The following is a 113,020-nucleotide window of genomic DNA, read 5'->3' on the forward strand; positions in this document are numbered from 1 at the left end:
TAGTCCATGTACCGCGACTTGTCGTCGTCGACGAGGCGGTAGTAGGCGGCGTTGTCGATACCGCGGAAGTTCAGCGTCGGCCCCTCGTGGTTGCCCTCGGCGGTGTGGTTGTAGACCACGTCGAGGATCACCTCGATCCCGGCGGCGTGGAAGGAACGGACCATCGCCTTGAACTCGGCGACCGCGCCCGACGCCTTCGCGGCCGACGAGTACTCGACGTGCGGAGCGAGATACCCGAAGGTGTTGTACCCCCAGTAGTTTCGCAGTCCCTGATCGAGCAGGACCTGGTCGTGGAGGAACTGGTGAACCGGCATCAGCTCAATCGCGGTGACCCCGAGAGCGGTCAGGTGGTCGATCACCACCGGGTGCGCGAGTCCCGCGTAGGTGCCCCGAAGCTCTTCCGGCACACCGGGATGCGTCGCGGTCATCCCCTTCACGTGCGCCTCGTAGATGACGGTCTCGTGGTACGGCCGGCGCGGCGCGCGATCCGACTGCCAGTCGAAGTACGGGTTGATCACGACAGTCGTCATCGTGTGACCGAGGGAGTCCACGCCGCGCTCGTACAGCGGCCGGCCGCCGGAGGCGCACCCCGCCGGTCCCGTCCGGAACTCGAACGCGCCGTCGAAGGCCTTGCCGTACGGGTCGAGCAGCAGCTTGCTCGGATCGCAGCGCAGACCGTTCGCCGGGTCGAACGGGCCGTGCACGCGGTACCCGTACCGCTGCCCGGGCACCACCGCCGGCAGGTAGGCGTGCCAGACGTAGCCGTCGACCTCGGTCAGTGCGACCCGCTCCTCGCTGCCGTCCCGCGCGATCAGGCACAGCTCGACCGACTCCGCGACCTCGGAGAACAGGGAGAAGTTGGTGCCCGCACCGTCGTACGTCGCACCGAGCGGGTACGCGTTGCCCGGCCACACGGGGCGGGGCCGGGGTGGTGCGGATACGGGCATGGAATCGACCCTAGTTAGTCTCGACCCCCATGTCCCAGCAGAAGTTGAGCGCGGACCGGATCGCGCAGATCGACGCCGATCACCTGTGGCACCCGTACGGTGCGTTCCCGGCGTCGACGAACACCCTCGTCGTCGAGTCCGCCCGTGGCACCCGCCTCACCCTCGCCGACGGCCGTGAGCTCGTCGACGGGATGAGTTCCTGGTGGTCGGCCGTGCACGGCTACCGGCACCCCGTGCTCGACGCGGCCGCGACCGCGCAACTCGGGAGGATGAGCCACGTCATGTTCGGCGGCCTGACGCACGAGCCGGCGGCCCGGCTCGCGGAACTGCTGGTCGCGATCACGCCCGCCGGCCTCGACAAGGTGTTCCTCGCCGATTCCGGGTCGGTGTCCGTCGAGGTCGCGATCAAGCTGGCACTGCAGTACCAGCGGGCGATCGGGCGCCCGGAGCGGCACCGGCTGCTGACCTGGCGCGGCGGGTACCACGGCGACACGTTCGCGCCGATGAGCGTCTGCGACCCCGACGGCGGCATGCACTCGATGTGGACGGACGTCCTCGCCCGGCAGGTGTTCGCGCCGGTGCCGCCGCGGGAGTTCGACCCCGCGTACGTGGCCGAGTTCGAGGCGATCCTCGCGCGGCACACCGGTGAGCTCGCCGCGGTCATCGTCGAACCGGTCGTGCAGGGCGCCGGCGGCATGCGCTTCCACGACCCGCGGTACCTGACCGAACTCAGGCGCATGTGCGACGAGCACGGCCTGCTGCTGATCTTCGACGAGATCGCCACCGGATTCGGCCGCACCGGGGAGCTGTTCGCGGCCGACCACGCCGGGGTCGCGCCCGACGTCATGTGCGTCGGCAAGGCCCTGACCGGCGGATACCTCACGCTCGCGGCGGTGCTGTGCACGTCCGCGATCGCCGAGGCGATCAGTGCGGGGGAGGGCGGCGGCGTGATGCACGGGCCGACGTTCATGGGCAATCCGCTCGCCTGCGCGGTCGCGGTCGCGGCGGTCGAGCTCCTGCTGTCGCGGGACTGGCGCGCCGAGGTCGCGGCGGTGCACGACGGCCTCGTGGCCGGGCTGGAGCCGGCGCGGTCGCTGCCCGGCGTCGCCGACGTGCGGACGTTCGGCGCGATCGGGGTCGTCGAGATGGCCGAACCGGTGGACATGCGCACGGCCACCGACGCGGCCGTCGACGCCGGCGTGTGGCTGCGGCCGTTCGGCAGACTCGTCTACGCGATGCCGCCCTACGTCGCCACACCCGAGGACGTCGCGACCATCGCGGCCGGCATGGTCGCGGCCGCGCGCAGTCAGGGGGCGTGACCGCGCGCATGCGGCGCACCCCCGAAACCCACACTTGAACACCGTTCAAGTGAGCGCGTATCGTGCGATGTCGTGGGAAACGATCAGGCACTGAGCTGGCTCGACGACATCGCCGACGCGCGCCGTGCGGCCGGCCTCCGGCGCACGCTGCGTCCCCGGACGGCAGGCTCGGCGCTCGTCGACCTCGCCTCGAACGACTATCTCGGCCTGGCCCGGCACCCCGAGGTCCTGGACGCCGCCGCGGCCGCGCTGCGGTGCTGGGGCGGTGGCTCGACCGGCTCCCGGCTGGTGACCGGCACCACCGTCGAACACGAACTGCTCGAGCGGGAACTCGCCGAGTTCGTCGGCGCCGAGTCCGCACTCGTGTTCGCCAGCGGGTACGCCGCCAACCTGGGTGCCGTCACCGCCCTGGCCGGGCGGGACGCGTTGATCGTCTCCGACGCCGGCTGCCACGCCTCGCTGGTCGACGCGTGCCGGCTGTCGCGGTCGCGGGTGGTCGTCACCCCGCACGCCGACGTGGACGCCGTCGCGGTCGCGCTCGCGTCCCGCACCGAACCGCGTGCGCTGGTGCTGACCGACTCGGTGTTCAGCGCCGACGGCGACCTGGCGCCGCTGCGGGCGTTGCATCGGGTGTGCCGCGAGCACGGCGCTCTGCTGCTCGTCGACGAGGCGCACGGGATCGGGGTCCGCGGCGACGGCGGCCGCGGACTGGTGCACGAGACCGGGCTGGCCGGACAACCCGACGTCGTGGTCACCGCTACCCTGTCGAAATCCCTTGCCTCGCAAGGTGGCGTCGTACTCGGTGACGAGCGCGTGCGGGCCCACCTGATCGACGCCGCCCGCACGTTCATCTTCGACACCGGACTCGCCCCCGCCGCCGTCGGCGCGGCCCGCGGCGCGCTGGCCGTGCTGCGCCGCGAACCCGAGCGCGCCGCCGCGGTCCTGGGACGGGCCCACGACCTCGCCCGGATCACCGGGGCCGGGGTGCCCGAATCCGCGGTCGTCTCGGTGATTCTCGGCGATCCGCAGGTCGCGTACGACGCGTCCGTCGCCTGCCGCGACCGGGGGCTGCACGTCGGCTGCTTCCGGCCGCCGTCGGTGCCCGAGGGCACCTCGCGGCTGCGGCTCACGGCCCGCGCCGACCTCACCGACCAGGACATGACGGTGATCGAGTCCGTGCTCACCGACGTGCTCGCGTCGGCCCAAACGACAGCGCTGGCGTCGGCGGCGCACGCATGAGCGTTCTCTGCGTCACCGGCACCTCCACCGACGTCGGCAAGACGGTCGCCACCGCCGCCGTCGCCGCGTGTGCACTCGCCGGCGGGCTGTCGGTCGCGGTGTGCAAGCCCGTCCAGACCGGTGTCGGTGCCGACGAACCCGGGGATCTGGCCGAGGTGCAACGACTTTCGGGCGTGCTCGACGTCGTCGAACTGGCCCGCTACCCGGAGCCGCTCGCTCCCGACACCGCGGCGCGCCGCGCCGGCCTGCCGTTGCTCGGCCCCGCCGACGTGATCGCAGCGGTCAGGGAACTGGACGCCACCCACGACCTGACGCTCGTCGAGGGTGCGGGCGGCCTGCTGGTGCGGATGGGGGAGGGCGGGTTCACCCTCGCCGACGTCGCGGTCGCCCTCGACGCGCCGCTGCTGCTGGTCGCGGCGGCGGGCCTCGGCACGCTCAATCACAGCGCGCTGACCGTCGCGGCTGCCCGGCAGGCCGGCGCGTCCTGTGTGGGCACGGTGATCGGATCCTGGCCCGCGGCACCGGATCTGGCGATGCGGTGCAATCTCGCCGATCTCGCGGACGTCACCGGGACGCCGCTGCTGGGGCGGATCCCGGAGGGCGCCGGGGTGCTCGACCGCGCCGCGTTCACCGCGGCCGCGCCGGGATGGTTCGAGACCGCGCTGCCGCTCCTCGGGGCGGCGACGGTCCGCTGATGGACCCGTGCCCGACCCGGCGCCGGGCCGGGTCGGGCACGGGCTTCGTGGATCAGCTTGCGACGGTGAGGTTCTCGAACACGGTCGCGTTCGCCATGCCGCCGCCTTCGCACATGGTCTGCAGGCCGTACCGGACGCCCTCGGCCCGCAGGTGATGGACGAGGGTGGTGGCCAGGCGGGCACCCGAGCCGCCGAGCGGATGGCCGAGCGCGATCGCGCCGCCGAGCGGGTTCACCCGCTCCTCGTCGGCGCCGGTCGCGCGCAGCCAGGCCCCGACCACGCTGGCGAACGCCTCGTTGACCTCGAACGCGCCGATGTCGTCGAGGGTCAGCCCGGCGCGTTCGAGCACCCGCGCGGTCGCCGGGATCGGACCGCCGAGCATCGCGACGGGGTCGGAGCCGACCACGGTCGCGGTGTGCACCCGGGCCAGCGGCGTCAGTCCCAGCTGCCGGGCCCGCTCGCCGGACATCACCAGCAGCGCCGCGGCGCCGTCGGAAATCTGCGACGCGTTGCCGGCGGTGATCCGGCCGTCCTCGTCGAACACGGGCTCGAGCTGCGCGAGCTTGTCGAGAGTCGTGGCGCGGCGGATCCCCTCGTCGGCGTCGAACTTCGTCCCGTCCGGCAGCGTCACCGGGACGATCTCGCCGGCGAAGCGGCCCTCGTCGACCGCCCGCGCCGCGCGCTGGTGCGAGCGCAGGCTGTACTCGTCGAGCCAGCCGCGACTCAGGTCGTACCGGGCCGCGAGGATCTCGGCGCCGCGACCCTGGTTGAACTCGATGCCCTCGTACCGGCGCCTGATCGCGTCGCTGTTCGGGTCGCCGAGACCGACGCGACGCGCCGATCCCATCGGGATCCGGGTCATCGACTCGACGCCGCCGGCGACTGCGATGTCGTACTGGCCGGAGATCACCCCTGCGGCCGCGAAATGCAGTGCCTGCTGGCTCGATCCGCACTGACGCTCGATCGTGGTGCCCGGAACCGACTCCGGCCAGCCCGCAGCGAGGACGGCGTTGCGGGCGATGTTGCCTGCCTGCTCGCCGACCTGACCGACGCAGCCCCACACGACGTCGTCGACGGCCCCGGCGTCGATGCCGGCCCGGTCGAGCAACGCGGTGAGGACGCACGCGGACAGGTCGACGGGGTGGACCTCGGCGAGGCTGCCCTTGCGGCGCCCGATCGGGGTCCGGACCGCCTCGACGATGACTGCATCACGCATGGTGTGTTCCTGTTCTCTCGATCCCGGTGCTCACGTCCCGGCGTCTCATGTCGCGGTCCAGACCGGGGTGCGTCGTTCGGTGAAGGCGGCCGCGCCCTCGCGGGCGTCGTTCGAGCCGAACACCGGCATCACGATCTGCCGGGTGCGCTCGAACGTCTCGGCGGGGGACCAGCCGGTGGACTCGTCCACGACCTTCTTGCTGGCCCGCACCGCGAGCGGGCCGTTGGCGGCGATCTCCTCGGCGAGGTCGAGGGCGGCGGCGAGCACCTCGCCCTCGGGTGCCAGACGGTTCACCAGGCCGTGCGGGTGGAGCTGCTCGGCCGTCTTGGATGCTCCGGTGAGGATCATCTCGAGCGCGATCGCGCGCGGCAGCCGCGCCGGCAGCCGGGACAGCCCGCCCGCGGCGGCGACCAGGCCGCGCCGCACCTCCGGCAGCCCGAAGGTGGCCGTCGGGGCCGCAACGACGAGGTCGGCCGCCAGGACGATCTCGAACCCGCCGGCCAGCGCCGGCCCGTCGACGGCGGCGATCAGGGGCTTGCCGGGCGTCGCCTCGACCAGCCCGGCGAAGCCGCGACCCTCGATACGCGGGCTCTCGCCCCGCAGGAAGGCCTTGAGATCCATTCCGGCGCAGAAGAATCCGCCGGCGCCGGTGAGCACGCCCACGCTGAGCTCGGGATCGCTGTCGAGCAGGTCCATCGCCTCGGCGATCGCGGCGGCAACCGCACCGTCGACGGCGTTGCGGGCCTGCGGGCGGTTGAGGGTGACCACCAGGACCCGGCCGCGGCGTTCGGTCAGGACCACCGGCGCGGTGACCTCGTCGGTCATCGGGGCGCCATCCGGATCGCGCCGTCGAGGCGGATCGTCTCGCCGTTGAGCATGCCGTTGGAGATGATGTGCTCGGCGAGGGCGGCGAACTCGGAGGGCTCGCCGAGCCGCTGTGGGTGCGGCACCGCCGCGGCCAGCGCGTCCCGGATGTCGTCACGGGCATTGAGCAGCAGCGGGGTGGCGAAAACGCCCGGTGCGATCGTGTTGACGCGGATGCCGACGCTGGCGAGGTCGCGCGCGGCGGGCAGCGTCATGCCGACGACGCCTGCCTTGGAGGTGGCGTAGTTGATCTGCCCGATCTGCCCCTCGTAGGCGGCGACGGACGCGGTGAGCACGATCGCGCCGCGGTCGCCGTCGAGCGGCTCGTTCGCGGCCATCGTCTGGGCCGCGTAGCGCAGCACGTTGAACGTGCCGATCACGTTGAGCCGGATCACCGACTCGAACGGTTCGAGGTCGGCGGCCTTGCCTGCCTTGTCGAGGATGCGCATCGGCTTGCCGCGGCCGGCGCAGTGCACGACCGCCCGCACCGGGCCGCGCTCGGCGGCGGCGGCGAACGCGGCCTCGACGGCCTCGGAGTCGGTGACGTCGGTGGGCACGAACTGCGCGGCCGGGCCCAGTGCCGCGGCCTGCTCGGCGCCGGGGGAGCCGGGCAGGTCGAGCAGGGTCACGGTGGCGCCGGACTCGATCAGCCGGGTGGCGCTGGCCAGGCCGAGGCCGGAGGCGCCACCGGTGACGACCGCGTTGATGTCCTTGATCTGCATGGTGATTGGTCCTTCGGTGTTCGCTGGTACGGGGCTAGATTCCGAGCGACTTGGAGATGACGCTCTTCATGACCTCGCTGGTGCCGCCGTAGATCCGGGTGACGCGGGCGTCGGCGTAGAGACGGGCGATCGGGTACTCGGTCATGTAGCCGTAGCCGCCGTGCACCTGCAGGCACTTGTCGATGACGCGGGCCTGCATCTCGGTGCAGAACAGCTTGACCTTCGCGGCATCGGCCGGGGTCAAGGTGCCGTTGTCGAGGGCGATCAGCGCCTGGTCGAGCATCGACTGCGCGGCCTGCAGTTCCGTGGCACATTCGGCGAGCACGAACTTGGTGTTCTGGAAGCTGGACAGCGGCTTGCCGAACACCTGACGTTCCTGGGCGTACTCGACGGCCAGGTTCACGGCGGCGGTGGCGGTGGCCACGCCGGTGATCGCGATCGACAGCCGCTCCTGCGGCAGGTTGTGGCCGAGCATTGCGAACGCCCCGCCCTCCTCACCCAGCAGGTTGGCCACGGGTACCCGGACGTTGTCGAAGGTCAGCTCCGCGGTGTCGGACGACTTGATCCCGATCTTGTGCAGGTTCCGGCCGCGGATGAAGCCGGGCATGTCACGCTCGACCACGATCAGCGACAGGCCGTTGCGCCGGTTCGTCTCGTCCTTGGAGGTACGGGCCACGACGATCACCAGGTCGGCGCCGATACCGCCGGTGATGAACGTCTTGTTGCCGTTGAGGACGTAGTGGTCGCCGTCGCGGACCGCGGTGGTGGCGACGCCGGCCAGGTCGGAGCCGATGCCGGGTTCGGTCATCGCGATCGAGCTCACCAGGCTGCCGTCGGCGAAGCCGGGGAACCAGCGGTCGCGCTGCTCCTCGTCGGCGTACTCGAGGAAGTACGGCAGCACCGTGTTGAGGTGGACCTGGAAGCCGCCGAGCGACGCTGCCGCGTAACCGATCTCCTCGTAGACCACGGTGTTGAACAGGAAGCTGTCGATACCGCCGCCGCCGTACTGCTCGGGCACCTGTAGGCCGTTGATGCCGATCTCCGCGGTCTTGTAGTAGAAGTCGCGGGGGATGCAGCCGGCCTCCTCCCACTCGGGCATGTTCGGGGTGATCTCCTTGGCGATGAACTGCCGGACGGAGTCCCGGAAGGCATCGTGGTCTTCGGTGAAGATGGTGCGCTGCATGGTGATTCCTTCAAAGATGGGTGGTGCGGGTGGTGAGGTGACGGGACCGCGGCCTAGCGCCGGACGACGACGCCGTCGGCTGCGAGGGCGTCGATCGCCTCGCCGGGGTAGCCGAGCTCGGTGAGCAGTTCGGCGGTGTGCTGGCCCAGGTCGGGTGCGCCGGCCGCCGGCAGCTTCGGGATGCTCTCGAGGTGCCACGGCGTGCCCAGGGCGGTTGCGGGCATGCCGTCGGGGCGGCTGACCTCGATGAAGAGTCCGGACGCCTCGACGTCGGGGCTGCGCAGCGCCTCGGGGTAGGTGTTGATGCGGCCGGCGACGACGCCGTTGCCGGTCAGCATGTCCATGGCCTCGTCGCTGGTCATCGTCGCGAACGCGGCATGCAGTTCGGCCAGCAGGGCCGGCTTGTTGCGGACCCGGGACGCGTTGTCGGCGAAGCGGGGGTCCTCGGCGAGCTCGGGCCTGCCCAGCAACCGGCACAGCCGGCTGAAGTGCACCTCGGAGTAGGCGGAGACCACCACGTTGCCGTCGCGGGTCGGCATGATGTCGGCCGCGGGCGCCACCGTCGGCTGCCCGTTGCCCATCCGTGTCGGCTCGACCCCGGTGCTGAGGTAGGCGCCCCAGTTCGGTGTCTGCAGGTGCAGGGCGACCTCGAGCAGCGAGACCTCGACGGTGTCGCCCTCCCCGGTGCGCAGGCGCCGGATGTAGGCGGCGAGGATGGCCTGGGCGCAGACGTAACCGGTTGCGGCGTCGACGATCTGGGCGCCGACCTTCTGCGGCTCCCGGTCCCGCTCGCCGGTCACCCACATCAGTCCGCTCTCCGCCTGCGCGGCGATGTCGAGGCCGGCGCGGTTGCGGGACGGCCCGTGCAGGCCGAATCCGCTGACGGTGGCGTAGACGAGGTGCGGGTGCGTGGCGCGCATGGCCTCGGCGCCGAGGCCGAGCGAGTCCATCACGCCGGGGCGCAGGTTCTGCACGACGATGTCGGCGTCGGCGATCAGCTGGCGGGCGATCTCCTGGCCGCGCGGATCCTTGAGGTCGAGCGCGATGGCGCGCTTGCCGCGGTTGTAGTTCTGGACCATGGCCTCGCCGTGCGGGCCGATCCCGCGGGCCGACTCTCCGTGCACCGGTTCGATCTTGATCACGTCGGCGCCGAGATCCACGAGGACCTGGGTGGCGGCGGGGGCCGCGATGAACTGTCCGAAGTCGACGACGCGGACGCCGTCCAGGGGCTTGTCGATCATGGTGTTCACGCGGTCTCCTCGATGCTGGGACGTGCGGTCTGTTCGACGCGGCGGCGGATGAGGGCGATGTCGCGCTCGGGATTGACCAGGAAGACCGCGATCACCGCGCCGACGATCAGCAGGACGCCGCTGGACTGGAAGCCGAACGCGTAGCCGGTGATCTTGTCGGCGGACGAGCCGACCGCGAAGCCGATGACGAGCGGCGCGACCATCCCGGAGATGCTCGCGATCGCCGAGAGAATGCCGAGCACCATGCCGCGCTTCTTCGCCGAGACGACGTCGGCGACCGCCGAGAGCGCGACGCCGAAGGCCGCGGTGTTCAGCGAGAACGCGAGGGCGACCAGGATCAGCTGCGGGGCACCCTGCTGGAGCAGGGTGAACCCGGCCATCGAGAGCCCACCGCCGGCGACGAGGGCCGCGCTGAGGTAGCCGCGGGCGACCCGGCGGGAGACGCCCCGGGAGACCAGCCTGCCGGAGAACCAGCCCGCCACGATCGCGCCGATGGCGGCGAGCCCGTAGGGCAGCATCATGAGCTGGCCGGTGGTGGCCGTGTCGTAGCCCAGCCCCTCCTGGAGGTAGACCGGCAGCCAGGAGATCTTCAGGGCGGTGGACCAGTACGAGCTGAACATCAGTACCGCGATGCCGATCACGGTGCCGGTCTTCAGGATCGTCTTGTACGGGGCGTCGACCGTCTCGACCACGGCGCTGGAGGCAGCCCCGCCGCTGTCGCTTTCGCTGGCGCTGCGGCCGAGGATCAGCCAGGCCACAGCCCACAGGAGGCCCATCGCGATGAGCACGTAGAACGCGGCGTGCCAGTTCCAGTGGGAGATGATCAAGGTGAGCACCGGCGCGGCGACCAGGGTGCCGATCGAGGCGCCCGCGGAGACGAAACCGCCCGCCATGGCCCGCTTCTCCGGCGGGAACCAGGAGTGCGCGGCGTGGTTGGCCAGCGCGAACGCGGGACCCTCGGCGAAGCCGAGGATCATGCGGGACGCGATGAGGACGCCAAAGCTGACCGTGCCGAGCAGCGGGACCATCGTGGCGACCCAGGTCAGCATCAGCCCGGCGAGCAGCCATCGGATGTTCACCCGGGACGAGAGCCAGCCGAAGAACAGGGCGCCGGCCGCGAACAGCCAGAAGAAGGCGCTCTGCAGCAGCCCGAACTGCTCCGAGGTCAGCCCGAGGTCGCGCTGGATCTGCACCCCGGCGAACGCGATGACGGTCTTGTCGGCGTGGTTGATGAGCATGAACAGGACCAGGAGGCCGACGATGATCCAGGCGCGGCGCGCCTGCCGTGGCGCCGCCGGCTGGGCTGCCGGTGCCGACGTTGCCGCCGGCTCTGCTGTCTGAGTCATGGAGGTCCCTTCGAGACGGACGACGGGGGACACCGGCGAGCGGGGTGGGCCCGGGTCGGGTGGTCCGAAGGCGGCTGCCTGGTGAGGGATCCGACTCGCGTCGCGACGGTGTGATCGGGTGCACACCATTCAAGGCGCGGGAATCAATTGGGTCAAAGACGAAAAAGATTGGAAAAATACTGCCATAGCCTATGAATCAGGCGGACCGGCGCGCGTTCTCCTCGCGCATCCGGCGGTCCCCTTCGTCGCGGGTGCGTTTCGCGGCCTCGACCAGCGAGGCCCCCTCGGCCATGTGCTCGGCGATCGACTGGGCGAACTCCTCGAAGGACGCGCGGGCGCAGGCCAGGAACTCGGTCGACGCCGCCGTGATCCGTCCGGGCCGGTGCACCACCCCCATCGGGCGGGTCAGTCGGGGCGAGAGCTCGCGTACGACGCCGCCGCGGAGCATCGCGTCGAGTCCACTGCGCAGCGCCATGATCGCGACACCGCCGCCGGCGAGGACGATCGGCAGCACGGCGCCGCGTTGACGCACCTCGACCGCGACGTCGGGTTCGACACCGTGCAGGCGCAGCGTGCGGTCGATGAAGTCGCGGGTCGCGGTGCCGCGTTCACCCATCACGAACGGCGCGCGGGAGAGGCTCTCGATCGGAACCGGGTCGGGCCACCGGGCGTCGGTGCCCGGCGGGCACACCAGCACCAGGTGCTGGTCGATCAGCGCCTCGCCGTCGAGTTCCTCCGTCGGCAGGGGGAGCGAGAGGATGCCCAGTTCGCAGGCGCCGGACTTCACGAGCGCGACGACGTCGGCCGTCTCGTCGCGTTCCTCGATGTGGAAGCGGACGTCGGGGTACTGCCTGCGGAACTTGGCGACCCACACCGACAGCGGGTCGGAGGACAGGTCGGACAGCGAGGCGATGTCGATCCGGCCGCCGCCCATCGCACCGACGTCGCGGACCGCGCTGGCCGCCGACGCCACGTCCCGCAGGATGGCGCGGGCCGGGCCGACGAGGGCCTCGCCGGCGGGGGCGAGCACCAGTCCGCGCCCGACCCGGTGGAACAGCTCGATGCCGAGGTCCTTCTCGAGCTTGCGCACAGCCTGCGACAGCGAGGGCTGCGCCACCCGCAGCTGTTCCGCGGCGCGCGTCACCCCGCCGTTGTCGACGACGGCGAGGAAGTACTCCATCTGGCGCAGGTCCATGATTCGAATCTAGAACCGGCACGGCCTGGTGGTGGGGGATGTGGCGAGCGCGGACCGGGCCGCGGCCGTGTCCGGCCCGCGATCCGCTGCGCCCGGATGGTCGCCGCCTCGTGATCCGTAGGGCGGACAAACCGCCCTCCGCCAGGATCGATTTACATTATAGATTCACATTGAATCGATATTCGTCGCCCGCGTTGTTCGCCGGAATCGGGTCCGCCGGTATTCGGCGCCGCGTGCCCATGCGTCATCCGGCGCTGCGCGCCAGTATGATTCGAGCCATGTTCTGACACCGGGAACGACAATGGTAAAGAGTTGTCAAACCGGAGCCCGTCCGTGCTCGCGCGGGTGGCGGGCCGGAACCCGAGTGTCCACGTCGAGACGTTAATCGAATCGAAATTCGATTTCAGCCGAATTGAGGAGTAAGGAAGGATGACAGCTTCCGAAAGCGACGCACTGTTCGAGACCCTTTTGGAATCTGCCAAGCGGCTGTCCTTCGATTCGAGGAGTCCGCTGGTCTACCGGTCCGAACCCGGCGACGACGAGCGCCACGGCATGACGCCGGAGTGGTCGCCCCTGTTCGGCACCCCGATGTGGGACAGCTTGTCGGAACCGGAGCGTGTCCGGCTCACCAGGAGCGAGGTGGCCCAGTTCCTGGGGGTCGGCATCTGGCTGGAGGTGGGTTTGCAGGTGGCCCTGCTGAGGGCGAGCCACAGTGCGGATCCGGCCCGACCGGACGTCAAGTTCCTCTTCAACGAATGTGCGGACGAGAACCTGCACTCGCTGATGTTCGCGAATGCCGTCGACAGCATCGGATCGCGGTTCTATCCGCGCGACCGCATGCTGGACTTCTTCGGTTGGGTGTTCCGGCACATCGTCTGGGACGAAGTGGCCTACGGTGTCGTCCTCGCCGGTGAGGAGATCTTCGACGTCATGCAACGTGACTGGACGACCAGCGAGGACGTCGCCGCACCCATTCGCCGCGCTGCCTACATTCACGTTGTCGAAGAGTCCCGGCACATGGCGTACGCACGTCGGAAGATCCGCGATCGGTTGATCGGGCTCTCCCGATTCCGGCGATGGGTGAGCACGCTGCTGATCGCGTTGGGAACGCATCTGATCGCACGGAGTCTGATCAATCGCCGGGTGTACGACGATCTCGGACTCGACTGGGACGTCGTGAGGTCGAACATCGACGACAACGAGCACCATCGGATGATGTTCCGCCGGGCGGCGGAGCCGTTCATCGAATTCCTGAGCAAAGAAGGACTGCTGAATTTCGGCGCTCGGTGGATCTACCGAAAGTCGAACCTTCTCTGAGTAGGAGCCGTCGTGGCCCACGTCATCCTGGGACATTGCTGCAAGGATGCGTCCTGTGTGCGGGTGTGCCCGCAGAACTGCATTCATCCCGCCCCCGGTGAGGAGGGCTTCGCCGACGCCGAGACGCTGTACATCGACCCCGGCTCGTGCATCGACTGCACGGCATGTGTCGAGGCCTGCCCGGCCTCGGCCATCAAACCCGAGCACGCGCTGACCTCGACCGAGCACCGGTACGCGATCCGCAACAGGGAGTTCTTCGCGCAGGCCCCCACCGCACCGCGCGCCCGACCCCGCGCCGTCTTCGAGCTGACGCTGGCCCGCCCGAGCGACAGGCTCGAGATCGCGATCGTGGGGTCGGGGCCGGCCGCGATGTACACCGTCCGTGAACTCCTGCGGCGTTCGACGTCGATCGGCGTCACCGTCTACGAGCAGCACGACACCGTCGGGGGCCTGCTGCACCGGGGGGTGTCCCACGACCACGTCGGCGTGCGCGAGATGATCCGACTGTTCGACGTGCCGTTCCACGACGACCGCGTCACGATCGTTTCCGGTACCGAAGTCGGCGTGGACGTGTCGATCGACGAACTCCGGACCAGATTCGACGCCGTGGTCCTCGCCTGTGGCGCGTCCCAGCCGCGCCAGGTCGGCCCCGGCGCCGCCACGGGCGGCGTCCACCAGGCCATCGACATCCTGGTCGCCGAGAATCTCGGGGCCCCGGGCCTCCGACCGCCCGCGCCCGCCGGACCGGCCTGCGCCCTGATCGGTGCGGGCAACGTCGCCTTCGACGTCGTCCGGTGGGTCGCGAGAACCCGCCATCGGGCCTCCGCGGGCGACCGGGTCGGAGAGCTGGTGGTCCTGTCACGGTCGGGTCCGGACCGCGCCTCGTTCACTCCGTCCGCGTTGCACGAGCTTCTCGACCTCGAGCACGCCGAGGTGCTGATCGACCGCGCCGGTGTCGCGCCCGGCGCCGGGGCGGGCGGCTCGCTGCTGCGGGAGCTGTCGCACCTGCCGTCCACCGAGGTCCTCGGCATGCACGCCCCGCCGACCGACTCCGCGGGCCCCCTGCGCATCGTGCTGTCGTTCGGGCAGGAGGTCGCCGACCTCGCGACGACCGGCCTCGGCGCCGTCACGGTCACCACGACCGCCGGTCGCAGCTTCCACGCGAACTCCGCGATCTGCGCCACCGGGTTCACCACCAAACGGATCGACGGCGTCCCGCTCGACGCACGCGGGGTCGTGCCGAACCGTCGAGGCCGGGTGATCTCCGACGAGACCGGAGAACCGCTCGCGGGACTCTACGTCGTCGGCTGGGCGAAACGAGGCGCGTCCGGCGGCGTCGGGGACAACCGCGCCTGCGCGGCCGAGACCGTGACCCAACTCGCCACGGACCTGCGCGCGCGGGTGTGACGTCGGGCGGATCCGGGGCGGGGACGCCGGATCGGCTCAGTGCGGCACCGGGCATCCGCCGCCGTAGCCGACCGGAAAGTGCTTGATGCCGTTGAGCCATCCCGACCGCAGTCGCTCCGGGTCGCCGAGCCGGGCGATGTCGGGGATGCGGTCCGCGATCGCGCCGAAGATCAGGTCGATCTCCATCCGGGCGAGGTTCGCGCCGAGGCAGTAGTGCGCACCCGACCCGCCGAAACCCAGGTGCGGGTTGGGATCCCGGGTGATGTCGAACGCGGTCGGGTTCTCGAACACCTCCTCGTCGAAGTTCGCCGACGCGTAGAACATCACCACCCGGTCGCCTTCCCGGATCGTCTGCCCGCCCAGCACGGTGTCCGCGGTCGCGGTCCGTTGGAACGAGGTCACCGGTGTCGCCCAGCGCACGATCTCGTCGGCGGTGGTGGCAGGGCGCTCGCGTTTGAACAGCTCCCACTGGTCGGGGTGGTCGAGGAACGCGATCATGCCGTGGGTGATCGCGTTGCGGGTCGTCTCGTTGCCCGCGACCGCGAGCAGCAGCACGAAGAACCCGAACTCCTCCGGGGTGAGGGCGTCGCCGTCGACGTCCGCCTGGACCAGGGTCGTGACGATGTCGTCGGCCGGGCACCGGCGGCGGTCGTCGGCCATCGAGTACGCGTAGCCGAGCAGCTGCGAGACCGCCTCGAGCGGGTCCACGCCGTACTCCGGGTCGTCGCCGCCGATCATGTCGTTGGACCAGTCGAACAGTTTGCGCCGATCGGACTGGGGGACACCGATCAGTTCGGCGATCGCCTGCAGGGGCAGCTCGGACGCGATCTGGGTGACGAAGTCGCCTGCGCCGGCGGCGGCCGCCTCCGCGACGATCCGGCCGGCCCGGTCGGTGAGCGCCCGTCGCAGACCCTCGATCGCGCGGGGCGTGAACCCGCGCGCGACGAGTTTGCGCAGCGTCGTGTGCTCCGGGGCGTCCTTGTTCAGCATGATCAGCCGCTGCATCTCGAACGTCTCGCGGTCGACGTCGTCCCGCAGGCGCACGATCGCACCGTTGCGCCAGCTCGAGTACAGCGCGCTGTCGCGGGAGATCTCCCGCACGTCGGCGTGCCGGGTGACCACCCAGAACCCCTCGTCGCGGAACCCGCCGACACCGGGCGGCTGGGGGTTCCACCAGACCGGGCTGGTGCGGCGCAGCGCGGCGAACCGTTCGTGCGGCACCCCGGACGCGTAGACCGCGGGGTCGGTGAAGTCGTACCCCGGCGTCGTGAGCCGGGGATCGGACACCGTTTCGTTCGACATGGGCTCGTGTCCCTTTCGGATCGCACGCGCGTGCAACACAACTGCCGTACTGTGAGAGCCATCACATCATCTGTGGTTGGAGGTTCGAATGTCCACCAGCGAAATGATGGAGCTGCACCGCACGATCGGTCACCTGCGCCAGTGCGTCGGCTCGTTGCGGTCGGTGTACGGCGACGCGTCCGCGGTCCGCCGGCTCGCCAACGACGTCGAACGCCTCGGCATCGACGCCAGCGACCTGGACGAATCGCCGCCGCGGCTGGCCCAGCAGGTACCGCCCGCCGAGCGGGTCGCGGTGCCGGAGGGTCCGTACGACCAGTCGCTGTGGCAGGGCGCCGACGACGAGGGTGTCGGCGGTCACCCGCACGAGCGGTGAGCGCCCCGGCGAGAACGACGACCGGGGTCCGGTCACCCGTGCGCGCCGCGATCGCGGCGCGCACGCTGCGGACCGACGCGTGGTGGCGGCCGCCGCTGTTGACGGCGCTGGGTCTGACGGTCTTCGTGGTGTACGCGACCGTCCGGTCGTTCGTGCGGACCGCGTACTGGGTGGACCGGTACCACTACCTGACGCCCTTCTACTCGCCGTGCGTCAGCGCGTCGTGCGCACCCGGCTCCACCCATTTCGGGGTGTGGGTGGGCGAGCTGCCGATGTGGATCCCGCTGGCGTTCCTGTCGCTGCCGTTCCTGCTCGGGTTCCGGCTCACCTGCTACTACTACCGCAAGGCCTACTACCGGTCGGTGTGGATGGCGCCGCCCGCGTGCGCGGTGGCCGAACCGCACTCGCGGTACACCGGCGAGACGCGGCTGCCGCTGATCGTGCAGAACTCGCACCGGTACTTCTTCTACGTCGCGCTGATCGTCTCCGCGATCAACACCTACGACGCGGTGCTCGCATTCCACGGCCCCGCAGGCGGATTCGGATTCGGACTCGGCAACGTGATCATCGTCGCCAACGTGATCCTGTTGTGGGCGTACACCGTCTCGTGCCACTCGTGCCGGCACGCCACCGGTGGCCGGCTCAAGCACTTCTCCGCGCACCCGGTGCGGTACCGGATGTGGACGTGGGTCAGCCGACTCAACACCCGCCACATGCAGCTGGCCTGGATCACTCTCGGCACGCTGATGCTCACCGACTTCTACATCATGCTCGTTGCCAGCGGGACCATCTCGGACCTGCGATTCGTCAACTGACGGGGATTGCCCGACCAACCGTGACAGAGGGGGAGCGCCGGTGGCCGAGATCGAGCGGCACGACTACGACGTGGTGGTCATCGGCGCGGGCGGCGCCGGCCTCCGGGCGGTCATCGAGGCCCGCCAGCGCGGCCTGCGCGTCGCGGTCGTGTGCAAGTCGCTGTTCGGCAAGGCGCACACCGTGATGGCCGAGGGCGGGTGTGCGGCCGCGATGGGCAACGCCAACTCCAAGGACTCCTGGCAGGTGCACTTCCAGGACACGATGCGCGGCGGCAAGTTCCTGAACAACTGGCGGATGGCGGAACTGCACGCCAGGGAGGCGCCCGACCGGGTGTGGGAGCTGGAAACCTACGGCGCCCTGTTCGACCGGACCCCCGACGGCCGGATCAGCCAGCGCAACTTCGGTGGCCACACCTACCCGCGCCTCGCGCACGTCGGCGACCGGACCGGTCTCGAGCTGATCCGCACGATGCAGCAGAAGATCGTGTCCCTGCAGCAGGAGGACTTCGCCGAAACGGGTGACCACGAGGCCCGGATCAGGGTGTTCGCCGAGTGCACGGTCACCGAACTGCTCCACACCGACGGGGCGATCGCCGGGGCGTTCGGGTACTGGCGTGAATCGGGGCGGTTCGTCCTGTTCTCGGCGCCCGCGGTGGTGCTCGCCACCGGCGGAATCGGCAAGTCCTACAAGGTGACGTCGAACTCGTGGGAGTACACCGGCGACGGGCACGCGCTCGCGCTGCGGGCCGGGGCGGCGCTGATCAACATGGAGTTCATCCAGTTCCATCCGACCGGGATGGTGTGGCCGCCGAGCGTGAAGGGCATCCTCGTCACCGAGGGCGTCCGCGGCGACGGCGGGGTGCTGAAGAACTCGGACGGCAAGCGGTTCATGTTCGACTACATCCCGGCGGTGTTCAAGGGGCAGTACGCCGAGACCGAGGACGAGGCCGACCGGTGGCTCGCGGACAACGACAGCGCCCGGCGCACCCCGGACCTGCTGCCCCGGGACGAGGTGGCCCGCGCGATCAACGCGGAGGTCAAGGGCGGTCGCGGCACCGAACACGGTGGCGTGTACCTCGACATCGCGTCGCGGATGCCGGCGGAGGAGATCGTCCGGCGGCTGCCGTCGATGCACCACCAGTTCCTCGAGCTCGCCGACGTCGACATCACCAGGGAGCAGATGGAGGTCGGGCCCACCTGCCACTACGTGATGGGTGGCATCGAAGTGGACCCGGACACCGGATCCTCCAGTGTGCCAGGGCTGTTCGCGGCCGGTGAGTGTTCCGGCGGGATGCACGGCTCGAACCGCCTCGGCGGCAACTCGCTCTCGGACCTGCTGGTGTTCGGCCGGCGGGCCGGACTCGGGGCCGCGACCTACGTCGAATCCCTCACCCGCCGACCGCCGGTCGACCCGGCTGCGGTCGACGCCGCGGCCGCGATGGCACTGGCGCCGTTCGACCCGCCCGCCGACGGGTCGCCGGTGGAGAACCCGTACACCCTGCACCTGGAGCTGCAGCAGGTGATGCACGACCTGGTCGGGATCATCCGCACCGACGCCGAGATCCGGTCCGCGCTCGACGCCCTCGAACGGATCCGCAACCGGATCGAATCGGTCGCCGTCGAGGGGCACCGCCAGTTCAATCCCGGCTGGCACCTGGCGGTCGACCTGCGCAACATGGTCCTGGTCAGCGAGTGCGTCGCGAAGGCGGCGCTGCTGCGCACCGAGAGTCGCGGCGGGCACACCCGCGACGACCATCCCGACATGGATCCGACCTGGCGCAACACCCTGCTGGTCTGCAGCCTCGTCGGCGGCCCGGACACCGGTGGCCGCGTCGTCCCCGACGTCACCGTTGCGCCGGAGCCGCAGGTCCCGATGCGACCGGACCTGTTCGCGCTCTTCGATTTCGGCGAGGTCGCGAAGTACTACACGGATGCCGAACTCGCCGGACACCCCGGGAAGGCGGAACGGGAATGAGCTACCAGGCGGCATTTCGGGTGTGGCGCGGCGACGCGGACGGCGGCGATCTGCGCGACTACTCGGTCGAGGTCAACGAGGGCGAGGTGGTCCTCGACATCGTGCACCGGCTGCAGGCGACCCAGGCGCCGGACCTCGCGGTGCGCTGGAACTGCAAGGCGGGCAAGTGCGGATCCTGTTCCGCGGAGGTCAACGGCAGACCCCGGCTGATGTGCATGACGCGGATGTCGACGTTCGCCCACGACGAGGTCGTCACCGTCACCCCGATGCGCACGTTCCCGGTGATCCGCGATCTGGTCACCGACGTGTCGTACAACTACGTCAAGGCCCGTGAGATCCAGTCGTTCACGCCGCCCCCGGATCTCGCTCCGGGGGAGTACCGGATGGCGCAGGTGGACGTCGAGCGGTCGCAGGAGTTCCGCAAGTGCATCGAGTGCTTCCTGTGCCAGGACACCTGTCACGTCGTCCGCGACCACGACGAGAACAAGGCCGCGTTCGCCGGACCACGATTCCTGATGCGGATCGCGGAACTGGAGATGCACCCGCTCGACGTCGCCGACCGGCGGGACGCCGCACAGACCGAGCACGGGCTCGGGCTGTGCAACATCACCAAGTGCTGCACCGAGGTGTGCCCGGAACACATCCGCATCACCGACAACGCACTGATCCCGATGAAGGAACACGTCGTCGACCGTCGCTACGACCCGGTCGTCTGGCTGGGCAACGCGCTGTTCCGGCGGGGCCGGGGCCGGTCGGGTGGGTGACCACGACGTGGACGGCGTGCCGTTCGCCCGGTGATCGGCGAAGACCGGAGCCGCCGGCGTCCCGGGTGCTCAGCCCTCGTCGTACTTCCCCCAGGAGCGCGCACGCAACCGGTACCGGATCCCCTCGTCCGGGTCGACCGCATGCGCTCACTATGGGACGCATGGCCGACGGCGGAGGGGAATGCTCGATCGGCCGCATTCGACGTCGTTGCCCGACCGGGCCCGCTCCGCGACGGCCCGGCGCGGAAACCTCGGTGCGCCTTCGTCTCTCGCCGACACCACCACGACGACCGGCCCGGAGCGCCCGACGCCCGGGTCGTGACTCCGCGAAGCCGATCGTCCAGGGTTGGCGCGGGGCGACGGCGCGGTGCCGCGGCTAGTGCTTGCGGACGACACGTTCGGCGTGGCCGGGCCGCCAGATCGTGATGTCCAGGTGTCCGTCGACGAGTTCGACGGCCGATGCGGCGGTGATGTCGGCGGCGTAGAACGGCCGGAACTCCCGCCCCCGCAGGTCGAATCCGGTCTCCTCGAACAGCGCGACCGCGAACCGTTCGTGCAGCGCCGGGTCCCGGACGTCGTGGACCCGGCCCCACACCTTCGCGTCGCCGTCGCCGACCATCGAGTCGACCGTGGCGGTGTGCAGGCAGAAGCGCGGATCACGGGCCAGGTCCCGGAACTTGGTGGTGCCGGGCATCCCGGCGATCCACAACTCGCCCTCGAACACGCGGGGCTCGATCGGACTGATCCGCGGAAAGCCGTCCGACCGCAGGGTCGCGAGCAGGCACAGGTTTCCGGTGGCGGCGTGGCGGCGCCGGAACACCGTCGAGACCAGTGGGGCGGACTCGGTGAATTCCTGCCAGGTGGTCATGGTCGCCCCCGTCACCGCACGCACGCGGGATCCAGCGCGATCGCCGGATCCAGGCCGTGCAGATAGGTGTTCATCGCGTGTGCACACCCGAAGTCCCACCTGGCGTAGCCGGCCGAGTCGATCCGGTGGCCGGTGGGGACGTCCTGGTACGGGTCCTCGGAGTTGACCGGGAACAGCGTGACTATGTCCACGACGTTGTAGATGCGCCACGACACCGTCGTCAGCGCGGTGTAGCGCGCGACGAAGGCGGAGTCCCCGACCTTCGGTGAGGCGAACGTCCACGCCTGCGGTCTCAGCGCGCTGTTCGCGGCCAGATCCACCACCAGCATCGTGCTCAGCGCCGCACCGAGGCTGTGACCCGTCACGACCAGCGGCAGCGCGGGATCGACCGCGGCGACGAGACCGGCGATGCCGGGGGTCGCGGCCGTCTGCCCGGGCTCCGTCGTCGTCATCGTCCGGTAGATGCCGAAGAATCCGGCCACCACGTTGCCCGCGTTCGCCGCCGGCGTGAACCGCGTCGAGTCCCAGTGCAGGTCGTCGAACCACTCGGTGATCGTGGCCGTGCCGCGCAGCGCGATCACCTGCATCGCCGGCCCGGCCGCGAGGTACCCGTAGAACCGGGGCGCCTCCTCGCCGACCAGGAAGTCGCGCATCTGGATGTTGCGCACCAGCGAGTACCCGGTCGGCAGCGGGATCGCCGCCGGGCTCACGTCGGACTCGTGCACCCGGAACTGGCCGTAGGCGGCGTCGATGAACGGCCCCAGAACGACCGCCGACGTCGGATCGAGAGGGTCGAGTGCCATGGTGTGCTCCTCGGTGTGGGTGCGGATGCAGGTCACGTCGACGCGAACAGGTCGCGCACGAACGTGTGTGCCTCCGGTTCGGAGGCGAGCATCGTCTCGAGGTGACCCGTCGGGTACACCCGGAACGTGAACTGCTGTCCGTGGCCGGCCAGGTCCGCGGCCAGCGCGAAGGTCAGCGGGGCAGGCACGACCGTGTCCAGCAGACCCTGCCCGAGGAACAGGGGACGGTCGTAGCCGCGCACCGGGATCGCGAGCGTCTCCCGCAGCGCACCCAGGATCGGGGCGTCCAGTTGCCGGGAGAACAGCGCCCCGATCGACGTGTCTCCGATCGCGGCGGCGGCCTCCTCGTAGCAGAGCCGTTCGGCCCGGGCGAGGACCTCTCGGCCCCGCGCGCTGAGATACGAGTCGACGTCCACGTCCGGCCGGGCCGCCCGCAGCCCCGCCAGCACGTACGCGATGAAGGCGGTGGTGCCGGTCAGCGGCAGCGGCGGGAACAGCGGGCCGCCCAGCGGCGCGAGGTTCTCGATGTTCGAGGGCACACCCAGCGCGACGGTGCCGCGGTGGTCGAGTTCCGGCGCGTAGGCGCCGGCGATCGTGGCCGTCACCATCGCGGCCTGTCCGCCCTGCGACTGCCCGAGCGTCACCCACCGGTCCGACAGGCTCGGCTCCACCGCCCGTGCGGCCCGAACCATGTCGACGACGGCGTGCGCCTCCGACGTTCCGTCCAGATACGGGTGCACGCCGGGTGTGCCGAGGCCCACGTAGTCCGTCGCGACGATCGCGTACCCCTGCGCGAGCCAGCGGCCCAGGTACGGGCCGCCGATCCGGCCGGTCACCGTCGGGGCGCACGCGTCGGCGATCCCGACCGCACCGTGGGCCCACGAGATCACCGGCCACCCGCCCGGCGGGGGAGGGCCCGGCGGCGTGAACACCGCGCCGGTGCTGGTCGCGGGACGATTCTGCGGCCCGAGCGTGCGGTAGGTGACGGCGACTCCGCTCGCCGCGCCGGGAATCCACGCGGTCGGCGGGAGCGGGGTGCTCGCGGTGACGGTGCCGGGCACCCCGGGCGCCGGGGCGGACGCGGCGGGGCCGGCGAGGGTCAGCGTGGTCGCCGCGACGAGCAGGGCCGCGCAGGCCCCGACGAGTCGGGGCCGACGAACACCGGGACCGGCGCGGCCGCGCATGCACCCATTGTGGGCGACACCGCCCGCGCCGCACGGGTCTTTCGGGTGGTCCGCCGCCGTTACGATCGGCCCATGGACGCAATCGACGGGGTCGAGGTCGTCGCCTTCCGGGACGCCGACGAGTTCGACGCATGGCTGACCGAGAACTGGGCCCGGCGCGAGGGCGTCTGGATCATGGTGGCCAAGAAGAACTCCGGCGTTCCGTCGATCGGCGACGACGACATGGTGGACGTCGGCCTCTGCTACGGCTGGATCTCCGGGCAACGGCGCGCCCGCGACGCGACGCACTATCTCCAGAAGTACGTGCCGCGGCGGCCTCGCAGCCTCTGGTCACGCGTCAACGTGGACAAGGTCGCCGCACTCACCGCGGCGGGACGGATGCGCGAACCCGGTCTCGCCGAGGTGCGCCGGGCACAGGCCGACGGACGATGGGACGCCGCCTACCGCTCGCAGCGAACGGCCACGGTCCCCGACGACCTCGCGGCCGCGCTCGCCGCGAACCCCGGTGCCGCCCGCGCGTTCGACGCCCTGGACCGGACCGCCCGCTACCGGCTGATCCTGCCGGTCCTGCAGGCCCGGACCGCCGACTCCCGCCGGGTCCGGGTGCACCGGGCGATCGGTGCGCTCAGCGGCGACGCACCGTGACCGTCCCGACCCGGGCGCCGCGCGGGTCGGGACGGACCGTCACCCCTCGCGGTGTCGGTGGTGGTATTCGGGGTTCGGCAGATGTCCCATCGCCGAGGACATCCGGTTGGTGAACGCGTACATCGACGCGAGCTCCACCACGTCCCAGATGTCGTCGTCGGTCAACCCTGCGTCGGCGAGCCCGTCGAGGTCCGAGCGGTCGAGGGTGGCCGGCTCCTTCGTGAGCTTCTCGACGTAGGCGCAGATCGCGCGTTGGCGGTCGTCGAGATCGGCGTGCCGCCAGTTGAAGGTGATCCGGTCCGCCGCGACGGCCCCGACCTCCTCCCGCAGATCGTGTCCGTGTGAGACCAGGCAGTAGGTGCAGTTGTTGATGTTCGACACGACCACCGCGATCATCTCGCGGTCCGCGCGGGTGAGTGTCTCCGTCGGTGCGTTGAGCTGACGGTAGTGCGCGAACCACGCCGAGAACCGCTCCGGACGGTGGGCGTAGGCGCGGAAGACGTTGGGAACGAAGCCCAGTTCGGCTTCCGCCCGGGCGAACAGCGACTGCAGATTCGGGGGCAGGTCCTCGGCTTCGGGGGTCGGGAAGTACTGGCGTCCGGGGGTTTCCGATCGTGCGGGTCCGGGGCGTACGGAGGTCATGTCGGCGTCGGTCCTTGTCGCTTCGGGGTCGGTCACTCGGTCAGCTGGGCGCGCAGCGCGTGTTTGCGGGTCTTGCCGGTCGCGGTCTTGGGCAGTTCGGTCACGACCACGACCCGTTTGGGGACCTGGAAGCCGGCGAGGTGCGCCTTGGCGTGGGCGATCACGCGCGCGGGGAAGTCGTCGCCGGCGGAATCGGGATCGGCGGGCACGACCACGGCGCACACCGCCTCGCCCCACCGATCGTCCGGGACACCGACGATCGAGCACTCGGCCACTCCGGGCGCGGCGGTGACGACGCGTTCGACGTCGACCGAGGAGACGTTCTCGCCGCCCGACTTGATGATGTCCTTGAGTCGATCGGTGAACCAGAGGACCTGCTCGTCGTCGAGGTGGCCGATGTCGCCACTGTGAAACCATCCGTGCGCGAACGACACCCGGTTGGCCTCGGGGTTGTTCCAGTAGCCGCTCGCCACGTGCGGTCCCCGGTAGACGATCTCGCCGGATTCGCCGCGGGGGAGCAGCGCCCCCGAGCCGTCCATGATGCCGGTCTCGACCGTCGGCACCGCCGGACCCCACGAGTTGGCCTTGGTGTGCTGATGCTCGGGCCACTGCAGGACCGTCGCGGGCACGACCTCGGTCTGCCCGGAGCCCAGAATGACCGCGGCGTTGGGGAACAGCTCGTCGACGAGCTTCAGGACGTCCTCCGGCATCGGCGCCATCGCGTACACCGCGCGGCGCACCGACGGCAGCCCGGCGCCGCGGGCGGCGAGCAGGGCGCGGTACATGATCGGCAGCAGCATCAGGTGTGTGGCGGAGTGGTCCTCGATGGCGGTGAGCATCGCGGCCGGGTCGAACCTGGCGAACAGGACCACGGTCCCGCCGGTGAAGAGCACCGGGAGGACGAGGGTGTTGAGCGCCGTGGTGTGGAACAGCGGCAGGACGTTGACGAGTGTCGACGGGTCGGCACCCCAGCTGTGACCGATCTGGAGCGCGTTGGTCATGCCGCCGATGAGGACCGAGACGTGGCTGACGAGAACGCCTTTCGGCCGGGACGTGGTGCCGGAGGTGTAGAGACACTGGACGGTGTCGCGGTCCTCGACGATCACCTCGACGGGCCCGCCCGCATGCTCGGCGGTGAAGTCGTCCCAGGACACGACGGTGCGGCCGCCGGAGGCGTCCGCACCGTGTGCGCCGACGACCACCAGGGTCACCTCGGGTGCGTCGGCGAGGAAGTCCGTGAGCAGGGGGAGGGCCGCGGCGTCGGCGACGACGACGGTCGCACCGGCGTCGCGCAGGATCCAGGCGATGTCGTCCGGAGCGAGCGCGATGTTGACGGGCAGCGCCACCAGCGCCGACTTGGCGCAGGCGAAGTACGTCGCGACGAACTGCCAGGAGTTGGCCATCAGCATCGCCACCGGCTGTTGTCGCGCCACTCCGGTGCCGAGCAGGGCCCGGGCCAGCGCCGAGGACACCTCGTCGAGTTCCCGGTACGAGAGGTCCCGGCCGGCGTCGACGATCGCGGTGCGGTCGCCGAACATGCGCGCGGTGCGGGTCAGGGCGTCCCCGACCGCCGCGCGGGTCGCGAGATTGACGTCCAGGGCCGGGATTGCGGAGAGATCGGGTCGCATGTGTCTCCTCATGTGGTAGCCGTCACACTCGTGGCGACGCTAACAGTGCACGAGGAAAAAACCAAGCATGCTTGCTTGGTTTGTGGAGAGCGGCCGGGGAGGCGGGTGAACGTGGTCCGTCAGTCGTGGACGGCGTCCCGCAGCCGGCTGCGCACACCGTCCACGAACAGCGTCAGGCCGTAGTCGAAACGTGCTGTGCCGCTTGTGGTGTCGTGGAGAGGCGAGGCGTCCTCGGCGAGTGCGCCGTGGCTGTCCATCTGCATGCGGGACTGCTCGTCCATCGTCTGGCCGAGGATGTAGAAGAGCAGGGTGTCGGCGGCGAACTCGGACTCGTCCGCGGGCAGGCCGGCCTCCGAGCACGCGCCGGCGAGGGTGTCGCGGGCGTCGTTGGTCGCCAGCCGTGCGGCGTAGGACGCCGACGCGAGCTCGGCCCCGTCCCGGTGGGCGAGCAGGGCGTCGCGGATCCGGTGTGCCAGGACGTCGAGCCGCTCGTCCCATGCGGACGCGCCGATCGGGGCGGACACCCGGCCGAGCATCTCGTCGGTGATCGCCGCCAGCAGCGTCTGCTTGTTCGGGAAGTGCCAGTACAGCGCGCCGGGCTGGACGCCGAGCGAGGTCGCCAGCCGGCGCATCGTCAGGTCGCCGAGGCCGTACTCGTCGAGGATCGTGATCGCCCCGGCCAGGACGTCGGCTCGTCGCAGTTGCACGGTGTCGTTCGCTCCCGTCGTCGCTGATTGGTTGACACCATTTCACCACGACCCTAACCTGAACGCCGTTCAACTTGTACGGTGTTCAAGTTCGTCGAGCTAACCACTTTGCGACTCGGGCACTCGCCGGCATCCAGGAGCTACTCGTGACCCAGGCACCCGTCCGCACCGACATCCTCGCCATCGCGCGGGAGCAGGTCCTCGAGCGCGGCGAGGGGCTGACGCAGGACCAGACGCTGCAGGTGCTGCAGCTGGCCGACGACCGGCTCGAGGAGCTGCTGTCGCTCGCGCACGACGTCCGCATGAAGTGGTGCGGGCCCGAGGTCGAGGTCGAGGGCATCATCTCCCTCAAGACCGGCGGCTGCCCCGAGGACTGCCACTTCTGTTCGCAGTCCGGCCTTTTCGCGTCCCCGGTGCGGGCCGCCTGGCTCGACATCCCGAGCCTCGTCGAGGCCGCCAAGCAGACCGCGAAGACCGGGGCCACCGAGTTCTGCATCGTCGCCGCCGTCCGCGGACCCGACGAGAAGCTGATGGCGCAGGTCGCCGCCGGTGTCGAGGCGATCCGGGGCGAGGTCGACATCCAGGTCGCGTGCTCGTTGGGCATGCTGACCCAGGAGCAGGTCGACCAGCTCGCCGCGATGGGCGTCCACCGCTACAACCACAACCTCGAGACGTCCCGCTCGCACTTCCCGAACGTCGTGACCACCCACACCTGGGAGGAGCGCTGGGACACGCTGCGGATGGTGCGCGAGGCAGGCATGGAGGTCTGCTGCGGCGGCATCCTCGGCATGGGCGAAACCCTCGAGCAGCGCGCCGAGTTCGCGGCGAACCTCGCCGAACTCGAGCCCGACGAGGTGCCGCTGAACTTCCTCAACCCGCGCCCGGGCACCCCGTTCGGCGACCTCGAGGTGCTGCCGGCCGCAGATGCGCTGCGCGCCGTCGCCGCGTTCCGGCTCGCGCTGCCGCGCACGATCCTGCGCTTCGCCGGCGGCCGTGAGATCACGCTCGGCGACCTCGGGGCCAAGCAGGGCATCCTCGGTGGCATCAACGCCGTCATCGTCGGCAACTACCTGACCACCCTCGGCCGTCCCGCCGAATCCGACCTGGACCTGCTCGGCGAGCTGCAGATGCCGATCAAGGCCCTCAACCAGACCATCTGACCGTGACGGAGACGAATGTGGCCGACGTGGACGTGACCGAGCGGTACAACGCGTACACCGGCCTGCGGATCGTCCCCGGCGTCGACGACCCGGTGCCCGCCGCGGCGGCACTGGGTCTGGAGCCGCCGCGGTTCTGCGAGGACTGCGGCCGCCGGATGATCGTGCAGGTCAGCCCCGACGGCTGGTGGGCGAAGTGCTCACGACACGGGGTCCGCGACTCCACCGCGGGCGAGCGGCGCTGACGGTTCCGGGGCGCCCGCCGGCCGCGCCCCGGCCGGCAGACCCAGGCGGCCCTTCGTCGCGATCGTGACGGCGAGGGCGAACAGCCCGAAACCGATGATCAGCGCGAGGTAGAGCTTCTGCACGCCGAACGACGTCGTCTCCGCGAGCGCCGGGAACGCCGGGAACAGGACCACGTTCGGGAAGGCGTCCATCGAGGCGTGCAGCACGACCGCGATCAGGATGCTGCCGCGGGTGTTGTTGTACGCCCACGTGTACTGGAACGAGGCGAACACCAGGAACAGCGCGTAGCACGCCACGTTCTGCGGATTGAGCACAGACCAGTTGTTGCTGAACCAGATCGGCGTGTGCCAGAACACCCACAGCAACCCCAGCACGACGGTCGCGACCGCCGGCGTGAACCGCTGCTGCAGGCGCGGCAGCGCGAACCCGCGCCAGCCGAGTTCCTCGCCGAGCGGGCCGCCGACCAGCAGCACCGGGTACAGGAAGAACGGCAGGTAGTCGGTGGCCGAGCGGCTCAGTCCGTCGGCGGTGAAGCTCGCCGCGACACCGGGCATCAGCAGGCAGCCGATGGTGGCGGTGATCGGGAAGCCGAGCAGGGCGAACGCCCACCAGCGGAACCCCACCCGCCACAACACGATTCGTTTCAGGTAGGCGAGCAGGCCCGCGTCGCCCTCGGCCACGCACACGACGATCACGGCGGCGACGGCCGGGCCGAACGTGCCCAGCCCGATCGACACCATGAACGGCCAGGTCGCGTGGAACGGCAGCCATCCACTGCCGTCCTCGGAGAGCACGAACTGCGAGAACGCCAGCCACGACAGGCCGTACGCCAGGACGAAGTACGACGTCGCCGGGTGTCGCGCGATCGCCCCCGACGGGCCGGCGCGGTCACGGGACCTCGGTGGTGCGACAGTTGCCATGGCCTGCTCCCGGTCGACTGGCCTCGAACGGTACGCCGCGTCCGGTGGGCCCGCAGGGTTCCCGCGCCCGGCGCCGGCGCCTCTAAAGTTGATGCCCATGACCACCGAGATCGCCCCGCCGGAGCAGCCGCCGGTCCCCGCCGCCCGGCGGCGCCGGACCAGTCGCGCCGAGGTCCGCTCCGCGGCCCGGGTCGTCGTCGGCGTGGTCGTGGTCAGCGCGCTGGCCGGGATCGCCTGGGGCCTGCTCGTTCCGGCTCAGCACTTCCTGGTCGTCTCCGGCGGCGGCGCCGTCTCGTTGACGGGGGAGAGCGATCACCAGTTCGACGCGGTCGCGCTGCTGATGTGCCTGGGCGTGATCCTCGGGGTGCTCGCGGCGGTGGCGGTGTGGACGCGGCGGGCGGTCCGTGGCGTCCCCCAGCTGATCGGGCTGCTGATCGGATCGGCGGTGGGGGCGGCGGCGTCGGCGCTGGTCGGGCTCGGCGTCGCGCAGCTGCGCTTCCCGACTCCCGACGACGTCGAGATCGGTCGGATCGTCGCGGCGACACCCGGACTGGGCACCACGACGGCCCTGGTCGTGCAGCCGCTGGTCGCCACTCTGACGTACCTGCTCCTCGTCTCGCTCAGCCCGGATCCCGCCCTCGGCCACACCGAGGCCGCCGAGGATCCGGCCGCCGACGCGGCCGGTCGGCCCGCGTCCCGGTGACCGCGTTCGCGGCGGGTCGATTCAGGTCGGTGGACGCAGCGCCGCGAACTCGTCGGTGACCCGCAGCCGGGACTCGGCGAACCGGTACAGCGCGGGTGGGCGGCCGCCGAATCGACCCGGCGGGGCGGTGGCACCGGTGGCCACCAGCACCCCGCGCCGGCCGAGCACCCGCTGCAGGTTCGTCGTGTCGACCTGGTAATCCAAAGCGGCGCAGTAGATGTCGCGCAGGGTGGACATCGTGAACTCGTCGGGCGCGAGCGCGAACGCGATGTTGGTGTACGACAGTTTCGCGGCGAGGCGGGTGCGGGCGTGGTCCACGACCACGCCGTGGTCGAACGCGGTCCGGGGGAGCGTGGACACCGGATGCCAGGCGGTGTCCGCCGGCAGGTCGGGGTCGGCGCCAAGCGGAACCAGGCCGAGGAACGTCGAGGCGATCAGCCGGACGCCCGGTACCCGGTGCGGGTCCGAGAACACCGACAGCTGCTCGAGGTGCGCGACCTCGCGGACGTCGACCTTCTCGGCCAGCTGGCGGCGGGCGGAGGTGGGCAGGTCCTCGTCGTCGCCGAGGATCCCGCCGGGCAGCGACCAGGCGCCGCGTTCGGGTTCGAGGGCCCGCTCCCAGAGCAGAACGCACAGCTCGGGAAGGTCGTCGATCGGGCGAACCTGGAACACCGCGGTGAGCACTTCGTGGAGGGTGTTACCATTGGGCACGTTTTCGATCCTAAGTCGAAAACCCCGAGAACGGCAATCCGGACCGCTCGCGCCCGGATTCGGTAAGGAGAACGGCCATGACGGTGACGTTTGATGGGGCGACGGTGGACGCGCGCCGGATCGTCGACGGACCCGGCGGTTACACCGGAGTGGAGGCCGGGCCCGAGTGGGCGGCCGAGGTGCGGCGCCTCGCCAGGGAACGCGGTGCGACCCTGCTCGCGCACAACTACCAGCTGCCTGCGATCCAGGACGTGGCCGACCACGTCGGCGACTCGCTCGCCCTGTCGCGGATCGCGGCCGAGGCCGAAGAGGACACCATCGTCTTCTGCGGCGTGCACTTCATGGCCGAGACCGCCAAGATCCTCAGCCCGAACAAGACGGTGCTGATCCCGGACGAGCGGGCCGGCTGCTCGCTCGCCGACTCGATCACCGCCGACCAGCTGCGCGAGTGGAAGGCCGAGTTCCCCGACGCGGTCGTGGTGTCCTACGTGAACACCACCGCCGAGGTGAAGGGCCTGACCGACATCTGCTGCACCTCCTCGAACGCGGTCGACGTCGTCGCCTCGATCGACCCCGACCGCGAGGTGCTGTTCCTGCCGGACCAGTTCCTCGGCGCCCACGTCAAGCGGGTCACGGGCCGGCAGAACATACACATCTGGGCGGGCGAGTGCCACGTGCACGCAGGCATCAACGGTGACGAGCTGACCGCACAGGCCAAGGCGCACCCGGACGCCGAGCTGTTCGTGCACCCCGAGTGCGGCTGCGCGACCTCCGCGCTGTACCTCGCCGGCGAGGGCTTCGTCCCCGAGGACAAGGTGAAGATCCTCTCCACCGGCGGCATGCTCGACGCCGCCCGGGCCACGGGCGCGAAGCAGGTGCTCGTCGCGACCGAGGTCGGCATGCTGCACCAGCTGCGCAAGGCGGCGCCGGAGGTCGACTTCCAGGCCGTCAACGACCGCGCGTCGTGCCCGTACATGAAGATGATCACCCCGGCCGCGCTGCTGCGCTGCCTGCAGGAGGGCAAGGACGAGGTGCACGTCGACCCGGCCGTCGGCGAGCGCGCCCGCAAGTCCGTGCAGCGGATGATCGCGATCGGCAACCCGGGCGGCGGCGAGTAGTGACCGCCGACCTCGGCGTGGCCTGGGAGGCGCACGCCGACCTGGTGGTCGTCGGCGGCGGCGTCGCGGGACTGACCGCGGCCCGCACCGCCACCCGGGCCGGGCTCCGGGTGCTGACCGTGAGCAAGGGCGGCCCCACCGACACCGCGACCGTGTACGCGCAGGGCGGCATCGCGGTCAGCACCGGCTACGACGTCGACGCCCACGTCGCCGACACCCTCGCGGCCGGCGGCGGGCTCTGCGACGAGGACGCGGTGCGCTCGATCGTCGCGGCAGGCGCGGACGCCGTCACGGCCCTCGCCGACCTCGGTGCCGTGTTCGACCGCGGCCGGGACGGACGGGTCTCGCGGACCCGCGAGGGCGGCCACTCCGCGCGCCGGATCATCCACGCCGGAGGCGACGCCACCGGCGCCGAGGTGCAGCGCGCGCTGAACGCGGCCGGGATGCCGGTGCTGTTCGGGGCCGCCGCGGCGCGGGTCGCGACCGACGGTTCCGGGGTCACCGGCCTGGTCGTGCTGTCCGGGGACGGGTTCGGCGTGATCCATGCACCGTCCGTCCTGCTCGCCACCGGTGGACTCGGGCAGCTGTACTCGTGCAGCACCAACCCGCCCGGTGCGACCGCCGACGGCATCGCTCTGGCACTCGACGCCGGCGCCGCCGTCGCCGACCTCGAGTTCGTCCAGTTCCACCCGACCGTGCTGTTCGCGGCCGGTGGCGTCGGACGGCGACCGCTGATCTCCGAAGCGGTCCGCGGCGAGGGCGCGACTCTCGTCGACTCCCACGGTGATCCGGTCACCGCGGGCGTCCACCCGATGGGCGACCTCGCGCCCCGGGACGTCGTGTCGAAGGCGATCGCCGCCCGGCTGCGCGCGCTCGGAGAGGACCACGTGTACCTCGACGCCCGCCGCGTCGACGGATTCACCGACCGCTTCCCGACCATCACCGCGTCCTGCCGGGAAGCGGGCATCGACCCGGTCACCGACCTGATCCCGGTCGCCCCCGCCGCCCACTACTCGTGCGGCGGCGTCGTCACCGACACCCACGGCCGCACCCCGGTGCCCGGGCTCCTCGCCGCCGGTGAGGTCGCCCGCACGGGCCTGCACGGCGCCAACCGCCTCGCCTCCAACAGCCTGCTCGAAGGCCTGGTCGTGGGCGAGCGGGCCGGGCTCGCGGCCCTCGAACGGGCCGCCCGGCCCACCGAGGTGACGTCGGCGGACCTGCCCCCGGCGGCGACGGTGTCGCGGGACGTGCTGCAGACGGCGATGACGGCGCACGCATCGGTGGTGCGGGACGGGGCGGGACTCGGTGCGGCCGCGGCGACGCTCGCCCGCGCCAGGGCCGTCACTCCCGCGACCGTCGGCGAGCTCGAGGACGCCGCCCTGACCGTCGCGGCGTCCGCGCTGGTGCTCGCGGCGGCCGCCCGCACCGAGAGTCGCGGCTGCCACACCCGGCTCGACCACCCCGGCACCGAGGACAGCTGGCGGCGCCCCCTCCACGTGCGCCGCGCCCCCGACGGCGTACTCGCCGTCGCCGATCTCATCCCGACAGGAGCACGATGACCACGCTGGCAGCCGGCCTCGACCGCGACGAGATCCGCACCCTGGTGCGGGTCGCCCTCGACGAGGACCTGCGGTACGGGCCCGACGTCACCTCGGCCGCCACCGTCCCCGGTGGGGCCGTCGCGAAGGCGTCCGTCGTCTCCCGCAGCGCCGGCGTGGTCGCCGGTGTCGACGTCGGACTGCTCGTGCTCGACGAGGTGATCGGCGCCGGTGACTACGAGGTGCTCGGCCGTGTCGACGACGGCGCCGCGGTCGAACCGGGCACCGCCGTACTGACGGTGTCCGCGCCGACCCGCGACCTGCTCACCGCCGAACGCACGATGCTCAACCTGCTGTGCCACCTGTCCGGCATCGCCACCGCCACCGCGCGGTGGGTGGCCGCGGTCGACGGGACCGACTGCAAGATCCGCGACAGCCGCAAGACCCTGCCCGGGCTGCGCGCCCTGCAGAAGTACGCGGTCCGGATGGGCGGCGGCGTCAACCACCGGATGGGCCTCGGCGACGCCGCCCTGATCAAGGACAACCACGTCGCCGCCGCCGGCTCCGTCGTCGCGGCGCTGCGGGCGGTGCGCGCGGTCGCACCGGACATCGAGTGCGAGGTCGAGGTGGACAGCCTCGCGCAGCTCGACGAGGTCCTCGCCGAGGGGGTCGACCTGGTGCTGCTCGACAACTTCGCGCTGTGGGAGACCCAGGCGGCGGTGCAGCGCCGCAACACCCGGTCACCGCGAACCAAGCTGGAGTCCTCCGGCGGCCTGACCCTCGACGTCGCCGCCGACTACGCCGCCACCGGCGTCGACTTCCTCGCGGTCGGCGCGCTCACCCACTCGGTGACCGTCCTCGACCTCGGTCTGGACATGTAACGCTTCGCGAAGCGCGTTAGTGTGAGTCACGCCACTGTTCGGTCGACCCGAGGAGCACCGATGAGTTCGCGTCTCAACCCGTACATCAGCTTCAAGGACAACGCCCGCGAGGCGATGGAGTTCTACCAGGGTGTGTTCGGCGGCACCCTGAACGTCAGCACGTTCGGGGAGTTCGGCGACAAGGACGCGCCCGGAGCCGACGGCGTCATGCACGCGATGCTGGAGACCCCGCAGGGATTCACCCTGATGGGCGCGGACACCCCACCGGGGATGGAGCACAATCCGGGCACCAACTTCTCCGTGAGCCTGAGCGGAGACGACGCCGACGAGCTGCGCGGCTGGTGGGAGAAGCTCTCGGAGGGCGGGCAGGTCGCGGTGCCACTCGAGAAGCAGATGTGGGGCGACGTGTTCGGCATGTGCATGGACCGGTTCGGCATCGGCTGGATGGTGAACATCGCCGGCGCGCAGTCCTAGACGGTCGCCGCTCGCCGTACGAGTGACAGGAACCCGGCGGCAGCGAAGAACAGGCCGGAGAACACCCGGTTCGTGACGCGCTGCTGCCGGGGTGAGCGCAGGAATGTCAGCACGCGGGCGGCGAGACCGGTGTAGCCGGTCATCACGATCACATCCACGCAGATCATCGTCACCGCGATGATCGTGTACTGCGGCAGCAGCGGCGCGCCCGGGTCCAGGAACTGCGGCAACACCGCGAGCATGAACACCACGGCCTTCGGGTTGCCGGCGTTCACGAGGAACCCGCGCGCCACGATGCCGAGCGCGGACCCGGACGGTTTCCCGGGGTCGGCGTCGGGCTCGACCTCCGCGGGCGCCGAGCGCCACTGCCGGATCCCGAGGTACACCAGGTACGCGACGCCGAACCACTTGACGACCGTGAACGCGACCGCGGACGACGCCAGCAGCGCCCCCACCCCGGCCGCGACGATCATCACCTGCAACAACAGGCCCAGCTGCAATCCGAGGATGTTCCAGTAGCCGCGCCGCAGACCGTGACGGAGCCCCGACGACATCGACGCGATCGCGCCGGCGCCCGGCGAGAGGCTGATCACCCACGACGCGCCGAGGAAACCCAACCACACCTGCCACGACACCGGACCATGGTAGGGGAGCGGATCAGCTGCCCGGCGACCCGCCCGCCGGTCCGCGGCAGCTGGTGGGCGGATTCACCAGCGAACAGACCGAGTCCGGCATCACCGGTCGGTAGCCGGCGGGAACTCCCTCCGCCGCGATCACGTCACGATACGACGCGACCGCGTCGGTGGGCCGGCGCGTCAGCGTCGGATCCGTGAGCACGTCGACGGTGTAGAGGCCGAACCGGTTCCGGTAGCCGCCCCATTCGTAGTTGTCGATGATCGACCAGTAGTCGTAGCCGACCACGTTCGCGCCGTCCGCCTTCGCGCGCTGCAGCCAGTAGACGTGGTCCCGCAGGTGATCGGAGCGGGTGTAGCCGTCCGGGCGGGGGTTGCCGTCGTCCAGCGGCATCCCGTTCTCCACCACGAAGACCGGCAGCTCCGGGTACCTCTGCGTGAAATGCATCGCGGCGTGGTAGATCCCGTCCGGCTGCGGACGGATGTCGTAGAACGCGTCGCTGCGCGCCGCGGCGGCGGTCAGGTTGTCGACCGAGACGCCGTAGTAGTAGTCCAGACCCACGAAGTCCAGCCTGTCGCGGACCCGGTCGGTGAACACGGCGTCCACCGCCCCCATCGCGGCGGGGATGTACGAGACGTTGCTCGACACCCGGGCGTCCGGATCGAGCCGGTGGATCAGGTCGTAGGCGGCCCGGTGGGCGCGGACCAGGCGGTCGAGCATCGCGGGTGCGTCGGTCGGTGAGATGCCCCCGAACGTCAGCTCCTTCTGCACGAAGACCGTCGGTTCGTTGAACGTGATCCAGGTGGCGCCCAGGTGCGCGTAGCGCGCGACGACCCGCTCGGCGTTGACGAGCCAGAGGTCGATCGTCTCGTCCGTCGTCCAGCCGCCGCGGTCGACGACCCAGCCGGGGAACACGAAGTGGTCGAGGGTGATCATCGGCCTCATGCCGCGGTCGCGGATCTGCCGGACCACGTCGTCGTAGTACGCGAACTCCGACTCGTCCCAGACCCCCGGCGCCGGCTGCACCCGAGCCCACTCCACCGAGAACCGGAACGTGTCGACGCCCATTGCCGCGGCATTGGCGATGTCCTCGGCGTAGCGGTGCCGGAAGTCCGGTCCGCTTCCGTACGGGTCGTGCGTCTTGCCCGCCGCGACGTACCGCGCCCAGTTGCTGTCCGGCGGTGGGCCCTCGACCTGGAAACCGGCCGTCGCGACGCCCCATTCGAAATCCGGACCGAGCGGGGCGAGCCCCGGGTCCGCCGCCGCGGGGGACGCCGCGGCGATCGGAATCGTCACGGCGGTGACCAGCAGGGCGAGGGATCGTGCGAATCGGGCCACGACCAGCAGCGTAGGGCAGCGGGGGTGGCGGGTATGGCGGAACTCACACGGAGTTCCGTTCGAGGATCGAACTGTTTTACGGGCGGGTGGGCGATCCGCCGGGAATCATGGGGCGACCACCGTTCGAAAGGCGCCGTCCGTGACCGACCCGCTCGCGTTCTTCACCTCCACCCCCGACGGCTACCTGGCCCAGGGCTTCGCGATCAGCCGGTGGTCGCCGGACATGGTCAGCGGCGTCGCGCTGTGCGGACTCGTCGCGCGTGCGCTCGAGAACGGCCGCGGCGGCGACGGATTCGTCCCCGCACGGCTCACCGTCGACCTGTTCGCGCCGGCCCGGACCCGGCCGCTGACGACCCGCACGGCGGTGGTCCGGGGCGGCAACCGCATCCGCGTCGCCGACGCCGAACTCGTGCAGGACGGGGACACCGTGGCGCGGGCGTCCGCGGTGTTCCTGCGCCCGTCGGAGCAGCCGCCGGGACGGCTGTGGACCCGCGAGCGGCGCCCGTCGCCGCCGCCGGCGCACATCGCCACCGGTGAGCCGGCGCCCCCGTTCTTCGGCAGCGACGACCACCCCGACGGGTGGTCCCACTCGATGCTCGAACACCAGGGTGCGAGCCGCAAACGCATGTGGGCACAGCACCCCTCGGTCGTCGACGGTGAGGAGCCGTCCCCGTTCGAACGGGCCGCGATGGCCGGCGAACCGACCAGCCTGATGACCAACTGGGGCACCGACGGCGTCGGATTCATCAACGTCGACATGACGCTGGTGCTGGCCCGGCTGCCCGAGGGCGCCGAGATCGGCATCGAGGCCGACGACCACATCAGCGCCGACGGACTCGCGGTCGGCACCACCACGATGTACGACCGGCGCGGGCCGATCGGCACCTGCGTCGTCAGTGCGCTCGCGAACGCCCGCCGGCAGGTCGACTTCGCCGGTCAGGGTGAATTCGTGCTCCCCGACAAGGCCTGACCGTCGACGGTCTCCGCGGCGCGCTGCGGGGGACCGGTGGGGCCCAGGAACGGCCGAACCAGGTCGATCGGCAACGGGACCACGACCGTCGAGTTGTTGTCGCCGCCGACCTCACGCAACGTCTGCAGGTATCGCAACTGCAGCGTCGTCGGATTCCGTGAGATCACCGCCGCCGCCTCCGCCAGCTTCGCGGACGCCTGGAACTCGGCCTCCGCGTTGATGATCTTCGCGCGGCGCTCCCGCTCCGCCTCCGCCTGCCGGGCGATCGCGCGCTGCATCGGCACCGGGATCTCCACGTCCTTGATCTCGACCGTCGTGACCTTCACCCCCCACGGCTCGGTCTGCTGATCGATCACCTTCTGCAGGTCGTCGTTCAGCCGGTCCCGATCGGCGAGCAGGGTGTCCAGCTCGGCCTTGCCGAGCACGGACCGCAGCGTCGTCTGCGCGATCTGCGTCGTGGCCGCGAGGAAGTCCTCCACCTCGATCACCGCACGGTCCGCGTCCAGCACCCGGAAGTACGCGACCGCCGTGACCTTCGCGGGCACGTTGTCGCGGGTGATGACCTCCTGCGCCGGAATGTTCAGCGTCACCGTCCGCAACCCGACCCGGACCATCCGGTCCACGACCGGGATCAGCAGCACCAGTCCCGGCCCCTTCACGTCGAGCGCGCGGCCGAGCCGGAACACCACCGCCCGCTCGTACTCACGCAGCACCCGGACCGCGGTTCCCGGCACCACCAGCGCCAGCACCGCCAGTATCACCAGCAGGATCAACAGCACAGTCACCGGAGCACCTCCTGCTCTCTATGGGAGTACCTCCCAGGGTTCGCGGCGACGGACGTCGAGCGTCAGACCGTGCACGGCTTCGACGACCACCGCGTCACCGGACCGCGGTGGCGGCGACTCGGGACAGCCGAACGCGAGCCGGGCCCGCCACAGACCGCCGTCGGCCTGCACGCTGCCCGAGTCGCCGTCCCAGCTGCTCACGGTCGCCGCGTGGCCGACGAGCCCCTGGGGTCCGCTGCGGATCGGGGTACGGCGCGCGGTGGCCACGGTGCGGCCGACGGCGGCGGCGCCGACCAGTCCGACCCCGGCCAGACCGATCGCAACCGGGATCGCCACCACCTGCGCGACCCCACCGGACACGAACAACGCCGCGACACCGGCGGCGATCAGCAGCGCCGACAGCCCACTGAGCACTCCAGCCGTGGGCGCGTGCGCCTCGACCAGGATCAACACCAGGCCCAGCAACACGGCGACCACACCGATCGTGGCCATCACACGGCTCCCGCGCTCGTCCACCGGCGGATCGTCACGCCGGGAGGGCGGGGCGCTCGCGTAGCCACCTGCGCCCGACCCTCGATGTCCACGGTAATCCGGTCCTCGGACCCCTGCCACCGGCCGCACGCTGCGGCGGAGCCCTGTTACAGGCTCGTAAATGTGTCGCAGGTCACGTACCATGAATCAGCTGCCCGTGAACTTCGGCAGCGCGTTCGTTCGCAGTACCCGATCGATGCTCACCTCGTTCGTGCCCGCCAGGAGCTCACGATGACAACACAAACGTCATCAGGGCAGTCGCCCACCCGGCGCACCCCGCCGCGGACCCGGCGGCGCCGCAGTCCGGAACCCCCGCCAGTCACGATCGCGGTCGAGCCGCAGTTCGTGCCCGGCGCCAGCATGCAGGCACTTGTGCTCGCCCACACCCTCCGCGTGGCCGTCAAACCCGTGCTCGACGTGTGGGGCCGGTATCCCAGCCCGTTGTGGCCGGCCGGCCTGCTCGACCTGTCCGCCCGGTACCTGCAGCCGGTGCGCGGCGTGCGCAAGCACCGGGTGCAGCTCGACGACTGCAGCGCCGAATGGTGGGAGCGCAGGCCCGGCAGCGACGCCGGCGGGACCGCGATCCTCTACCTGCACGGCGGCGGGTTCATGACCTGCGGACTCAACACGCACCGGGTGCTCGCGCTCCGGATCGCCGCCGCGTCCGGCGCGTCCGTTCTCACCGTCGGCTACCGGATGCTGCCCCGGCATCCGATCGCGGACTCGATCGCCGACTGCGTCTCGGGGTACCGCTGGCTGCTCGACCGCGGGTATCCGCCGGAGCGGATCGTCGTAGCGGGGGACTCCGCGGGCGGATTCCTGACGTTCGCGACCGCGATGGCCCTCACCGGCCTCGGCCTGCCGCAACCGGCCGCGCTGGTCGCGATGTCGCCGCTGACCGACCTCGATCCCACGAACAAGCTCTCCCGGCGGGAGGGTTCGGGCTGCCCGCTGATTCCGCGATCGGTGCTGATCACGCTCGCCGACATCGCGGTCCGCGCGGACAGGTCGAGCCAGACCGTGTCGCCGGTCGACGGGGCGCTGGCCGGGCTGCCGCCGGTGCTGATCCAGGTCGGGTCGACGGAGATGTTGTACGCGGACGCCGAACTGATGGCGCAGCGGCTCGGGGCCGCGGGTGTCCCGGTGACGCTCGAGGTGTGGGACCGCCAGGTGCACGTGTTCCAGGCGGCCGCCGACATCGTGCCCGAGGCGGCCCGCGCGGTCGCCCGGATCGGGGCGTTCGTGCGCGAGACGACCGAGACGCCGGTCCGGACCGCCTCGACCGGGTGAGCCGGTGGCCGGCGAGGGGCGCGGCGCTCCTCGCCGGGGCCCTGCCCGCGGTCGCGTTCCCCGATGCGAACGCCGCGATACTGGCGTGGATCGCGCTGGTCCCGGCGCTGCTGGTGCTGCGGGCGAGCGGTTCGGCCCGGGAGGCGGTGCTGCGCGGGTGGCTCCTCGGGTTGGGGTTCCTGGTCGCCACCCAGTCCTGGCCGGCGCCGAACCTCGTGTACTTCTATCCGCTCGCGGTCGCCGTCCTCGCGCTGCTGTGGGCCGGGTGGGGCGCCCTCGCGTGGTTCCTGGTGCGTGGCGAGCTGACCGGGACCCGAACCGTCGCGGCCGTCGTCGGGGTGCCTGCGGCCTGGGTGCTGATCGAGGTGGTCCGATCCTGGCAGTGGCTCGGCGGTCCGTGGTCGCTGATGGGTGCCACCCAGTGGCGGCACCCGACGGTGCTCGCGCTGGCCGGGCTCGGCGGCGTGTGGCTGGTCGGCTACGCGGTCGTCGCCGTGAACACCGCCCTGGCGGTGACGGTCGTCGGCCCGGCGCGGGCCCGCGTGGTCGCGGGTGCGGCGGCGGTGATCGTGGCGGCGGCCGGTCCGGTGTGGTTCGCCCTCGGGCCGGCCCCGACCCCGGCCGGGGCGCTTCGAGTCGCACTGATCCAACCGGGAATCGGCCCGGGCGACACCATGATTCGGGAGCAGCAGCTGACCCGGGAGATCCCGGGCGACGTCGGCCTGGTGGTGTGGGGCGAGAGCAGCGTCGACGCCGACCTCGGTGACCGGCCCGACGTCGCCGCACAGTTGACGGCACTGTCACGCGACGTCGGCGCCGACCTGCTCGTGAACGTCGACGCGCGCAGCGGTGACACCGGCGCGATCTCGAAGACGGCCACCCTGATCGACGAGTCCGGGGTCGTCGCGACCTACCGCAAGACGCGGCTCGTCCCGTTCGGGGAGTACGTCCCGTTCCGCGACCGACTCGGCTGGCTCAGCCGGATCACGGCCGCGGCCGCGCAGAACCGGGTGCCCGGCCACCGCCTCGTGGTCATGTCGGCGGCCGGGACCCCGTTCGGGCCGCTGATCTCGTTCGAACTGACCTTCCCCGACCTGGCGCGCCGGCTCACGAACGACGGTGCGGCACTCCTCGTCTACCAGACCTCGACCTCCACCTTCCAGGACAGCTCCGGTCCGGCGCAGCTGACGAGCGTCGGCGCGGTCCGCGCCGCGGAGACCGGCAGGCCGGTCGCCGTCGCCGCGCTGAGCGGGGTGTCCGCGGCGTTCGACGCCCGCGGCCGCCGGTTCGCGTGGCTGCCGACCACACAGTCCGGGTCGCTGGTCGTCGACCTGACGCCGACGTCCGGCAGCACGCTGTACGCCCGGGTCGGGGACTGGGTGCCGGTGGCGTGCGCCGCCCTCGTGGTCGGCCTGGGGCTGACCGCGGCACGCCCGCGGCCGCGGCGGTCCAGGACTCCCGACCGCCCGCCGGAACCCGACGAGCCGTGACCGACCGGTCAGGAACCGACGGGGGAGAAGTACGACTCTCCGATCGCGAACACGCCACGCTGCGGCAGCCAGAAGTCGCCGAGACGAGCCTGCTCGGGCAGCGGGCCCGGTGGCCCGAGGTCGACCCCGTCGACCGTCGCCCGGCTGTGCTCGACGGTCCAGAGCCGACTCGGGTTGGCGCGGAAGGACTGCCCGTTGGGTGTCGCACCCGTCAGCCCGACGCGGCCCACACCCATCAGGGGTCCGGCGATCCGCGACATCAGCGCCAGCACCCGATCGTTGCGCCACAGCGCGGCCGGCAGCACCGATCCGGCGACGCTCATCGCCCGGGTGGCGGCCGAGCTGCCCAGGACCAGCGACCAGTCGATCGTGTCGTCGACGGTGACCGTGAACGCGGCCGGTCCGGTCCAGGTGACCGTGACACGGGTGGTGCGGGTGGTGCGCAGCGCCGACCCGAAATAGCGCGGACAGGTGGTCTCCGGTGGCTCGTTGCTGTGAAAGGTCCAGTCGCCCTCGGGATTCCGATGCCACACCGAGTCGTAGCCGGGGCCGACGGAGGCGGTGGGGAAGTGCCGGAGGGCGAGATAGTGGCCGCTGGCGAACGGCAGGCCCATCACGCCGTATCCGGCGAACCGCTCCAGATCGGTGCCGGGCGGCATGGCGGGTGTGCGTTCGGCGAGCGCGCGTGGGCTGGTGGTCATGGTCGCTCCCGTTCGACGCTGGGCTCCCGGTCCACCGCGAGGCCGGCGCGTGCCCATTCGGGCGGGCCGTCCTCGAGGCGCGCGGCACGCAGGCCGTGGCGGGTCATCTCGCGTACCGCCTCGTCAGCGTAGGCACAGACGGGTCCACGGCAACAGGCCACGACCTCGCTGTCGGTGGGAAGCTCGCCGAGTCGGTGCAGTTCGGTCGGTGGGATCGACCGGGCGCCGCGGATGTGCCCGGCGCGGAACCCGGCCTCGGGTCGCGCGTCGAGGACCACGACCTCACCGGCGTCCGGCCGAGCGGTGAGCTGTTCGAGCTCGGATCGGGACCGAGCGAGACACGGCGAGGGTGGCCGAGACGGGGCGGGAAACCCGGTGGACCCTATCCTGGATAATCGGTAGAACAACCCCAGTCGCCGAAGGGACCCCCATGCCTGCCCGCACCGAGCTCGCCCGCGTCGACCTGCGCGGACGAACCCCGTCCGTCGCCGAACTCCGCTCGGCCCTGCCCCGAGGTGGAGTGGACGTGGACACGGTGCTGCATCAGGTGCGTCCCGTGGTCGAGGCGGTCCGCGACCGCGGCGCCGACGCGGCCCTCGAGTACGGGGAGAAATTCGACGGGATCCGCCCCGCCCGGGTTCGGGTGCCCCGCGAGGAACTGACCCGCGCGCTCGCCGACCTCGACGCCGACGTGCGCGCCGCGCTCGAGGTCGCGATCGAACGCACCCGGAAGGTGCACGCCGACCAGCGCCGCACCGACACGGTCACCGAGGTCGTGCCCGGCGGCACCGTCACCGAACGCTGGGTGCCGGTCGAGCGGGTCGGCCTGTACGTCCCCGGCGGCAACGCCGTGTACCCGTCCTCGGTCGTGATGAACGTCGTGCCCGCGCAGGCCGCCGGCGTCGAATCCCTCGTCGTCGCCTCGCCGCCGCAGGCCGCGTTCGGCGGGCTGCCGCACCCGACCATCCTCGCCGCGGCCGAGCTCCTCGGCGTCGACGAGGTCTGGGCCGTCGGCGGCGCGCAGGCCGTCGCGCTGCTCACCTACGGCGGCACCGACACCGACGCGGCATCGATCGACGGCACCGCCGTCGGCGGCTCCGAACTGGCGCCGGTCGACCTGATCACCGGCCCCGGCAACATCTACGTCACCGCCGCCAAGCGGCTCTGCCGCGGACTCGTCGGCATCGACGCCGAGGCCGGCCCCACCGAGATCGCGATCCTCGCCGACCACACCGCCGACCCGGTGCACGTGGCCGCGGACATGATCAGTCAGGCCGAGCACGACGTGCTGGCCGCGTCCGTCCTCGTCACCACCTCGACCGAGCTGGCGGCCGCCGTCGACGACGCCCTCGACGCCCAGCTGGAGCTGACCAAGCACCGCGAGCGGGTGCAGACCGCGCTGTCCGGCAGCCAGTCCGGGATCGTGCTCGTCGACTCGATCGAGGACGGTCTGCGGGTGGTCAACGCGTATGCCGCCGAGCACCTCGAGATCCAGACCGAGAACGCGTCCGACGTCGCGGCCCGGGTGCGCAGCGCCGGCGCGATCTTCGTCGGCCCCTGGGCGCCGGTCAGCCTCGGCGACTACTGCGCCGGGTCCAACCACGTCCTCCCGACGGCCGGGTGCGCGCGGCACTCGTCCGGTCTGAGCGTGCAGACGTTCCTGCGCGGCATCCACGTCGTCGACTACTCGGAGTCGGCGCTGAAGGACGTGGCCCGGCACGTGATCAACCTCGCCAACGCCGAGGACCTGCCCGCCCACGGTGAGGCCGTGCGCCTGCGCTTCGAGCGCTTGACGGACGGTGCCGCCGAGGCGCAGCGGTGAACGCGGTCCCGGGAGCGGCGGTCACGGTCGACGACCTGCCGCTGCGCGAGAACCTGAAGGGCAAGTCCGCGTACGGCGCCCCGCAGCTGACCGTTCCGGTGCAGCTGAACACGAACGAGAACCCGCACCCGCCCACCCGGGCGCTCGTCGACGACGTCGCCGAGTCGGTCCGGGAGGCGGCCCGCGAGCTGCACCGCTACCCCGACCGCGACGCCGTCGCGCTGCGCACCGACCTGGCCGCCTACCTGACCCGGCAGACCGGGGTGCCGGTGACGGTCGACAACGTGTGGGCGGCCAACGGCTCCAACGAGATCCTGCAGCAGTTGCTGCAGGCGTTCGCCGGGCCGGGCCGCAGTGCGATGGGATTCGTGCCGTCGTACTCGATGCACCCGATCATCGCCGACGGCACCGACACCACGTGGCTGCCGGTGCTGCGCGGGGCGGACTTCGCGCTCGACGTCGACGCCGCGGTCGCCGCGGTCACCCAGCAGCGCCCCGACGTCGTCTTCGTCACCAGCCCGAACAACCCGACCGGCCACAGCATCCCGATCGGGTCGCTGCGACGGATCCTGGACGCGGCGCCGGGTGTCGTGATCGTCGACGAGGCGTACGCCGAGTTCTCCGAGGCGCCGAGTGCACTGACGCTGATCGACGAGTACCCGACGAAGCTGGTCGTCTCGCGGACCATGAGCAAGGCGTTCGCGTTCGCCGGCGGACGGCTCGGATATCTCGCCGCCGCGCCGGCGTTCGTGGAGGCACTGCTGCTGGTGCGGCTGCCGTACCACCTGTCGGTGGTCACCCAGGCCGCCGCGCGGGCGGCGCTGCGGCACGCCGACGAGACCCTCGCCAGCGTGCACGCGCTCGCCTCCGAGCGGGTGCGGGTGTCGAAGGCGTTGTCCGACACCGGTTTCCATGTGATCCCGTCCGACGCGAACTTCATCCTGTTCGGTGAGTTCACGGACAGCGCCCGCGCGTGGCAGGCCTATCTGGACCGGGGGGTGTTGATCCGGGACGTCGGCATCCCCGGGTTCCTGCGCGCCACCGTCGGACTCGCGTCCGAGAACGACGCCTTCATCGCGGCCAGCGACGAGATCGCGGCCACCGAACTGACCCGGGGAGAGAATCGATGACCGACCGCATCGCCAAGGTCGAACGGACGACCAAGGAGTCCTCGATCTCGGTCGAGCTGAACCTCGACGGCACCGGCGTCGTCGACGTCTCCACCGGCGTCCCGTTCTTCGACCACATGCTCACCGCGCTCGGTGCCCACGCCAGCTTCGACCTGGCGGTCAAGGCGGAGGGCGACATCGAGATCGAGGCGCACCACACCGTCGAGGACACCTCGATCGTGCTCGGTCAGGCGCTCGGTCAGGCGCTCGGCGACAAGAAGGGCATCCGGCGGTTCGGCGACGCGTTCATCCCGATGGACGAGTCCCTCGTGCACGCCTCCGTCGACGTCTCCGGCCGGCCCTACTGCGTGCACACCGGCGAGCCGGACCACATGCTGCACACCGTGATCGGCGGTTACCCGGGCGTCCCGTACGCGACGGTGATCAACCGGCACGTCTTCGAGTCGATCGCGTCCAACGCGAGGATCGCGCTGCACGTGCGGGTGCTCTACGGCCGCGACCAGCACCACATCACCGAAGGCGAGTTCAAGGCCGTCGCCCGCGCGCTGCGCGAGGCCGTCGAACCCGACCCTCGGGTGACGGGTGTGCCCTCCACGAAGGGTGCGCTGTGAGCACCGTGAGCGGAGCCTGCGGAGCGAACTCGTGAGCACCGTGAGCGGAGCCTGCGGAGCGAACTCGTGAGCACGATCCTGATCTACGTCCTGTTCCTGATCGCCGGCTTCGCGATCGGCGGCGCGTACTCGATGTGGCGCAACGACAACAAGCTCGGCGCCGGCGTGCTGCTGGCGCTCGCGGTCCTCGCCGCGGCGGGCGGCATCCTGCGACTGGTCTGACCCACCGGCCCGCACGGATCGCCGACCCGCCACGGCCGCGTCTCAGGAGCTCGAGAGGATGACGAGCCGCTGCGTCGCCCGTGTCATCGCGACGTAGCGGTCGACAGCGCCCTCGATGCCGTTGCCGAACGACTCCGGATCGATCAGGACGACGAGGTCGAACTCGAGGCCCTTCGCCAGGTCCGGGGTCAGCCGGCGGACGCGGGACGGCGTGCGGGTCGTCACGGTATCGGTGAGGTCGCCGTCGCCGGTGGCGATCACGCACGCGACTCCCTCGCCGTGTTCGTCGATCCACGTGTCGAGGATCGCGGCGAGTTCGTCGACGTGGCCGTGTTCGACGGGTATGCCGCTCCGGCGGATGGACGTCGGCACGTTGGCGTCCGGTAGCGCGGCGCGGATGACGGGCTCGGCCTCGGTCATGACCTCCTCGGGTGTCCGATAGTTGACACTCAGCGACGCCAGGTCGATCCGGTCCAGCCCGACCCGCCGGAGTCGCTGCCGCCACGACTCGGTGAACCCGTGCCGGGCCTGGGCGCGGTCGCCGACGATGGTGAAACTGCGAGACGGGCAGCGCAGCAACAGCATCTGCCACTCCGCGTCGGTCAGCTCCTGGGCCTCGTCCACGACGATGTGCGCGAAGGGGCCCGCGAGCAGGTCGGGGTCGACGCCGGGCAGCGCGTCCTCGTCGAGGAGCGTCTCCTGCAGGTCGCCCTGGCGCAGCTGAGTCATCAGGCCCTCGCCGTCGGCGTAGACGTCCGACGCGATCAGATCGTCGACGACCCGGGCGCGCTGTTCGCGCTCGGCGGCGAGGGCGGCCCGTTGCCTGCGCAGGCGCCGTGACGTCTCGGGGTCGCCGAGCCGCTGTCGTGCCGCGTCCAGGATCGGCAGGTCGGAGACGGTCCAGGCCTTCGGGTCCGCGCGCTGCAACCGTCGGACGTCGTCGGGGCCGAGCCAGGGTGCGCACAGTCGCAGGTAGGCGGGCACCGACCACAGGTCCGCGACGAGGTCCGCCGCCTCGATCAGCGTCCACGCGGAGTCGAGGGTCGCGCGCAGTTCCTCGTTCCGCTGCAGGGATCGGCGCAACGGGGCGCGCGGCACGTCCTCGTCGGCCTTGTCCGTCAGGATCGTCAGCAGCAGGTCCCAGATCGCCTCGCGTGCCTCGTTGTGCGGCGTTCCGGGTTCGGGTGCCCCGAACGCCTCGGCCCAGTCGTCGGGGGTGAGCGGGAGGTCGCACCAGTCGGTCGCGACCGTCATCGTCTCGGTGGGTGGCTGCTCGTAGAACCGGACGGCGGCGTCGACGGCCCGCACGAGGTCCGCGGACGACTTCAGTCGTGCCACGTCCGGGTCTGCTTCCGGCGCGGCGTCGGCCCCCTCGGCCACGAGGTCGCGCAGGGTGCACAGCTGCACGCCCTCCTCTCCGAGGCTGGGGAGGACGTCGGCGACGTACGCCAGGTAGGGCTCGTGCGGGCCGACGAACAGCACGCCGTGACGGAGCCCGGGGTCGGCGTAGAGCAGGTACGCGGCACGGTGCAGCGCCACGACGGTCTTGCCGGTACCCGGACCGCCGTCGACGACGAGCGCGCCTCGGGATCCGGCGCGGACGATCGCGTCCTGGTCTGCCGCGATGGTGCCGAGCACGTCCCGCATGCGGGACGACCGGGTGCCGCCGAGGCTGGCGATGAAGGCCGACTGGTCGTCGAGTGCGGCGTGCGGTGTCGCTGCGTCCTCGGTGAAGACCTCGTCCCAGTAGTCGCTGATCCGGCCGCGGGTCCAGCGGTATCTGCGGCGACGAGCCAGACCCGTCGGATTCCCGTGCGTCGCTCCGAAGAACGGTTCCGCGGCGGGGGAGCGCCAGTCCACCAGCAGTTGGTTGCCCGCGGCGTCCAGCAGGCCGAGGCGGCCGATGTAGACGGGTTCGGAACCGTCGTCGCCGACGATGTGGCCGAGGCACAGGTCCAGGCCGTAGCGGCGCAGGGCGCGCAGCTCGGCGCTCAGCTGGTGGACCGCCATGTCCCGTTCCATCGCCTCCTGGCCGAGACGGCCGGGTGCCTTCCGGGCGGCGTCGAGGCGTCGGGTCAGGTCGGCGACGGACGTCGCGAGGCTCTCCGCGATGGCCGCGAAGTGCTTCTCGTCGTCCGCGATCAGCGTCGGGTCGGCCTTCGCGGAGAGGCGCTCCGGAAGGTCGAACGCGCTGTCTCCGTCCGCCGCGATCCGATGGTCGAGACCCGGTGCACGCATACGCGACCCCCAATTCTTCGTCGTTGCCGTGGTCAGGTCAGCGATTCTGCGCCCGCACCGGGGCCTTGCCGCAAGCCCCCCGGTGCGTTATAAGTTGAATGTGGAAAGGAGTTGGTCTCCTTTCGGCACATTCCACACTTCGGACGCCAAAACGGCCCTGCCCCAACCGTGATCGGTTGCGGCAGGGCCGTTTGGGCTGCGAGAGCGGGTCAGGCCTGCAGGCCGGCCTCGATCTCGAGGGTGATCGTGATCTTGTCGCCGACGACGGCGCCGCCGCCCTCGAGCGGCATGTCGATGGAGATGCCGAAGTCCTTGCGGTTGATGACGGTGGAGGCCTCGAAGCCGGCGACCGGGCCGTGGCCCAGGCCCGGGTTCACGCCGTTGAACTCCATGGCCAGTTCGACCTGCTTGGTGACGCCGTGGAGGGTGAAGTCGCCGACGACGACGAAGTCGTCGCCCTTGCCGCGGACACCGGTGGAGACGAACGTGGCGGTCGGGAACTGCTCGGCGTCGAAGAAGTCGGCGGTCTTGAGGTGGCCGTCGCGCTGCTCGTTGTCGGTGGTGATCGACGCGACCTGGATCTGTGCCTCGACGGACGGGGTGCCGTCCTCGGCGACGGTGATCGCGCCGGTGAACTCCTGGAAGCGGCCGCGCACCTTGCTGACCATCAGGTGCCGGACGCTGAAGCCGACGGTCGAGTGCGTCGGGTCGATGGCCCAGGTGCCGGCGGTCAGGGTGGGGAGGGCGGTGGCGGTGGTCATGGAGAACTCCTCGGTCGTGATGGCGGCGAAAACCAGGTGATTGAATGTGCAACTACTAGGTTAGGGTCGTGTCGTTGCAATGTCAACTACTCGATCCTCTCAGTGCTCTTCGAGCATCTGCCCGCGCATCTCGCCGAAGGCGTGGGCGAACGTCGCGACGTCGCGCGGGCTGAGGAGGTCGAACATGTGCTCGCGGACCGCCGTGACGTGCCCGGGGCTGGAGGCGGCGAGTTTTGCGGCGCCGGAGTCCGTGAGTTCGGCGAGCATGCCGCGCTTGTCGCCCTCGCACTCGACGCGCCGGACCCACCCACACTCGACCAGGCGGCCGATCGCCCTGGTCACACCACTTCGCGTGGCGGAGACGGCGTCGGCGAGTTCGCTCATGCGGAGTCGGTGTTCGGGGGCCTCGGACAGGACGACCAGGAGCTCGAAGTCGGTGAACGAGATGTCGGCGTCGCGCGAGAGCTGGCGGTCGAGGGTTCGCATCAGCAGCCGCGTGGCGTCGAGGTACGCGCGCCAGGCGCGTTGTTCGTCCGGGCCGAGCCAGTGGGTTCGTTCGTCCATGGCGTCAGAATATCGCAAGTAGTTGACACTGCAACGACTTGGTGTACGGTTTGAGATAGTTGATTTCGCAATTACCTGGTGTCGGTGGGATCCACGGAAAGGGCAGTGACATGAGCACAGCAGCCGAGCAGGAGCGCTCGCGGAAGTTCGAGCAGCAGCGCGACCGCATCCGCGCCGCGCATCTGAAGCCGGCCGATGCGCGACCGGAGTCCTCGGCCCGCGGACTGCACCACACCGCTCTGGTGAGCAGCGACGTCGAGCGGACCATCCGGTTCTACCAGGACGTGCTCGAATTCCCGCTGACCGAGTTGATCGAGAACCGGGACTACCCGGGCTCGTCTCACTTCTTCTTCGACATCGGCAACAGCAACCTCCTCGCGTTCTTCGACTTTCCCGGCCTCGACGTGGGCCCGTACCGCGAAGTCCTCGGGGGTCTGCACCACATCGCGATCAGCGTCGAGCCGCAGAAGTGGGAACACCTGCGGCGCAAGCTGACCGACGCCGGTGTCGAACTGATCGAGCACAGCGAGGTGTCGCTGTACTTCCGCGACCCCGACGGCGCGCGCATCGAACTGATCGCCGATCCGCTCGGCGAGATGTACGGATCGCACGTCCTCTGACACACCACGACCGACAGGCCGCATCACACGAGAGGAAGGTGCCGACGATGACCGGTCCGGGTGCAACGCTCGCCCGGCCGCACGTCTGGCGGCCCGGCGACGCGACACCGCCGCTGCTCCTGTTGCACGGTACCGGCGCCGACGAGCACGCCCTGGTACCGCTCGGCGCGGACCTCGCGCCGGGTGCCCCGCTGCTCTCGCCGCGGGGGACGGTGCTCGAGGGTGCGATGGCCCGGTTCTTCCGCCGGCTCGGGGAGGGCGTCTTCGACGAGGAGGACCTTCGCGTCCGGACGGACGAGTTGGCCGCGTTCGTCGCCGCCGCCGCCGGCGAATACGGCATCGAGGCCGGAACCCTGGTGGCCGTGGGCTTCTCCAACGGAGCCAACATCGCGTCGTCGCTGCTCGCGCGACACCCCGACCTGCTCGCCGGTGCGGTTCTGATCGCGGCGATGGTCCCGTACCGCGACGGGCTCGGCGAGGTCGACCTGGCCGGCAAGCGGGTAGCGATCGTCAACGGCGACGCCGATCCCACCATTGCGCCCCAGCAGACGACGCGGCTCGCCGGACAACTGCGTGGGGCCGGAGCGCAGGTGTCCGTTCTCGGGCACCCGGGCGGGCACACCGTCCCCGATTCGCGGCTCGCGGAACTCCGCGCCGTCGTTGCAGCGACCGACCGAACCATCCCAGACCGTGGAAAGGCGCACAGACCATGACCTCCGCACCGACCTCACCCCGGCTCGACGTTCGTCGCGCCGCCGCCCGCGACACGACGAACATCGGGTGGCTCGACTCGAAGCACTCCTTCGCGTTCGGCCACCACTACGACCCCGCCAACACCCACCACGGTCTGCTGATGGTCAACAACGACGACACCGTCACGCCCGGTGCGGGATTCGAGACACACCCGCACCGCGACATGGAGATCGTCACCTGGGTGCTGCAGGGGTCGCTCGTGCACCAGGACTCGATGGGTCACGCGGGCGTCATCTACCCGGGGCTCGCGCAGCGAATGAGCGCGGGAACGGGCATTCTGCACTCCGAGAAGAACGACTCCTGGCGGCTCGACGGCGTCACCGGCGCGCACGCCGAGGAGCACTCCGATCCGGTTCACTTCATCCAGATGTGGGTCGTGCCGGACGAATCCGGCATCACCCCGGGTTACGAGCAGCTCGAGATCGACCACGAACTGCTCGCCGGGGGACTCGTGCCGGTCGCGTCGGGGATGCCGGACCACGCCGATCACGCGGCGATCCGGATCAAGAACAAGTACGCCTCGATGCACGTCGCCCGGATGCAGCCCGGTCAGGCGCCGATCACCCTCCCCGACGCGCCGTTCCTGCACGTGTTCGTCGCGCGTGGCGAGGCGTCGCTCGAAGGTGTCGGCGTGCTCTCGGAGGGCGACGCCGTCCGGATCACCGGAGCCGGGGGACAGCAGATGACCACCGAGACCGGTGCCGAGGTCATCGTGTGGGAGATGCATGCCAGGATCGCGGGGTAGGCAACACCGATCCATCCGGCCAGGGGAGCGTCGACGATGAGAACCTTCACCTACACGGCGCTTCCGTCGCGTGTGGTCTTCGGCTCGGGAACGGTCACGCGCGTCCGCGAGGAGGTGGAGCGGTTGGGGCGGCGCCGGGTCCTCCTGCTGGCCGGTCGGCACCTCGACCCCCGCGTCACCGACGGTCTCGGGGACCTGGTGGTGACGCGTTTCGACGGGGCGGTGATGCACACCCCGACCCCGGTCACCGACCGCGCCCTCGTCGTCGCCGAGCAGCACGACGTCGACTGCGTGGTTGCGGTCGGCGGGGGATCGACGACGGGACTGTCCAAGGCCCTCGCGGCCCGCGCCGGATACGACCAGGTCATCGTCCCGACCACCTATGCGGGCTCGGAAGTGACGCCGGTGCTGGGCGAGACCCGCGACGGCGTCAAGACCACGCGATCCGGGCCCGAGATCCTCCCGGAAACCGTCGTCTACGACGTGGACCTCACCGTCGACCTGCCCGTCGCCCTCACGCTGACGAGCGCGGTCAACGCGATGGCCCATGCCGTCGAGGCGCTGTACTCGGCGCAGGCCAATCCGGTCGTCGACGGGATGGCCCTGGATGCGATCGCGGCGGTCGCCCGGGCGCTGCCACGGGTGGCCTCCGACCCGCACGACCTCGGTGCCCGCGCGGACCTGCTGCAGGCCGCGTGGCTGGCGGGCACCTGCCTGGGCGGAGTCGGAATGGGCTTGCACCACAAGCTCTGTCACACCCTCGGGGGCAGCTTCGACCTGCCGCACGCACCCACCCACACCGTGGTGCTGCCACACGCGATGGCGTACAACGCCCCGGCCGTCCCCGACGTCATGGCGCGCATCGCCGACGCGATGGGGGTGCCGGACGCGCCGGGCGGGCTGTACGACCTCGTCGCCGGGCTGGGCGGGCCGACCTCCCTCGCCGAGTTCGGATTCACCCGCGCGGACATCGGCCGGGCCGCCGAACTCGCCACCGCGACCCCCTATCCGAATCCGCGGCCGGTCACCGCAGACGGGATCGCCCGTCTCCTCACCGACGCCCACGACGGGCGGCGGCCGGGCGGTGGCCGGTGAGCCTCCTGCGCACGCGCGGCATGCCCGTCGCGATGGCGATGGGCTTCGCCGCGTTCGGTGGCTGGTCGCTGCTGCTGCCGGTCGTTCCGCTTGCCGTCTCCGAGGCCGGCGGGTCCGAAGCCCTCGCCGGGGCGGTGACGGCCGTGTTCATGGCCGCGACCGTCGCGACCCAGCTCGTGACGCCGCGGCTGCTGCACGTGTGGGGCTACCGGCTCGTCCTCGCGGTCGGATGTCTGCTGCTCGGGCTGCCTGCGTTGGCGCTCCTGGCGTCCACCGCGGCCCCGGTCGCGCTCGGGGTCTCGGTCGTCCGTGGCGTCGGCTTCGGCCTGCTCACGGTCGCCGGCAGCGCGCTGGTCGCCGAGCTGGCGCCGAGGGAACTGCTGGGCCGCGCCACCGGGGCGCAGGGCATCGCGATCGCCACCGGCCAGATGATCGCTCTCCCCGTGGGATTGGCGCTGTTCGGCCGCGGGCACGCGAACACCGTGTACGTCCTGGGTGCCGCGGTGCCGATGCTCGCGGTCGTGGCGATCGCGGCACTGCCCCGGATCCGGCACGCCGCCGCCGAGGACGGTTCGCGCCGGCGGTTGCCGCTGTCGGTGCTGCTGGTGCCCTGCCTGGCGATGCTCGCCGTCGCGGCCGCGTACGGCGGTGTGACGAGTCTGCTGCCCATCGCGGTCGCCGGGCGGGCCGCGGTCGCCGGGGTCGCGCTGTCGGTGGCCAGTGCGGCGATCCTGGTCGGCCGCTACGCCGCCGGGCTGCTGGTCGACCGAATCGGGGTGGGCCGGATCATGGTTCCGGCGTTGGCCTGCGCGGCGAGTGGGGCGGTGCTGTTCGCGGTGACCGTCGCCGGCGGCGGCAACGCCGTCCTGCTGATGGCGGCCGCGATCCTGTTCGGTGGCGGGTTCGGCGCCGTCCAGAACGAATCCCTGGTCACGCTGTTCCGATCCGCGGGTCCGACCCGGCTCGGAGCGGCCAGCGCGGCGTGGAACGTCAGCTTCGACGCAGGCACCGGGGTCGGGGCACTCGCGCTCGGAGCCGTCGCCGGGCTGGCCGGTCACGCGGCCGTGTACACGGTCGGGGCGGTCGCGATCGCCCTCGTGATTCCGGTGGCCCTGCTGGCTCCGGGCGCCCGGCGCCCGGCCGATAGAGTTGAGGCATGACCTCCGTCGCCCTCCTCGATTACGGCTCCGGGAACCTGCACTCCGCACAGCGGGCACTCGCGCGCGTCGGCGCCGACGTGACCGTCACCTCCGACCCGGAGACGGCGCTCGCCGCCGACGGGCTCGTGGTGCCCGGCGTCGGCGCGTTCGCCGCGTGCATGGCGGGCCTGAAAGCGGTCCGGGGTGAACGCATCATCGGCAAGCGCCTCGCCGGCGGCCGGCCCGTCCTCGGCATCTGCGTCGGCATGCAGATCATGTTCGAGCGCGGTGTCGAGCACGGAGTCGAAGCCGACGGGTGCGGGGAGTGGCCCGGCACCGTCGAAATGCTGCGAGCCGAGGTGCTCCCACACATGGGCTGGAACACGCTGCAGGCGCCCGCCGACAGCGTGCTGTTCGCCGGCATCGACCCCGACACCCGCTTCTACTTCGTGCACTCCTACGGCGTGCAGAAGTGGGAACTGGCCGACGACGACCTGATCGCGCCGGCCAAACTCACGTGGGCGGACCACGGCGGGCCGTTCCTCGCGGCCGTCGAGAACGGGCCGTTGTCGGCCACCCAGTTCCACCCCGAGAAGTCCGGCGACGCGGGCGCCGCGCTGCTCGAGAACTGGGTGCGCAGCCTGTGACCGGACCCGGTCGCGGGTTCTCCTACGGCCGGCTCGCCCTGGCCGCGCTCGGCGCCGCGACCGCGGTGCTGCTGCTGACCGCGGTCGTCGTCGCGGTGCTCCGACCGACCGGGGTGTGGGGGCTGCTGGTCGCCCTCGGCGGCGTCGTCGGCGCGATCGCCGCGATGGCCACGGTGTCGGGGCGGATGACGCGGCGCGCCTTCGGCGACGACGAGTCCCACCCCGACTCGTAGGCCGCCGTGCGGCCGGCACCGAAGCACCCGGATGTCGCTCGCGGCTTATCGCGGCCCGAGCGCAGCGCCGTCGCTGCGACACAGTAGGGTTGGCGCCCGTGAGCCTGGTCCTTCTGCCTGCCGTAGATGTCGTCGACGGACAAGCCGTCCGCCTCGTTCAGGGGGAGGCCGGCAGCGAAACCAACTACGGCTCGCCCCGGGACGCGGCCCTCGCCTGGCAGAACGCCGGCGCCGAATGGGTACATCTCGTCGACCTCGACGCCGCCTTCGGACGCGGTTCCAACCGCGAGATGCTCGCCGGCGTGATCGGTGAGCTCGACGTGAAGGTCGAGCTGTCCGGCGGCATCCGGGACGACGCCTCCCTCGAGGCGGCCCTGGCCACCGGCTGCGCCCGCGTCAACCTCGGCACCGCCGCCATCGAGAACCCCGAGTGGTGCGCGAGCGCCATCGCCCGTTTCGGCGACAAGATCGCCGTCGGCCTCGACGTCCGGAACGAGGACGGCCGCTGGCAGCTCCGCGGCCGCGGCTGGGTCACCGAGGGCGGGGACCTGTTCGAGACCCTCGCCCGCCTCGACCGCGACGGCTGCGCCCGCTACGTCGTCACCGACGTGTCCAAGGACGGCACCCTCACCGGGCCCAACCTCGACCTGCTGCGCGAGGTGTGCGCGGTCACCGACGCGCCGGTCGTCGCGTCCGGCGGCATCTCCGCCCTCGACGACGTCGTCGCGATCGCCGGACTGACCGACCTCGGTGTCGAGGGCGCGATCATCGGCAAGGCGCTGTACGCCGGCCGGTTCACGCTGCCCGAGGCCCTCGCCGCGGTATCCGGCTAGTCTCGCCGTATGACGGACCCACACGAGTTGCTGGCCGTCGCCGCGGGCGTGCTCGACGGGGCCGTCGACACCTTCCTCGACGGGGTCGGAGCCCCCAGCGCCGTCGCGAAGGGGCCGCGGGACTTCGCGACCGCCGTCGATCTCGAACTCGAGCGGCGGCTGTCCGGGGAGCTCGCCGACCACACCGGAATCCCGGTGCACGGCGAGGAGTTCGGCGGACCGGACCTGGCCACCGGCACCGTGTGGGTGGTCGACCCGATCGACGGCACCCTGAACTACTCGTCCGGGCTGCCGACCGCCGGGATGCTGGTGGCGCTGCTGCAGGACGGCGACCCGGTCCTCGGCCTGACGTGGTTGCCGATGATGAACCGGCGATACGCGGCCGCCGCCGACGGTCCGCTGTTGTGCAACGGCGAGGCACTGCCGCGGCTGCGGTCGCAGGACCTGACGGAATCGATGGTCGGGTTCGGCGCGTTCAATCTGAACGGGCGCGGACCGATCCCCGGCGAGTACCGGGTCCGGGCGCTCGCGGAGGTCAGCCGGGTGTGCCGGCGGCTGCGGATGCACGGCTCCACCGGGGCGGACCTCGCGTTCACCGCGGCCGGGGTGCTCGGCGCCGCGGTCGTGTACGGGCACCATCCGTGGGACAACGCGCCCGGGGTGGCGCTGGTGCGGGCGGCGGGCGGCGTCGTCACCGACCTCGCCGGCGAGCCCTGGCACCTCGGGTCGCGGTCGGTGCTCGCGGCAGCGCCGGGAGTGCACGAGCAGATGATGAACATACTTGTCCCCCTTGGTGATCCGGGGGACTACCGGGACGGCGGAAGTCGGGAAGGAAGCGCGACATGACTGTGGCGGTACGGGTCATCCCGTGTCTGGACGTCGACGCGGGCCGGGTGGTCAAGGGCGTCAACTTCGAAAACCTCAGGGACGCCGGCGATCCCGTCGAACTGGCCGCCATCTACGATGCCCAGGGTGCCGACGAGCTGACCTTCCTCGACGTCACCGCGTCCACCTCCGACCGGGGCACGATGATCGACGTCGTCACCCGCACCGCCGAGCAGGTGTTCATCCCGCTCACCGTCGGCGGCGGCGTGCGCACCGAGGAGGACGTCGACCGGCTGCTGCGCGCGGGCGCGGACAAGGTCAGCGTCAACACCGCGGCGATCGCGCGACCGGAGTTGCTGCGCGAACTGAGTCAGCGATTCGGCGCGCAGTGCATCGTGCTGTCCGTCGACGCCCGTACCGTGCCCGAGGGGCAGGCGCCGACCCCGTCCGGGTGGGAGGTCACCACCCACGGCGGCAAGCGCGGCACCGGGATCGACGCGATCGAGTGGGCGCAGCGCGGCGCGGAACTCGGGGTCGGGGAGATCCTGCTGAACTCGATGGACGCCGACGGCACGAAGGCCGGGTTCGACCTGCCGATGATCCGGGCCGTCCGCGCCGCCGTGCACGTGCCGGTGATCGCCAGCGGCGGCGCCGGGGCCGTCGGGCACTTCGCCCCCGCGGTGCAGGCCGGCGCCGACGCGGTGCTCGCCGCCAGCGTCTTCCACTTCGGCGACATGACGATCGGGGACGTGAAGGCGTCCATGCGCGCGGAAGGGATCACCGTCCGCTGAGGTGGGCCCGCGGATCGCGCCACAGCCGCTCCCGGACGCGGTGGACCGGGTCGCCGCGACGCGCTCCGTTGACTCCTCGTGCGTCGACCCGATCGGTACCACGGTATAAACGGTCACATGAGTCTTGATCCCGCGATCTCAGCACGGCTGAAGCGAAACGAGGCCGGGCTGTTCAGCGCGGTCGCGCAGGAGCGGTCCACCGGCGACGTGCTGATGGTCGCCTGGATGGACGACGAGGCGCTCGCTCGCACCCTGGAAACCCGTAAGGGCACGTACTTCTCCCGGTCGCGTCAGCAGTACTGGGTGAAGGGCGAGACGTCCGGCCACACCCAGTACGTGCACGAGGTCCGGCTCGACTGCGACGGCGACACCGTCCTCCTGATCGTCGACCAGGAGGGCGCCGCCTGCCACACCGGCACCCACACCTGCTTCGACTCCGACGTGCTGCTGCCCCGCCCCTGACCACCGGGCCGCGCGGGCGCGTGCGCCGCGCGTCGTCCCACTCGTCGTCGGGGCGGGTCCGGATCCTGCTCAGCCGGGGACGGGCACGGCGACACCGACGGCGAGGGCGCCCATGGCCTTCGGCGTGCCCTTCTCGTAGAAGGTGTCGAGCTCGCGGATCTCGAAACCCGCGTTCCGCACCAGGGCCGGGATGTCGCGGGTGAGGTGGCAGCCTCCCGCGACCGTCTTCTGGATCGGGTCGATGCGATGCTGCCAGCGCCGGACCTTCTCGTCGGGGGCCAGTCCGTGTTCGACGAAATGCAGGGTGCCGCCCGGTTTCAGAACGCGCCGCACCTCGCGCAGCGCGGCACCGGCGTCGGGAATCGTGCACATCGTCCACGTGGACAGGGCGCAGTCGAAGGTGTTGTCGGGGAAGGGAAGTGACTGCCCGTCGAGTCCGGCGCGCTCGACCGGCACCCTGGACGCCGCGAGGCGGTCCCGGGCCAGCTTCCAGCCGAGGTCGGCGGGTTCGACGGCGCTGACGGAGTCGACCCCCGCGGGGTAGAACGGCAGATTGAGACCGGACCCGAAGCCGATCTCGACCACTCGTCCGTGCAGTCCCGCGCACGCGCGTTCCCGCAGCGGTCTGGTCAACGACATCCCGCAGGACACGTTCACCAGGCGCGGAACGACCTGATCCGAGTAGAACCCCATGCCCACCTCCCAATCACAGTGCGCCGAGCGGTCCTTCCACGGTACGGCCGGACTGTCGATTCGGGGTGCGCCTGTGGCAGATTGCTCCGCATGCCGTTGATCCAGATCTCCCAGACCACGGGCCTGTCCGCCGAGCGCAAGCGCGCCGTCATCGAGGCCGTCACCGCCGCCTACGCCGAGGCCAGCGGGAAGGACCCCGCCAAGGTGTGGGTCACGATCACCGACGTCCCCGGCGAGAACTGGGGTGTCGGCGGCGTCCCCCTCGCCTGACCCCGTTCATCGGACGGTGACCGGGGCGCCGGCCTCGGCGAGCACGGTGCGTGACCCGGCAGCCGGCGCGCTCGACCACCTCGTCGTCCGGGATGCGTTCGCGGTACAGCTCGATGCCCGCGGGTGGCGTCCGGTGCACCGTCCACGCGAGTGCGCCGGACGCGGCAGGGTCGATCCACCTCGTTCCCGGCAGCGCCGCCGCCGACCGCCCGGCCGGCACTCCGCGGCCCCGGGACCACACGCGGACGGCGCGGGTCCGGATCGCGGCGTCGACCTCGACGTCCTTGCCGACGAAGTGTCCGGGTGGAGGCGGCGGTGGTGATGCCGCAACCGGTAGCGGCAGAGCCGGCCCTCGGCGACGGTGCGTGCTCCGGAAAATGGTTCCCCGATGTGTCCCGGGTGCCGACGCTCGCATGCGGCGCGGCGCGGGCCCGTCACCTCGCCTCGGCGTGTGTCTCGCCTGTGGACGACCCGACTCGCTGTCCACGCCCCACCCCATTCAATCCTTGGGCGAGAGGCGTCGGGGAGAGGGGGTCGGGGGAGGGTCAGGCCTTGCCGGTGCCGGCGGCGATCCCGCGGTCGAGTTGGGCGACCAGCGCCTTGCCGAGGGTGATCAGCTGCCGCACCTGGTCGTCGTCGAGGCCGTCGAACACCAGCGCCCGCACCGCCTCGACGTGCTCGGGGGCGGACTCGACGACCTTCGTGTACCCGGAGGCGGTGAGCACCGCCAGTGAACCGCGGCTGCCGACGATCGCCTTGCGTCGCACCCAGCCGGCCTTCTCGAGTTTCGTGACGACGTGCGAGAGCCGGGACAGCGACGCGTTGGCCTGCGCGGCGAGAGTACTCAGCTGCAGGCGCCGGTCGGGGGCTTCCGACAGCACCGCGAGGACGAAGTACTCGAAGTGGGTGAGCTTCGCGTCCCGTTGCAGCTGGGTGTCGAGTGCGGCGGGCAGGCGGGTGGTCAGCGCGATGAGTTCGCGCCACGCGAGTTGCTGCTCGTCGTTGAGCCACCGAGTCGACCGCGGTTCGGTGCCCTCGTGTGTCTCGGTCATCTGCCCTCGCCCCTTCGGAATAGTTGTGGTCCGCACACGTTGACCCCTACAGTACTTGAAGCTTCAACGTAAAGGAGTGGACATGTCGGACCTCGCCATGCCGGCGCTGTACCTCAGCCATGGTGCACCGCCGCTCGTCGACGACGCACTGTGGGTCTCGCAACTCGAGACGTGGGCGCAGGATCTGCCCCGGCCCGAGGCCATCCTGATGGTGTCGGCGCACTGGGAGTCCGCGCCGCTGACGATCGGCGCGGTCGCGACCGGCACTCCGCTGGTCTACGACTTCGGCGGCTTCGACCGCAAGTACTACCAGGTGCAGTACGCCTCGCCCGGCGCGCCGGAACTCGCACGCCAGGTCGCGGCCCTGATGCCCGACAACGAGCCGATTCACCACCAGCCCGACCGTGGACTCGACCACGGCGCCTACGTGCCGCTGACCGTGATGTACCCCGACGCGGACATCCCGGTGCTGCAGATCTCGCTGCCGACCCTCGATCCCCGGCGGTTGCTGCACCTCGGGGAGCGACTGCGGCCGCTGCGCGAGCAGGGGGTCCTGATCGTCGGATCGGGATTCACCACCCACGGCCTGCCGTTCCTGCGGGACTGGACCCCGAACGCCCAGGCGCCCGGGTGGTCGCGCGAGTTCGACGCCTGGGCGGCCGAGCGTTTCGCCGACGGCGACGTCGACGCCCTGATCGACTTCCGGGCCCAGGCGCCCGGGATGCCCTTCGCGCATCCGACGATCGAGCACTTCGCGCCGCTGTTCGTCGCGCTCGGCGCGTCCAGCGACCCGGAGCAGTCCGCGACGCAGGTCATCGACGGATTCTGGATGGGGCTCGCGAAACGGTCACTGCAGCTGGCGTGAGGCGAGGCGGTGCGGCGGCACCCCCTTCGCGTCAGCGCGTCTCGCGCAGGAACGCGAGCGCCTGGTCCCCGTGCGTGTTGGCGCGCAGTTCGCTGGCGATCACCTTCAGCACCGTGCGGTCGGTGTCGATCACGAACGTGGTCCTCTTGACCGGGGAGAACTTCGCGAGCAACCCGCGCCGGACGCCGAACTGCTCGGCGACCGCGCCGCCGACGTCCGACAGCAGCGGGTAGTCGAACGACTTCGCCGCCGCGAACGACGCCTGCGTGTCGACCGGATCAGTCGAGATTCCGGCCCGCGACGCCCCGACCGCCGCGAACTCGGCCGCCAGATCGCGGAAGTGGCACGCCTCCGCCGTGCACACCGGGGTGTTCGCGGCCGGGTAGAAGAACAACACCAGCGGTCCGCCGGCGACCAGCTCACTCAGGGACCGGACCGTGCCGGATTGATCGGGCAACGCGAAATCGGGGGCCTGCTCACCGGTCTGCATGCGCGCGAGGCTACCGTCCCCGCCCCGGTCGTGGGGGCACGGTCCACTCCGGGTCGCTGCGCGGGCTCCGCTCCTGTGCACCCTGGTCGCTACGCGGGCTCCGCTCCTGGGATGATGGGCGCATGCCCGGCGAGTCCACCACCGTGACCTCCGCAGCCGTCGAGACGGCCGCAGCCACCACCACCCGCGCGCAGTTCCGTGCGCTGGCGGCCGAACACCGGGTCGTCCCGGTCACCCGAAAGGTGTTGGCGGACGCGGAAACTCCACTGTCCGCGTACCGCAAGCTCGCCGCCGGCCGACCCGGCACCTTCCTGCTCGAGTCCGCGGAGAACGGCCGCTCGTGGTCGCGGTGGTCGTTCATCGGCGCAGGCAGCCCCGCCGCGCTGACCGTCGTCGACGGCGAAGCCGCGTGGTACGGCAACGTGCCCGCGGGTGCGCCGTCGGGCGGCGACCCGATCGCCGCCCTCGGGCAGACCCTGGAACTGCTGCGCAGCGAACGCCTGCCGGACCTGCCGCCGCTGACCGGCGGCATGGTCGGCTTCATGGGATACGACGTGGTGCGTCGGCTCGAACGGCTGCCGAGCCACGCCGTCGACGACCTCCACATCCCGGAGATGGTGATGCTGCTGGCGACCGACCTCGCCGCCGTGGACCACCACGAGGGTGCGATCACGTTGATCGCGAACGCCGTGAACTGGGACGGCAGCGACGAGCGCGTCGACGAGGCCTACGACGACGCCGTCGCGCGGCTCGACGCGATGACCCGGGCGCTGAGCGCCCCCGCCGCGTCGACCGTCTCCACGTTCACCAAGGTCGCCCCGGAATTCCGACGGCAGCGCACCACCGAGGAGTTCGGCACCGACGTGCGCCGATTGATCTCCGAGATCGAGGCCGGCGAGGCGTTCCAGGTGGTGCTCTCGCAGCGTTTCGAGATGGACACCGAGGCCGCGCCCGTCGACATCTACCGGATGCTGCGCGCGTCCAACCCCAGCCCGTACATGTACCTGGTCAACGTCCCGGACGGCGCCGGCGGCACCGCGTTCGCGATCGTCGGGTCCAGCCCCGAGTCGCTGGTGACCGTCAAGGAGGGCACCGCGACCACGCACCCGATCGCGGGCACCCGCTGGCGCGGCGCCACCGAGGAGGAGGACGTGCTGCTGGAGAAGGATCTGATCGCCGACGAGAAGGAGAACTCCGAGCACCTGATGCTCGTCGACCTCGGCCGCAACGACCTCGGCCGGGTGTGCGAACCGGGCACCGTCACGGTGCACGACTACCGGCACGTCGAGCGTTACAGCCACGTGATGCACCTGGTGTCCACGGTCACCGGCCGGCTCGCCGACGGCAAGCACGCCCTCGACGCCGTCACCGCCTGCTTCCCGGCCGGCACCCTCTCGGGGGCGCCGAAGGTGCGGGCGATGGAGCTGATCGACGAGCTCGAACCCACCCGCCGCGGCATCTACGGCGGCATCGTCGGCTACCTCGACTTCGCCGGCGACGCCGACACCGCGATCGCGATCCGCTCCGCCCTCGTCAAGGACGGGACCGCGTACGTGCAGGCCGGCGCCGGGGTGGTCGCCGACTCCGACCCCGTCTACGAGGACACCGAGGCCCGCAACAAGGCGATGGCGGTGCTCAGTGCGATCGCCTCCGCCGGCACCCTGCGCACCCTGGGCGGCGGCGATGACTGACCCCGCCGCCGCGGCGCCCAGGCGACGGTCGGGTCTGACCGCCGCGTTGCCGGCGCTGTTGCTCGCGGTCGCCGCGCTGTGCCTGTGGGCGTCGTCGCGGATGACCTGGGTGCGGGTGGACTCGTTCGACGGACTCGGCGAGGCCCGCACCACCGACCTGATCGGCGGCACGTGGGCGGCCGCGACGACGCCGCTGGCGCTGGTGCTGCTCGCCGCGATCGCCGCGTCGTTCGCGGTGCGCGGGTGGGCGTTGCGGGTGGTGGCGCTGCTGGTGGCACTGGTCGCGGTCGCGGCGATCGTCCCGGCGGCGCAGTTGCTGGTGACCGACGTCGACACCGACCGCGCGGGCCGGCTCGCCGAGCTGCCCGGACGCGCCGACGTCACCGGAACCGATGTGCTGACCGCGCCGGCGTTGCTGGTGATCGGCGGCGGAGTCGTGGCGCTCGCCGCGGCGGTCGCGTTGCTGCGCAAGGCGTCGGTCAGCACCGGGCTGTCGTCGAAGTACGCGGCGCCCGCGGCGCGGCGGGAGGAGGCGACCCGCCGTACCGAGTCGAGCGGCCCGTCGAGCCAGCGGGTGCTGTGGGATGCGCTGGACGCCGGCGACGATCCCACCGACGACGAGCCCGGCGACCAGGACGGACCAGGGCCGACCACGGGCACGGACACCCGCCGTTAGTCAAGACTCGGCCGGGCTCTAGGCTTGGCCGAACGGATGACGTTTCTCACAATTGGCGACAGCCCAGAAAGGACTCGGGACACGATGAGCGTTCTCGATTCGATTCTCGACGGGGTGCGCGCCGACGTCGCCGCCCGCGAGTCCGTGCTCGACCTCGCCGCGGTCAAGGCTGCCGCCGCCGCGGCCCCGTCGGCCCTGAACGCCGCCGCCGCGCTCCGCGCCGACGGTATCGGGGTGATCGCGGAGGTCAAGCGCGCCAGCCCGTCCAAGGGTGAGCTGTCCACGATCACCGACCCCGCCGCGTTGGCCCGCGCGTACGAGGAGGGTGGCGCGCGGGTGATCAGCGTCCTCACCGAGGAGCGCCGTTTCAAGGGGTCGTTGGCCGACCTCGATGCCGTCCGCAAGGCGGTGCGTATCCCGATCCTGCGCAAGGACTTCATCGTCGGGCCGTACCAGATCCACGAGGCCCGCGCGCACGGTGCGGACGTGATCCTGCTGATCGTCGCGGCGCTCGACCAGAACACCCTCACCCTGCTCCTGGATCGCACCGAGTCTCTCGGCATGACCGCCCTCGTCGAGGTGCACACCGAGGAGGAGGCGGACCGCGCGCTCGAGGCCGGCGCCAGTGTCATCGGCATCAACGCCCGCAACCTCAAGACCCTCGAGGTCGACCGCGACACCTTCGCGCGGATCGCGCCCGGCCTGCCGAGCAACGTCGTCAAGATCGCCGAGTCCGGCGTGCGAGGCCCCGCTGACCTGCTCGCGTACGCCGGCGCAGGCGCCGACGCGGTACTCGTCGGGGAGGGCTTGGTCACCAGCGGCGACCCGCGCACCGCCGTCAAGGATCTCGTCGCCGCGGGCACGCACCCGTCCTGCCCGAAGCCGTCTCGCTGACACGTCGGCGAGCCGACCGGGGGTGCCGCCGGTGACGTCAGACCCGGAGTGCGGTCGACGTCACCATCTGAGGCAGACTGAACGGGTGACTGCAGACGATTCCGTACTTTCCGCCAAGGGTCGCGGACTGCCCCGCATGAGCGACGGCGTCACCGCGCGCAGCGCCCACGAACCCGATGCCGGTGGGCATTTCGGCGTGTACGGCGGGCGGTACGTTCCCGAGGCGTTGATGGCGGTGATCGAGGAGGTCACCGCCGAGTACGACAAGGCTCGCGTGGACCCGGCGTTCCTCGCCGAACTCGACCGGCTGCAGCGTGACTACACCGGACGCCCGTCCCCGGTGTACGAGGCGGCCCGGCTGTCCGAACACGCCGGCGGCGCCCGGCTGCTGCTCAAGCGCGAGGACCTCAACCACACCGGATCGCACAAGATCAACAACGTGCTCGGCCAGGTGCTGCTCGCCAAGCGGATGGGCAAGACGCGCGTCATCGCCGAGACCGGCGCCGGCCAGCACGGTGTCGCGACCGCGACCGCCTGCGCGCTGCTCGGCCTCGAGTGCGTCGTCTACATGGGCGAGGTGGACACCGAGCGGCAGGCCCTCAACGTCGCGCGGATGCGGTTGCTCGGCGGCGAGGTGATCGCCGCGAAGACCGGCTCGCGCACCCTCAAGGACGCGATCAACGAAGCGTTGCGGGACTGGGTCACCAACGCGGACAACACCTACTACTGCTTCGGCACGGCCGCGGGCCCGCATCCGTTCCCGATGATGGTCCGCGACTTCCAGCGCATCATCGGCCTCGAGGCCCGCGCGCAGGTGCACGCGCTGACCGGCCGGCTGCCCGACGCGGTCGCCGCCTGCGTCGGTGGCGGGTCCAACGCGATCGGCATCTTCCACGCGTTCATCGACGACCCGGCGGTCCGGCTCGTCGGATTCGAGGCCGCCGGTGACGGCGTCGAGACCGGCAGGCACGCCGCGACGATCACGGGCGGCACGCCGGGCGCACTGCACGGCGCGTACTCGTACCTGCTGCAGGACGAGGACGGCCAGACCGTCGAGTCGCATTCGATCTCCGCGGGCCTCGACTACCCGGGGGTCGGGCCCGAGCACTCGTACCTCAAGGACGCCGGGCGCGCCGACTACCGGCCGATCACCGACGCCGAGGCGATGGACGCGTTCGCGCTGCTGTGCCGCACCGAGGGCATCATCCCCGCGATCGAGTCCGCGCACGCGGTCGCCGGCGCCCTGAAGCTCGGCAAGGAACTGGGTGAGGGCGCGATCGTGCTCGTCAACATCTCCGGTCGCGGCGACAAGGACGTCGACACCGCCGCCAAGTGGTTCGGGCTGCTGCCGGACACCACGGACGGCACCGCCGTCGCCGACACCGACAACGCCGACACCGAAGGGGCACACAAGTGAGCGCCGCACCGTCCAAGCTCGGGGAGCTCTTCGCGCAGTGCCGGGCCGAGAACCGGGCTGCGCTGGTCGGCTACCTGCCCGCCGGATTCCCGGACCTGCCGCGTTCGATCGAGGCGTTCGAGGCCCTCGTCGACGCCGGCTGTGACCTGATCGAGGTCGGCATCCCGTACAGCGACCCGGTGATGGACGGGCCGACGATCCAGGCCGCCGCGGACACCGCCCTCGCCGCCGGAGTCCGGGTCCGCGACGTGTTCACCGTCGTCGAGGCGATCACCAAGGCCGGCGGCAAGGCGGTCGTGATGACGTACTGGAACCTCGTTCTCAAGTACGGCGTCGACAACTTCGCGCGCGACCTCGCCGCCGCGGGTGGCCTCGGCATCATCACCCCGGACCTGATCCCGGACGAGGCCGGCGACTGGATCGCGGCGTCGGACGAGTACGGCCTGGACCGGACCTTCCTGGTCGCGCCGAGCTCGACGAACGAACGTCTCGCGGCGACCGTCGACGCGTGCCGTGGCTTCGTGTACGCGACGTCGACGATGGGTGTCACCGGCGCCCGGGACGCGGTCTCCAACATGGCTCCGGAGCTGGTGGCGCGGGTGCGCGAGCATTCCGACATCCCGGTCGGCGTCGGACTCGGTGTCCGGTCCGGCGCGCAGGCCGCGGAGATCGCGGCCTACGCGGACGCGGTCATCGTCGGTTCCGCCCTGGTCACCGCGGCCGCCGAGGGCCCGGACGCGGTGCGGGCCCTGACCGCGGAACTCGCCGCAGGCGTCCGCTCGGCTACCGTGGCGTCGTGACCGACGTTCTCGCCTACATCCCGAGCCCACCGCAGGGCGTGTGGAACATCGGCCCGGTGCCGCTGCGCGCCTACGCCCTCTTCATCATCGCCGGCATCGTCGTCGCGGTGATCTGGGGTGACCGCCGGTGGGTGGCGCGCGGAGGCGAGAAGGGCACCGTCCTCGACGTCGCGATCTGGGCGGTGCCGTTCGGCCTGGTCGGTGGCCGGCTCTATCACATCGCCACCGACTGGACGACGTACTTCGGTGCAGGCGGGAACCCCGGGGACGCGCTGAAGATCTGGCAGGGCGGTCTCGGAATCTGGGGCGCGGTCCTGCTCGGCGGTGTCGGTGCGTGGATCGGCTGCCGTCAGCGCGGCGTGTCGGTGGCGGCCCTCGGCGACGCGATCGCACCCGCGATCCTGCTGGCGCAGGCGATCGGCCGGCTCGGAAACTGGTTCAACCAGGAGCTCTACGGGCGTGAGACCACGGTCCCGTGGGGGCTCGAGATCTATCAGCGGGTCAACTCCGCGGGACGCCTCGACCAGCTGACCGGCACCTCCAACGGTGTCGTCGAGAAGGTCGTGCACCCGACGTTCCTGTACGAACTGGTCTGGAACGTGCTGATCGTGCTGCTGCTCGTGTGGGTGGACCGGCGGTTCCGCATCGGCCACGGCCGGCTGTTCGCGCTGTACGTCGCCGGCTACTGCCTGGGCCGGTTCTTCGTCGAGCTGATGCGTGACGACCATGCCACCCACATCGCAGGCATCCGGATCAACTCGTTCACCTCGGCGATCGTGTTCGTCGGTGCGGTCGCGTACTTCCTGCTCGCGAAGAAGGGCCGGGAAACACCCGCCGAACTGCGCATCGGGAAGGCCCGCGAGGAGTACCTCGCCGCGCACCCGACGCCGGACGGGGGATCGGACGACACCCCGGCCGGGGACCCGGAGACGAGCGCCCCGACCACGCAGGCACAGGGCACCACCACCGAGGGGAACGGCACGTGACCGGACCGACCGGCAACGGCGAACCGCGCAAGGAGACCGGCACCCCGGGCACCGGCCCCGACGATCCGACCGCGGCGCACCCCACCGCGGACGACGCGACGACGGCGTACCCCACCGCGGACGATCCGACCGCGGCGTACCCCACCGCGGACGATCCGACCGCGGCGTACCCCACCGCGGACGATCCGACGACGGTGTACCCCACGGCGGATCAGCCGACGACCGCGTACCCGACGTCGGACTTTCTGGCCGGATACCCGACCACCGAGTACCCCGCGCCCGGCGGGTACCCGCAGCCGAGCGGACCGGTCTACGGGCCGCCCGGCAGCGGGCCGGGAATGCCACCGCCGACGGTCCCGCCCCAGCCCGGGACGCCGCCCGGATACCCGACGCCGCCGATCGGGTATCCGTCGCCGCCGGGGTTTCCGGCCCCGCAGCAGCCGCCGTACGGCGCACCCGGCTACGGCTACGCCGCGGTCGACCCGACCGCGCCGTTCGGCCGGGATCCCCTGACCGGGCAGCCGATGTCCGACAAGTCGAAGGTCGCGGCCGGCCTGTTGCAGATCCTGCTGCCGTTCCTGTCGGTCTGCGGCGTCGGCCGCCTCTACATCGGCAGCATTGCGATCGGGCTCGTGCAATTGCTCGGCATGTTCGTCGCGATCGCGCTGTCGATGGTGCTGATCGGCATCCCGTTCGTGATCGGGATCTGGCTGTGGACCGTCGTGGACGGAATCATGATCCTCGGCGGCACCGTGCGCGACGGCCAGGGGCGGGTGCTCCGCAGCTGATTCCGGCCCCGAAAACTGGTGACGGTTCGCCGGGGTCCCGCTGTTAAACTGGGCGCACCCGAGTGTGACGCTCGGAACCTGCTGCCCACGCGCGCCACACCGGATGCCTCCGGCCCATGTGCCTTCCGGCTCATGTGCTGACCGCCCCGTGTGGAGGTGTCAGGTGCTCTTCTCCCAGATACCGGAGCCGCAGGGGCTCTACGACCCCGCGACGGAATCCGACTCCTGTGGGGTTGCGATGGTCGCGGACATCCACGGCCGCCGTTCCCACGACATCGTCGCCGACGGGCTGCTCGCGCTCGCGAACCTCGAGCATCGCGGTGCGGCGGGGTCGGAACCGAACAGCGGTGACGGCGCCGGGATCCTGATGCAGCTGCCGGTCGAACTGCTGACCGCGGTCGCGGGTGTCGACCTGCCGGAGTCGGATCCCACCGGGAACGCGTTCGCCGCCGGAATCTGTTTCCTGCCGCGGGATGCGGCCGTGCGGGCCGCGGCGGTCGCACGGATCGAGGCGATCGCGGCCGAGGAGCACCTCGAGGTGCTCGGCTGGCGGGAGGTGCCCGTCGACCCGGACGGCGCCGACGTCGGCGCCGGTGCCCGCGAGTGCATGCCGCACATGAGCCAGCTGTTCGTCGCCGGACCGGCGGGGCCCGACGGCCGCCGGCCGGCCGGCCTCCACCTCGACCGCCTGGTCTACCCGCTGCGCAAGCGGGCCGAACAGGTCACCGACGACGGGCTCGGGGTGTACTTCCCGTCGCTGTCCGCGCGGACGATGGTCTACAAGGGGATGCTGACCACGACCCAGCTGCCCGCGTTCTTCCCCGACCTGCGGGACGAGCGGTGCCGCAGCGCGATCGCGATCGTGCACAGCCGATTCTCGACGAACACGTTCCCGTCGTGGCCGCTCGCGCATCCGTTCCGCTACGTCGCGCACAACGGCGAGATCAACACGGTCCGCGGCAACCGGAACCGGATGCGGTCCCGGGAGGCGATGCTGGCCAGCGACCTGATTCCCGGTGAGCTGCAGCGGTTGTACCCGATCTGCACGCCCGACGCTTCCGACTCGGCATCGTTCGACGAGGTGCTCGAACTGCTGCACCTCGGCGGCCGCAGTGTCGAGCACGCGGTGATGATGATGATCCCCGAGGCGTGGGAGAACGACCTCGCGATGGCGCCGGAGCGCCGCGACTTCTACCGTTTCCACGCCTCGCTGATGGAGCCGTGGGACGGGCCGGCCTGTGTGACGTTCACCGACGGCGTCCGGGTCGGCGCGGTTCTCGACCGCAACGGGCTGCGGCCGGGTCGGTGGTGGCAGACCGCGGACGGCCGGGTCGTGCTGGCCAGCGAGGCCGGGGTGCTCGACATCGAGCAGTCGCGGGTGTTGGCGAAGGGCCGGCTCGAGCCGGGCCGGATGTTCCTCGTGGACACCGCCGCCGGGCGGATCGTCCCCGACGACGAGGTGAAATCGGCGCTCGGCGCCGCGCAACCCTACGCGGAGTGGCTGTACGCGGGGTTGCTGAGCCTCGACGAGTTGCCGGACCGGCCCCCCACGGTGCACCCGCACGCATCGGTGGTGCGGCGCCAGGTCGCGTTCGGGTACACCGAGGAGGACCTGCGGATCCTGCTCGCCCCGATGGCCGCCAGCGGCGGCGAACCGCTCGGCTCGATGGGAACCGACACGCCGGTCGCGGTGATGTCGCAGCGTCCCCGGCTGCTCTACGACTACTTCGTCGAATTGTTCGCGCAGGTCACCAACCCGCCGCTGGACGCGATCAGGGAGGAGGTCGTCACGTCGCTGACCCGGGTGATGGGGCCCGAGCAGAATCTGCTGCACCCGACCGCCGCGTCCTGCAGGCAGATCGTGCTGCCGTGGCCGGTGCTCGACAACCACGCCCTGAGCAAGATCGTCCACATCGACGACGACGGCGACCATCCCGGTCTGGCCGCCACCGTCCTGCACGCGCTGTACGACGTGGACCGCGGCGGCGTCGGGATGGCCGAGGCGATCGAGGACCTGCGGGCCCGGGCCGGCGCCGCGATCGCCGCCGGATACCGGACCCTGATCATCTCCGATCGCGACTCCGATCACCTGCGGGCCCCGATTCCGTCGCTGCTCGCGGTGTCCGCGGTCCACCACCACCTGATCCGGACGAAGGAACGGACCAAGGTCGCGCTCGTCGTCGAGTCCGGCGACGCCCGCGAGGTGCACCACGTGGCGTTGCTGATCGGGTTCGGTGCGGCCGCCGTGAATCCGTACCTGGCCATGGAGACGATCGAGGACCTCGTCGGCGAGGGGGAGTTGACCGGTCTCGAACCGGCGGTCGCGGTGCGCAACTACCTGTACGCGCTCGGCAAGGGCGTGCTCAAGGTGATGTCGAAGATGGGCATCTCCACCGTCGGATCGTACACGGCAGCACAGGTTTTCGAGGCGATCGGCCTGGACCGCGACCTGGTCCACGAGTACTTCCGGGGCACCGTCTCGACCCTCGGCGGCGTCGGGCTCGACACCCTCGCCGAGGAGGTCCGCGCCCGGCACCGGCTGGCGTACCCGCCGAACCCGACGGACCGCGCCTATCGGCGCCTCGACGTCGGCGGCGAGTACCAGTTCCGGCGGGACGGCGAACTGCACCTGTTCACCCCGGAAACGGTGTTCCTGCTCCAGCACGCCACCCGCACCGGGCGCCGGGAGGTGTTCGACCGGTACAGCGAGGAGGTCAACGCGCTCGCCGCCCGCGGCGGCACGCTGCGTGGCCTGTTCCGGTTCCGGGAGGGGCTGCTGCCTCCGGTCCCGCTCGACGAGGTGGAGCCGGTGAGCGCGATCGTCACCCGCTTCAACACCGGCGCGATGAGCTACGGGTCGATCTCCGCCGAGGCGCACGAGACGATGGCCGTCGCGATGAACAACCTTGGTGGGCGGTCGAACTCGGGGGAGGGCGGCGAGAACGCCGATCGGCTGCACGACCCGGGCCGGCGCAGCGCGGTCAAGCAGGTGGCCAGCGGCAGGTTCGGCGTCACCAGCGACTACCTGATCAACGCCAGCGACATCCAGATCAAGATGGCGCAGGGCGCCAAGCCCGGCGAGGGCGGCCAGCTTCCCGCGTTCAAGGTCTACCCGTGGGTGGCGACGACCCGGCACTCGACCCCCGGGGTCGGGCTGATCTCACCACCGCCGCACCACGACATCTACTCCATCGAGGATCTCGCGCAGCTGATCCACGATCTGAAGAACGCCAACGAGAACGCACGGGTGCACGTCAAGCTCGTCAGTTCCGTCGGGGTCGGGACGGTGGCGGCCGGAGTGTCGAAGGCGCACGCCGACGTGGTGCTCATCTCCGGTCACGACGGCGGTACCGGCGCGTCGCCGCTGACGTCGCTCAAACATGCCGGGGCGCCGTGGGAGATCGGACTGGCCGACGCGCAGCAGACGTTGGTGCTCAACGGCCTTCGGGATCGGATCACCGTCCAGTGCGACGGCGGCATGCGAACCGGGCGGGACGTGATGGTGGCAGCCCTGCTCGGTGGCGAGGAGTTCGGCTTCTCCACCGCGCCGCTCGTCGTCGTCGGCTGCATCATGATGCGGGTCTGTCACCTCGACACCTGCCCGGTCGGGGTCGCGACCCAGAACCCGGTGCTGCGGGCCCGCTACACGGGCAAACCCGAGTTCGTCGAGGAGTACTTCCGGTTCGTCGCCGAGGAGGTGCGCGAGCACCTGGCCCGTCTCGGTCTGCGCAGCCTGGACGAGGCGGTCGGGCGCGCCGACCTGCTCGAGACGGCGGAGGGAGTGGCGCACTGGAAGAACCGGGGACTGGACCTGACCCCGATCTTCGCTGTCCCCACCGGATCCGACGGGCAACGGCTGCCGCAGCGCCGCCGCGTCCGCGACCAGGACCACGGTCTGGCGGGGGCGTTGGACCGGAGTCTGATTCAGCTCGCCGAGGGGGCGCTCGAGGATGCGCACCCGGTGCGGCTCGAGCTGCCGGTGCGCAACGTCAACCGCACCGTCGGCACCCTGCTCGGCGCCGAGGTGACTCGCCGCTACGGCGCAGTCGGGTTGCCCGACGACACGATCGTCGTGGAGCTGACCGGCTCCGCCGGGCAGTCGCTCGGCGCATTCCTGCCGCCGGGCATCACCCTGGAGATGATCGGGGACGCCAACGACTATGTGGGCAAGGGGCTTTCCGGGGGCCGGATCGTCGTGAGGCCGGCACCCGACGCGTTGTTCGAGGCGGAGGAGCAGGTGATCGCCGGCAACACCGTGCTCTACGGCGCGACCTCGGGCGAGGTGTTCCTGCGCGGCCAGGTGGGCGAGCGGTTCTCGGTCCGCAACTCCGGCGCGACCGCGGTCGTCGAGGGTGTCGGCGACCACGCCTGTGAATACATGACCGGGGGCCGGGTCGTCATCCTCGGACCGACCGGCCGCAATCTCGCGGCCGGGATGTCCGGGGGCATTGCGTACGTGCTCGATCTCGACCCGACCCGGGTGAACCGGGCGATGGTCACCCTCGAGCCGCTCGACCCCGACGACCTGGAGTGGTTGCGGGCCGCGGTCTCCCGGCACCGGGACCGGACCGGCTCCCCGGTCGCGGCGTCGGTGCTGGCCGACTGGCCACGGCGCTGCGGACTGTTCACCAAGGTGCTGCCGGTCGACTACCGGCGGGTGCTCGACGCGACCCGGCTCGCGCGGGCCGAGGGGCGCGACGTCGACACCGCGATCATGGAGGCGGCACGTGGCTGATCCGCATGGCTTCCTGAACGTGCGCAAGGTCGAGGCGCCGAAACGTCCGGTGGCCGACCGGGTCCGGGACTGGCGGGAGGTGGGCGCCGAGCAGTCGCCGGCGGCGCGGGCACGCGAGGTCGCCGAGCAGGCGACGCGCTGCATGGACTGCGGAATCCCGTTCTGTCACTCGGGTTCCGCCGGCTGCCCGCTCGGGAACCTGATCCCCGAGTGGAACGACCTGGTTCGGCGGGGACGGTGGTCGGCGGCCGCCGACCGGCTCCACATGACCAACAACTTCCCCGAGGTCACCGGCCGCATCTGCCCGGCACCGTGCGAGGCGGCGTGCGTGCTGTCGATCGCCGAGAACGACACCGGCGGCAGTGTCACGATCAAGCGGATCGAGCAGGCGATCGCCGACGCCGCCTGGGAGGGACGTGCGGTCGCTCCGCAGGCGGCGACGGTCAGTTCCGGTCGCACCGTCGCCGTCGTCGGGTCCGGGCCCGCGGGGCTGGCCGCGGCCCAGCAGCTGACCCGCGCCGGACACGACGTCACGGTGTTCGAACGCGACGACCGGCTCGGTGGCCTGCTGCGCTACGGCATCCCGGCGTTCAAGCTGGACAAGGTCGTGATCGACCGGCGCATCGACCAGATGCGCGCCGAGGGCACACATTTCGTCATCGACTGTAACGTGGGTGCGGACGTGTCGGTGTCGCAGCTGCGCCAGCGGTACGACGCGGTCGTGCTGGCGGTCGGGGCGTTGCGGGCCCGCGACAACACCACCGTCCAGGGTCGCGAACTCGACGGCATCCATCTCGCGATGGAGCACCTGGTGCTCGCGAACAGGGAGTGCGAGGGCGACGGCGAAAGCCCGGTCACCGCGCACGGCAAGCACGTCGTGATCATCGGCGGCGGCGACACGGGCGCCGACTGTCTCGGCACCGCGCACCGGCAGGGGGCGCTGTCGGTCACCCAGCTCGATTACCACGCGGAGGCGCCGGTGGTGCGGGACGACGAGCGGTCGCCGTGGCCGTCCTGGCCGATGGTGCTGCGGACGTCGCCGGCCCACGCAGAAGGTGGGGTCCGGCGGTACGAGGTTGCGGTGCAACGGTTTCTGGGCGACGAGGCGGGCCACGTCCGGTCGATGGTGCTCGCGGAGGTGCGCGTCACCCGCGACGAGCAGGGCCGCCGGCACATCACGCCGATCGGTGAGGAGGTCGAACTGCCGTGCGACCTGGCCCTTCTCGCGATCGGCTTCGAAGGGGTCGAGCACAGCGTGCTGCTCGACGACTTCGGACTCGACCTCACGCGCCGCGGCGTGCTCGCCTGCGGACCGGACTGGCAGACGTCGGCGCCCGGCGTCTTCGTGTGCGGCGACGCGCACCGGGGCGCGTCGCTCGTTGTCTGGGCGATCGCCGAGGGGCGCTCGGCTGCACACGCCGTCGACGTATTCCTCACCGGGCATTCGGATCTGCCGTCCCCCGTGCATCCGGCCGCTCTTCCGCTGGAGGTTCTCTGACCCGCGAGATGACGAGTCGGTTAACGGTCGCTGAGTTCATTGTGTTCACGGGGGTGCGAATAGATCTGAATCGGTTCACCGACTAGGCTCGTCGTCGTGACTCGACGGACAAAGATTGTGTGCACCCTGGGCCCGGCGACAGCGACCGCGGAGCGGATTCGCGACCTCGTCGAGAGCGGGATGGACGTTGCGCGGCTCAACTTCAGCCACGGCGAGCACGCCGACCACGAACAGAACTACCGCCTCGTGCGCGACGCCTCCGACCTGACCGGCAAGGCCGTCGGTGTCCTCGCCGACCTGCAGGGCCCGAAGATCCGGCTCGGCCGGTTCGCCACCGGCCGCACCGTCTGGGACAACGGTGAGGAGGTCCGGATCACCGTCGACGAGTGCGAGGGAACGCACGACCGCGTCTCGACCACCTACAAGGAACTGGCCCAGGACGCCAAGGCCGGCGACCGCCTGCTCGTCGACGACGGCAAGGTCGGGCTCGAGGTGATCGAGGTCGACGGAAACGACGTCGTCTGCCGCGTCACCGAGGGTGGACCGGTCAGCAACAACAAGGGCGTGTCCCTGCCCGGGATGAACGTGTCGGTGCCCGCCCTGTCCGAGAAGGACATCGAGGACCTCGAGTTCGCGCTGCGGCTCGGTGTCGACTTCATCGCGCTGTCGTTCGTGCGCTCGCCCGCGGACGTCGAACTCGTGCACGCGGTGATGGACCGGGTCGGCCGGCGGGTCCCGGTGATCGCCAAGCTCGAGAAGCCCGAGGCCATCGACAATCTCGAGGCCGTGGTGCTGGCGTTCGACGCGGTGATGGTCGCCCGCGGCGACCTCGGTGTCGAGTTGCCGCTCGAGCAGGTGCCGCTGGTGCAGAAGCGCGCCATCCAGATCGCGCGCGAGAACGCGAAGCCCGTGATCGTCGCGACCCAGATGCTCGACTCGATGATCGAGAACTCGCGGCCCACCCGCGCCGAGGCGTCCGACGTCGCCAACGCCGTCCTCGACGGCGCCGACGCCGTGATGCTGTCCGGCGAGACGTCGGTCGGCAAGTACCCGATCGAGACCGTGCAGACGATGTCCCGCATCGTCGAGGCCGTCGAATCCGAATCGACGCGGGTGCCGCCGCTGACGCACGTGCCCCGGACCAAGCGCGGCGTCATCTCGTACGCGGCCCGCGACATCGGCGAGCGGCTCGACGCGAAGGCGCTGGTCGCCTTCACCCAGTCCGGTGACACGGTGCGCCGTCTCGCCCGGCTGCACACCCCGCTGCCGCTGCTGGCGTTCACGCCGCTGCCGGAGGTGCGCAGCCAGCTCGCGCTGACCTGGGGCACCGAGACGTTCCTCGTGCCGCCGGTCTCGACCACCGACATCATGATCGGCCAGGTCGACACCGCGTTGCTGTCCCTTGGCCGGTACAACAAGGGCGATCTCGTCGTTATCGTCGCCGGATCCCCGCCCGGCACCGTAGGCTCCACCAATCTGATCCACGTCCACCGGATCGGGGAAGAGGACCACAGGTGAACGATGCGGGTGCCGGCAGTGACGTCATGACGCGACGCGCAGACGAACGGGCGCAGGATCTTCGGACGCTGCTGGACCTGCTCGACCTGGAGCGGATCGACGACGACACCTTCGTCGGCAGCCACCCCACGGGCAGGCACCTCGGCAGCCGCACCTTCGGCGGGCAACTCGTCGCGCAGTCGATGATCGCGGCCGGGCGCACCGTCGACGGCGACCGGCCGCTGCACGCGATCAACGTGCACTTCATCCGGGGTGGCGACGTCAAGGCCCCGATCGAGTACCGGGTGCAACGGTTCCGCGACGGCCGGGCGCTGGCCAACCGTCAGGTCACGGCGCTGCAGGACGGGCGTGAGCTGTGCGTCGCGCTGATCGCGTTCCAGGACGCCGGCCGCGGGCTCGAGCACGCGGCACCACTGCCGGACGTGCCTGCCCCGGAGACGCTGCCGTCGCTCGGGGAACGGCTCGTCGGGTACGAGGACACGCTGCCGCACTTCGCCGGTGCGCTGCGCCCGATCGACATGCGCTACGCCAACGACCCGTCCTGGATCCTCAAGGGCACGGGGGAGAAGCTCGGCCACAACCGGGTGTGGATGCGCACCGACGGGCCCCTGCCCGACGATCCGCTGCTGCACGCCGCGGCGATGGGATACGGCTCCGACACCACGGTGCTGGACTCGATCATCACCACGCACGGATTGGCCTGGGGCCTGGACCGGATCGTGGCGGCCACCGTCAACCACTCGATGTGGTTGCACCGTCCGTTCCGGTTCGACGAGTGGGCCCTGTACGCCACCGAATCGCCGGTCGCGGCCGGATCCCGCGGCCTGGCGACCGGGCGGTTCTTCTCCCGCGACGGCGAGCTGCTCGCGACCGTCGTCCAGGAAGGCATGATCCGGCACTTCCCGAAACGGGGCTGACGCCGGGCGCCGAGACGGCGCGGTCGAACGACGCGAGGGGGTGCGCTGATGGGATTCGGCACCCTTGCGCTCGTCGCGGTGCTCGGCCTGAGCGGACCCCTGCTCGCGGTCCGCAGGCGGTGGAACATCCCGGTCGTGCTCGGTGAGCTCGCGGCCGGTGCGGTGGTGGGCGTCAGCGGATTTCGGCTCCTCGACCCCGGCGACCCGGTCTTCGTGTTTCTCGCGGACATCGGTTTCGCCCTGGTGATGTTCGTGGCAGGCACCCACGTCCCGATGCGGGACGCGTCGATCCGGCCCGCGCTGCGACGTGGACTCGTGCGGGCGGGCGCGGTGGGCATTGCCGCCGTGCCGGTCGGGATCGCGCTCGCCGGCATGTTCGACACCGGCAAGGCCGGGCTGTACGCCGTGCTGGTCGCATCGTCGTCGGCGGCGCTCGTGCTGCCGATCATCGATTCGCTGCGACTCGGCGGTGCGCCGGTCGTCGAGACCGTCGCCCAGGTCGCTGTCGCCGACACCGTGTGCATCGTCGCGCTGCCGCTCGCCATCGACCCTGGCCACGCGGTCCGCGCCGCGGTCGGCGCGGTGGCGGTCGCCGCCGGTGCGGCGCTCGTCTACGTGGCCTTCCGGTGGTTCGTGCGAACCGGGCTGCAGGAGCGGAGCCACCGGGTCTCCGAACAGCGCGGCTTCGCCCTCGAGCTGCGGGTGAACCTCGCGTTGCTGTTCGCCCTCGCCGCGCTCGCGACCTGGACGCACGTCTCGGTGATGCTGGCCGGGTTCGCGCTCGGCCTGGCGCTGTCGGCGGTCGGGGAGCCGAGACGGCTGGCACGGCAATTGTTCGGTGTCACAGAGGGTTTCCTCGGCCCGCTGTTCTTCGTCTGGCTCGGCGCGTCCCTCGACCTGCGGGCGCTCGTCGACCACCCGTCGTACATCGGGCTCGGGTTGTGTCTCGGTGTCGCCGCCATCGCCGTGCACGCGGTCGCGCGCCTGCTCGGGCAGCCGCTGCCGCTGGCGGCGCTCGCCGCCGCCCAACTCGGCATCCCGGTCGCGGCCGCGACCATCGGAACCCAGCTCGGCCTGTTCGCGCCCGGGGAGGCTCCGGCCCTGCTGCTCGGGGCACTCGTCACCATTGCAGTCGCGGCGGTCGCCGGGGCGCTCGCGGTGCGCCGCGGCCTGGTACGGGCCTGAACGCGGGCGCCGAGCGCCCGCCGGGCGCGGCGGCGCGCCGGGGGTTAGACTGCGCGCACTTCCCACCGCAGAAGGAGGGGTCGCGAATGTCCGGATCTTCTTCGCTGGACTGGAACAACGAGCTCTGGAACAGCTTGCGGTGGACGCTCGAAGCGTTCGGCATCTCCGCGACCTGCTTCGCGATCATCGCCGTCCTCCTTCTCCGCTTCACGCGGTGGGGGCGGCAGTTCTGGCGAATCAGCGGCGCCTACTTCACCGGCCGCGACAGCGCTCCGGTGTACGCGCTGATGGCCGTGGTGCTGTTCATGACGGTGTTCGCGGTGCGGATGACGGTGCTGTTCTCGTACCAGGGCAACGAGATGTACACCGCACTGCAGATGGCCGCACAGGGTTTCGCCCAGGGTGACAGCGCGGCGCTCGACGCGGCCGAGTCCGCGTTCTGGCGCTCCCTGGCGATCTTCTCCATCCTCGCGACCATCCACGTCGCGCGCTCACTGCTCGACTTCTACATCGGCCAGGCGTTCGACATCCGCTGGCGGCAATGGCTCACCGACCACATCACGACCGACTGGCTCGCCGGACGGGCCTTCTACCGGGACCGGTTCGTCGACGCCACGATCGACAACCCCGACCAGCGGATCCAGGCCGACGTCACCGACTTCGTCCAGACCTCCCGGTCGCTGTCGATGGGCGCCGTCGGGGCGATGGTCTCGCTCGTGTCGTTCACGAAGATCCTCTGGGACCTGTCCGGACCGATCACCGTCTTCGGCACCGAGATCCCGCGTGCCCTGGTGTTTCTGGTGTTCGCCTACGTGCTGGTCTCGACGATCGTCGCGTTCTGGCTCGGGCGGCCGCTGATCCGCCTCAACTTCTGGAACGAACAGCTGACGGCCAACTTCCGCTATGCGCTGGTCCGGGTCCGCGACGGCGCGGAGAACGTCGCGTTCTACCGCGGCGAGGGTGTCGAGCGCACCGGACTGCTCACCCGATTCGCCGCGGTGCTGCGCAACTACTGGCGGATCGTCTACCGGACGCTGAAGTTCAACGGCTGGAACCTCGTGGTCAACCAGATCGCCGAGGTGTTCGCGTTCCTGATCCAGGCGCCGCGCTTCTTCGCAGGCACGATCACGCTCGGCGACATGACCCAGTCCGCGACGGCGTTCCGGCAGGTGCACGACTCGCTGTCGTTCTTCCGCGAGTCCTACGACGCGTTCGCCGGCTACCGCGCCAGCCTGATGCGACTCGACGGACTCGGCCGGGCCAACCGGGTGTCCCGCGAACTGCCGGCGCTCGCGACCGCGGATCTCGACGGGGCACTGGAAATCGACGGCGTGCACGTGCGCACCCCCGACGGGTCCCCGCTGGTCACCGACCTCGACCTGACGATGACGCCCGGTGAGGCGGTCGTGGTCAAGGGCCCGTCCGGTAGCGGCAAGACCACCCTGCTGCGGAGCCTCGCGCAGATGTGGCCGTACACCGACGGGCTGATCCGCCGACCCTCCGGGCAGCAGACCCTCTTCCTGTCGCAGATGCCCTACCTGCCGCTCGGGGACCTGCGGACCGCCGTCGCCTACCCCGGATCCGCCGCCGACATCGACGACGACACGATCCGCACGGTGCTGCGGAAGGTGCAACTCGGCAACATCGCCGACCGGCTCGACGAGGAACAGGACTGGGCCAAGATCCTGTCCCCGGGCGAGCAGCAGCGAATCGCGTTCGCGCGCATCCTGCTGCTGCGGCCGGCGCTCGTGTTCCTCGACGAGGCGACGTCCGCGGTCGACGAGGGGCTGGAGTACTCGCTGTACGACCTGATCCGCACCGAGGTACCCGAGTGCATGCTGTTCAGCGTCAGCCACCGCAGCACCGTCGACCAGCACCACACCCGCCAACTCGAACTGATCGGTGACGGGGCGTGGCAGCTGTCGACGGTGTCGGTGTGACCGAGCGTCAGGGCCGCCAGCCGGCCGGCATGTGCTCGTCCGCGAACGCGAGCTTGATCCGGATCAGCTCGGACCGGTTCGGCTTGCCGGATTTCATCAGCAACCCCTCGACGGCGGCCTGCTGGTCGTACGACTGGATCTGATTCGCATCCATCTTCACGCCGACCAGCGGTCGAACCGGCCCCGGCCTAGGCATTGCTCTCGACCATCTGTGTTTCCGCGCTCATCATTGACCTCCCCAAGGATCGGACCAGCGTCGTGTGCGAAGGATGAGGATTCGCCGGTTCCGGCACGAATCCGATCGTGCTCGGCATGCAATCTAGCGAATCGGACAGACCGTTTAGTTGGTTTGACGGTATTTGCTGGACGAGTGTCCGAACATCTCGCACTGTGGGATCGGCAACGGGTCGGATGCATCGCGCTCGGCGCGCGTCCGGCACCGGCCGGCATGCCGTGGTGGAGCGGTGTGACCGTGAGCCCGCCGACGCGGCGGAGGTCGGCGCCGGCACCGCGACGGCCGACCCGTGGTGGGCGGCAGGAGGATCGGGATCCGGCTCCCCGCGCGGCCGTGTCCGTCACTGGGGTGGGTCGGGCCGAGGGCAGCGGCCGAACCCTGTACCGGATCGACGGGCTGCGGGAGGCGCTCTCGCTCGCCCGGAGGCGTTCGGGGTGCGGTAGCCGGCGACGGGCCATCGACACCGGGCACGTCGAGTCCGCCGTCGCCCGCGGTCAGTCGTGGCACCGCCGGCCGGGCGGGTGTGGGCGATGCTTCGAGGCGGGACGCGATCGGCGCGTGACCGCCGGCGCGATCAGGCCCGTTCGACCCGGGTCGCGATGTCCTGCAGGTCGGTGGACATCGCCCTCGCGGTCGCCTTCATCGCGAGCCGGCCCAGGGTCGCCGCGAGCAGACGGTGCAGGGTCGAGCTCCCGACGGTGGCCGAGAACGTCATGGTCAGCTCGGTGCCGTCGCCGGCCGGGGAGAGGTCGAACGTCGTCGTGTAGTCGGTTCCGGCGGAATGCGCCTTGACCACGGTGCGGTGCGGCGGATCGACCTCCGCGACCCACATCTCCTCGGTCGCCTCCTTGTCGAACATCCGCCGCGTCTCCCGCCACCGGGTGCCGACCCGATACCCCTCGCCGGACACCCGTTCCACCCCGGTGACGCCGGAGAGGGTCTGGTCGGCGCCGTCGATGTCCGTCAGCACCGCCCACACCCGCTCCGGTGCCGCCTCGACCCGACGGCTGATTCGAATCTCGTTGCCGGGCATCGGTTCTCCCCTCGGGCGGCGACGGTTCCGGGCAGGTCCTAGGTGATCGTGAATCCGCCGTCGACGGCGATCGTCTGCCCGGTCACGTAGCCGGCGGCGTCGGAGGCGAGCCAGACCAGGCTGGCGGCGAGTTCGGCCGGATCGCCGGTGCGGCCGAGCGCGATGCGCGACGCCTGGCTCTCGAGGTAGCCGTCCTGGTAGCTGTCGGTCATCTCCGACTCGAAGAAGCCGGGCGCGATCGCGTTGACGCGGATGCCCTTGCGGGAGCCCCACTGCTGGGCCAGGTCCCGGGTCAGGCCCACGACCGCGGCCTTGCTGGCGCTGTACGCGGCCTGCGGCAGCTGCGCGGTGGTCAACCCGAGGATGCTCGCGATGTTGACGATCGAGCTGCCCGGCTGCATCACCCGGCCGCACGCCTGCGCGCACCAGTACGACCCGTTCAGGTTGATGTCGATCACCGATCGGAACTGCTCGGGCGTCTCACGCGTCGCCGGGACGGCCGTGCCGATGCCCGCGTTGTTGACCAGGACGTCGACGCGGCCGAACTCGGCCATCGCGGCGTCGACCATCGCCTGGCACTGCTCGGGCGAGGTGACGTCGGTGGCGACGGTCAGGGCGCGCCGACCGCTCGAGCGCACCAGGTTCGCGGTGTCCTCGAGCTTCTCGGTACGCCGGGCCGCGAGCACGACGTCGGCGCCCGCCTCGGCGCACGCCTGCGCGAACGCGACACCCAGCCCGGAGGACGCGCCGGTGACGATGACGACCCGGTCGTCGAGACGGAACTTGTCGAGCACGGACATGAGGCCACCTTCTCCTTGACGGGTCGGATTCGGCGCCGAGTCGCCGACGGGCGCGGCTCTGCCGAAACACGGTCTGACCTAGGATACTACGCAGTATTATGAGAACTGTCCCGGCAGGATCACCCGAGAGCAGGCTGGTGTGAACGACAACGGCGCCGTCCGGTCCGACGTCGCGCTCCGCATCCTCGATGCCGCGGCGGACGCGTTCGCCCGCGCCGGTTTCGCGAACACGACGATCGACGACATCGCCCACGACGTGGGCGCCACGAAGGGGCTGATCTACTACCACTTCCGCTCGAAACTCGACATCTTCCTCGCGGTCTACGAGCACGGGATGCGCCGGCTCGATGCCGTGGTGCGGCCGAAGGTGGACGGGCCGGGCACCGGCCGCGCCCGGCTCGATGCGATGTCGGTGGCGCACGTGGAGATTCTGATGACCGATTTCGGCTACCACCATGTGGTGCAGCAGGGCGTCCGGGACCAGTCGTCGACCTCGACCACGACCCGGCAGCGGGAGGCCCTCCTCGAACTGAACGACCTCCGCCACGAGTACGAGCGGCTGTTCCATCGGGTCGTCGTCGACGGCATGCGTGACGGATCCCTCCGTGAGGCCGATCCGGGTCTGGCGACGCGCACGCTGCTGAGCAGCCTCAACGCCGTCGACGCCTGGTACCGCCCGATCGAGGGGCAGGCCCCGCGGGAGATCACGAATCTCGCCCACGAGATCGTGGCGTTGATCATCGGTGGCGTCTCGAGTCGTGATCGTTGATCCCGAGTCGTGTGCCGGGCAGCGTGGCGTCGACCGGGGAGGGCAGCCGGGCGCGGGCAACCTCGGTGTCAGTGCGGGAGTCGGGCCTCGAGGGTGCGGGTGAGGATCTCGAGTGCCAGGTTCCAGCCGTCGGCGACGGCAGGAGTCAGGGCGATGCCGTGTTCGGCGAGTGCGGGCCCGGCGAGATCGCGGATCTCGTCGGGCCCGACCCGCGTCTGCGCCAACCCGACGATGTCGAGCAGGAGCCGGACGCGTTCGCCGTCGGTCATCGGCAGACAGGCCCGGGTGGCGAGGGATTCGGGACCGGGGATCGTCATCGGCGGGCCGGTGGGCGGGGGATCATGTCCCCACGTTATCGACCGCCGACGCAGGCGAGTACCGCGTCCGCGAGGCCGTCGTCGCCCGCCACGTTCGGGTGCACCGGAACCGGTTGTGCCGCAACGTCCGTCGGTTCGACTCACCGCCGGTCGAACGGCGCACTCGCGTGTGGGACCGCGGCCGCCACCCGAACCGCGAGCGAGAGGCCGCGACGAGTGCGGCCGTGGCCACGGCCCGGGACAACGCCGGTCCGGGCCGCGTGCGGTGGCGGTGCGGCGGTCACGCCACGCAGATCGGGAAGATGATGTTCGGGCCGAAGACCGGGAGGATCCCCGCGGGTGCGCACGCCAGCAGCGCGCCCAGCAGGTCGGTCTTCTGGCCGATCAGGACGACGGGGCGAATCGGGTCCGGGGTCGCGGCGGCGGGGCCGGCGTTCGAGGTGCCGGAGCCGAGCAGGAGCAGGGGCGCGGCGACGGCCGCGACGACCGCCGGGCGCAGGAGGTTCGTGTACATGCCGGCCTTCTTCGGTTCGTGCCGTTACGGGCGGGTGCGGCCGTTCCGCCGCGTCGCCGACGCCGTACAAGAGCGACGTCGTAGATCAACAGTGCGCCCTCACTTCCGCGAACACAACAGGGTGAATCGGGCGGGTTCCGGGAGGGCCCGGACGCGCCTCGGGCCCGCAGTCGAGGGGTGTGACTGCGGGCCCGAGGGGTTGTGCGCTAGATGAACAGGGCGCCCAGACCGGCGGCCGCGCCGACCAGTCCGACCACGGCGGCGACCATCGTGGCGCCGGCGGCGACGGTGGTGAGATCGGAAGCGCTGGAACCCATGGGTGTCTCCTTCTGTCGTGAAGCGGTGCTTCGTGTTCCGCCGAAGTTCGGCGTTGAACGAATGTCTAGTTGCTGACGGACCGCCTTCACAACTCCGATTTCCATTGTGGGCCTTTCTATTACAAGAACGAAACGGGGGAGCCCGAGGGAAACCTGGAGGTGATCGCCGTGTAACACGGAATTGACGCGGCCGCGACGTTCGCCGCCGCCGGGGTGCCTCCCGGCGGGTTCGCCGGCATCACGGTGGGGAGGCGCGTCGCGCGGCCGGCCCACGGGCCTCGGTTCCGACCTCTGTCCCTCCGGGGCGCCAATGGGGCCGCCCGGGGGAGCCGGTCCGCCGCTTCGCCGGGGCACCCCGGCCCCGGCCGTCGGGCGGTCGGAATCGCGATGGCCGACAGGCTGATCGAGTCGTCCGCGGGTGGCGGACGATCCCTGGGGATTCCTCGAACTCGACGGGCTGGTTCTCCGGGGTGTGGCCGTGGTGGGCGTCGTCGTGACCACGTCTGCTGCATCGCGGCGCCACCCGGCGCCTCGGCGGGGTGCCGATGCCGTCTCGGTGGCGTTGCTGCGCGGTTCCCGCCGTCCGGCCGGGCCGGTCCGCGACCACGCGCCGGCCTTCACCGCGCGAGCGTTGGCCCGAGGTACGCCGGCGGCGGCTCCTCGATGTCCGCGGACAGGGTCCGACCGACGCGGCACTGGACCCGCGGTCGTGGTCCTCGGCGGGGCGCTCCGGCGGGTGCGGGCTGCGGAACCCGGCCTCAGCGGCGCGGCTCGGGGCCGCCGGCCTGGTGCTACTGGTGCCCTCGGTGAGACTCGAACTCACACTGCACGGGTTTTGAATCCGTTTCCTCTGCCAATTGGGATACGAGGGCTGGCGGGTACCCACTGTAGAAGATCCGGCGTCAAGGTCAAGCACCGGTACCCTGCAAAGGGCCCGGCGCCGGTGGAAACGACCGTTTTCGCCGGTGGCCGGCGAGGAAAGGAGTGGCCGACGATGACCGAGCCCGTCGAGCAGGAGAGCCGTCCGGTGTGCCGCCGAGTGGTGGTGGCCGAGGACGAGGCGCTGATCCGCATGGATCTGGTCGAGATGCTCCGCGAGGAGGGCTACGACGTCGTCGGTGAGGCGGGTGACGGCCAGCGGGCGGTCGAGCTCGCGACGGAGCTGCGCCCGGACCTGGTGATCATGGACGTGAAGATGCCGCGGCGGGACGGGATCGACGCGGCGTCCGAGATCGCGGCGAAACGCATTGCGCCAGTGGTGATCCTGACTGCGTTCAGTCAACGCGAACTCGTCGAGAAGGCGCGCGACGCGGGCGCGATGGCGTACCTGGTCAAACCGTTCTCCAAAGCCGACCTGGTGCCTGCCGTCGAGCTCGCCGCCAGCCGGTTCGCGGAGATCTCCGCGCTCGAAGCCGAGGTTGCGAGCCTGACCGACCGGTTCGAGACCCGCAAGCTGATCGAACGGGCGAAGAGCGTGCTGATGACCTCACAGTCCCTCAGCGAGCCCGACGCGTTCAAGTGGATTCAGCGCGCCGCGATGGACCGCCGCACCACGATGAAGGTCGTGGCCGAGGTGATCCTCGAGACGCTGGGCGGCAAGTGAACCTCCGCGACACGAACCGGACGCGTTCTTGCTATGTGATGCACGGGGATTGAGTGGGGGATATGTTCACACCGGGCTGACGCGGTCGGCCCCTCCGACCCGTCGGAGCCCGCAGAGTTCGGGAGTGTGTCATGCATCGTCGTGCAGCGCGCAGTGCGCTGGTTCTGTCCGTGGCCGCAACCCTCGCCGTGGCGGGATGCGGCAGCAAATCGACCGACAACGGATCGTCCGGCGGCGGCACCGGCGGGTCCTCCAGCGGACTGAGCATCGTGCCCCAGGTGCTGCTCGACGCCTCGGGCGCGCAGGTCGCGTCCGCCGACGTCACCGACGCCGCGGATCCGGCCGGGAGCGGCAACGCCTCCTGCCAGGGCGTGTCGATCGCGATGGCGGGTGCCCTCACCGGCGCGAACGCGGCCCTCGGCCAGAACATCCTGAACGGGGCGAAGCTCGCCCTCGACAAGCACAACAAGAACAACCCGAACTGCCAGGTGACCATCAAGCAGTTCGACACCGAGGGCGACCCGCAGAAGGCCACCCAGGTGGCGCCGAACATCGTCAGCGACCAGTCGATCATCGGCCTGCTCGGTCCCGCCTTCTCCGGGGAGACGAAGGCCACCGGACCGGTCTTCAACCAGGCCGGACTGCCGTTCCTGACCGCGTCGGCGACCAACCCGACGCTCACCCAGAACGGCTGGACCACCTTCTTCCGGGGTCTCGGCAACGACAACAGCCAGGGCTCGGTGGTCGCGAAGTACCTCACCGGCACCCTCGGCGCGAAGAAGGTCTGCGTGATCCAGGACGACTCCGACTACGGCGTCGGACTCGCGAAGGTCGTCACCGAGAACCTCGGCGCGGGCGCCGACGCCGCCTGCTCGGCCAGCGTGAAGACCGGGCAGAAGGACTTCTCCGCGGCCGTCTCACAGATCAAGGCCCAGAACCCGGACGCGATCTGGTACTCGGGCTACTACGCGGAGGCCGCCCCGTTCGTGACCCAGCTCCGCGAGGGCGGTGTCACCGCGCTGTTCAGCTCCGGTGACGGCACCAACGACCCCGAGTTCGTCAAGCAGGCCGGCGAGTCGGCGAAGGACGCGATTCTGACGTGCCCGTGCATTCCGGCCCCGTCGGCGCTCGCGGATCAGTACGAGGCACTGAGCGGGCAGGCGCCCGGCGTCTATTCGGTCGAGGGCTACGACCTGACCACGATCATGCTCGCCGCGATCGACTCCGGTGTGAAGGACCGCGCGGGCCTGCTCGGGTTCGTCAGGAACTACGACGGCCAGGGTGTCGGGAAGCGGTACCAGTGGAACGCCCAGGGTGAGCTGTCGAACGCGCTCATCCAGATCTACAAGGTCAACTGACCGCCGGCGGACGTGGTCGGGTGCGCCCTGCGCGCACCCGACCACGTCGCCTTCACCGGTACCGCCCCGCGCCCTACGCACCAACGAGGAAGAGACCTCGATGATCGCGACCGCACTCGCCGACTCCGTGACCGTCCACGCCGGCAACATCGACTTCAACGTCGCAGGCCTCACCGCGAGCTTCTGGCAGCTGACCGTCGACGGGCTCGCCTATGGCGCCATCTACGCGCTCGTCGCGATCGGCTACACCCTCGTCTACGGGGTCCTGCGCCTGATCAACTTCGCGCACTCCGAGATCTTCATGCTCGGCATGTTCGGTCAGTACGTGGCGCTCGAGCTGCTCGGGTTCGCGCCCAGCGGCAACGTGTACAACGAGGGCGTCGTGATGACCGTCGTGTTCCTCGGGCTGGCGATGCTCTTCGGTATGGCGGTCTCCGGGACCGCCGCGGTCGGCCTGGAGCGGGTCGCGTACCGGCCGCTGCGGCGTCGCGGCGCGAAACCTCTGGTCTTCCTGATCACCGCGATCGGCATGTCGTTCGTGATCCAGGAGTTCGTGCACTACGTGCTGCCGAAGATCTGGCCCGGACTCGGCGGCACCAACGCCCAGCAACCGATCAAACTGGTGCAGCCCGTCGAGGTGTTCACGATCGGCGGTGCGACGGTTACGAACGTGACCCTCGTCATCATCGCCGCCGCGCTGGTGCTGACCGCGGCGACCGACATGCTGATCAATCGCACCAAGTTCGGGCGCGGCATCCGGGCCGTCGCCCAGGACCCCGACACGGCGACCCTGATGGGCATCTCGCGGGAGCGGGTCATCATGTTGACGTTCCTGATCGGCGGGATCCTCGCCGGCGCCGCCGCGATGCTGTACTCGTTGAAGATCCCGTCCGGAATCATCTACAACGGCGGGTTCATCCTCGGTATCAAGGCGTTCTCCGCGGCCGTCCTCGGCGGTATCGGCAACCTGCGCGGTGCCCTGCTCGGCGGTCTGCTGCTCGGGGTGATGGAGAACTACGGGCAGGTCCTGTTCGGCACCGAGTGGCGCGACGTGGTCGCGTTCGTGCTGTTGGTCGCCGTCCTGATGTTCCGGCCCACCGGAATTCTCGGCGAGAGCCTCGGGAGGGTGCGGGTATGACCATCGACCACACGAAGGCCCCCGGCCCGGAGGTCGCCCGCGGTCTCGGCGACGCGATCCGCGGCTGGTGGAACGGGCTGGCCCGTCCGATGCAGTGGCTCGTCGGTGTCCCGGTGATCGCGCTGATCGCGATCCTGCCGGTGTGGCGGCCACCGCTGCTGGACACGCCCGGCACCGACTTCGGCGGCGTGATGGCGCAGTTCGCGATGTACGCACTGATCGCGGTCGGACTCAACGTGGTGGTCGGCTCCGCGGGCCTGCTCGACCTCGGATACGTCGGCTTCTACGCCGTCGGCGCCTACACCGTCGCGCTGCTGACCAGCCCGAACAGTCCGTGGAACAAGATGGGTGCCAGCGTCTTCTTCTCACCGGACTGGGCGTGGCTGTCGTGCCTGCCGATCGCGGTCGCGATCACCGCGTTCACCGGACTGATCCTCGGCACCCCGACCCTGCGATTGCGCGGCGACTACCTGGCGATCGTGACGCTCGGCTTCGGTGAGATCGTGCGGCTGCTGGCCGACAACCTCACCGACGTCACCAACGGCGGCCAGGGACTGTCGCAGATCGCGTACCCCCGGGTCGGGGAATCGGAGGAGAATCCGTTCGGAGTCTTCTCGGCCGGCAACACCGGCGGCAACGTCAACTCGGGGACGTGGTGGTTCTGGGTCGGCATGGTGCTGGTGATCGCCGCCCTGCTGATCGTCGGCAACCTCGAGCGCAGCCGCGTCGGCCGGGCCTGGGTCGCGATCCGGGAGGACGAGGACGTCGCCGAGATGATGGGTGTGCCGACGTTCAAGTTCAAGTTGTGGGCGTTCACGATCGGCGCCTCGATCGGCGGCCTCTCCGGTGCGCTGTACGCGGGGCAGGTGCAGTTCATCAACCCGACCGGCTTCAACGTGATCAACTCGATGCTGTTCCTGTGCGCGGTGGTCATCGGCGGGCAGGGCAACAAACTCGGCGTCATCGTCGGCGCGTTCATCATCGTGTATCTGCCGAACCGGGCGATGTCGATCGAGGTCGGCGGGCAGCCGCTCGGCGACTACAAGTACCTCTTCTTCGGGTTGGCGCTGGTGGTGCTGATGATCTTCCGGCCGCAGGGCCTGTTCCCGGCGCGGCAGAAGCTGCTGGCGTACGGTCGGCAGGTGTACCAGGCGGTGCGCCGGCCGGTCGATCCGCCCGACCCCGTCGGGTCCGGCGGGGTGGACCCCGCGCCGTCGGAACCGGTCACGAACGGAGGCGGACGATGACCGCGGGCCCCGGCGCCGGCGACGCGATGTTCGACAACGAGGACATGGCGGTCGATCTCGCCCCCGAGCTGGATGTGCCCACCGCCGGCGTCGTCGACGTCGCCGCACTCGACCCCGCCCTCGCGAACCCCGAGGCGGTGGCCGAAGCCGTTGCACCACAACGAGACATCCGGGTCGACGAGGGTGAGTCGCTGTTGCGCACCGAGGGTCTGTCCGTGACGTTCGGTGGTCTCGTCGCCCTCGACGACGTCAGCTTCGAGATCCGCCGCGGCGAGATCCTCGGCCTGATCGGCCCGAACGGGGCCGGCAAGACGACCTGCTTCAACGCGATCACCGGCGTCTACAAACCGTCGGCGGGGTCGGTGTACTTCGACGGCCGTCGGCTGGCCAAGACGAAACGTCACGAGATCACCCGGCTCGGTATCGCCCGCACGTTCCAGAACATCCGGCTGTTCGGCGAGATGACCGCCCTCGAGAACGTCGTCGTGGGTACCGACGCGCGGCACCGGACATCGGTACCCGGCGCGATCCTGCGCTCGGCCCGCCACCGCCGGGAGGAGCACGACGCCGTCGAACGCGGCATGGCGCTGCTCGAGTTCGTCGGCATCGCCCCCCTCGCGGTGGAGAAGGCGCGCAACCTCTCCTACGGAGACCAGCGCCGGCTCGAGATCGCCCGCGCGCTGGCCACCGAACCGAAACTGCTGTGCCTCGACGAGCCGGCCGCCGGGTTCAACCCCAGCGAGAAGGCCGCGCTGATGGACCTGATCCGCAAGGTGCGCGACGACGGGTTCACCGTGCTGCTCATCGAACACGACATGCGCCTGGTGATGGGCGTGACCGACCGGATCGTGGTGCTCGAGTTCGGCCGCAAGATCGCCGACGACCGGCCCGCCGCGATCCGCGAGAACCCGGCCGTGATCGCCGCCTACCTGGGGGTGCCCGATGACGAAACCGCGTGACTCCGACCACGACCCGGCACCCGCCGACCCGACGTCGCCGCTGCTCGAGGTCACCGACATGGTCGTGTCCTACGGCCGGATCCGGGCCCTGCACGGCATCTCGCTCACGGTCCGGCGCGGCGAACTGGTCACCCTGCTCGGCGCGAACGGCGCCGGCAAGTCCACGACGATGCGCGCGCTGTCCGGGCTGCTGCCGCTCAGCGCCGGCCGGATCGTGTTCGACGGCCGCGACATCACCCACGTCAAGGCGCACGAGCGGGTCGCGCTCGGCATCGTGCAGGCACCGGAGGGGCGCGGGGTGTTTCCGGGCATGACGGTGCAGGAGAACCTCGACATGGGGTGCTACGCACGAACATTCGCGAGCAAGGCCGAGTACGCGCAGCGACTGGACTGGGTGATCGAGCTGTTCCCGAGGCTGGGGGAGCGGCGCACCCAGGTCGGCGGCACGCTGTCCGGAGGTGAGCAGCAGATGCTCGCGATCGGCCGGGCGCTGATGGCGCGGCCCCGGCTGCTGATGCTCGACGAACCGTCGATGGGGCTGGCGCCCAAGGTGATCGCGCAGATCTTCCGGATCATCACCGAGATCAACGCGCAGGGCACCACCATCCTGCTCGTGGAACAGAACGCGCAGCAGGCGCTGCGCCGCACGGACCGCGCCTACATCCTCGAGACCGGGGAGATCACCCGCAGCGGCACCGGCGCGGAACTGCTGGCCGACCCCGCGGTCAAGCACGCCTATCTCGGCGTCGGGTGAGTGATGGCGGCACGCCCGTGTCCGTTGGCACCGTGTCGGGGGTCGTCCCTAGACTCACTGCGGTGAGCCCCACGACGTCCACCTCAGCCCACCCCGCCGCCTCCGCCGCGGACGCCGGTGACAAGCCGACACTGCTGCTCCTCGACGGGCACTCGCTGGCCTACCGCGCCTTCTTCGCGTTGCCCGCGGAGAACTTCAAGACACACAGCGGGCAGACCACGAACGCGGTGTACGGCTTCACGTCGATGCTGATCAACCTGCTGCGCGACGAGCAGCCGACGCACGTCGCGGCCGCGTTCGACGTGTCCCGGCAGACGTTCCGCGCCAAGGCTTTCCCCGAGTACAAGGCGAACCGTGCCAAGACGCCGGACGAGTTCAAGGGGCAGGTCGAGATCACCAAGGAGGTGCTCGGCGCGCTCGGCATCCCGGTGATGGCCGAGGACGGCTTCGAGGCCGACGACATCATCGCGACCCTGACCACCCAGGCCGCCGCCGAGGGTTTCCGGGTGCTCGTGTGCACCGGCGACCGGGACTCGCTGCAGCTCGTCACCGACGACGTCACGGTCCTCTACCCGCGCAAGGGCGTCTCCGACCTGACCCGGTTCACCCCGGCGGCGGTCGAGGAGAAGTACGGGCTCACCCCGCGGCAGTACCCGGACTACGCGGCGCTGCGCGGCGACCCGTCCGACAACCTGCCCGGCATCCCCGGCGTCGGTGAGAAGACCGCCGCCAAGTGGATCCGCGAGTACGGCTCCCTCGACGCCCTCGTCGACCGGGTCGACGAGGTGCGCGGCAAGGTCGGCGACGCGCTGCGCGCGAACCTGTCGTCGGTGGTGCTCAACCGCCAGCTCACCGAGATGGTCCGCGACGTCCGGTTGCCGTACACCCCCGACCAGCTGGCGCTCGCGCCCTGGGACCGGGACAAGATCCACGCCCTGTTCGACGACCTCGAGTTCCGGGTCCTGCGCGACCGGCTGTTCGACACCCTGTCCTCCGCCGAACCCGAGGCCGAGGAGGGCTTCGAGGTGCGTGGCGGTGCGCTCGCGCCCGGCGAGGTCGCGGCCTGGCTGGCCGCGCACGTCCGGGACGGGAGCCGGGCCGGCCTGTCGGTCGTCGGGAGCGGCGCCCCCTTCGGCGGTGACGTCACCGCGCTCGCGATCGCCGCCGCGGACGGGGAGGGCGGCTATGTCGTCGCGACCACCGTCACCGAGGACGACGAGACCGCCCTCGCCGCGTGGCTCGCCGACCCGAGCGCACCGAAGGCCCTGCACGAGGCCAAGGCGGCGATCCACGCGCTGCGTGGCCGCGGCTGGACGCTCGGCGGCCTGACCAGCGACACCGCGCTCGCCGCCTATCTGGTGCGTCCCGGGCAGCGCAGCTTCAACCTCGACGACCTCTCGTTGCGCTACCTCAAGCGGGAACTGCGGGTCGAGGACACCGGGGAGGCGCAGCTGTCCCTCCTCGACGACGAGGACGCCGCCGACGCGAAGGCCGCCGAGACGGAGATTCTGCGTGCCCGCGCGGTCCTCGACCTCGCCGCCGCGTTCGACACCGAACTCGCCGCGATCGAGTCGGCCCGGCTGCTGACCGACCTCGAGCTGCCGCTGCTCGCGGTCCTCGCGGACGTCGAGGGCACCGGCATCGCCGTCGACACCGACCACCTGCAGGATCTGCAGTCCACGTTCGCCGACCGCGTTGCCGCCGCCGCGAACGCCGCGTACGAGGTGATCGGGGAGCAGATCAACCTGGGCTCGCCGAAGCAGCTGCAGGTGATCCTCTTCGACAAGCTCGACATGCCGAAGACGAAGAAGACCAAGACCGGGTACACCACCGACGCGGCCGCGCTCGAGTCGCTGTTCGAGAAGACCCAGCACCCGTTCCTCGAGCACCTGCTCGCGCACCGCGACGCGACCCGGCTCAAGGTCACGGTCGACGGCCTGCTGAAGTCCGTCGCCGACGACGGCCGCATCCACACCACCTTCAACCAGACCGTCGCCGCCACCGGCCGGCTGTCGTCGACGGAACCGAACCTGCAGAACATCCCGGTCCGCACCGACGCGGGCAGGCAGATTCGGGACGGCTTCGTCGTCGGCGCGGGCTACGAGTCGCTGATGACGGCCGACTACAGCCAGATCGAGATGCGGATCATGGCGCACCTGTCGAAGGACGAGGGCCTGATCGAGGCGTTCAACACCGGTGAGGACCTGCACAGCTTCGTCGGTGCCCGCGCGTTCGGCGTCCCCATCGAGGAGGTCACCCCGGAGCTGCGGCGCCGCGTCAAGGCGATGTCGTACGGCCTGGCGTACGGGCTGAGCGCCTACGGCCTCGCGCAGCAGCTCAAGATCTCCACCGAGGAGGCGAAGGAGCAGATGGACGCCTACTTCGCCCGGTTCGGTGGGGTCCGCGACTACCTGCACGAGGTGGTCGAGCAGGCCCGCAAGGTCGGCTACACGTCCACCCTGTTCGGTCGCCGTCGCTATCTGCCGGACCTGAACTCCGACAACCGGCAACGGCGAGAGGTCGCGGAGCGTGCCGCGCTCAACGCCCCGATCCAGGGCACCGCAGCCGACATCATCAAGGCCGCGATGATCGACGTGCAGGACGCGCTGCGCGCGTCCGGTCTGCGGTCCCGGATGTTGCTGCAGGTGCACGACGAACTGGTGCTCGAGGTGGCCGCCGACGAACGGGAGGCCGTCGAGGCGCTGGTGCGGGAGAAGATGGCCGGCGCGATCGAGCTGTCCGTGCCGCTCGACGTCTCGGTCGGGGTCGGCCGCAGCTGGGATGCGGCGGCGCACTGACCATGAGCGTGCTCGTCTGCTTCCACGCGCATCCCGACGACGAGGTGTTCATCACCGGCGGCGTGATCCGCCAGGCGTCCGACGCCGGTCATCGTGTCGTCCTCGTCACCGCCACCGACGGTGCGCTCGGTGAGGTACCCGACGGATTGCTGAGTCCGGGGGAGAGCCTCGCGCGCCGGCGCCGTGCCGAACTCGACGCGTCCGCGGCCGCGCTCGGCGTCCACCGGGTCGTCCCGCTGCACTACCGGGACTCCGGCATGGCCGGCACCGACGACAATGCGCACCCCGACGCGTTCTGCAACGTCGACGTCGAGGTCGCCGCCGCCCGGCTGGCCGAGGTCCTCGCCGAGGAGTCCGCGGACGTCGTGACCATCTACGACGCGAACGGCGGCTACGGGCACCCCGACCACATCCAGGTGCACAGGGTCGGGGTGCGCGCCGCCGACCTGGCCGGGGTGGGGCGGGTGTACGAGGCGGCCGTCAATCGCGACCACATGAAGCGGATGATCCAGGCGAACCCCGCGTGGACCGACGAGGCGCAGCCGCCCGACGTCGACTCCCTCGGCCTGCCCGAGGACCAGATCACGACGGTCGTGGACGTGTCCGGGCAGATCGAGGCGAAGCGGGCCGCGATGGTCGCACACGCCACCCAGGTCGGCGACTTCGGTCCGTTCCTGCAGATGCCGGTCGAGGTGCTGACCTCCGCGTTCGGTACCGAGTGGTTCCGCAGGCGCGGCATGCCCGACGGCTACACCGAGTCGGCGCTCGCCCTGTAGCGCGGGTCCCCCCCGACTCCCGACTCGGCGCCGCCCGGCCGCGTCGGGTCGGCCGCCCCGAAACGACTCCGGCCCCGTGACGGGGTCACGGGGCCGGGCGATCGGGGTCGGCTACACCTGCTGCTGCTCGGCGATCTGCTCGCGGACCTTGTCCATGTCCAGGGCCTTGACCTGGGTGACCAGGTCCTCGAGCGCGGCCTGCGGCAGCGCGCCGGGCTGCGAGAAGACCAGGATGCCCTCGCGGAACGCCATGATCGTCGGGATCGAGCGGATGTTCGCGGCCGCCGCGAGACCCTGCTCGGCCTCGGTGTCGACCTTGCCGTGCACGACGTCCGGGTGCGCCTCCGACGACGCCTCGAACGTGGGGGCGAACTGGCGGCACGGGCCGCACCACGACGCCCAGAAGTCGACCAGCACCACGTCGTTGCTGGTGACGATCTCGTCGAAGTTCTGCTGGGTCAGGGTCTGGGTGGCCAATTCGAATCCTCTCGCCGCCGGCCGTCGGCCGGGATCGGTGCAGCGGCATCGCTGCTGTCGGGCGGTACAACGCACCACCGGCGCCGATTCTTCCCGACCCGCCCGCGGCGGGCGTCACGCGATGCGCCACTCCCGTTTCACGTCCCCGTCCCAGCGCCGGATCCCCGCCGCGGTGCCGGAGCTGTGCGCGGGGGTGAGAAGGTTGACCGCGGGCCCGATCTCGTCCGGGAACACGCGCCGCGCGAGGGTGATGTGCGGGGTCCAGTCGCCGGGATGGATGTGCGCGGGGATGCCGGGGCTGGCATGCAGCACCCGAAAGATGCTTCGCTGCAACGCCAGCAGGCCGGCTGTGGGAATCACCAGATAGGACAACGTCTTTCGGTGTCCGCCGAAAACCACCACACCGCCGAGCGAGATCCGCAGGTCCGGAGGGCTGAGCTGCTGCTGCAGCAGCAGGTCGGTCTCGGGGTCGATGTGCCGGGCCACCGCGAGGGTGATGTGCGGCCGGTTCGTCGACCTGCGCACCACGTCCTGGCTCGGCAGCGCGGCATCCGACAGGCGCCGCCACTCGCGCCGGATCACCGCGTCGAGGTCGGCGTCGAGCAGCAGTTCCACGGACTGCACCATGCTGAGCAATGATGGTCGCGTGAACCCTCATCGCGCAATCACTCACGACTCGACCCGCGTGGGTCTGCTCGTCGGCGACGGCATCGGCCACGAGATCGTGCCCGCGACCCGTGGCGTCGTCGACACCGCCGTCGCCGCGGCCGGTGAGGCACCGATCGACTGGGTGACGCTGCCGATCGGCCTGGACGCGATCGCCGAGCACGGCACACCGATCCCGGACGTCACGCTCGACGCGTTGGCCGGCCTCGACGGCTGGGTGCTCGGTCCGCACGACAGCGCCGCGTATCCCGAGGAGTTCCGCGGCCTGCTCACCCCGGGGGGCACGATCCGCAAGCGGTTCGACCTGTTCGCGAACGTGCGACCGGCGCAGGCGTTCTCGGGTGTGCGGGCCGTGGTCCCGGACATGGACCTGGTGATCGTCCGCGAGAACACCGAGGGGTTCTACGCGGACCGCAACATGCACACGGGCAGTGGCGAATTCATGCCGACACCGGACGTCGCGCTCGCGGTCGCGGTGTTCACCCGCCGGGCGTGCGAGCGGATCGCGCAGACCGCGTGCGACCTCGCGGCCCGCCGCCGAGGGCGGGTGACCGTCGTGCACAAGGCGAACGTGCTCACGTTGACCACCGGCCTGTTCCGGGACGTGTGCGTCGAGGTCGCCGAGGGATTTCCGGGCGTCCGCGTCGACACCGAACACGTCGACGCGATGGCCGCCCACCTGGTCCGCCGCGGCGGCGACTTCGACGTCGTGGTGACCGAGAACATGTTCGGCGACATCCTCTCGGACCTGGCCGGTGAGCTGTCCGGATCGCTCGGCACCGCGCCCTCGCTCAATGCGTCGCACACGCAGGCGATGGCGCAGGCCGCGCACGGGGCCGCACCCGACATCGCCGGCCGCAACCGCGCCAACCCGACCGCGCTGATGCTGTCCGCGGCGATGCTGCTGGACTGGCTGGCGGCACGGCAGGGCAGGGACGGTCTCGCCCGCGCGGCCGGACGCATCAGACGGGCGATCGAGCAGACCCTCGCCGCGGGTGTGGCGACCGCCGACCTCGGCGGCCTGGCGTCCACCGCGGAGTTCACCGAAACCGTGGGGGCCCGAATCCTGCGGCGGTGACGCTGTTGCCAGTACGCTGCGAAGGGTGCGGTCCTCGCCGGCGGGAGTGACGACGTCGGCGCGTCGATTCCCGCGGCGCGCCCGGTGTTTCGGTGTGCTGGCGGCGGTGCTGATCGCAGTCACCGGGTGTGTCCACAACAGCGAGGGTCTCGTCCCACCGGAGACGGTCCACGTCGACCGCGTCGACTCGCTGGCCGCCCAGGTGCCGCCGGCGATCGCGTCCGCGGGCCGGCTGAAGATCGGTGTCAACGTCCCGTACGCGCCCAACGAGTTCAAGGACGAGGACGGCAACATCGTCGGGTTCGACGTCGATCTGATGAACGCGGTCGCCGCGGTGCTCGGGCTGCGGGCGGAGTTCAACCAGGCCGACTTCGACAAGATCATCCCGGCCGTGCAGGCCGGCACCTACGACCTCGGGATGTCGTCGTTCACCGACACCGTCGAGCGGCAGAAGTCGGTGGACTTCGTCGACTACTACACCGCCGGGATCCAGTGGGCGCAACGCACCGGCGACGACGTCGACCCGAACGACGCCTGCGGCCTGCGGGTCGGGGTGCAGACCACCACCACGGAGGACATCGACGAGGTGCCCGCCAAGAGCGACGCCTGCGTCGCGGCCGGGAAGAAGCCGATCGCGAAGATCAAGTACGACAGCCAGGACGACGTGTCCAACGCCCTGATCCTGGGCCGGATCGACGCGATGTCCGCGGACTCCCCGGTGACCGCGTACGCGATCAAGCGCAGCAACGGCCGGCTCGAGAACGCCGGCCCCCAGTTCGACTCGGCGCCGTACGGCTGGCCGGTGCGGAAGGGGTCGCCGCTGGCGCCGGTGCTCGCGCAGGCGCTGCAGCACCTCATCGACTCCGGTGCCTACCAGCAGATCGCCGACAACTGGGGGGTCGGATCGGGCACCGTCACCACGGCGCAGATCAACGGCGCGACGAGCTGACGCGGCCAGGGCAGGAAGGCGGAGGCGATGGCGCAGGACACGACACGACAACCCGAGACGAGCGCCGACGAACCGGAGCCGATCCGGGCCATCCCGCTGCGCCGGCCCGGACGGTGGATCGCGGCCGTCGTCGTCGCGGTGCTGGTCGCGCTGTTCGTCTACGGTGCCGCGACGAACGAGGCCTTCGGCTGGGACGTGTACGGGCAGTACCTGTTCGACGCCCGGATCACCGAGGGCGCCTGGCGGACCGTCGCACTGACCGTGCTCGCGATGATCATGGCGGTGGTCCTCGGCGTGCTCCTCGCGGTGATGCGGCTGTCTCCGAACCCGGTGCTGCGGACCGCGGCGTGGGTGTACCTGTGGATCTTCCGCGGCACCCCGGTGTACGTGCAGCTGGTGTTCTGGGGCCTGTTTCCGTCCATCTACAAGTCGGTCGCGTTGGGGATCCCGTTCGGCCCGCAGTTCGTGCACTTCGACCTGCAGGACCTGAACGCGGCGTTCCTGTTCGCGGTGATCGGGCTGGGGCTGAACGAGGCCGCGTACATGGCGGAGATCGTCCGCGCCGGCGTCGGTTCCGTCAGCGAGGGACAGGTCGAGGCGTCCACCGCGCTCGGCATGTCGTGGGCCCAGACGATGCGCCGGACCGTGCTGCCGCAGGCGATGCGGGTGATCATCCCGCCGACCGGCAACGAGGTGATCAGCATGCTCAAGACCACCTCGCTCGTCCTCGCGGTGCCGTACACCGGGGAGCTCTACGGCCGGGCGCGCGACATCTCGGGCGCCAACTTCCAGCCGATCCCGCTGCTGCTCGTCGCCGCCACCTGGTACCTGGCCATCACCAGCATCCTGATGATCGGGCAGTACTACCTGGAACGGCACTACTCGAAGGGCCTGACCCGGGTCCTGACAGCCCGACAGCTGCAGGCCCTCGCGGACGCCCAGCATCCGCCGGTGCCGCCGCGGGCCGCCAACGAGGAAGGAGGTCCGTTGTGACCACGTCGACGCCGATGGTCAAGGCAGACCGGGTGTGCAAGAGCTTCGGTGCGTTGAAGGTGCTGCGCGGGGTGACGCTCGAGATCGAGCGGGGCCAGGTGCTGTGTCTGGTCGGGCCGTCCGGGTCCGGCAAGTCGACGTTCCTGCGCTGCATCAATCACCTCGAGCAGGTCAGTGCCGGCCGGCTGTACGTGGACGGGGAGCTGGTCGGCTACTCCGAACGGGGCGGGAGGCTGTACGAACTGCACCCGCGCCAGGCCGCCCGGCAGCGCCGCGACATCGGCATGGTGTTCCAGCACTTCAACCTGTTCCCGCACCGCACAGCCCTCGAGAACATCATCGAGGCGCCCACCCAGGTCAAGAAGGTCCGCAAGCAGGACGCCCTCGTGCGGGCCCGCGACCTGCTCGACCAGGTCGGCCTGGCCGAGAAGGCGGATGCCTACCCGGCGCAGCTCTCGGGCGGGCAGCAGCAGCGGGTCGCGATCGCCCGCGCGCTCGCGATGGACCCGAAGCTGATGCTCTTCGACGAACCGACCTCGGCGCTCGACCCGGAGCTGGTGGGCGAGGTGCTCGGCGTGATGAAGAACCTCGCGAAGGAGGGCATGACGATGGTCGTCGTGACCCACGAGATGGGGTTCGCCCGGGAGGTCGCCGATCAGCTCGCGTTCATGGACGGCGGCGTCGTCGTCGAGGCGGGCGAACCGCGGGAGTTGCTCGCGCACCCGAAACACGAGCGCACCCAGCTGTTCCTGTCCAAGCTCCTCTGACCGCGTCCCCGGCCGCACGAACGGGACGCGTGCGGCCGATCGGATCGGCCGGATGTTCCGTTCGCGCCTTGCCCAGTGATATCTTGGTGATATCACTTCGATAGCAAAGGTGGGGGAGATGGAACATCGGGCCTTTCGGCTGAACGGGTTCGTGGTGCTGGCGGCGTTGGTGGTCCTCGGCGTGATCGCCGGGGCGGTCGCGGCGCGGGGCGCTGCCGGGGTCGCGGTCGCCGTCGTGCTCGCGGTCGTGCTCGTGCTCGCCCTGACCGGGTTCACGGTGATCAACCCGAACGAGGCGCGGGTCGTCCAGTTCTTCGGCCGCTACGTCGGCTCGGTGTCCGACGCCGGCTTCCAGTGGGTGATCCCGCTGACCACGAAGCGTCGGGTCACGTTGCGGGTGCGCAACTTCGAGACCTCGAAGCTGAAGGTCAACGACGCGGCCGGCAACCCGGTCGAGATCGCCGCGGTGGTCGTCTACAAGGTGGTCGACAGCGGTAAGGCCACCTTCGCCGTCGACGACTACGAGGAGTACGTCGCGATCCAGTCCGAGACCGCCGTGCGGCACCTGGCCACCACGCATCCCTACGATTCGGACCAGTCCGCGGGCACGAGCCTGCGCGACGGCACCGAGGTGGCGGCCGAGTTGACCGCCGAACTGCGGGATCGCACCGAGCTGGCCGGCATCGACATCATCGAGGCCCGGATCACCCACCTCGCCTATGCCCCCGAGATCGCGCAGGCGATGCTCGTGCGGCAGCAGGCCGCGCAGGTGGTCGCGGCGCGCACGAAGATCGTCGAGGGCGCCGTCGGGATGGTCGGTCTCGCGCTCGACCGGCTCCGGGAGCAGGGCCTCGTCGAACTCGACGAGGAGCGCAAGGCCAACATGGTGTCGAACCTTCTCGTGGTGCTGTGCGGGGACAAGGCCACACAGCCGATCGTCAACACGGGAACGCTGTACTCGTAGAGCACATGGCGGAGCGGAAGAAGGTACTGCTGCGGCTCGACCCGGCCGTCTACGACGCGATCGCGAAGTGGGCGGCCGACGACCTGCGCAGCGTGAACGCACAGCTCGAGTACGCGCTGCGTCGTGCGCTGGAGGCGGCCGGTCGCCCGCCCCGGTCGACGGACTGAGCGCCGACTGGGGGGGCGGGGCAGGTCAGGAGAGCGGCTTGCGGCAGACGAAGATCGCGGTGCCGGGGAAGAGCTGGCCGCGAAGCGGGCTCCACTGGCCCCACTCGCGGTCCAGCCACTCCGGCCAGTCGGGTTCGACGATGTCGCGCAGCTCGAGCCCCGCGGCGACGATCTCCCGCACCCGGTCGCCGATCGTGCGGTGGTGCTCGACGTACGTCGCGACGCCGTGCTCGTCGACCTCGACGTACGGCGTCCGGTCGAAGTAGGGCATCGTCGCCGTCAGACCCTTCGGGCCTGGATCGTCGGGGAAGATCCACCGGATCGGATGGTTCACCGAGAACACCCACCGGCCGCCCGGTCGCAGCACCCGCGCCACCTCGCGCATCACCAGAGCCGAGTCGGCGACGAACGGCACCGCGCCGAACGCCGAGCAGGCGATGTCGAAGCTGGCATCCGCGAACGGCAGCGCTTCGGCCCCGGCCTGCACCAGCGGCACCGACGGCCCGCCGCTCGCCATCGCGGCCAGGCCGCGTTCGAGCATCCCGCGGGACAGGTCGAGCCCGACCGCGCGCGCACCCTGCCCGGCCAGCCACCGGGCGCACGGCGCGGAACCGCATCCGATCTCGAGGACGTCCCGGCCGGCGACGTCGCCGAGCAGGTGCACGTCGCCCTCGTGCAGACCCTCGGGACACCACACGAACTCGCCGCCGGCCGAGTCGACGCCCAGGAACTCGCCGTGGGTGCGGTGATAGTCGGAGGCATCGGCGTCCCACCACGCGCGGCTCGCGCGCTCGCTCTCGGCCGAGCCGAGCCGGGCCCGACTGAAGCCGGTGGTGCCGAGTGCGGCGTTGGCCGCGGCGTGCCGGTCGTCGTTCGCCGCGGACCCGGACTGCACGGACTGATCGGAGTGTGCGGACTGCTCGGAATGCTCTGTCATGGCGACACGCACGCTAACGCGCGCACCGATTTCGGTGCCACCCGGGTTTGCCCAGCGTGCTCCGGGTCGCGTACCCTGATGCACGCGAGTGTCTGCCGTGCGGCACCTCTAGAGGGTCGTCGGCGGTCGTTCGTGGTCCGACCGAACATCCACCAACCGACTTCCTATCCCTCCGGAGCACTTCACCAAATGCCCTCCACCACCGTCACCTCGCCGCAGGTAGCCGTCAACGACATCGGCTCCGCCGAGGATTTCCTCGCCGCCATCGATGCCACGATCAAGTACTTCAACGATGGCGACATCGTCGAAGGCACCATCGTCAAGGTCGATCGCGACGAGGTGCTGCTCGACATCGGTTACAAGACCGAAGGCGTCATCCCTTCCCGTGAGCTCTCGATCAAGCACGACGTCGACCCCAACGAGGTCGTCTCCGTCGGCGACGAGGTCGAAGCCCTGGTCCTCACCAAGGAGGACAAGGAAGGTCGACTGATCCTGTCGAAGAAGCGCGCCCAGTACGAGCGCGCCTGGGGCACCATCGAGGAGCTCAAGGAGAAGGACGAGGCCGTCAAGGGCACCGTCATCGAGGTCGTCAAGGGCGGCCTGATCCTCGACATCGGTCTGCGCGGCTTCCTCCCCGCCTCGCTCGTCGAGATGCGTCGCGTCCGCGACCTCCAGCCGTACGTCGGCAAGGAGATCGAGGCCAAGATCATCGAGCTCGACAAGAACCGCAACAACGTGGTCCTGTCGCGTCGCGCATGGCTCGAGCAGACCCAGTCCGAGGTCCGCAGCGAGTTCCTGCACCAGCTGCAGAAGGGCCAGGTCCGCAAGGGCGTCGTGTCCTCGATCGTCAACTTCGGTGCGTTCGTCGATCTCGGCGGCGTCGACGGTCTGGTGCACGTCTCCGAGCTGTCCTGGAAGCACATCGACCACCCGTCCGAGGTCGTCGAGGTCGGCAACGAGGTCACCGTCGAGGTTCTCGACGTCGACCTGGACCGCGAGCGTGTCTCCCTGTCGCTGAAGGCGACGCAGGAGGACCCGTGGCGTCAGTTCGCCCGCACCCACGCGATCGGCCAGATCGTGCCGGGCAAGGTCACCAAGCTGGTTCCGTTCGGCGCGTTCGTCCGCGTCGAGGAGGGCATCGAGGGCCTGGTGCACATCTCCGAGCTGGCCGAGCGCCACGTGGAGGTTCCGGACCAGGTCGTCGGCGTCGGCGACGATGCGCTCGTCAAGGTCATCGACATCGACCTCGAGCGTCGCCGCATCTCGCTGTCGCTGAAGCAGGCGAACGAGGACTACAACGCCGAGTTCGACCCGTCGAAGTACGGCATGGCCGACAGCTACGACGAGCAGGGCAACTACATCTTCCCCGAGGGCTTCGACCCCGAGACCAACGAGTGGCTCGAGGGCTTCGACAAGCAGCGTGAGGAGTGGGAGTCCCGCTACGCGGAGGCCGAGCGTCGCCACAAGATGCACACCGCTCAGATGGAGAAGATGGCCGCCGACGAGGCCGCCGAGGCTGCTGCCGGTGCGTCCGGAGCGAACTACTCCTCCGAGTCCGGTGCGGGCGAGGGCGAGTCGGCCGGCGCCTCGCAGGCCGGTGGCTCGCTGGCCAGCGATGCCCAGCTCGCCGCTCTGCGCGAGAAGCTGTCCGGCAACGCGTAAGTCTCAGGTCGCGCCCGTACGGGCGGTGACGTGACGAAGGCCCCGGTCCTGTTCGCAGGACCGGGGCCTTCGGCGTTCGTCGTGGTGGTCGGTGATGCGGGCCGGGTGCCGGCAGGGCGGGCGCTCACCCACCCTGGCCGGCGATCATGTCGTCGAGCATCGCGGCGCGTTCGTCGAGGTCGTGGGCGGTCGGGTTCCCTGCATCCGGGAGTTCGCGCCGCAGGTCGTCGAGGGTCGTGACCACCCACGACGAGCGCTCGCGCACCTCGTCCCCGGAGTACACCCTCGTTCTGCCCTCCTCCAGCACCAACGTGGCACCCGGTTCGGTGCTGGACAACAGTGTGCGCAGGTCGTCGGCTGTGACAGTCATGTGTTCACGGTAGAACCGTCGCGGTGCGCGCGCACCCTCTTCCACACGACAGCGACCCCACCCGGATGCGGGTGGGGTCGCTGTCGTCGTGTGCGGGTTCGGGGCGGTCGCGGTCAGTTCACCGCGGCGGCGCCGGCCGCCCAGGCACCCTGCATCTCCGCGGTGCGTTTGCGGATGGCCGTGAAGCTGTGTCGGGCGGGGCTGAGCATCTGGGTGAACCAGTTGCGGCGGTGTTCCTGCAGGGCGGCAGCCACCTCGGGGATCAGGATGCAGTGCACCCCGTCGACCATGCCAAGACGGTGCCGACCAGGCTGGATGGGAGTGGTGCTCATGGGGTTCCTTCGTCTCGAAGTGGGTGGCCTGGCACGTCGTGCTCGAAGATAGCCGAGAAGTGCGTGTGCCTGGGGTATTTGGGTCGGATGTGCGTCGGGCGTGTTTGGTGACAGACTGGGGTGCGTGTTACGTATCGGCCTCACTGGAGGCATTGGAGCTGGAAAGTCCACCGTGTCACGGATCCTCGGCGATCTCGGGGCCGTCGTCGTGGACGCGGACCTGATCGCGCGCGAGGTCGTGGAACCGGGCACCCCCGGCCTGGCCGCACTGGTGGCGGAGTTCGGTCCGGAGATACTGCAGCCCGACGGGCAGCTCGACCGGCCGGCCCTGGCTGCCAAGGCGTTCGGAGACGAGGCCGCCCGCGGTCGACTCAACGGCATCCTACATCCCCTGATCGGGGCGCGAACCGCGGAGTTGGTCGACGCGGCCCCGGCGGATTCGGTGGTGTTGCAGGACATCCCGCTCCTGGTCGAGGGAGGCATGGGCGCGGCGTTCAACCTGGTGGTCGTCGTGTACGTCGACGCCGCGGAACGGGTTCGCCGCCTGGTCGAACTGCGGGGCATGCCGGAGGGTGATGCGCGAGCCCGGATCTCGTCACAGGCCACCGACGATCAGCGCCGGGCCGCGGCCGACGTCTGGCTGGACAACAGCGGTCCGCAGGGGGCACTGGATCCGGTCGTGAAGGCGTTGTGGGAACGGTTGCAGGGGTACGCCGAGAACATCGCGAATTCCGTTGCGGTGCGGGTCCCTCCGGTCCTGGCCGCCGCGAATCCGGTGTGGGCGGAGCAGGGGCGGCGGCTGGTCGAGCGTCTCCGGTTCGTGTGCGGCGAGGACGCGGTGCGGGTCGACCACGTCGGATCCACCGCGGTCCCGGGCCTGGACGCGAAGGACGTGATCGATCTGCAGGTGACGGTCCGGAACCTCGACGCGGCCGACGCCCTCGCCGAGCGGCTCGCCGGCGCCGGCTTCCCCCGGGTCGCCGACGTCACGCGCGACGACCCGAAACCGATCTACGGGATCGGCGGGGAGGCCGATCCGTCGTTGTGGGACAAGCGATTCCATGCATCCGCCGATCCGGGACGGCCGGCTCACGTGCACGTCCGGGTGGACGGCTGGCCGGGGCAGCGGTTCGCGTTGGTGTTCCGGGACTGGCTGCGCGCCGACCCGGCTGCCCGCGACGAGTACCTCGACCTCAAGCGCCGTGCGGCCGCCGCCGCGGCTGACGGGTCCGACGTCGAGGCCGCGACCGCGCGGTACCTCGACGTCAAGACGCCGTGGTTCGACGACGCGTACCACCGCGCGATGGGGTGGGCCGAGAAGACCGGCTGGACGGCCGCGGACCGGTGACGGGCGCGGTCAACGCCAGCTGACCGGCATCCCTTCCGCGGCGAGCCAGGCGTCGAGGTCGTGGCCGTGGGCGGCGATGCCGTCCACGGCGCGGGTCGCGGTCGCGATGGCGCGTTCGGTCGCGGCGGCGTCGAGGAGGCCGGTGGCATAGGCGGCGAGCAGTTCGTCGACGTCGAGCAGTTCGGTGTCACGGCCCGTGCGGACCACCAGGTCCAGGTAGTGGTCCTCCGACCGCCAGACGTCGGTGCCGCGGGTGAAGTCGCCGATGTCGACGTACCGGTCCTGGTCGCGGGCGTGATAGGGGTGGTAGTGGAAGATCGACGCCCGGAGTCCGAGGTCGGGCAGCAGCCAGGACTCGAGGTAGTGGAAGTGCGGGTGGTCTGCGTGGCGGGCCATGTACAGACCCCAGGGGTGCACGCGGTAGTGCTCCACCTCCCGGATGAAGCCCTTCGGGTCGGTGTTGGTTCGGTCCGTGAGGTTGAAGGCCTCCACCTTCGGAGGGTGCACGTGCATGCCTGGGAACCTAGCGTGTCGGCGTCCGCGTCTCAGGTCGCGGCGTCGCGGGCGGTGTCGGTGGGTGCGCCTAGTCTGGTGCAATGGCGTTCGCATCCGAGCATCCCGTCGTCGCGCACTCCGAGTTCCGGCCGGTCGGCGAGGTCGAACGCTCCGACAGCCGGTTCCAGGTGGTCAGTGAACACCGGCCGGCGGGTGACCAGCCCCAGGCGATCGCGGAGCTGACCCACCGGCTGAACGCGGGGGAGAAGGACGTCGTGCTGATGGGCGCGACGGGCACCGGCAAGTCCGCGACGACGGCGTGGCTGATCGAGCAGGTGCAGCGGCCGACGCTGGTGATGGCGCCCAACAAGACCCTCGCCGCCCAGCTCGCGAACGAGCTGCGGGAGATGCTGCCGCACAACGCCGTCGAGTACTTCGTCTCGTACTACGACTACTACCAGCCCGAGGCGTACATCGCGCAGACGGACACCTACATCGAGAAGGACTCGTCGATCAACGACGACGTGGAGCGGCTGCGGCACTCGGCGACGTCGAGCCTGCTGTCCCGCCGCGACGTGGTCGTGGTCGCGTCGGTGTCGTGCATCTACGGCCTCGGCACGCCGCAGTCGTACCTCGATCGGTCGGTCCAGCTCGAGGTCGGCGTCGAGGTGGAGCGCGACGCCCTGCTGCGGCTGCTGGTGGACGTGCAGTACACCCGCAACGACGTGGCGTTCACCCGCGGCTCGTTCCGGGTCCGCGGCGACACCGTCGAGATCATCCCGTCCTACGAGGAGCTCGCGGTGCGCATCGAGTTCTTCGGCGACGAGGTCGAGGCGCTGTACTACCTGCACCCCCTGACCGGCGACGTCGTCCGGCAGGTCGACACCGTGCGGATCTTCCCGGCCACCCACTACGTCGCCGGCCCGGAGAGGATGGAACGCGCGGTCCGGGACATCGAGGCCGAACTCGAGGAGCGGCTCGCCGATCTCGAGAACCGGGGCAAGCTGCTCGAGGCGCAGCGGCTGCGGATGCGCACGAACTACGACATCGAGATGATCAAGCAGGTCGGCTTCTGCTCGGGCATCGAGAACTACTCGCGGCACATCGACGGCCGGCCGGCCGGGTCCGCGCCGGCGACGTTGATCGACTACTTCCCGGAGGACTTTCTGCTCGTCATCGACGAGTCGCACGTCACCGTCCCGCAGATCGGCGCGATGTACGAGGGCGACATGTCCCGCAAGCGCAACCTCGTCGAGTACGGCTTCCGGTTGCCGTCGGCCACCGACAACCGCCCCCTCACCTGGGAGGAGTTCACCCAGCGCATCGGCCAGACGGTGTACCTGTCCGCGACGCCGGGAGCGTACGAGCTGGGGCAGGCCGGTGGCGAGTTCGTCGAGCAGGTCATCCGCCCGACCGGCCTGGTCGATCCCGAGGTGGTCGTCAAGCCGACGAAGGGCCAGATCGACGACCTGGTGCACGAGATCCGGCAGCGCACCGAGCGCGACGAACGAGTGCTGGTGACGACACTGACCAAGAAGATGGCCGAGGACCTCACCGACTACCTGCTCGAACTCGGGATCAGGGTGCGCTACCTGCACTCGGACATCGACACGCTGCGCCGCGTCGAACTGCTCCGGCAGTTGCGTCTCGGCGAATACGACGTGCTGGTCGGCATCAACCTGCTTCGCGAGGGCCTCGACCTGCCGGAGGTGTCCCTGGTCGCGATCCTCGACGCCGACAAGGAGGGGTTCCTGCGCAGCACGACGAGCCTGATCCAGACGATCGGCCGCGCCGCCCGCAACGTGTCCGGGCAGGTGCACATGTACGCGGACAAGGTCACCGACTCGATGGCCCGGGCGATCGAGGAGACCGAGCGGCGCCGCGAGAAGCAGGTCGCCTACAACGCCGAGATGGGTGTCGACCCGCAGCCGCTGCGGAAGAAGATCGCCGACATCCTGGACCAGGTGTACGAGGAGGCCGACGACACCGATGTCGAGATCGGCGGCTCCGGGCGCAACGTCAGCCGCGGTCGGCGCGCGCAGGGCGAGGCCGGGCGCGCGGTCAGCGCCGGCGTGTACGAGGGCCGGGACGTGAAGTCGATGCCGCGCGCCGAACTCGCCGACCTGGTCAAGGAGTTGACCGACCAGATGATGAACGCGGCCCGCGACCTGCAGTTCGAGCTCGCCGGCCGGCTGCGTGACGAGATCGCGGACCTGAAGAAGGAACTTCGGGGTATGGACGCGGCCGGGCTGCAGTAGACGGCCGAGGGCCGCTCAGCTGGTGATGTCCTTGCGCGCGAACCGGAGCCACGCCGCGGCCGCGAACACCGTGGCATAGGCGAGCGCCGAGAACGACCCGACGACGACGTCGTGCCAGTCGACGGTCGGTGCCAGGAATCGGGTCCACGCGAACGAGAAGTGGCCGGGCAGGTAGTCCCGCCAGTGGCCGAGCGCGGTGATCTGGTCGAGGATCTGCACCAGGATCGAGACCATCACCGTGCCGCCCACCGCACCGAGCGGCGCGTCGGTGAGCACCGACAGCAGCAGCGCCAGGCCCGCCACCCACGTCAGGTTCACCGCGACGTACCCGAGGCCGGCCGCGAGCCTGCCGACGGCCTCCGCGTAGCCCAGGGAGTCGCCGAACGGCGTGACGAGTGGACCGGTGCCGTAGGCGGCGGTGCCCGCCGCCAACGCCACGCCGACGAGGAGCAGGAGCGCCGCAACCGAGAGCACCGCCGAGACGATCGCCTTCTGCTGCAGCAGTCGACTGCGCGGCACCGGGATGGCCAGCAGGTACCGCAGCGACGACCACGACGCCTCACTGGCGACCGCGTCGCCGAAGAACAGCGCGACCACGACGATCAGCAGGAAGCCGACGGACATCAGCAGGGTGAAGACGGTGAAGTTCACTCCGCCGCGGGTCGCGAGCTCGATCAGATCGGTGGTGCCGGTGGACGATCCGCCGCCGCCGATCGCGAACGCGAGCATCAGGACCAGCGGCAGCGCCGCCAGGAAACCCAGCGCGACGTGCGTGCGGCGCCGCTTGCACTGCCGGACCAGTTCGGTGCGCAGCGGGAGAGTGCGGCGGGCCCGGTATCCGGGCGCACGGCCGTCGGCGGGAACGGCGCGGTCGTCGGCCCTCATGGCAACTCCTCACGATGGTCCGCGGTGTGCACCAACTGCAGGAACACGTCCTCGAGGCGGGTGGGTCGCGTGACCCGCCGGACCGCGACCCCGGCACCGACCAGCACGCGCACCGCGTCGGCGGGGTCGGCGTCGCCGAGGTCCACCCGCAACCGTCCCGCATCGACCCGCGCCACCGTGCCGGCGATCGGGGCGAGCACCGCCGCGGCCGAGTCGGCGTCGTCGACGAGGAACTCGGTGGCTCCCTGTGCGGACGTGAACTCCTCCACGGTGCCCGTCGCGATCACCCGGCCGTGGTTCATCACGACCACGTCCGTGCACGTCTGCTCGACCTCGGCGAGCAGATGGCTCGACACCAGCACCGTGCGGCCGGCCCGGGCGTAGGACACGAGGACCTCCCGCATCGTGCGGATCTGCGGCGGGTCGAGGCCGTTCGTCGGTTCGTCCAGCACGAGCAGGTCCGGCAGGCCCAGCATCGCCTGGGCGAGCGCGAGCCGCTGCCGCATGCCCTGGCTGTACGAGCGGACCTTCCGGGCCGCCGCGTCGCCCAGGTCGGCGATCGCCAGGGCCTCGTCGATCCGCGACTCGGACTCCGGTCGCCCCGTCGACTGCCAGTACAGGCGGAGGTTGTCGATCCCGCTCAGGTGCGGCAACAGCCCCGATCCCTCCACGAACGATCCGAGCCGTGACAGCACCGGTGCGCCGGGTGTCACCAGATGCCCGAACACCCGGATCTCGCCCGCGGTGGGGGAGATCAGGCCCATCAGCATCCGCAGGGTGGTGGTCTTGCCGGCGCCGTTGGGTCCGAGGAGGCCGAGCACCTGCCCGCGGTGGACGGTGAAGTCGACGCCGTCGACCGCGCGGAATCGGTTGCCGTAGGTCTTGCGCAACCCGGTCACGACCAGCGGGGTGTCGACCAGACCGGGGTCGACCTGCGCGATCGTTCGGCGCCGCGACCGCAGGGTGGTGGCCGCGACGAGCACGGCGACCGCGAGCCCGAGCGCGCCGATTCCGGCGAGCGGCGCCACCGGCAGTGCCCGACTGGCCGACGTCGCGGTCACACTCGGCGCGACCAGGGCCGGGCCGGCGAGGGCGATCGTGAACCGGGCCGGGGACAGCGGGGTCGCGTACGCCTGATCGGTGGTCGTCACGGCGAGTTCGAGATGATGGCCTTGCGGCACCTGGTAGGCGATCGCGGGCAGTGTCACCGTCACCGGAACCGGTTGCCCGGCAGGTGAATCGGGTAGCCGGACGGCGGACACTGCGCCGCCGGGCAGGACGTGACGGCCCTGCGGGCTCACGTCGTACAGCTTCGCGAACAGCACCGCGGTCCCCGGCGCCGCGGTCGCGGTGACCGTCAGCTGCGCGGTCGAGGTGCCGGTGACGGCGAGCGGGCGCTCCAGGGGTGCGGTCGCGAACCGCGCGGTCTGGCCGGGCGGATCCGTGGCCTCCGGCAGGTTCGTCAGCAGGTCCGCGGCGCCGCCGAGCCCGGGGACCGACGACAGTGCCGCCGGGGTCGCGCCCGGCGGACGGTCGACCGTCTGGGGCGGACCCGACAGGGGCAACGGCTCCCGCGGCGTCGCCGCCGTGGCCGGCGTCAGCCCGGGATAGTCCGGGGCCGACATCCGCCGGTACGACTGCCGGCCCTGGTCGCCGGTGGCCCCCGGCAGGGTGAACGAGAACGGCAGCGGGGCACCGGGGGTGGACGGTTGCTCGTCACGCAGTCGGTCCGCGAGGAAGGCCGCGGCGGCCGCCCGGCTGCTCGCCGAGTCCCCGCCGGTGTCGTGGCCGCCGGGAAACCAGCGCACCTGCACGGGGGTGCCGGTGGCGGCGATCTGCCGGGCCGTCCCGTCGGCCTGATCGAGCCCGAACAGCGTGTCCTGTTGGCCCTGCAGCAACAGCGTGGGTGCGGTGATCCGGTCGGCGACCGAGGCGGGGGAGTGCTCCCGCAGCATCGCCAGCAGTTCCGGTGTCGGCCGGCCGGACTCGGCCGCGGGGGCGTACGCCAGGCAGATCGCCGGGTCGAACCGCCCACACGGCCCGTCCGGAGGGATGCCCGGCTGTCCGGCGCCGGACGCTCCGGCGCCGAAGAAGATTCCCGCCCAGCCGCGCGCCAGGACACCGGGACCGCCGTACGGCGACGCGGCCGGCGTCGGTGCGGGCGGTGCCGCGGCGCTGTCGGGGACCACGCCGCGGTTCGGGAACAGGGCCTGCCCCAGGTCGTTCCAGGTGATCGACGCGGCGACCGCGTCGATCCGGGGATCGGTGCCGGCGAGCATCAGGGCCAGCGCACCGCCGTAGGACGCGCCCGTCACCCCGATCCGCGGATCGCCCGGACCGTCCCGCTCGACCTCCGGCCGTGCGGCGAGCCAGTCGACCAGGGTGCGGGCGTCGGCGACCTCCCGGTCCGGGTCGTCGAGGGTGATGGATCCCGTGCTCGCCCCGAATCCGCGGGCGCTGTACGCGAGCACGACGAAGCCGTCGGCGGCCAGATCGGATGCCTGGTCGGCCAGCGTCTCCTTCGACCCCCCGAATCCGTGGGCGAGCAGCACGGCCGGCGCCGGAGTGTGCCGGGGAACGTACAGCCGGGCGTCGATCGAGATCGAGTTCCCGCTGCCCGGGGATTCCGCCGTCGGGACGGTGACGTCCGAGAGCGTCGTCCCGGGGCCGCCGCGGCCCGGGACGACGGCGAGCGCGGCCGTCACCAGGAGCACCAGCACGACCGCGGCCGCGGCGGCCACCGTCCGTGGTCTGCGCGGCCGGGAAACGGACATGAGAGCCAATCTATCCGGACACGGCCGCTGTGGGTTGGAACGCAATTCCCACGCCGGAGACGGCGATCCGACTAGGGTTTGCCGCAGCGGTCCGGGGCCCGACGCGATGTCGGTCGGCAACCGGCCAGGACACCCGCGCCACCGCTGGTGGCGCGAACGAGATACCGGAGGAATGAATGAGTGCCTACCGCACCATCGTCGTGGGGACCGATGGCTCGGATTCGTCACTGAAAGCGGTGGACAAGGCCGCGACGCTCGCCGCCGACGCCGGCGCGAAGCTCGTCATCGCCTGCGCGTACTACCCGGCGGATCCCAAGGACATCGAGGCGGCACAGGACTCCCTGCGTGAGGACGCCTACCAGATCACCGGTTCGGCCCCCACCTACGAGATCCTGCGCACCGCCCGTGAGCGCGCCCACGCGGCCGGTTCCGCCGACGTGGTCGAGCGCGCGGTCGTCGGCGCGCCCGTCGACTCGCTGCTCGAGCTCGTCGACGAGGTCGAGGCCGACCTGCTCGTCGTCGGCAACCGGGGTCTGAACACCCTGACCGGACGCCTGCTCGGCTCGGTGCCGTCCGACGCGGCCCGCAAGTCCACCTGCGACGTGCTGATCGTCCACACCGTCCGCTGACCGGATCCGCGTGCGCCGGCATTCCACCGGCGCACGCGGGTTCTAGTGCACCGCAACCAGTTTGGACAACGCGTCGGGAAGCGGGCGAGCGTGCACGACGCCGAGACGCTGCGTGGCCCGCGTGAGCGCCACGTACAGGTCGTTCATGCCGCGCGGTGACGCCTCCACGATCCGTTGCGGTTCGACGATGATCACCACGTCGAACTCCAGTCCCTTCGCCTCGCGGACCGACAGCACGCTCACCGCACCGCCGTGCAGGTCACGCAACTCGTCGACGCCGTCCTCGCTGGTGAGGACCGCCACCAGGCCCGGCCCGGTCTCGTCGGCCACGCGGCGCCGCACCTCGTCGACGACACCGTCGTCCGGAACCCGGTGCGCCCAGGGCTGATTCCCGGCATCGCGCACCGAACGTGGCACCGACTGCGCGGGGTCGATCTCCACCAGGACGTCCTGTGCGACGGCCATGATCTCCGACGGCGTGCGGTAGTTCACGGTGAGCTCGGTGAGCTTCCATCGGTTCGCCACGTACGGTTCGAGCGCCGACTGCCACGACGAGCTGCCCGCGAGGTCGCCGGTCTGGGCGGTGTCGCCGACGAGGGTCATCCAGCGATTCGGGATGCGCCGCATCAGCATTCGCCACGCCATCGCCGAGAGCTCCTGAGCCTCGTCGACGATGACGTGCCCGAACGTCCAGGTCCGGTCGGCCGCCGCGCGTTCCGCGGCGGTCAGCCGCTGCCGCATCTCCTGACGCTGCGCCAGCGTGCTCGCGTCGATCAGGTCGTAGGCCATCAGGATTTCCGGATCGAGCTCGTCCTCGAGGTCCTGGGGCGCCGACCCGGTCAGGATGTCGAGC

General features: G+C 70.8%; 112 protein-coding genes and 1 tRNA gene (2 of these 113 running past the window's edge). 69 read left to right on the plus strand and 44 right to left on the minus strand.

The annotated features are described in order from the left end of the window. Positions 1-947 carry the 5' portion of a glycogen debranching protein GlgX gene (gene glgX / locus ABD951_RS13785; protein WP_345345676.1) on the minus strand. Its footprint begins 1,192 nt before the window's first position, so only the first 947 of its 2,139 coding nucleotides appear in the window; its start codon is at positions 945-947; its stop codon lies off the left edge, out of view. 29 nt (positions 948-976) lie between these two features. Here glgX and ABD951_RS13790 point away from each other — a divergent pair, with 29 nt between their 5' ends. The 3 genes from ABD951_RS13790 (at position 977) to bioD (ending at position 4,200) form a co-directional block, all read left to right on the plus strand. Continuing rightward, the gene (locus ABD951_RS13790) at positions 977-2,266 is read left to right on the plus strand and encodes an adenosylmethionine--8-amino-7-oxononanoate transaminase (protein ID WP_345345678.1); all 1,290 of its coding nucleotides are present in this window, start codon (positions 977-979) and stop codon (positions 2,264-2,266) included. A 72-nt stretch (positions 2,267-2,338) separates the two neighbouring features. Continuing rightward, a complete protein-coding gene (locus ABD951_RS13795) occupies positions 2,339-3,505 on the plus strand; it encodes an 8-amino-7-oxononanoate synthase (RefSeq protein WP_345345680.1) in 1,167 nt (388 codons plus the stop codon). Then, positions 3,502-4,200, plus strand: coding sequence for a dethiobiotin synthase (bioD, locus tag ABD951_RS13800; protein ID WP_345345682.1), 699 nt, complete (start codon positions 3,502-3,504; stop codon positions 4,198-4,200). The genes ABD951_RS13795 and bioD overlap by 4 nt, the downstream gene beginning before the upstream one ends. A gap of 52 nt (positions 4,201-4,252) precedes the next feature. Here bioD and ABD951_RS13805 read toward each other — a convergent pair whose 3' ends face one another. The 7 genes from ABD951_RS13805 to ABD951_RS13835 form a co-directional block, all read right to left on the minus strand. Next, positions 4,253-5,416, minus strand: a complete 1,164-nt coding sequence (locus tag ABD951_RS13805) for a thiolase family protein (RefSeq protein WP_345345684.1) — start codon at positions 5,414-5,416, stop codon at positions 4,253-4,255. A 45-nt stretch (positions 5,417-5,461) separates the two neighbouring features. Next, complete coding sequence (locus tag ABD951_RS13810) at positions 5,462-6,241, minus strand: crotonase/enoyl-CoA hydratase family protein (RefSeq protein WP_345345686.1); 780 nt, start codon at positions 6,239-6,241, stop codon at positions 5,462-5,464. Next, positions 6,238-7,002 carry an SDR family NAD(P)-dependent oxidoreductase gene (locus ABD951_RS13815; RefSeq protein WP_345345688.1) on the minus strand — a complete coding sequence of 255 codons (765 nt, stop codon included), beginning with the start codon at positions 7,000-7,002 and terminating at the stop codon, positions 6,238-6,240. Before ABD951_RS13815 ends, ABD951_RS13810 begins: the two co-directional genes overlap by 4 nt. Before the next feature lie 34 nt (positions 7,003-7,036). Then, positions 7,037-8,185 carry an acyl-CoA dehydrogenase family protein gene (locus tag ABD951_RS13820; protein WP_345345690.1) on the minus strand — a complete coding sequence of 383 codons (1,149 nt, stop codon included), beginning with the start codon at positions 8,183-8,185 and terminating at the stop codon, positions 7,037-7,039. Positions 8,186-8,238: 53 nt separating this feature from the next. Next, complete coding sequence (locus ABD951_RS13825) at positions 8,239-9,426, minus strand: CaiB/BaiF CoA transferase family protein (protein WP_345345958.1); 1,188 nt, start codon at positions 9,424-9,426, stop codon at positions 8,239-8,241. Between the two features lie 5 nt (positions 9,427-9,431). Further along, positions 9,432-10,781 (minus strand): MFS transporter, encoded by a 1,350-nt coding sequence (locus ABD951_RS13830; protein ID WP_345345692.1) that lies wholly within the window; start codon positions 10,779-10,781, stop codon positions 9,432-9,434. A 196-nt stretch (positions 10,782-10,977) separates the two neighbouring features. After that, the gene (locus tag ABD951_RS13835; RefSeq protein ID WP_345345694.1) at positions 10,978-11,976 is read right to left on the minus strand and encodes a LysR family transcriptional regulator; all 999 of its coding nucleotides are present in this window, start codon (positions 11,974-11,976) and stop codon (positions 10,978-10,980) included. Between the two features lie 429 nt (positions 11,977-12,405). On the opposite strand from ABD951_RS13835, the gene ABD951_RS13840 reads away from it, so the two are divergent. Further along, a complete protein-coding gene (locus ABD951_RS13840; RefSeq protein ID WP_345345696.1) occupies positions 12,406-13,293 on the plus strand; it encodes an AurF N-oxygenase family protein in 888 nt (295 codons plus the stop codon). 12 nt (positions 13,294-13,305) lie between these two features. Next, the gene (locus ABD951_RS13845) at positions 13,306-14,700 is read left to right on the plus strand and encodes a 4Fe-4S binding protein (RefSeq protein ID WP_345345698.1); all 1,395 of its coding nucleotides are present in this window, start codon (positions 13,306-13,308) and stop codon (positions 14,698-14,700) included. Positions 14,701-14,736: 36 nt separating this feature from the next. On the opposite strand, the gene ABD951_RS13850 is transcribed toward ABD951_RS13845, so the two are convergent. Continuing rightward, positions 14,737-16,002 (minus strand): cytochrome P450, encoded by a 1,266-nt coding sequence (locus ABD951_RS13850; RefSeq protein ID WP_345345700.1) that lies wholly within the window; start codon positions 16,000-16,002, stop codon positions 14,737-14,739. 88 nt (positions 16,003-16,090) lie between these two features. Here ABD951_RS13850 and ABD951_RS13855 point away from each other — a divergent pair, with 88 nt between their 5' ends. From ABD951_RS13855 to ABD951_RS13870, 4 genes are read left to right on the plus strand one after another with little or no spacing between them, the layout of a single operon-like run. After that, positions 16,091-16,375: a hypothetical protein gene (locus ABD951_RS13855; RefSeq protein ID WP_345345702.1), complete on the plus strand. Its 285-nt coding sequence runs from the start codon at positions 16,091-16,093 to the stop codon at positions 16,373-16,375. Then, positions 16,372-17,190, plus strand: coding sequence for a hypothetical protein (locus ABD951_RS13860; RefSeq protein ID WP_345345704.1), 819 nt, complete (start codon positions 16,372-16,374; stop codon positions 17,188-17,190). The genes ABD951_RS13855 and ABD951_RS13860 overlap by 4 nt, the downstream gene beginning before the upstream one ends. Positions 17,191-17,230: 40 nt before the next feature. Continuing rightward, a complete protein-coding gene (locus ABD951_RS13865; protein WP_345345706.1) occupies positions 17,231-19,165 on the plus strand; it encodes a fumarate reductase/succinate dehydrogenase flavoprotein subunit in 1,935 nt (644 codons plus the stop codon). Then, complete coding sequence (locus tag ABD951_RS13870) at positions 19,162-19,929, plus strand: succinate dehydrogenase/fumarate reductase iron-sulfur subunit (protein WP_345345708.1); 768 nt, start codon at positions 19,162-19,164, stop codon at positions 19,927-19,929. Before ABD951_RS13865 ends, ABD951_RS13870 begins: the two co-directional genes overlap by 4 nt. Positions 19,930-20,305: 376 nt before the next feature. On the opposite strand, the gene ABD951_RS13875 is transcribed toward ABD951_RS13870, so the two are convergent. From ABD951_RS13875 to ABD951_RS13885, 3 genes are read right to left on the minus strand one after another with little or no spacing between them, the layout of a single operon-like run. Continuing rightward, positions 20,306-20,797: a pyridoxamine 5'-phosphate oxidase family protein gene (locus tag ABD951_RS13875; RefSeq protein WP_345345710.1), complete on the minus strand. Its 492-nt coding sequence runs from the start codon at positions 20,795-20,797 to the stop codon at positions 20,306-20,308. An 11-nt stretch (positions 20,798-20,808) separates the two neighbouring features. Further along, on the minus strand, positions 20,809-21,600 hold the full coding sequence (locus tag ABD951_RS13880; RefSeq protein WP_345345712.1) for a lipase family protein: 792 nt from the start codon (positions 21,598-21,600) through the stop codon (positions 20,809-20,811). A gap of 32 nt (positions 21,601-21,632) precedes the next feature. Further along, positions 21,633-22,784, minus strand: coding sequence for a lipase family protein (locus tag ABD951_RS13885; RefSeq protein ID WP_345345714.1), 1,152 nt, complete (start codon positions 22,782-22,784; stop codon positions 21,633-21,635). A gap of 72 nt (positions 22,785-22,856) precedes the next feature. Here ABD951_RS13885 and ABD951_RS13890 point away from each other — a divergent pair, with 72 nt between their 5' ends. Beyond that, positions 22,857-23,429, plus strand: coding sequence for a YdeI/OmpD-associated family protein (locus ABD951_RS13890; protein ID WP_345345715.1), 573 nt, complete (start codon positions 22,857-22,859; stop codon positions 23,427-23,429). Between the two features lie 39 nt (positions 23,430-23,468). Here ABD951_RS13890 and ABD951_RS13895 read toward each other — a convergent pair whose 3' ends face one another. The 3 genes from ABD951_RS13895 to ABD951_RS13905 form a co-directional block, all read right to left on the minus strand. Further along, positions 23,469-24,071, minus strand: coding sequence for a peroxidase-related enzyme (locus ABD951_RS13895; RefSeq protein WP_345345717.1), 603 nt, complete (start codon positions 24,069-24,071; stop codon positions 23,469-23,471). 32 nt (positions 24,072-24,103) lie between these two features. Continuing rightward, positions 24,104-25,699 (minus strand): class I adenylate-forming enzyme family protein, encoded by a 1,596-nt coding sequence (locus tag ABD951_RS13900; protein WP_345345719.1) that lies wholly within the window; start codon positions 25,697-25,699, stop codon positions 24,104-24,106. 119 nt (positions 25,700-25,818) lie between these two features. Further along, positions 25,819-26,406 (minus strand): TetR/AcrR family transcriptional regulator C-terminal domain-containing protein, encoded by a 588-nt coding sequence (locus ABD951_RS13905; protein ID WP_345345721.1) that lies wholly within the window; start codon positions 26,404-26,406, stop codon positions 25,819-25,821. 146 nt (positions 26,407-26,552) lie between these two features. Between ABD951_RS13905 and bioB the strand changes: the two genes are divergently transcribed. Together bioB and bsaP are read left to right on the plus strand one after the other, a co-directional pair. Beyond that, on the plus strand, positions 26,553-27,566 hold the full coding sequence (gene bioB / locus ABD951_RS13910; RefSeq protein ID WP_345345723.1) for a biotin synthase BioB: 1,014 nt from the start codon (positions 26,553-26,555) through the stop codon (positions 27,564-27,566). Then, entirely contained in the window at positions 27,563-27,808 is a 246-nt protein-coding gene (gene bsaP / locus ABD951_RS13915; protein ID WP_345345960.1) for a biotin synthase auxiliary protein BsaP, read from the plus strand. Before bioB ends, bsaP begins: the two co-directional genes overlap by 4 nt. On the opposite strand, the gene ABD951_RS13920 is transcribed toward bsaP, so the two are convergent. Further along, positions 27,764-28,729: a CPBP family intramembrane glutamic endopeptidase gene (locus ABD951_RS13920; protein WP_345345725.1), complete on the minus strand. Its 966-nt coding sequence runs from the start codon at positions 28,727-28,729 to the stop codon at positions 27,764-27,766. The genes bsaP and ABD951_RS13920 overlap by 45 nt on opposite strands. Before the next feature lie 97 nt (positions 28,730-28,826). Here ABD951_RS13920 and ABD951_RS13925 point away from each other — a divergent pair, with 97 nt between their 5' ends. After that, positions 28,827-29,432: a DUF2567 domain-containing protein gene (locus tag ABD951_RS13925; protein WP_345345727.1), complete on the plus strand. Its 606-nt coding sequence runs from the start codon at positions 28,827-28,829 to the stop codon at positions 29,430-29,432. A gap of 21 nt (positions 29,433-29,453) precedes the next feature. Here the strand turns inward: ABD951_RS13925 and ABD951_RS13930 are convergent, their stop codons facing one another. After that, positions 29,454-30,143, minus strand: coding sequence for an NUDIX hydrolase (locus tag ABD951_RS13930; protein WP_345345729.1), 690 nt, complete (start codon positions 30,141-30,143; stop codon positions 29,454-29,456). Positions 30,144-30,220: 77 nt separating this feature from the next. Between ABD951_RS13930 and nadA the strand changes: the two genes are divergently transcribed. The 4 genes from nadA to ABD951_RS13950 are packed head-to-tail and all read left to right on the plus strand — an operon-like array spanning position 30,221 to position 34,154. After that, positions 30,221-31,261 (plus strand): quinolinate synthase NadA, encoded by a 1,041-nt coding sequence (nadA, locus tag ABD951_RS13935; protein ID WP_345345731.1) that lies wholly within the window; start codon positions 30,221-30,223, stop codon positions 31,259-31,261. After that, entirely contained in the window at positions 31,261-32,820 is a 1,560-nt protein-coding gene (locus ABD951_RS13940) for an L-aspartate oxidase (protein ID WP_345345733.1), read from the plus strand. Before nadA ends, ABD951_RS13940 begins: the two co-directional genes overlap by 1 nt. Continuing rightward, the gene (gene nadC / locus ABD951_RS13945; RefSeq protein ID WP_345345735.1) at positions 32,817-33,680 is read left to right on the plus strand and encodes a carboxylating nicotinate-nucleotide diphosphorylase; all 864 of its coding nucleotides are present in this window, start codon (positions 32,817-32,819) and stop codon (positions 33,678-33,680) included. The genes ABD951_RS13940 and nadC overlap by 4 nt, the downstream gene beginning before the upstream one ends. 60 nt (positions 33,681-33,740) lie before the next feature. Beyond that, complete coding sequence (locus tag ABD951_RS13950) at positions 33,741-34,154, plus strand: VOC family protein (RefSeq protein WP_345345737.1); 414 nt, start codon at positions 33,741-33,743, stop codon at positions 34,152-34,154. Here the strand turns inward: ABD951_RS13950 and ABD951_RS13955 are convergent. Together ABD951_RS13955 and ABD951_RS13960 are read right to left on the minus strand one after the other, a co-directional pair. After that, on the minus strand, positions 34,151-34,789 hold the full coding sequence (locus tag ABD951_RS13955; RefSeq protein ID WP_345345739.1) for a LysE family transporter: 639 nt from the start codon (positions 34,787-34,789) through the stop codon (positions 34,151-34,153). The genes ABD951_RS13950 and ABD951_RS13955 overlap by 4 nt on opposite strands. 22 nt (positions 34,790-34,811) lie before the next feature. Continuing rightward, complete coding sequence (locus ABD951_RS13960) at positions 34,812-36,098, minus strand: glycoside hydrolase family 1 protein (RefSeq protein ID WP_425569854.1); 1,287 nt, start codon at positions 36,096-36,098, stop codon at positions 34,812-34,814. A gap of 166 nt (positions 36,099-36,264) precedes the next feature. On the opposite strand from ABD951_RS13960, the gene ABD951_RS13965 reads away from it, so the two are divergent. Further along, complete coding sequence (locus ABD951_RS13965; protein WP_345345741.1) at positions 36,265-37,095, plus strand: thioesterase family protein; 831 nt, start codon at positions 36,265-36,267, stop codon at positions 37,093-37,095. Here the strand turns inward: ABD951_RS13965 and ABD951_RS13970 are convergent. Further along, on the minus strand, positions 37,062-37,880 hold the full coding sequence (locus ABD951_RS13970; protein ID WP_345345743.1) for a slipin family protein: 819 nt from the start codon (positions 37,878-37,880) through the stop codon (positions 37,062-37,064). The genes ABD951_RS13965 and ABD951_RS13970 overlap by 34 nt on opposite strands. An 18-nt stretch (positions 37,881-37,898) precedes the next feature. Next, entirely contained in the window at positions 37,899-38,372 is a 474-nt protein-coding gene (locus ABD951_RS13975; RefSeq protein ID WP_345345745.1) for an NfeD family protein, read from the minus strand. A gap of 399 nt (positions 38,373-38,771) precedes the next feature. Here ABD951_RS13975 and ABD951_RS13980 point away from each other — a divergent pair, with 399 nt between their 5' ends. Continuing rightward, the gene (locus ABD951_RS13980) at positions 38,772-39,701 is read left to right on the plus strand and encodes an alpha/beta hydrolase (RefSeq protein ID WP_345345964.1); all 930 of its coding nucleotides are present in this window, start codon (positions 38,772-38,774) and stop codon (positions 39,699-39,701) included. Further along, positions 39,698-41,191 (plus strand): apolipoprotein N-acyltransferase, encoded by a 1,494-nt coding sequence (lnt, locus tag ABD951_RS13985; protein ID WP_345345747.1) that lies wholly within the window; start codon positions 39,698-39,700, stop codon positions 41,189-41,191. Before ABD951_RS13980 ends, lnt begins: the two co-directional genes overlap by 4 nt. 8 nt (positions 41,192-41,199) lie before the next feature. Here the strand turns inward: lnt and ABD951_RS13990 are convergent, their stop codons facing one another. Both ABD951_RS13990 and ABD951_RS13995 read right to left on the minus strand, forming a co-directional pair. Then, the gene (locus tag ABD951_RS13990) at positions 41,200-41,892 is read right to left on the minus strand and encodes a hypothetical protein (RefSeq protein WP_345345749.1); all 693 of its coding nucleotides are present in this window, start codon (positions 41,890-41,892) and stop codon (positions 41,200-41,202) included. Further along, entirely contained in the window at positions 41,889-42,299 is a 411-nt protein-coding gene (locus tag ABD951_RS13995) for a rhodanese-like domain-containing protein (protein ID WP_345345751.1), read from the minus strand. The genes ABD951_RS13990 and ABD951_RS13995 overlap by 4 nt, the downstream gene beginning before the upstream one ends. A 23-nt stretch (positions 42,300-42,322) precedes the next feature. Here ABD951_RS13995 and hisD point away from each other — a divergent pair, with 23 nt between their 5' ends. From hisD to ABD951_RS14015, 4 genes are all read left to right on the plus strand, one after another. After that, positions 42,323-43,714 carry a histidinol dehydrogenase gene (gene hisD, locus ABD951_RS14000; RefSeq protein ID WP_345345753.1) on the plus strand — a complete coding sequence of 464 codons (1,392 nt, stop codon included), beginning with the start codon at positions 42,323-42,325 and terminating at the stop codon, positions 43,712-43,714. Beyond that, positions 43,711-44,844, plus strand: a complete 1,134-nt coding sequence (locus tag ABD951_RS14005) for a histidinol-phosphate transaminase (RefSeq protein ID WP_345345755.1) — start codon at positions 43,711-43,713, stop codon at positions 44,842-44,844. Before hisD ends, ABD951_RS14005 begins: the two co-directional genes overlap by 4 nt. Continuing rightward, entirely contained in the window at positions 44,841-45,455 is a 615-nt protein-coding gene (hisB, locus tag ABD951_RS14010; protein WP_345345757.1) for an imidazoleglycerol-phosphate dehydratase HisB, read from the plus strand. The genes ABD951_RS14005 and hisB overlap by 4 nt, the downstream gene beginning before the upstream one ends. A gap of 66 nt (positions 45,456-45,521) precedes the next feature. Continuing rightward, positions 45,522-45,677: a hypothetical protein gene (locus ABD951_RS14015; protein WP_345345759.1), complete on the plus strand. Its 156-nt coding sequence runs from the start codon at positions 45,522-45,524 to the stop codon at positions 45,675-45,677. 42 nt (positions 45,678-45,719) lie between these two features. Here the strand turns inward: ABD951_RS14015 and helR are convergent, their stop codons facing one another. The 3 genes from helR to ABD951_RS14030 form a co-directional block, all read right to left on the minus strand. Further along, the gene (gene helR / locus ABD951_RS14020; protein WP_345345761.1) at positions 45,720-47,915 is read right to left on the minus strand and encodes an RNA polymerase recycling motor ATPase HelR; all 2,196 of its coding nucleotides are present in this window, start codon (positions 47,913-47,915) and stop codon (positions 45,720-45,722) included. A gap of 209 nt (positions 47,916-48,124) precedes the next feature. Then, positions 48,125-48,676, minus strand: a complete 552-nt coding sequence (locus ABD951_RS14025; RefSeq protein ID WP_345345763.1) for a YceI family protein — start codon at positions 48,674-48,676, stop codon at positions 48,125-48,127. Positions 48,677-48,775: 99 nt separating this feature from the next. Continuing rightward, the gene (locus ABD951_RS14030) at positions 48,776-49,240 is read right to left on the minus strand and encodes a MarR family winged helix-turn-helix transcriptional regulator (protein WP_345345765.1); all 465 of its coding nucleotides are present in this window, start codon (positions 49,238-49,240) and stop codon (positions 48,776-48,778) included. Positions 49,241-49,350: 110 nt separating this feature from the next. On the opposite strand from ABD951_RS14030, the gene ABD951_RS14035 reads away from it, so the two are divergent. The 11 genes from ABD951_RS14035 to hisI all read left to right on the plus strand — a co-directional run bounded on the left by ABD951_RS14035 (position 49,351) and on the right by hisI (position 57,383). Continuing rightward, positions 49,351-49,860 (plus strand): VOC family protein, encoded by a 510-nt coding sequence (locus ABD951_RS14035; RefSeq protein WP_345345767.1) that lies wholly within the window; start codon positions 49,351-49,353, stop codon positions 49,858-49,860. A gap of 47 nt (positions 49,861-49,907) precedes the next feature. Beyond that, on the plus strand, positions 49,908-50,573 hold the full coding sequence (locus tag ABD951_RS14040) for an alpha/beta hydrolase (protein WP_345345769.1): 666 nt from the start codon (positions 49,908-49,910) through the stop codon (positions 50,571-50,573). Then, entirely contained in the window at positions 50,570-51,358 is a 789-nt protein-coding gene (locus ABD951_RS14045; protein ID WP_345345771.1) for a pirin family protein, read from the plus strand. The genes ABD951_RS14040 and ABD951_RS14045 overlap by 4 nt, the downstream gene beginning before the upstream one ends. 36 nt (positions 51,359-51,394) lie before the next feature. After that, entirely contained in the window at positions 51,395-52,453 is a 1,059-nt protein-coding gene (locus ABD951_RS14050; RefSeq protein ID WP_345345773.1) for a maleylacetate reductase, read from the plus strand. Between the two features lie 32 nt (positions 52,454-52,485). Next, a complete protein-coding gene (locus ABD951_RS14055) occupies positions 52,486-53,613 on the plus strand; it encodes an MFS transporter (RefSeq protein ID WP_345345966.1) in 1,128 nt (375 codons plus the stop codon). Next, positions 53,610-54,239, plus strand: a complete 630-nt coding sequence (gene hisH, locus ABD951_RS14060) for an imidazole glycerol phosphate synthase subunit HisH (protein WP_345345775.1) — start codon at positions 53,610-53,612, stop codon at positions 54,237-54,239. The genes ABD951_RS14055 and hisH overlap by 4 nt, the downstream gene beginning before the upstream one ends. After that, a complete protein-coding gene (locus ABD951_RS14065) occupies positions 54,236-54,472 on the plus strand; it encodes a hypothetical protein (protein WP_345345777.1) in 237 nt (78 codons plus the stop codon). Before hisH ends, ABD951_RS14065 begins: the two co-directional genes overlap by 4 nt. A 98-nt stretch (positions 54,473-54,570) precedes the next feature. Continuing rightward, a complete protein-coding gene (gene priA, locus ABD951_RS14070) occupies positions 54,571-55,305 on the plus strand; it encodes a bifunctional 1-(5-phosphoribosyl)-5-((5-phosphoribosylamino)methylideneamino)imidazole-4-carboxamide isomerase/phosphoribosylanthranilate isomerase PriA (protein ID WP_345345779.1) in 735 nt (244 codons plus the stop codon). Between the two features lie 9 nt (positions 55,306-55,314). Continuing rightward, positions 55,315-56,151, plus strand: a complete 837-nt coding sequence (locus ABD951_RS14075) for an inositol monophosphatase family protein (protein ID WP_345345781.1) — start codon at positions 55,315-55,317, stop codon at positions 56,149-56,151. Then, complete coding sequence (gene hisF, locus ABD951_RS14080) at positions 56,148-56,921, plus strand: imidazole glycerol phosphate synthase subunit HisF (RefSeq protein WP_345345783.1); 774 nt, start codon at positions 56,148-56,150, stop codon at positions 56,919-56,921. Before ABD951_RS14075 ends, hisF begins: the two co-directional genes overlap by 4 nt. Before the next feature lie 117 nt (positions 56,922-57,038). Beyond that, complete coding sequence (gene hisI / locus ABD951_RS14085; RefSeq protein ID WP_345345785.1) at positions 57,039-57,383, plus strand: phosphoribosyl-AMP cyclohydrolase; 345 nt, start codon at positions 57,039-57,041, stop codon at positions 57,381-57,383. Positions 57,384-57,452: 69 nt separating this feature from the next. On the opposite strand, the gene ABD951_RS14090 is transcribed toward hisI, so the two are convergent. Beyond that, complete coding sequence (locus tag ABD951_RS14090) at positions 57,453-58,076, minus strand: class I SAM-dependent methyltransferase (RefSeq protein ID WP_345345787.1); 624 nt, start codon at positions 58,074-58,076, stop codon at positions 57,453-57,455. A gap of 81 nt (positions 58,077-58,157) precedes the next feature. On the opposite strand from ABD951_RS14090, the gene ABD951_RS14095 reads away from it, so the two are divergent. After that, the gene (locus ABD951_RS14095) at positions 58,158-58,346 is read left to right on the plus strand and encodes a tautomerase family protein (protein WP_345345789.1); all 189 of its coding nucleotides are present in this window, start codon (positions 58,158-58,160) and stop codon (positions 58,344-58,346) included. A gap of 545 nt (positions 58,347-58,891) precedes the next feature. Here the strand turns inward: ABD951_RS14095 and ABD951_RS14100 are convergent. Further along, positions 58,892-59,398 (minus strand): MarR family winged helix-turn-helix transcriptional regulator, encoded by a 507-nt coding sequence (locus tag ABD951_RS14100; RefSeq protein WP_345345791.1) that lies wholly within the window; start codon positions 59,396-59,398, stop codon positions 58,892-58,894. Positions 59,399-59,480: 82 nt separating this feature from the next. Between ABD951_RS14100 and ABD951_RS14105 the strand changes: the two genes are divergently transcribed. After that, positions 59,481-60,263, plus strand: coding sequence for a dioxygenase family protein (locus tag ABD951_RS14105; RefSeq protein WP_345345793.1), 783 nt, complete (start codon positions 59,481-59,483; stop codon positions 60,261-60,263). Between the two features lie 31 nt (positions 60,264-60,294). On the opposite strand, the gene ABD951_RS14110 is transcribed toward ABD951_RS14105, so the two are convergent. Then, a complete protein-coding gene (locus ABD951_RS14110) occupies positions 60,295-60,753 on the minus strand; it encodes a peroxiredoxin (protein ID WP_345345795.1) in 459 nt (152 codons plus the stop codon). Positions 60,754-60,875: 122 nt separating this feature from the next. Here ABD951_RS14110 and ABD951_RS14115 point away from each other — a divergent pair, with 122 nt between their 5' ends. The 13 genes from ABD951_RS14115 (at position 60,876) to ABD951_RS14175 (ending at position 79,798) form a co-directional block, all read left to right on the plus strand. Beyond that, a complete protein-coding gene (locus ABD951_RS14115) occupies positions 60,876-62,444 on the plus strand; it encodes an anthranilate synthase component I (RefSeq protein WP_345345797.1) in 1,569 nt (522 codons plus the stop codon). Further along, a complete protein-coding gene (locus tag ABD951_RS14120) occupies positions 62,437-63,120 on the plus strand; it encodes a TIGR02234 family membrane protein (protein WP_345345799.1) in 684 nt (227 codons plus the stop codon). The genes ABD951_RS14115 and ABD951_RS14120 overlap by 8 nt, the downstream gene beginning before the upstream one ends. Positions 63,121-63,204: 84 nt before the next feature. Further along, complete coding sequence (trpC, locus tag ABD951_RS14125) at positions 63,205-64,014, plus strand: indole-3-glycerol phosphate synthase TrpC (RefSeq protein WP_345345801.1); 810 nt, start codon at positions 63,205-63,207, stop codon at positions 64,012-64,014. Between the two features lie 136 nt (positions 64,015-64,150). Beyond that, positions 64,151-65,431: a tryptophan synthase subunit beta gene (trpB, locus tag ABD951_RS14130; protein ID WP_345345968.1), complete on the plus strand. Its 1,281-nt coding sequence runs from the start codon at positions 64,151-64,153 to the stop codon at positions 65,429-65,431. Further along, positions 65,428-66,231 (plus strand): tryptophan synthase subunit alpha, encoded by an 804-nt coding sequence (gene trpA, locus ABD951_RS14135; RefSeq protein WP_345345803.1) that lies wholly within the window; start codon positions 65,428-65,430, stop codon positions 66,229-66,231. The genes trpB and trpA overlap by 4 nt, the downstream gene beginning before the upstream one ends. Further along, entirely contained in the window at positions 66,228-67,217 is a 990-nt protein-coding gene (gene lgt / locus ABD951_RS14140) for a prolipoprotein diacylglyceryl transferase (RefSeq protein ID WP_345345805.1), read from the plus strand. The genes trpA and lgt overlap by 4 nt, the downstream gene beginning before the upstream one ends. Beyond that, positions 67,214-68,005 carry a TM2 domain-containing protein gene (locus ABD951_RS14145; RefSeq protein ID WP_345345807.1) on the plus strand — a complete coding sequence of 264 codons (792 nt, stop codon included), beginning with the start codon at positions 67,214-67,216 and terminating at the stop codon, positions 68,003-68,005. The genes lgt and ABD951_RS14145 overlap by 4 nt, the downstream gene beginning before the upstream one ends. A gap of 163 nt (positions 68,006-68,168) precedes the next feature. Continuing rightward, on the plus strand, positions 68,169-72,740 hold the full coding sequence (gene gltB, locus ABD951_RS14150) for a glutamate synthase large subunit (RefSeq protein ID WP_345345809.1): 4,572 nt from the start codon (positions 68,169-68,171) through the stop codon (positions 72,738-72,740). After that, a complete protein-coding gene (locus ABD951_RS14155; protein WP_345345811.1) occupies positions 72,733-74,238 on the plus strand; it encodes a glutamate synthase subunit beta in 1,506 nt (501 codons plus the stop codon). Before gltB ends, ABD951_RS14155 begins: the two co-directional genes overlap by 8 nt. A 96-nt stretch (positions 74,239-74,334) precedes the next feature. Next, positions 74,335-75,756, plus strand: a complete 1,422-nt coding sequence (pyk, locus tag ABD951_RS14160; RefSeq protein WP_345345813.1) for a pyruvate kinase — start codon at positions 74,335-74,337, stop codon at positions 75,754-75,756. Between the two features lie 26 nt (positions 75,757-75,782). Next, the gene (locus ABD951_RS14165) at positions 75,783-76,673 is read left to right on the plus strand and encodes an acyl-CoA thioesterase II (RefSeq protein ID WP_345345815.1); all 891 of its coding nucleotides are present in this window, start codon (positions 75,783-75,785) and stop codon (positions 76,671-76,673) included. 48 nt (positions 76,674-76,721) lie between these two features. Further along, a complete protein-coding gene (locus ABD951_RS14170; RefSeq protein ID WP_345345817.1) occupies positions 76,722-77,858 on the plus strand; it encodes a cation:proton antiporter in 1,137 nt (378 codons plus the stop codon). 86 nt (positions 77,859-77,944) lie between these two features. Further along, positions 77,945-79,798, plus strand: coding sequence for an ABC transporter ATP-binding protein/permease (locus ABD951_RS14175; protein ID WP_345345819.1), 1,854 nt, complete (start codon positions 77,945-77,947; stop codon positions 79,796-79,798). A 7-nt stretch (positions 79,799-79,805) separates the two neighbouring features. Here ABD951_RS14175 and ABD951_RS14180 read toward each other — a convergent pair whose 3' ends face one another. The 3 genes from ABD951_RS14180 to ABD951_RS14190 all read right to left on the minus strand — a co-directional run bounded on the left by ABD951_RS14180 (position 79,806) and on the right by ABD951_RS14190 (position 81,866). Further along, positions 79,806-79,994 (minus strand): hypothetical protein, encoded by a 189-nt coding sequence (locus ABD951_RS14180; RefSeq protein ID WP_345345821.1) that lies wholly within the window; start codon positions 79,992-79,994, stop codon positions 79,806-79,808. A gap of 613 nt (positions 79,995-80,607) precedes the next feature. Continuing rightward, complete coding sequence (locus ABD951_RS14185; protein WP_345345822.1) at positions 80,608-81,066, minus strand: SRPBCC family protein; 459 nt, start codon at positions 81,064-81,066, stop codon at positions 80,608-80,610. 38 nt (positions 81,067-81,104) lie between these two features. Further along, entirely contained in the window at positions 81,105-81,866 is a 762-nt protein-coding gene (locus ABD951_RS14190) for an SDR family NAD(P)-dependent oxidoreductase (protein ID WP_345345823.1), read from the minus strand. Positions 81,867-82,005: 139 nt separating this feature from the next. Between ABD951_RS14190 and ABD951_RS14195 the strand changes: the two genes are divergently transcribed. Further along, the gene (locus ABD951_RS14195) at positions 82,006-82,635 is read left to right on the plus strand and encodes a TetR-type transcription factor C-terminal domain-containing protein (protein WP_345345825.1); all 630 of its coding nucleotides are present in this window, start codon (positions 82,006-82,008) and stop codon (positions 82,633-82,635) included. A 68-nt stretch (positions 82,636-82,703) separates the two neighbouring features. Here ABD951_RS14195 and ABD951_RS14200 read toward each other — a convergent pair whose 3' ends face one another. The 3 genes from ABD951_RS14200 to ABD951_RS14210 all read right to left on the minus strand — a co-directional run bounded on the left by ABD951_RS14200 (position 82,704) and on the right by ABD951_RS14210 (position 84,655). After that, complete coding sequence (locus ABD951_RS14200; RefSeq protein ID WP_345345827.1) at positions 82,704-82,952, minus strand: hypothetical protein; 249 nt, start codon at positions 82,950-82,952, stop codon at positions 82,704-82,706. A 280-nt stretch (positions 82,953-83,232) separates the two neighbouring features. Further along, entirely contained in the window at positions 83,233-83,466 is a 234-nt protein-coding gene (locus tag ABD951_RS14205; RefSeq protein ID WP_345345829.1) for a hypothetical protein, read from the minus strand. 1,112 nt (positions 83,467-84,578) lie between these two features. Next, a tRNA-Leu gene (locus tag ABD951_RS14210) sits at positions 84,579-84,655 on the minus strand. Positions 84,656-84,777: 122 nt separating this feature from the next. Here ABD951_RS14210 and ABD951_RS14215 point away from each other — a divergent pair. The 8 genes from ABD951_RS14215 to ABD951_RS14250 all read left to right on the plus strand — a co-directional run bounded on the left by ABD951_RS14215 (position 84,778) and on the right by ABD951_RS14250 (position 94,416). Next, complete coding sequence (locus tag ABD951_RS14215; RefSeq protein ID WP_345345831.1) at positions 84,778-85,386, plus strand: ANTAR domain-containing response regulator; 609 nt, start codon at positions 84,778-84,780, stop codon at positions 85,384-85,386. 131 nt (positions 85,387-85,517) lie between these two features. Then, positions 85,518-86,744 (plus strand): branched-chain amino acid ABC transporter substrate-binding protein, encoded by a 1,227-nt coding sequence (locus ABD951_RS14220; protein ID WP_345345833.1) that lies wholly within the window; start codon positions 85,518-85,520, stop codon positions 86,742-86,744. Between the two features lie 100 nt (positions 86,745-86,844). Continuing rightward, a complete protein-coding gene (locus ABD951_RS14225; protein ID WP_345345835.1) occupies positions 86,845-87,882 on the plus strand; it encodes a branched-chain amino acid ABC transporter permease in 1,038 nt (345 codons plus the stop codon). After that, complete coding sequence (locus tag ABD951_RS14230) at positions 87,879-89,129, plus strand: branched-chain amino acid ABC transporter permease (protein ID WP_345345837.1); 1,251 nt, start codon at positions 87,879-87,881, stop codon at positions 89,127-89,129. Before ABD951_RS14225 ends, ABD951_RS14230 begins: the two co-directional genes overlap by 4 nt. A 44-nt stretch (positions 89,130-89,173) precedes the next feature. Continuing rightward, on the plus strand, positions 89,174-90,088 hold the full coding sequence (locus tag ABD951_RS14235) for an ABC transporter ATP-binding protein (RefSeq protein ID WP_345345970.1): 915 nt from the start codon (positions 89,174-89,176) through the stop codon (positions 90,086-90,088). Continuing rightward, positions 90,072-90,842, plus strand: a complete 771-nt coding sequence (locus ABD951_RS14240) for an ABC transporter ATP-binding protein (RefSeq protein WP_345345839.1) — start codon at positions 90,072-90,074, stop codon at positions 90,840-90,842. The genes ABD951_RS14235 and ABD951_RS14240 overlap by 17 nt, the downstream gene beginning before the upstream one ends. Before the next feature lie 62 nt (positions 90,843-90,904). Next, positions 90,905-93,640 (plus strand): DNA polymerase I, encoded by a 2,736-nt coding sequence (gene polA / locus ABD951_RS14245; protein WP_345345841.1) that lies wholly within the window; start codon positions 90,905-90,907, stop codon positions 93,638-93,640. Positions 93,641-93,642: 2 nt separating this feature from the next. Beyond that, positions 93,643-94,416 (plus strand): PIG-L family deacetylase, encoded by a 774-nt coding sequence (locus ABD951_RS14250; protein ID WP_345345843.1) that lies wholly within the window; start codon positions 93,643-93,645, stop codon positions 94,414-94,416. 111 nt (positions 94,417-94,527) lie between these two features. On the opposite strand, the gene trxA is transcribed toward ABD951_RS14250, so the two are convergent. Continuing rightward, on the minus strand, positions 94,528-94,893 hold the full coding sequence (trxA, locus tag ABD951_RS14255) for a thioredoxin (RefSeq protein WP_345345845.1): 366 nt from the start codon (positions 94,891-94,893) through the stop codon (positions 94,528-94,530). A gap of 114 nt (positions 94,894-95,007) precedes the next feature. Beyond that, positions 95,008-95,520 carry a 2'-5' RNA ligase family protein gene (locus tag ABD951_RS14260; RefSeq protein WP_345345847.1) on the minus strand — a complete coding sequence of 171 codons (513 nt, stop codon included), beginning with the start codon at positions 95,518-95,520 and terminating at the stop codon, positions 95,008-95,010. Between ABD951_RS14260 and ABD951_RS14265 the strand changes: the two genes are divergently transcribed. The 6 genes from ABD951_RS14265 (at position 95,519) to ABD951_RS14290 (ending at position 100,477) form a co-directional block, all read left to right on the plus strand. Further along, positions 95,519-96,637 (plus strand): isocitrate/isopropylmalate dehydrogenase family protein, encoded by a 1,119-nt coding sequence (locus tag ABD951_RS14265; RefSeq protein WP_345345849.1) that lies wholly within the window; start codon positions 95,519-95,521, stop codon positions 96,635-96,637. The genes ABD951_RS14260 and ABD951_RS14265 overlap by 2 nt on opposite strands. Before the next feature lie 25 nt (positions 96,638-96,662). Then, the gene (locus ABD951_RS14270) at positions 96,663-97,586 is read left to right on the plus strand and encodes an ABC transporter substrate-binding protein (protein WP_425569852.1); all 924 of its coding nucleotides are present in this window, start codon (positions 96,663-96,665) and stop codon (positions 97,584-97,586) included. 27 nt (positions 97,587-97,613) lie between these two features. Then, positions 97,614-98,579, plus strand: coding sequence for an amino acid ABC transporter permease (locus ABD951_RS14275; RefSeq protein ID WP_345345850.1), 966 nt, complete (start codon positions 97,614-97,616; stop codon positions 98,577-98,579). A gap of 14 nt (positions 98,580-98,593) precedes the next feature. Continuing rightward, positions 98,594-99,346 carry an amino acid ABC transporter ATP-binding protein gene (locus ABD951_RS14280; protein ID WP_345345974.1) on the plus strand — a complete coding sequence of 251 codons (753 nt, stop codon included), beginning with the start codon at positions 98,594-98,596 and terminating at the stop codon, positions 99,344-99,346. Between the two features lie 118 nt (positions 99,347-99,464). Next, positions 99,465-100,310 carry an SPFH domain-containing protein gene (locus tag ABD951_RS14285; protein WP_345345852.1) on the plus strand — a complete coding sequence of 282 codons (846 nt, stop codon included), beginning with the start codon at positions 99,465-99,467 and terminating at the stop codon, positions 100,308-100,310. A 5-nt stretch (positions 100,311-100,315) separates the two neighbouring features. Further along, entirely contained in the window at positions 100,316-100,477 is a 162-nt protein-coding gene (locus tag ABD951_RS14290; RefSeq protein ID WP_345345854.1) for a type II toxin-antitoxin system antitoxin, read from the plus strand. A 25-nt stretch (positions 100,478-100,502) separates the two neighbouring features. Here the strand turns inward: ABD951_RS14290 and ABD951_RS14295 are convergent, their stop codons facing one another. Continuing rightward, positions 100,503-101,414, minus strand: a complete 912-nt coding sequence (locus tag ABD951_RS14295) for a class I SAM-dependent methyltransferase (protein ID WP_345345856.1) — start codon at positions 101,412-101,414, stop codon at positions 100,503-100,505. Positions 101,415-101,603: 189 nt separating this feature from the next. On the opposite strand from ABD951_RS14295, the gene rpsA reads away from it, so the two are divergent. Then, on the plus strand, positions 101,604-103,076 hold the full coding sequence (rpsA, locus tag ABD951_RS14300) for a 30S ribosomal protein S1 (protein WP_345345858.1): 1,473 nt from the start codon (positions 101,604-101,606) through the stop codon (positions 103,074-103,076). Positions 103,077-103,200: 124 nt separating this feature from the next. Here rpsA and ABD951_RS14305 read toward each other — a convergent pair whose 3' ends face one another. Together ABD951_RS14305 and ABD951_RS14310 are read right to left on the minus strand one after the other, a co-directional pair. Next, positions 103,201-103,446: a hypothetical protein gene (locus ABD951_RS14305; RefSeq protein ID WP_345345860.1), complete on the minus strand. Its 246-nt coding sequence runs from the start codon at positions 103,444-103,446 to the stop codon at positions 103,201-103,203. A gap of 113 nt (positions 103,447-103,559) precedes the next feature. After that, positions 103,560-103,778 carry a hypothetical protein gene (locus tag ABD951_RS14310; protein WP_345345862.1) on the minus strand — a complete coding sequence of 73 codons (219 nt, stop codon included), beginning with the start codon at positions 103,776-103,778 and terminating at the stop codon, positions 103,560-103,562. Between the two features lie 124 nt (positions 103,779-103,902). Between ABD951_RS14310 and coaE the strand changes: the two genes are divergently transcribed. Continuing rightward, positions 103,903-105,126, plus strand: a complete 1,224-nt coding sequence (coaE, locus tag ABD951_RS14315) for a dephospho-CoA kinase (protein WP_345345864.1) — start codon at positions 103,903-103,905, stop codon at positions 105,124-105,126. Between the two features lie 9 nt (positions 105,127-105,135). On the opposite strand, the gene ABD951_RS14320 is transcribed toward coaE, so the two are convergent. Continuing rightward, the gene (locus ABD951_RS14320) at positions 105,136-105,639 is read right to left on the minus strand and encodes a ribonuclease FAU-1 family protein (RefSeq protein ID WP_345345866.1); all 504 of its coding nucleotides are present in this window, start codon (positions 105,637-105,639) and stop codon (positions 105,136-105,138) included. An 83-nt stretch (positions 105,640-105,722) separates the two neighbouring features. On the opposite strand from ABD951_RS14320, the gene uvrB reads away from it, so the two are divergent. Next, complete coding sequence (gene uvrB, locus ABD951_RS14325) at positions 105,723-107,879, plus strand: excinuclease ABC subunit UvrB (protein WP_345345868.1); 2,157 nt, start codon at positions 105,723-105,725, stop codon at positions 107,877-107,879. Between the two features lie 15 nt (positions 107,880-107,894). Here uvrB and ABD951_RS14330 read toward each other — a convergent pair whose 3' ends face one another. Both ABD951_RS14330 and ABD951_RS14335 read right to left on the minus strand, forming a co-directional pair. Then, entirely contained in the window at positions 107,895-108,764 is an 870-nt protein-coding gene (locus ABD951_RS14330) for an ABC transporter permease (protein WP_345345870.1), read from the minus strand. Then, positions 108,761-111,538 (minus strand): alpha/beta fold hydrolase, encoded by a 2,778-nt coding sequence (locus ABD951_RS14335; RefSeq protein WP_345345872.1) that lies wholly within the window; start codon positions 111,536-111,538, stop codon positions 108,761-108,763. Before ABD951_RS14335 ends, ABD951_RS14330 begins: the two co-directional genes overlap by 4 nt. A gap of 176 nt (positions 111,539-111,714) precedes the next feature. On the opposite strand from ABD951_RS14335, the gene ABD951_RS14340 reads away from it, so the two are divergent. Further along, the gene (locus ABD951_RS14340) at positions 111,715-112,167 is read left to right on the plus strand and encodes a universal stress protein (RefSeq protein WP_345345874.1); all 453 of its coding nucleotides are present in this window, start codon (positions 111,715-111,717) and stop codon (positions 112,165-112,167) included. A gap of 42 nt (positions 112,168-112,209) precedes the next feature. On the opposite strand, the gene ABD951_RS14345 is transcribed toward ABD951_RS14340, so the two are convergent. After that, on the minus strand, positions 112,210-113,020 hold the 3' portion of the coding sequence (locus ABD951_RS14345; protein WP_425569853.1) for a HelD family protein. It continues 1,499 nt past the right edge of the window; the window shows 811 of its 2,310 coding nt (coding positions 1,500-2,310); its start codon lies beyond the right edge, outside the window — the gene reads right to left on this strand; its stop codon occupies positions 112,210-112,212.

It is taken from the genome of Rhodococcus olei (assembly GCF_039540555.1).
In the GTDB taxonomy this organism is placed as follows: Bacteria; Actinomycetota; Actinomycetes; order Mycobacteriales; family Mycobacteriaceae; genus Rhodococcus_G; species Rhodococcus_G olei.

Bases quoted from the DNA above. Each gene is read 5' to 3' on its own strand.
- ABD951_RS13790 (WP_345345678.1), top strand. From the start codon at position 977: ATGTCCCAGCAGAAGTTGAGCGCGGACCGGATCGCGCAGATCGACGCC.
- bioD (WP_345345682.1), top strand. From the start codon at position 3,502: ATGAGCGTTCTCTGCGTCACCGGCACCTCCACCGACGTCGGCAAGACG.
- ABD951_RS13805 (WP_345345684.1), bottom strand. From the start codon at position 5,416: ATGCGTGATGCAGTCATCGTCGAGGCGGTCCGGACCCCGATCGGGCGC.
- ABD951_RS13810 (WP_345345686.1), bottom strand. From the start codon at position 6,241: ATGACCGACGAGGTCACCGCGCCGGTGGTCCTGACCGAACGCCGCGGC.
- ABD951_RS13815 (WP_345345688.1), bottom strand. From the start codon at position 7,002: ATGCAGATCAAGGACATCAACGCGGTCGTCACCGGTGGCGCCTCCGGC.
- ABD951_RS13820 (WP_345345690.1), bottom strand. From the start codon at position 8,185: ATGCAGCGCACCATCTTCACCGAAGACCACGATGCCTTCCGGGACTCC.
- ABD951_RS13825 (WP_345345958.1), bottom strand. From the start codon at position 9,426: ATGATCGACAAGCCCCTGGACGGCGTCCGCGTCGTCGACTTCGGACAG.
- ABD951_RS13830 (WP_345345692.1), bottom strand. From the start codon at position 10,781: ATGACTCAGACAGCAGAGCCGGCGGCAACGTCGGCACCGGCAGCCCAG.
- ABD951_RS13835 (WP_345345694.1), bottom strand. From the start codon at position 11,976: ATGGACCTGCGCCAGATGGAGTACTTCCTCGCCGTCGTCGACAACGGC.
- ABD951_RS13840 (WP_345345696.1), top strand. From the start codon at position 12,406: ATGACAGCTTCCGAAAGCGACGCACTGTTCGAGACCCTTTTGGAATCT.
- ABD951_RS13850 (WP_345345700.1), bottom strand. From the start codon at position 16,002: ATGTCGAACGAAACGGTGTCCGATCCCCGGCTCACGACGCCGGGGTAC.
- ABD951_RS13855 (WP_345345702.1), top strand. From the start codon at position 16,091: ATGTCCACCAGCGAAATGATGGAGCTGCACCGCACGATCGGTCACCTG.
- ABD951_RS13870 (WP_345345708.1), top strand. From the start codon at position 19,162: ATGAGCTACCAGGCGGCATTTCGGGTGTGGCGCGGCGACGCGGACGGC.
- ABD951_RS13875 (WP_345345710.1), bottom strand. From the start codon at position 20,797: ATGACCACCTGGCAGGAATTCACCGAGTCCGCCCCACTGGTCTCGACG.
- ABD951_RS13880 (WP_345345712.1), bottom strand. From the start codon at position 21,600: ATGGCACTCGACCCTCTCGATCCGACGTCGGCGGTCGTTCTGGGGCCG.
- ABD951_RS13885 (WP_345345714.1), bottom strand. From the start codon at position 22,784: ATGCGCGGCCGCGCCGGTCCCGGTGTTCGTCGGCCCCGACTCGTCGGG.
- ABD951_RS13890 (WP_345345715.1), top strand. From the start codon at position 22,857: ATGGACGCAATCGACGGGGTCGAGGTCGTCGCCTTCCGGGACGCCGAC.
- ABD951_RS13895 (WP_345345717.1), bottom strand. From the start codon at position 24,071: ATGACCTCCGTACGCCCCGGACCCGCACGATCGGAAACCCCCGGACGC.
- ABD951_RS13900 (WP_345345719.1), bottom strand. From the start codon at position 25,699: ATGCGACCCGATCTCTCCGCAATCCCGGCCCTGGACGTCAATCTCGCG.
- ABD951_RS13920 (WP_345345725.1), bottom strand. From the start codon at position 28,729: ATGGCAACTGTCGCACCACCGAGGTCCCGTGACCGCGCCGGCCCGTCG.
- ABD951_RS13925 (WP_345345727.1), top strand. From the start codon at position 28,827: ATGACCACCGAGATCGCCCCGCCGGAGCAGCCGCCGGTCCCCGCCGCC.
- nadA (WP_345345731.1), top strand. From the start codon at position 30,221: ATGACGGTGACGTTTGATGGGGCGACGGTGGACGCGCGCCGGATCGTC.
- nadC (WP_345345735.1), top strand. From the start codon at position 32,817: ATGACCACGCTGGCAGCCGGCCTCGACCGCGACGAGATCCGCACCCTG.
- ABD951_RS13950 (WP_345345737.1), top strand. From the start codon at position 33,741: ATGAGTTCGCGTCTCAACCCGTACATCAGCTTCAAGGACAACGCCCGC.
- ABD951_RS13975 (WP_345345745.1), bottom strand. From the start codon at position 38,372: ATGGCCACGATCGGTGTGGTCGCCGTGTTGCTGGGCCTGGTGTTGATC.
- ABD951_RS13980 (WP_345345964.1), top strand. From the start codon at position 38,772: ATGCAGGCACTTGTGCTCGCCCACACCCTCCGCGTGGCCGTCAAACCC.
- ABD951_RS13990 (WP_345345749.1), bottom strand. From the start codon at position 41,892: ATGACCACCAGCCCACGCGCGCTCGCCGAACGCACACCCGCCATGCCG.
- hisD (WP_345345753.1), top strand. From the start codon at position 42,323: ATGCCTGCCCGCACCGAGCTCGCCCGCGTCGACCTGCGCGGACGAACC.
- hisB (WP_345345757.1), top strand. From the start codon at position 44,841: ATGACCGACCGCATCGCCAAGGTCGAACGGACGACCAAGGAGTCCTCG.
- helR (WP_345345761.1), bottom strand. From the start codon at position 47,915: ATGCGTGCACCGGGTCTCGACCATCGGATCGCGGCGGACGGAGACAGC.
- ABD951_RS14025 (WP_345345763.1), bottom strand. From the start codon at position 48,676: ATGACCACCGCCACCGCCCTCCCCACCCTGACCGCCGGCACCTGGGCC.
- ABD951_RS14030 (WP_345345765.1), bottom strand. From the start codon at position 49,240: ATGGACGAACGAACCCACTGGCTCGGCCCGGACGAACAACGCGCCTGG.
- ABD951_RS14035 (WP_345345767.1), top strand. From the start codon at position 49,351: ATGAGCACAGCAGCCGAGCAGGAGCGCTCGCGGAAGTTCGAGCAGCAG.
- ABD951_RS14040 (WP_345345769.1), top strand. From the start codon at position 49,908: ATGACCGGTCCGGGTGCAACGCTCGCCCGGCCGCACGTCTGGCGGCCC.
- ABD951_RS14045 (WP_345345771.1), top strand. From the start codon at position 50,570: ATGACCTCCGCACCGACCTCACCCCGGCTCGACGTTCGTCGCGCCGCC.
- ABD951_RS14050 (WP_345345773.1), top strand. From the start codon at position 51,395: ATGAGAACCTTCACCTACACGGCGCTTCCGTCGCGTGTGGTCTTCGGC.
- ABD951_RS14055 (WP_345345966.1), top strand. From the start codon at position 52,486: ATGGCGATGGGCTTCGCCGCGTTCGGTGGCTGGTCGCTGCTGCTGCCG.
- hisH (WP_345345775.1), top strand. From the start codon at position 53,610: ATGACCTCCGTCGCCCTCCTCGATTACGGCTCCGGGAACCTGCACTCC.
- ABD951_RS14075 (WP_345345781.1), top strand. From the start codon at position 55,315: ATGACGGACCCACACGAGTTGCTGGCCGTCGCCGCGGGCGTGCTCGAC.
- hisF (WP_345345783.1), top strand. From the start codon at position 56,148: ATGACTGTGGCGGTACGGGTCATCCCGTGTCTGGACGTCGACGCGGGC.
- hisI (WP_345345785.1), top strand. From the start codon at position 57,039: ATGAGTCTTGATCCCGCGATCTCAGCACGGCTGAAGCGAAACGAGGCC.
- ABD951_RS14090 (WP_345345787.1), bottom strand. From the start codon at position 58,076: ATGGGGTTCTACTCGGATCAGGTCGTTCCGCGCCTGGTGAACGTGTCC.
- ABD951_RS14100 (WP_345345791.1), bottom strand. From the start codon at position 59,398: ATGACCGAGACACACGAGGGCACCGAACCGCGGTCGACTCGGTGGCTC.
- ABD951_RS14105 (WP_345345793.1), top strand. From the start codon at position 59,481: ATGTCGGACCTCGCCATGCCGGCGCTGTACCTCAGCCATGGTGCACCG.
- ABD951_RS14110 (WP_345345795.1), bottom strand. From the start codon at position 60,753: ATGCAGACCGGTGAGCAGGCCCCCGATTTCGCGTTGCCCGATCAATCC.
- ABD951_RS14115 (WP_345345797.1), top strand. From the start codon at position 60,876: ATGCCCGGCGAGTCCACCACCGTGACCTCCGCAGCCGTCGAGACGGCC.
- ABD951_RS14120 (WP_345345799.1), top strand. From the start codon at position 62,437: ATGACTGACCCCGCCGCCGCGGCGCCCAGGCGACGGTCGGGTCTGACC.
- trpC (WP_345345801.1), top strand. From the start codon at position 63,205: ATGAGCGTTCTCGATTCGATTCTCGACGGGGTGCGCGCCGACGTCGCC.
- trpB (WP_345345968.1), top strand. From the start codon at position 64,151: ATGAGCGACGGCGTCACCGCGCGCAGCGCCCACGAACCCGATGCCGGT.
- ABD951_RS14165 (WP_345345815.1), top strand. From the start codon at position 75,783: ATGACGCGACGCGCAGACGAACGGGCGCAGGATCTTCGGACGCTGCTG.
- ABD951_RS14170 (WP_345345817.1), top strand. From the start codon at position 76,722: ATGGGATTCGGCACCCTTGCGCTCGTCGCGGTGCTCGGCCTGAGCGGA.
- ABD951_RS14175 (WP_345345819.1), top strand. From the start codon at position 77,945: ATGTCCGGATCTTCTTCGCTGGACTGGAACAACGAGCTCTGGAACAGC.
- ABD951_RS14180 (WP_345345821.1), bottom strand. From the start codon at position 79,994: ATGCCTAGGCCGGGGCCGGTTCGACCGCTGGTCGGCGTGAAGATGGAT.
- ABD951_RS14185 (WP_345345822.1), bottom strand. From the start codon at position 81,066: ATGCCCGGCAACGAGATTCGAATCAGCCGTCGGGTCGAGGCGGCACCG.
- ABD951_RS14190 (WP_345345823.1), bottom strand. From the start codon at position 81,866: ATGTCCGTGCTCGACAAGTTCCGTCTCGACGACCGGGTCGTCATCGTC.
- ABD951_RS14200 (WP_345345827.1), bottom strand. From the start codon at position 82,952: ATGACGATCCCCGGTCCCGAATCCCTCGCCACCCGGGCCTGTCTGCCG.
- ABD951_RS14205 (WP_345345829.1), bottom strand. From the start codon at position 83,466: ATGTACACGAACCTCCTGCGCCCGGCGGTCGTCGCGGCCGTCGCCGCG.
- ABD951_RS14215 (WP_345345831.1), top strand. From the start codon at position 84,778: ATGACCGAGCCCGTCGAGCAGGAGAGCCGTCCGGTGTGCCGCCGAGTG.
- ABD951_RS14220 (WP_345345833.1), top strand. From the start codon at position 85,518: ATGCATCGTCGTGCAGCGCGCAGTGCGCTGGTTCTGTCCGTGGCCGCA.
- ABD951_RS14225 (WP_345345835.1), top strand. From the start codon at position 86,845: ATGATCGCGACCGCACTCGCCGACTCCGTGACCGTCCACGCCGGCAAC.
- ABD951_RS14230 (WP_345345837.1), top strand. From the start codon at position 87,879: ATGACCATCGACCACACGAAGGCCCCCGGCCCGGAGGTCGCCCGCGGT.
- ABD951_RS14235 (WP_345345970.1), top strand. From the start codon at position 89,174: ATGGCGGTCGATCTCGCCCCCGAGCTGGATGTGCCCACCGCCGGCGTC.
- ABD951_RS14240 (WP_345345839.1), top strand. From the start codon at position 90,072: ATGACGAAACCGCGTGACTCCGACCACGACCCGGCACCCGCCGACCCG.
- ABD951_RS14250 (WP_345345843.1), top strand. From the start codon at position 93,643: ATGAGCGTGCTCGTCTGCTTCCACGCGCATCCCGACGACGAGGTGTTC.
- ABD951_RS14265 (WP_345345849.1), top strand. From the start codon at position 95,519: ATGCTGAGCAATGATGGTCGCGTGAACCCTCATCGCGCAATCACTCAC.
- ABD951_RS14260 (WP_345345847.1), bottom strand. From the start codon at position 95,520: ATGGTGCAGTCCGTGGAACTGCTGCTCGACGCCGACCTCGACGCGGTG.
- ABD951_RS14275 (WP_345345850.1), top strand. From the start codon at position 97,614: ATGGCGCAGGACACGACACGACAACCCGAGACGAGCGCCGACGAACCG.
- ABD951_RS14280 (WP_345345974.1), top strand. From the start codon at position 98,594: ATGGTCAAGGCAGACCGGGTGTGCAAGAGCTTCGGTGCGTTGAAGGTG.
- ABD951_RS14285 (WP_345345852.1), top strand. From the start codon at position 99,465: ATGGAACATCGGGCCTTTCGGCTGAACGGGTTCGTGGTGCTGGCGGCG.
- ABD951_RS14290 (WP_345345854.1), top strand. From the start codon at position 100,316: ATGGCGGAGCGGAAGAAGGTACTGCTGCGGCTCGACCCGGCCGTCTAC.
- ABD951_RS14295 (WP_345345856.1), bottom strand. From the start codon at position 101,414: ATGACAGAGCATTCCGAGCAGTCCGCACACTCCGATCAGTCCGTGCAG.
- rpsA (WP_345345858.1), top strand. From the start codon at position 101,604: ATGCCCTCCACCACCGTCACCTCGCCGCAGGTAGCCGTCAACGACATC.
- ABD951_RS14305 (WP_345345860.1), bottom strand. From the start codon at position 103,446: ATGACTGTCACAGCCGACGACCTGCGCACACTGTTGTCCAGCACCGAA.
- ABD951_RS14310 (WP_345345862.1), bottom strand. From the start codon at position 103,778: ATGAGCACCACTCCCATCCAGCCTGGTCGGCACCGTCTTGGCATGGTC.
- ABD951_RS14320 (WP_345345866.1), bottom strand. From the start codon at position 105,639: ATGCACGTGCACCCTCCGAAGGTGGAGGCCTTCAACCTCACGGACCGA.
- uvrB (WP_345345868.1), top strand. From the start codon at position 105,723: ATGGCGTTCGCATCCGAGCATCCCGTCGTCGCGCACTCCGAGTTCCGG.
- ABD951_RS14330 (WP_345345870.1), bottom strand. From the start codon at position 108,764: ATGAGGGCCGACGACCGCGCCGTTCCCGCCGACGGCCGTGCGCCCGGA.
- ABD951_RS14335 (WP_345345872.1), bottom strand. From the start codon at position 111,538: ATGTCCGTTTCCCGGCCGCGCAGACCACGGACGGTGGCCGCCGCGGCC.
- ABD951_RS14340 (WP_345345874.1), top strand. From the start codon at position 111,715: ATGAGTGCCTACCGCACCATCGTCGTGGGGACCGATGGCTCGGATTCG.